This window comes from Pseudogemmobacter lacusdianii (assembly GCF_030848395.1).
Classification (GTDB): Bacteria; Pseudomonadota; Alphaproteobacteria; order Rhodobacterales; family Rhodobacteraceae; genus Pseudogemmobacter; species Pseudogemmobacter lacusdianii.
The window spans coordinates 56,944-146,670 of sequence record NZ_JAVDBT010000010.1; the positions used below are offsets into that span (position 1 = coordinate 56,944).

General features: G+C 60.8%; 80 protein-coding genes and 1 tRNA gene (1 of these 81 only partly in view). 48 read left to right on the forward strand and 33 right to left on the reverse strand.

Annotated features, from left to right (window positions below; genetic code table 11):
* Nucleotides 1-483 carry the 5' portion of a Re/Si-specific NAD(P)(+) transhydrogenase subunit alpha gene (locus Q9295_RS11495; protein ID WP_306680718.1) on the reverse strand. Its footprint begins 1,092 nt before the window's first position, so only the first 483 of its 1,575 coding nucleotides appear in the window; it begins with the start codon at nucleotides 481-483; its stop codon lies beyond the left edge, outside the window.
* A 509-nt stretch (nucleotides 484-992) separates the two neighbouring features.
* Between Q9295_RS11495 and kynU the strand changes: the two genes are divergently transcribed.
* The 4 genes from kynU (at nucleotide 993) to Q9295_RS11515 (ending at nucleotide 4,626) form a co-directional block, all read left to right on the forward strand.
* A complete protein-coding gene (gene kynU, locus Q9295_RS11500; RefSeq protein ID WP_306680719.1) occupies nucleotides 993-2,189 on the forward strand; it encodes a kynureninase in 1,197 nt (398 codons plus the stop codon).
* A gap of 53 nt (nucleotides 2,190-2,242) precedes the next feature.
* Entirely contained in the window at nucleotides 2,243-2,434 is a 192-nt protein-coding gene (locus Q9295_RS11505; RefSeq protein ID WP_306680720.1) for a hypothetical protein, read from the forward strand.
* A 27-nt stretch (nucleotides 2,435-2,461) separates the two neighbouring features.
* On the forward strand, nucleotides 2,462-3,298 hold the full coding sequence (kynA, locus tag Q9295_RS11510) for a tryptophan 2,3-dioxygenase (RefSeq protein ID WP_306680721.1): 837 nt from the start codon (nucleotides 2,462-2,464) through the stop codon (nucleotides 3,296-3,298).
* A 242-nt stretch (nucleotides 3,299-3,540) separates the two neighbouring features.
* Nucleotides 3,541-4,626 (forward strand): L,D-transpeptidase, encoded by a 1,086-nt coding sequence (locus Q9295_RS11515; RefSeq protein ID WP_306680722.1) that lies wholly within the window; start codon nucleotides 3,541-3,543, stop codon nucleotides 4,624-4,626.
* A gap of 95 nt (nucleotides 4,627-4,721) precedes the next feature.
* Here the strand turns inward: Q9295_RS11515 and Q9295_RS11520 are convergent, their stop codons facing one another.
* A complete protein-coding gene (locus tag Q9295_RS11520) occupies nucleotides 4,722-5,510 on the reverse strand; it encodes a gamma-glutamyl-gamma-aminobutyrate hydrolase family protein (RefSeq protein WP_306680723.1) in 789 nt (262 codons plus the stop codon).
* Between the two features lie 303 nt (nucleotides 5,511-5,813).
* Between Q9295_RS11520 and Q9295_RS11525 the strand changes: the two genes are divergently transcribed.
* Nucleotides 5,814-6,725, forward strand: coding sequence for a DMT family transporter (locus Q9295_RS11525; protein ID WP_306680724.1), 912 nt, complete (start codon nucleotides 5,814-5,816; stop codon nucleotides 6,723-6,725).
* Here Q9295_RS11525 and Q9295_RS11530 read toward each other — a convergent pair.
* Complete coding sequence (locus Q9295_RS11530; RefSeq protein ID WP_306680725.1) at nucleotides 6,722-7,927, reverse strand: pyridoxal-phosphate-dependent aminotransferase family protein; 1,206 nt, start codon at nucleotides 7,925-7,927, stop codon at nucleotides 6,722-6,724. The genes Q9295_RS11525 and Q9295_RS11530 overlap by 4 nt on opposite strands.
* Before the next feature lie 243 nt (nucleotides 7,928-8,170).
* On the opposite strand from Q9295_RS11530, the gene Q9295_RS11535 reads away from it, so the two are divergent.
* The 3 genes from Q9295_RS11535 (at nucleotide 8,171) to Q9295_RS11545 (ending at nucleotide 11,236) form a co-directional block, all read left to right on the forward strand.
* A complete protein-coding gene (locus Q9295_RS11535) occupies nucleotides 8,171-9,847 on the forward strand; it encodes an ABC transporter ATP-binding protein (RefSeq protein WP_306680795.1) in 1,677 nt (558 codons plus the stop codon).
* A 52-nt stretch (nucleotides 9,848-9,899) separates the two neighbouring features.
* Nucleotides 9,900-10,682 (forward strand): CAF17-like 4Fe-4S cluster assembly/insertion protein YgfZ, encoded by a 783-nt coding sequence (gene ygfZ, locus Q9295_RS11540; protein WP_306680726.1) that lies wholly within the window; start codon nucleotides 9,900-9,902, stop codon nucleotides 10,680-10,682.
* Nucleotides 10,683-10,909: 227 nt separating this feature from the next.
* Nucleotides 10,910-11,236 (forward strand): DUF6280 family protein, encoded by a 327-nt coding sequence (locus tag Q9295_RS11545; protein WP_306680727.1) that lies wholly within the window; start codon nucleotides 10,910-10,912, stop codon nucleotides 11,234-11,236.
* A 199-nt stretch (nucleotides 11,237-11,435) separates the two neighbouring features.
* On the opposite strand, the gene Q9295_RS11550 is transcribed toward Q9295_RS11545, so the two are convergent.
* The 11 genes from Q9295_RS11550 to Q9295_RS11600 form a co-directional block, all read right to left on the reverse strand.
* Nucleotides 11,436-12,560, reverse strand: coding sequence for a hypothetical protein (locus tag Q9295_RS11550; protein WP_306680728.1), 1,125 nt, complete (start codon nucleotides 12,558-12,560; stop codon nucleotides 11,436-11,438).
* Between the two features lie 191 nt (nucleotides 12,561-12,751).
* Nucleotides 12,752-14,131 (reverse strand): TolC family outer membrane protein, encoded by a 1,380-nt coding sequence (locus Q9295_RS11555; RefSeq protein ID WP_373457459.1) that lies wholly within the window; start codon nucleotides 14,129-14,131, stop codon nucleotides 12,752-12,754.
* Nucleotides 14,132-14,238: 107 nt separating this feature from the next.
* Complete coding sequence (locus Q9295_RS11560) at nucleotides 14,239-14,892, reverse strand: protein-L-isoaspartate O-methyltransferase family protein (RefSeq protein ID WP_306680730.1); 654 nt, start codon at nucleotides 14,890-14,892, stop codon at nucleotides 14,239-14,241.
* Nucleotides 14,893-15,246: 354 nt separating this feature from the next.
* On the reverse strand, nucleotides 15,247-16,602 hold the full coding sequence (locus Q9295_RS11565; protein WP_306680731.1) for a phosphohexomutase domain-containing protein: 1,356 nt from the start codon (nucleotides 16,600-16,602) through the stop codon (nucleotides 15,247-15,249).
* A gap of 2 nt (nucleotides 16,603-16,604) precedes the next feature.
* Complete coding sequence (locus tag Q9295_RS11570; RefSeq protein WP_306680732.1) at nucleotides 16,605-17,477, reverse strand: dimethyl sulfoxide reductase anchor subunit family protein; 873 nt, start codon at nucleotides 17,475-17,477, stop codon at nucleotides 16,605-16,607.
* On the reverse strand, nucleotides 17,477-18,202 hold the full coding sequence (locus Q9295_RS11575) for a 4Fe-4S dicluster domain-containing protein (protein WP_306680733.1): 726 nt from the start codon (nucleotides 18,200-18,202) through the stop codon (nucleotides 17,477-17,479). Before Q9295_RS11575 ends, Q9295_RS11570 begins: the two co-directional genes overlap by 1 nt.
* Nucleotides 18,199-21,009, reverse strand: coding sequence for a molybdopterin-dependent oxidoreductase (locus tag Q9295_RS11580; RefSeq protein ID WP_306680734.1), 2,811 nt, complete (start codon nucleotides 21,007-21,009; stop codon nucleotides 18,199-18,201). Before Q9295_RS11580 ends, Q9295_RS11575 begins: the two co-directional genes overlap by 4 nt.
* A gap of 227 nt (nucleotides 21,010-21,236) precedes the next feature.
* Nucleotides 21,237-21,974, reverse strand: a complete 738-nt coding sequence (locus Q9295_RS11585) for a sulfite exporter TauE/SafE family protein (protein ID WP_306680735.1) — start codon at nucleotides 21,972-21,974, stop codon at nucleotides 21,237-21,239.
* A 93-nt stretch (nucleotides 21,975-22,067) separates the two neighbouring features.
* Complete coding sequence (pdxR, locus tag Q9295_RS11590) at nucleotides 22,068-23,534, reverse strand: MocR-like pyridoxine biosynthesis transcription factor PdxR (protein ID WP_306680736.1); 1,467 nt, start codon at nucleotides 23,532-23,534, stop codon at nucleotides 22,068-22,070.
* Nucleotides 23,535-23,717: 183 nt separating this feature from the next.
* A complete protein-coding gene (tpa, locus tag Q9295_RS11595; protein WP_306680737.1) occupies nucleotides 23,718-25,100 on the reverse strand; it encodes a hypotaurine--pyruvate aminotransferase Tpa in 1,383 nt (460 codons plus the stop codon).
* 231 nt (nucleotides 25,101-25,331) lie between these two features.
* On the reverse strand, nucleotides 25,332-26,345 hold the full coding sequence (locus tag Q9295_RS11600) for an NAD-dependent epimerase/dehydratase family protein (RefSeq protein WP_306680796.1): 1,014 nt from the start codon (nucleotides 26,343-26,345) through the stop codon (nucleotides 25,332-25,334).
* Between the two features lie 232 nt (nucleotides 26,346-26,577).
* On the opposite strand from Q9295_RS11600, the gene Q9295_RS11605 reads away from it, so the two are divergent.
* The 9 genes from Q9295_RS11605 (at nucleotide 26,578) to Q9295_RS11645 (ending at nucleotide 33,394) form a co-directional block, all read left to right on the forward strand.
* A complete protein-coding gene (locus tag Q9295_RS11605) occupies nucleotides 26,578-26,859 on the forward strand; it encodes an STAS domain-containing protein (RefSeq protein ID WP_306680738.1) in 282 nt (93 codons plus the stop codon).
* Nucleotides 26,856-27,230 carry a response regulator gene (locus tag Q9295_RS11610; protein ID WP_306680739.1) on the forward strand — a complete coding sequence of 125 codons (375 nt, stop codon included), beginning with the start codon at nucleotides 26,856-26,858 and terminating at the stop codon, nucleotides 27,228-27,230. The genes Q9295_RS11605 and Q9295_RS11610 overlap by 4 nt, the downstream gene beginning before the upstream one ends.
* 12 nt (nucleotides 27,231-27,242) lie before the next feature.
* The gene (locus Q9295_RS11615) at nucleotides 27,243-29,477 is read left to right on the forward strand and encodes a chemotaxis protein CheA (protein WP_306680740.1); all 2,235 of its coding nucleotides are present in this window, start codon (nucleotides 27,243-27,245) and stop codon (nucleotides 29,475-29,477) included.
* Between the two features lie 18 nt (nucleotides 29,478-29,495).
* Complete coding sequence (locus Q9295_RS11620) at nucleotides 29,496-29,960, forward strand: chemotaxis protein CheW (protein WP_306680741.1); 465 nt, start codon at nucleotides 29,496-29,498, stop codon at nucleotides 29,958-29,960.
* A 161-nt stretch (nucleotides 29,961-30,121) separates the two neighbouring features.
* Nucleotides 30,122-30,904, forward strand: a complete 783-nt coding sequence (locus Q9295_RS11625) for a CheR family methyltransferase (RefSeq protein ID WP_306680797.1) — start codon at nucleotides 30,122-30,124, stop codon at nucleotides 30,902-30,904.
* Nucleotides 30,905-30,948: 44 nt separating this feature from the next.
* The gene (locus Q9295_RS11630; protein WP_306680742.1) at nucleotides 30,949-31,335 is read left to right on the forward strand and encodes a response regulator; all 387 of its coding nucleotides are present in this window, start codon (nucleotides 30,949-30,951) and stop codon (nucleotides 31,333-31,335) included.
* Nucleotides 31,332-31,688 carry a DUF8776 family protein gene (locus Q9295_RS11635; RefSeq protein ID WP_306680743.1) on the forward strand — a complete coding sequence of 119 codons (357 nt, stop codon included), beginning with the start codon at nucleotides 31,332-31,334 and terminating at the stop codon, nucleotides 31,686-31,688. The genes Q9295_RS11630 and Q9295_RS11635 overlap by 4 nt, the downstream gene beginning before the upstream one ends.
* A 15-nt stretch (nucleotides 31,689-31,703) precedes the next feature.
* Complete coding sequence (locus tag Q9295_RS11640) at nucleotides 31,704-32,849, forward strand: CheB methylesterase domain-containing protein (RefSeq protein WP_306680744.1); 1,146 nt, start codon at nucleotides 31,704-31,706, stop codon at nucleotides 32,847-32,849.
* On the forward strand, nucleotides 32,846-33,394 hold the full coding sequence (locus tag Q9295_RS11645; RefSeq protein ID WP_306680745.1) for a chemotaxis protein CheD: 549 nt from the start codon (nucleotides 32,846-32,848) through the stop codon (nucleotides 33,392-33,394). Before Q9295_RS11640 ends, Q9295_RS11645 begins: the two co-directional genes overlap by 4 nt.
* 80 nt (nucleotides 33,395-33,474) lie before the next feature.
* On the opposite strand, the gene Q9295_RS11650 is transcribed toward Q9295_RS11645, so the two are convergent.
* Nucleotides 33,475-34,641, reverse strand: a complete 1,167-nt coding sequence (locus Q9295_RS11650; RefSeq protein ID WP_306680746.1) for a serine hydrolase domain-containing protein — start codon at nucleotides 34,639-34,641, stop codon at nucleotides 33,475-33,477.
* 63 nt (nucleotides 34,642-34,704) lie between these two features.
* Entirely contained in the window at nucleotides 34,705-35,463 is a 759-nt protein-coding gene (locus Q9295_RS11655) for a DeoR/GlpR family DNA-binding transcription regulator (RefSeq protein WP_306680747.1), read from the reverse strand.
* 143 nt (nucleotides 35,464-35,606) lie between these two features.
* Here Q9295_RS11655 and glpD point away from each other — a divergent pair, with 143 nt between their 5' ends.
* The 8 genes from glpD (at nucleotide 35,607) to glpK (ending at nucleotide 44,978) form a co-directional block, all read left to right on the forward strand.
* Nucleotides 35,607-37,268, forward strand: a complete 1,662-nt coding sequence (gene glpD, locus Q9295_RS11660) for a glycerol-3-phosphate dehydrogenase (protein ID WP_306680748.1) — start codon at nucleotides 35,607-35,609, stop codon at nucleotides 37,266-37,268.
* Nucleotides 37,269-37,295: 27 nt separating this feature from the next.
* Nucleotides 37,296-38,393: an ABC transporter ATP-binding protein gene (locus Q9295_RS11665; RefSeq protein ID WP_306680749.1), complete on the forward strand. Its 1,098-nt coding sequence runs from the start codon at nucleotides 37,296-37,298 to the stop codon at nucleotides 38,391-38,393.
* Nucleotides 38,393-39,463 (forward strand): ABC transporter ATP-binding protein, encoded by a 1,071-nt coding sequence (locus tag Q9295_RS11670; RefSeq protein WP_306680750.1) that lies wholly within the window; start codon nucleotides 38,393-38,395, stop codon nucleotides 39,461-39,463. The genes Q9295_RS11665 and Q9295_RS11670 overlap by 1 nt, the downstream gene beginning before the upstream one ends.
* Nucleotides 39,463-40,335: a carbohydrate ABC transporter permease gene (locus tag Q9295_RS11675; protein ID WP_306680751.1), complete on the forward strand. Its 873-nt coding sequence runs from the start codon at nucleotides 39,463-39,465 to the stop codon at nucleotides 40,333-40,335. Before Q9295_RS11670 ends, Q9295_RS11675 begins: the two co-directional genes overlap by 1 nt.
* Nucleotides 40,332-41,135, forward strand: a complete 804-nt coding sequence (locus Q9295_RS11680; protein WP_306680752.1) for a carbohydrate ABC transporter permease — start codon at nucleotides 40,332-40,334, stop codon at nucleotides 41,133-41,135. Before Q9295_RS11675 ends, Q9295_RS11680 begins: the two co-directional genes overlap by 4 nt.
* Complete coding sequence (locus Q9295_RS11685; protein ID WP_306680753.1) at nucleotides 41,135-41,548, forward strand: DUF2160 domain-containing protein; 414 nt, start codon at nucleotides 41,135-41,137, stop codon at nucleotides 41,546-41,548. Before Q9295_RS11680 ends, Q9295_RS11685 begins: the two co-directional genes overlap by 1 nt.
* Nucleotides 41,549-41,651: 103 nt before the next feature.
* A complete protein-coding gene (locus tag Q9295_RS11690; RefSeq protein ID WP_306680754.1) occupies nucleotides 41,652-43,376 on the forward strand; it encodes an ABC transporter substrate-binding protein in 1,725 nt (574 codons plus the stop codon).
* Between the two features lie 105 nt (nucleotides 43,377-43,481).
* Entirely contained in the window at nucleotides 43,482-44,978 is a 1,497-nt protein-coding gene (gene glpK / locus Q9295_RS11695) for a glycerol kinase GlpK (protein WP_306680755.1), read from the forward strand.
* A gap of 32 nt (nucleotides 44,979-45,010) precedes the next feature.
* Here glpK and Q9295_RS11700 read toward each other — a convergent pair whose 3' ends face one another.
* Entirely contained in the window at nucleotides 45,011-45,634 is a 624-nt protein-coding gene (locus Q9295_RS11700; protein ID WP_306680756.1) for a DUF1345 domain-containing protein, read from the reverse strand.
* A 141-nt stretch (nucleotides 45,635-45,775) separates the two neighbouring features.
* Between Q9295_RS11700 and Q9295_RS11705 the strand changes: the two genes are divergently transcribed.
* The 4 genes from Q9295_RS11705 to modC all read left to right on the forward strand — a co-directional run bounded on the left by Q9295_RS11705 (nucleotide 45,776) and on the right by modC (nucleotide 48,782).
* On the forward strand, nucleotides 45,776-46,123 hold the full coding sequence (locus tag Q9295_RS11705) for a winged helix-turn-helix domain-containing protein (protein ID WP_306680757.1): 348 nt from the start codon (nucleotides 45,776-45,778) through the stop codon (nucleotides 46,121-46,123).
* 98 nt (nucleotides 46,124-46,221) lie between these two features.
* Entirely contained in the window at nucleotides 46,222-46,974 is a 753-nt protein-coding gene (gene modA / locus Q9295_RS11710; protein WP_306680758.1) for a molybdate ABC transporter substrate-binding protein, read from the forward strand.
* Between the two features lie 18 nt (nucleotides 46,975-46,992).
* Nucleotides 46,993-47,691, forward strand: coding sequence for a molybdate ABC transporter permease subunit (gene modB, locus Q9295_RS11715; RefSeq protein ID WP_306680759.1), 699 nt, complete (start codon nucleotides 46,993-46,995; stop codon nucleotides 47,689-47,691).
* Nucleotides 47,688-48,782, forward strand: a complete 1,095-nt coding sequence (modC, locus tag Q9295_RS11720; RefSeq protein ID WP_306680760.1) for a molybdenum ABC transporter ATP-binding protein — start codon at nucleotides 47,688-47,690, stop codon at nucleotides 48,780-48,782. The genes modB and modC overlap by 4 nt, the downstream gene beginning before the upstream one ends.
* Here modC and Q9295_RS11725 read toward each other — a convergent pair.
* Entirely contained in the window at nucleotides 48,779-49,168 is a 390-nt protein-coding gene (locus Q9295_RS11725; protein WP_306680761.1) for a response regulator transcription factor, read from the reverse strand. The two genes, modC and Q9295_RS11725, sit on opposite strands and share 4 nt — an antisense overlap.
* A 103-nt stretch (nucleotides 49,169-49,271) precedes the next feature.
* Between Q9295_RS11725 and Q9295_RS11730 the strand changes: the two genes are divergently transcribed.
* Entirely contained in the window at nucleotides 49,272-49,556 is a 285-nt protein-coding gene (locus tag Q9295_RS11730; protein ID WP_306680762.1) for a hypothetical protein, read from the forward strand.
* A gap of 57 nt (nucleotides 49,557-49,613) precedes the next feature.
* Here the strand turns inward: Q9295_RS11730 and Q9295_RS11735 are convergent, their stop codons facing one another.
* The 4 genes from Q9295_RS11735 to Q9295_RS11750 all read right to left on the reverse strand — a co-directional run bounded on the left by Q9295_RS11735 (nucleotide 49,614) and on the right by Q9295_RS11750 (nucleotide 57,358).
* Nucleotides 49,614-51,389 carry an MFS transporter gene (locus Q9295_RS11735; protein ID WP_306680763.1) on the reverse strand — a complete coding sequence of 592 codons (1,776 nt, stop codon included), beginning with the start codon at nucleotides 51,387-51,389 and terminating at the stop codon, nucleotides 49,614-49,616.
* A gap of 511 nt (nucleotides 51,390-51,900) precedes the next feature.
* Complete coding sequence (gene acs, locus Q9295_RS11740; RefSeq protein ID WP_306680764.1) at nucleotides 51,901-53,865, reverse strand: acetate--CoA ligase; 1,965 nt, start codon at nucleotides 53,863-53,865, stop codon at nucleotides 51,901-51,903.
* 383 nt (nucleotides 53,866-54,248) lie between these two features.
* Nucleotides 54,249-54,860, reverse strand: a complete 612-nt coding sequence (locus Q9295_RS11745) for a response regulator transcription factor (RefSeq protein ID WP_306680765.1) — start codon at nucleotides 54,858-54,860, stop codon at nucleotides 54,249-54,251.
* A gap of 140 nt (nucleotides 54,861-55,000) precedes the next feature.
* The gene (locus tag Q9295_RS11750; protein WP_306680766.1) at nucleotides 55,001-57,358 is read right to left on the reverse strand and encodes an ATP-binding protein; all 2,358 of its coding nucleotides are present in this window, start codon (nucleotides 57,356-57,358) and stop codon (nucleotides 55,001-55,003) included.
* A gap of 500 nt (nucleotides 57,359-57,858) precedes the next feature.
* Between Q9295_RS11750 and Q9295_RS11755 the strand changes: the two genes are divergently transcribed.
* The 3 genes from Q9295_RS11755 to Q9295_RS11765 all read left to right on the forward strand — a co-directional run bounded on the left by Q9295_RS11755 (nucleotide 57,859) and on the right by Q9295_RS11765 (nucleotide 64,092).
* The gene (locus Q9295_RS11755) at nucleotides 57,859-59,559 is read left to right on the forward strand and encodes an ABC transporter ATP-binding protein (RefSeq protein WP_306680767.1); all 1,701 of its coding nucleotides are present in this window, start codon (nucleotides 57,859-57,861) and stop codon (nucleotides 59,557-59,559) included.
* A gap of 284 nt (nucleotides 59,560-59,843) precedes the next feature.
* Complete coding sequence (locus tag Q9295_RS11760) at nucleotides 59,844-61,007, forward strand: efflux RND transporter periplasmic adaptor subunit (RefSeq protein ID WP_306680768.1); 1,164 nt, start codon at nucleotides 59,844-59,846, stop codon at nucleotides 61,005-61,007.
* 7 nt (nucleotides 61,008-61,014) lie between these two features.
* Complete coding sequence (locus tag Q9295_RS11765) at nucleotides 61,015-64,092, forward strand: efflux RND transporter permease subunit (RefSeq protein WP_306680769.1); 3,078 nt, start codon at nucleotides 61,015-61,017, stop codon at nucleotides 64,090-64,092.
* Between the two features lie 200 nt (nucleotides 64,093-64,292).
* Here Q9295_RS11765 and Q9295_RS11770 read toward each other — a convergent pair whose 3' ends face one another.
* From Q9295_RS11770 to Q9295_RS11790, 5 genes are read right to left on the reverse strand one after another with little or no spacing between them, the layout of a single operon-like run.
* The gene (locus Q9295_RS11770) at nucleotides 64,293-65,252 is read right to left on the reverse strand and encodes an ABC transporter substrate-binding protein (RefSeq protein ID WP_306680770.1); all 960 of its coding nucleotides are present in this window, start codon (nucleotides 65,250-65,252) and stop codon (nucleotides 64,293-64,295) included.
* A 49-nt stretch (nucleotides 65,253-65,301) separates the two neighbouring features.
* Nucleotides 65,302-66,273: an ABC transporter permease gene (locus Q9295_RS11775; RefSeq protein WP_306680771.1), complete on the reverse strand. Its 972-nt coding sequence runs from the start codon at nucleotides 66,271-66,273 to the stop codon at nucleotides 65,302-65,304.
* Nucleotides 66,266-67,792 (reverse strand): sugar ABC transporter ATP-binding protein, encoded by a 1,527-nt coding sequence (locus Q9295_RS11780; protein WP_306680772.1) that lies wholly within the window; start codon nucleotides 67,790-67,792, stop codon nucleotides 66,266-66,268. The genes Q9295_RS11775 and Q9295_RS11780 overlap by 8 nt, the downstream gene beginning before the upstream one ends.
* The gene (locus Q9295_RS11785) at nucleotides 67,789-68,928 is read right to left on the reverse strand and encodes a Gfo/Idh/MocA family protein (RefSeq protein WP_306680773.1); all 1,140 of its coding nucleotides are present in this window, start codon (nucleotides 68,926-68,928) and stop codon (nucleotides 67,789-67,791) included. Before Q9295_RS11785 ends, Q9295_RS11780 begins: the two co-directional genes overlap by 4 nt.
* Before the next feature lies 1 nt (nucleotide 68,929).
* Nucleotides 68,930-69,988, reverse strand: a complete 1,059-nt coding sequence (locus Q9295_RS11790; protein WP_306680774.1) for a sugar phosphate isomerase/epimerase family protein — start codon at nucleotides 69,986-69,988, stop codon at nucleotides 68,930-68,932.
* A 129-nt stretch (nucleotides 69,989-70,117) separates the two neighbouring features.
* Between Q9295_RS11790 and Q9295_RS11795 the strand changes: the two genes are divergently transcribed.
* From Q9295_RS11795 to Q9295_RS11835, 9 genes are all read left to right on the forward strand, one after another.
* Nucleotides 70,118-71,119, forward strand: coding sequence for a LacI family DNA-binding transcriptional regulator (locus Q9295_RS11795; RefSeq protein WP_306680775.1), 1,002 nt, complete (start codon nucleotides 70,118-70,120; stop codon nucleotides 71,117-71,119).
* Between the two features lie 214 nt (nucleotides 71,120-71,333).
* Nucleotides 71,334-72,134, forward strand: coding sequence for a MetQ/NlpA family ABC transporter substrate-binding protein (locus Q9295_RS11800; RefSeq protein ID WP_306680776.1), 801 nt, complete (start codon nucleotides 71,334-71,336; stop codon nucleotides 72,132-72,134).
* Nucleotides 72,135-72,268: 134 nt separating this feature from the next.
* Complete coding sequence (locus Q9295_RS11805; RefSeq protein WP_306680777.1) at nucleotides 72,269-73,315, forward strand: methionine ABC transporter ATP-binding protein; 1,047 nt, start codon at nucleotides 72,269-72,271, stop codon at nucleotides 73,313-73,315.
* Nucleotides 73,296-73,949: a methionine ABC transporter permease gene (locus tag Q9295_RS11810; protein ID WP_306680778.1), complete on the forward strand. Its 654-nt coding sequence runs from the start codon at nucleotides 73,296-73,298 to the stop codon at nucleotides 73,947-73,949. The genes Q9295_RS11805 and Q9295_RS11810 overlap by 20 nt, the downstream gene beginning before the upstream one ends.
* 302 nt (nucleotides 73,950-74,251) lie before the next feature.
* Nucleotides 74,252-75,304 (forward strand): DUF2169 family type VI secretion system accessory protein, encoded by a 1,053-nt coding sequence (locus Q9295_RS11815; RefSeq protein ID WP_306680779.1) that lies wholly within the window; start codon nucleotides 74,252-74,254, stop codon nucleotides 75,302-75,304.
* A complete protein-coding gene (locus Q9295_RS11820; RefSeq protein WP_306680780.1) occupies nucleotides 75,301-76,383 on the forward strand; it encodes a beta-ketoacyl synthase N-terminal-like domain-containing protein in 1,083 nt (360 codons plus the stop codon). Before Q9295_RS11815 ends, Q9295_RS11820 begins: the two co-directional genes overlap by 4 nt.
* Nucleotides 76,383-77,285 carry a DUF4150 domain-containing protein gene (locus Q9295_RS11825; protein ID WP_306680781.1) on the forward strand — a complete coding sequence of 301 codons (903 nt, stop codon included), beginning with the start codon at nucleotides 76,383-76,385 and terminating at the stop codon, nucleotides 77,283-77,285. Before Q9295_RS11820 ends, Q9295_RS11825 begins: the two co-directional genes overlap by 1 nt.
* Before the next feature lie 26 nt (nucleotides 77,286-77,311).
* The gene (locus Q9295_RS11830) at nucleotides 77,312-77,803 is read left to right on the forward strand and encodes a hypothetical protein (RefSeq protein WP_306680782.1); all 492 of its coding nucleotides are present in this window, start codon (nucleotides 77,312-77,314) and stop codon (nucleotides 77,801-77,803) included.
* A 24-nt stretch (nucleotides 77,804-77,827) separates the two neighbouring features.
* Nucleotides 77,828-78,787, forward strand: a complete 960-nt coding sequence (locus Q9295_RS11835; protein ID WP_306680783.1) for a hypothetical protein — start codon at nucleotides 77,828-77,830, stop codon at nucleotides 78,785-78,787.
* A 13-nt stretch (nucleotides 78,788-78,800) separates the two neighbouring features.
* Here Q9295_RS11835 and Q9295_RS11840 read toward each other — a convergent pair whose 3' ends face one another.
* Nucleotides 78,801-79,856: a hypothetical protein gene (locus Q9295_RS11840; RefSeq protein ID WP_306680784.1), complete on the reverse strand. Its 1,056-nt coding sequence runs from the start codon at nucleotides 79,854-79,856 to the stop codon at nucleotides 78,801-78,803.
* 158 nt (nucleotides 79,857-80,014) lie between these two features.
* Between Q9295_RS11840 and Q9295_RS11845 the strand changes: the two genes are divergently transcribed.
* Complete coding sequence (locus Q9295_RS11845; RefSeq protein ID WP_306680785.1) at nucleotides 80,015-80,944, forward strand: LysR family transcriptional regulator; 930 nt, start codon at nucleotides 80,015-80,017, stop codon at nucleotides 80,942-80,944.
* 8 nt (nucleotides 80,945-80,952) lie between these two features.
* Here Q9295_RS11845 and speB read toward each other — a convergent pair whose 3' ends face one another.
* Entirely contained in the window at nucleotides 80,953-81,897 is a 945-nt protein-coding gene (speB, locus tag Q9295_RS11850) for an agmatinase (protein ID WP_306680786.1), read from the reverse strand.
* Between the two features lie 166 nt (nucleotides 81,898-82,063).
* The gene (locus Q9295_RS11855; protein WP_306680787.1) at nucleotides 82,064-82,852 is read right to left on the reverse strand and encodes a helix-turn-helix transcriptional regulator; all 789 of its coding nucleotides are present in this window, start codon (nucleotides 82,850-82,852) and stop codon (nucleotides 82,064-82,066) included.
* Nucleotides 82,853-82,970: 118 nt separating this feature from the next.
* Between Q9295_RS11855 and Q9295_RS11860 the strand changes: the two genes are divergently transcribed.
* The 5 genes from Q9295_RS11860 (at nucleotide 82,971) to Q9295_RS11880 (ending at nucleotide 87,126) form a co-directional block, all read left to right on the forward strand.
* Nucleotides 82,971-84,026, forward strand: coding sequence for an ABC transporter ATP-binding protein (locus tag Q9295_RS11860; protein ID WP_306680788.1), 1,056 nt, complete (start codon nucleotides 82,971-82,973; stop codon nucleotides 84,024-84,026).
* Nucleotides 84,026-84,943 (forward strand): ABC transporter permease, encoded by a 918-nt coding sequence (locus Q9295_RS11865; protein ID WP_306680789.1) that lies wholly within the window; start codon nucleotides 84,026-84,028, stop codon nucleotides 84,941-84,943. Before Q9295_RS11860 ends, Q9295_RS11865 begins: the two co-directional genes overlap by 1 nt.
* Nucleotides 84,940-85,740, forward strand: coding sequence for an ABC transporter permease (locus Q9295_RS11870; protein ID WP_306680790.1), 801 nt, complete (start codon nucleotides 84,940-84,942; stop codon nucleotides 85,738-85,740). The genes Q9295_RS11865 and Q9295_RS11870 overlap by 4 nt, the downstream gene beginning before the upstream one ends.
* Nucleotides 85,741-85,760: 20 nt before the next feature.
* Nucleotides 85,761-86,786, forward strand: coding sequence for an extracellular solute-binding protein (locus Q9295_RS11875; RefSeq protein ID WP_306680791.1), 1,026 nt, complete (start codon nucleotides 85,761-85,763; stop codon nucleotides 86,784-86,786).
* A gap of 266 nt (nucleotides 86,787-87,052) precedes the next feature.
* Nucleotides 87,053-87,126: transfer RNA gene (locus Q9295_RS11880), tRNA-Cys, on the forward strand.
* A gap of 575 nt (nucleotides 87,127-87,701) precedes the next feature.
* Here Q9295_RS11880 and Q9295_RS11885 read toward each other — a convergent pair.
* Genes Q9295_RS11885 through Q9295_RS11895 form a run of 3 tightly spaced genes read right to left on the reverse strand, consistent with a single transcriptional unit; the run spans nucleotide 87,702 to nucleotide 89,678 of the window.
* Nucleotides 87,702-88,778 (reverse strand): phage portal protein, encoded by a 1,077-nt coding sequence (locus tag Q9295_RS11885; protein WP_306680792.1) that lies wholly within the window; start codon nucleotides 88,776-88,778, stop codon nucleotides 87,702-87,704.
* Nucleotides 88,771-89,289 (reverse strand): hypothetical protein, encoded by a 519-nt coding sequence (locus Q9295_RS11890; RefSeq protein ID WP_306680793.1) that lies wholly within the window; start codon nucleotides 89,287-89,289, stop codon nucleotides 88,771-88,773. The genes Q9295_RS11885 and Q9295_RS11890 overlap by 8 nt, the downstream gene beginning before the upstream one ends.
* Nucleotides 89,286-89,678 carry an HK97 family phage prohead protease gene (locus tag Q9295_RS11895; protein ID WP_306680794.1) on the reverse strand — a complete coding sequence of 131 codons (393 nt, stop codon included), beginning with the start codon at nucleotides 89,676-89,678 and terminating at the stop codon, nucleotides 89,286-89,288. Before Q9295_RS11895 ends, Q9295_RS11890 begins: the two co-directional genes overlap by 4 nt.
* Nucleotides 89,679-89,727 lie beyond the last annotated feature (49 nt).

The following is an 89,727-nucleotide window of genomic DNA, read 5'->3' on the forward strand; positions in this document are numbered from 1 at the left end:
CGCCGTCACCTGCCCGGTGAAGAAGCGACCAAAGTTATTGCCAGCCTCGATCACCGCACGGTAGCCGGCGATATTGGCCATCGAGGACAAAGCGTCCATCTTCTGCGCGCGGCTGATCCGCGGCACCATATCCATCGCAACAACCGTCGCGCCACGCTCGGCCACTTGGGCGAGCAGAGCCTCGTTCTGGGCGGGCCAGAAGAAGGAAATCAGCGTCTGACCTTGGCGCAGCTGTGCCGCCTCCGAGGCTTCGGGGCCGCGCACCTTCACCAGCACATCGGCAGCCTCAACCACCGCGGCGGCGGTCGGCAGAACCGTAACACCGGCGGCGCTATAGGCGGCATCGGTGAAACCCGCCCGCTGACCCGCGCCAGATTGCAGCACGCATTCGTGCCCCAGTTTTTGCAATTGCAGCGCCGAATCGGGGGTCATCGCCACCCGGTTCTCGCCCTCAAAAATCTCAGCCAATGCGCCGATCTTCAATGATCTGCCCCCTCATATGGCGGTAAAACCGCATCCCATGCCGTTCCTGTACCATCGGGGGGTCTGATATCAACCGCAGAATGCTGCCATGCGGCATTTCCGTTATTGCGGCCACCCCGCCCGTTTCCGGCACAATGCATGCAGGTGACGCTGGGTAAACTATCAAAGTGACGCCAAAATGCTACATAATGCAGCGTTTGAGCGCCTTTGGGCGCGGTACAGAGGTGAAATCGCCGATGGCGCACAGGCAGACTGGCCCAAGGCCTTGGGGCGATCGTCAAACCCTACGCGCAAGCATTTCAGCCAAAGATTGCAAATCTCATCCGCCGCCTGACGCAATTTGGCCAAGTCATTCGTCAAAGCGCAGCCCCGGACCACGCCGAGAGTCGACCTTTGAAGGCGCTGACCGCCTCGCAATTGCGAATTAGTTTAAGCTTGAAATGAATGATCGAATTCCCTATCAGCTAAAGGAAATCATCAGGGGGCCAGATGGCCCGGGGGGCCCGCGCATGACGACCGATTTCAACGCGACCAAGGCGATGTTCGACCTGCCCGATGGGGTGATCTACCTTGACGGCAATTCGCTGGGGCCAATGCCGAAAGCCGCCGCCGCGCGGGTGGCCCAGACCGTGACGGCGGAGTGGGGCCAGATGCTGATCCGCGGCTGGAACCAAGCCGGCTGGATGGAGATGCCCTCGCGCATCGGCAATCGCATCGCCAAACTGATCGGCGCCGAAGAAGGCTCGGTCGTGATGGGCGATACGCTCTCGATCAAGGTCTATCAGGCGCTGGCTTCGGCCTTGGAGATGAACAAACCCCGCAAGGTGATTTTGTCCGACAACGGCAACTTCCCCTCGGACCTTTATATCGCTGATGGTTTGGCGCGCACTTTGGGCGAAGGCTACGAGTTGCGCACGGTTGCCCCCGAAGACGTCGAAGCCGCGATCACGGACGAGCTGGCCGTGTTGATGCTAACAGAGGTCGATTACCGCACCGGCCGCAAGCATGACATGGCGCGGCTGATCGAAAAGGCCCATGCGCATGGCGTCTTGGTGGTTTGGGATCTCGCGCATTCTGCGGGCGCCATTCCGGTGGAACTGGCCCGCGATGGCGCCGATTTTGCCGTAGGTTGCAGCTATAAATACCTCAACTCCGGCCCCGGCGGCCCGGCCTTCATCTATGTCGCCCCCCGCCACCAAGAGCGCGCCCGCCCTGCCCTGTCCGGCTGGCTTGGTCATGAGGCGCCCTTTGCCTTTGACCTTGATTACCGCCCCGGCAACGGGGTCGAGCGGATGCGCGTGGGCACCCCGCCGATCCTCCAACTCGCCGCTTTGGACGCAGCATTGGATGTCTGGGAAGGCGTGACCCTGCAAGAGATCCGCGCCGCCGCGCTGGCGCTGCAAGACCGCTTCATCGCCGGGGTCGAAGCCGCCTGCCCCGATCTGGAACTTGCGACCCCGCGCGAGCATGCAAACCGTGGCAGCCAAGTCTCCTTCCGCCATGCCGAGGGCTATGCCGTGATGCAGGCGCTGATCGCCGAGGGCGTGATCGGCGACTTCCGCGCCCCCGACATCCTGCGCTTCGGCTTCACCCCGCTTTACATCGGCCCGGATGAGGTGGATCGCGCGGTGCAAATCCTTGCGCGCATCATCGAGACCAAAGCTTGGGACCGGCCCGAGTTCAAAGCCCGCTCGCGCGTGACATGAACTGGCTCCGCCGCCCCCGGATCAAGGCTGGTCGCTTTTTGAAGGCGGCCTGCATGGCCGTCTTTGCGGCTGTGGCGGGCATCGGTGCGGCGGACCTTTTCAAGCTGCGGCGCGACATTGTTGCGCCGCCTTACGGGACGGCTGACGCGCTGCCGCCGCTGTGCCGCCCCTCGGGCTGGGCCGCGCTTTGGCGCCGCATGGGCGCCAGCTCAATCCTGTGCCGGAGAACCGCCTTTTCCCTCTGAAATCCAACGTTTTCAAAAGGAAAAGACATGACCAAACCTCACGATCCCGCCAGTGACGGCGCGCAGATGTCCTTTGATGGGCGGATGTCCTATGGCGATTATCTGGCGATCGACCAGATCCTGACCGCGCAAAAACCGCTTACCGATGCGCATGATGAGCTGTTGTTCATCATCCAACACCAGACCTCTGAGCTTTGGATGCGGCTGGCCTTGCATGAATTGAATGCCGCACGGCAGATGATTGCGGCCGATCGCACGCGGGAAGCCTTTAAGATGCTGTCGCGGATCGCGCGGATCTTTGAGCAGCTGAACAATGCTTGGGACGTGCTGCGCACCATGACCCCGGCCGATTACACCACCTTCCGCGAGGCTTTAGGGCAATCTTCGGGCTTCCAGTCTTGGCAATACCGGCTGATCGAATATGCCGTCGGCAACCGCAATCTGGCGATGCTGAAACCGCATGAGCATCGGCCCGATTTGATGGCCAAGCTTGAAGCCGAACTCGCCCGCCCCGGCCTTTATGATGAGGCTTTGCGCGCCTTGGCGCGGATGGGCCTGCCGGTCCCGGCAGATGTGTTGAACCGCGACCTGCGCCAGCCTTGGACCTTCCATGAGGGCGTGCAAGAGGTTTGGGCGCAGGTCTACCGCGATCCGGTGGCGCATTGGGAGGCCTATGAGCTGGCCGAAAAGTTGGTGGATTTTGAAGATTACTTCCGCCGCTGGCGCTTTAACCATGTCACCACGGTCGAACGTGTGATCGGTTTTAAGCGCGGCACCGGCGGCACCTCGGGCATCGCCTATCTGCGCCGGATGCTGGAAGTGCAGCTTTTCCCTGAGCTTTGGTCGCTGCGCACCGTTCTCTAAGCGTAAGGCCCCCTGCCTACCCTCTGCCAATCGGGCACATAGGGTGGGCAGGACCACATTTCCAATTCCCAAAACGTCATCAATCATTGGATTTTCACGGCGGCATCACGATGCCGTCAAGCCTCGCCTCTAGGTAGTCTCACCTACAGGGCCAGGTTTGACGTCAAGTCAGCGCTAAGCTAGGGTCTGGCCGGAAGAACCCGGGGGCAGCGCCTCTGGGACACGCATCTTATGAGCATAGAATGACGCTGACCGGTCGAATTCCCGCCCTCTCCCCCCTGCTTAAGGCGCCGCTGCTGGCCTTGGCCGCAGCCCTGACCCTGTCGGCCTGCGTCGATGGCATGTCGGGCACCGCGCCCGGCGCCAGCGTTGCTCAGTTGCCCGGTCCGCCACTGCCGAAGCCCGATGACGCGCTTTACGCGGCGCAATCGGACGGGCAATTCTCGGTGCCCGAGCTGCCGATCGACCAGATCCCCGAGGCCTATCGCCGGCAAGTCGTTGAATATCCGTCCGATCAAGTGCCGGGCACGATCATCATCCACCCCAGCCAGCGCGTGCTTTACTACGTCTTGGGCAAGAACAAAGCGATCCGCTATGGCATCGCGGTGGGTGCCGAAGGTTTTGGCTGGTCGGGCGAGTCGATCGTGTCGAAAAAGCGCCACTGGCCGACTTGGACGCCGCCGAAAGAGATGATCGAGCGCAAGCCCTCGTTGCAAAAATGGGAGAACGGCCAGCCGGGCGGCCCGACCAACCCGATGGGCGCACGCGCGATCTACCTGACCTCGAATGGCGTCGATTATGGCTATCGGATCCACGGCACGCCGGAATGGAAATCGATCGGGCGCAATGCCTCTTCGGGCTGTTTCCGTATGATCAACCAAGACGTTATGGACCTCTATGAGCGGGTCCAGGGCGGCGAGAAGGTCATCGTCCTGACCGCGAAAGGCGAGATGCCGACGAAGCTGTCGATCCCGAAACCGCCCGCCCCAAAGAAAAAGGCCGAGCCGAAGCCCGAGGTTCCTGCAACCGATCTGACCCTGACCGGCCCGCCTCCGGGTCTGGTGGGGCCGACTGCCCCGGCAACGGGTGCAGAAGCGGCACCCGCCGTTGCAGTCCCGGCCTTGCCGACCGCCGCGCCCGCCGTCTCTTCCGCGGCCTCGCCCATTGCCGCCGATACGCCGCCCACGGCAGAGCCAGTTGCTCCGGCAGCCCCTGCGGCTCCGGCGGCTGTCGAAGCCCCGGCTGTAATTGAGGCCCCGGCCGAAGCACCTGCCCCCGCCGCAACCTGCGCCGTGCCGTTGGTGAATGGCCTTTGCCCGCAGGGCTAAGCAGTGCGCTGCAAATGAATTAAAAGGCCGAAGATCATCTGATCTTCGGCCTTTTTGCTTACGCCCAGCCGCACCATTGCGACACGGCCCATCGACTATTCGGCGGCCAGCTTGCGCCCCTTGCCCGCGGCCCAAGCCGCACAAGCGCGGCCAAAGGCCTCAAAAATCGGGCGCGAAACCGGATCTTCGCCCGCCCGCCACTCGGGGTGCCACTGCACCGAAAGCGTAAAGCCCGGCGCATTTTCCACATGGATCGCCTCGGGTGTGCCATCGGGAGCGGTGCCATCGATCACAATCCGCGGCCCCGGCCGATCAATCCCCTGCCCGTGCAAGGTGTTGGTCATCACCTCTTCTTGGCCCAAAAGCTGATGAAACGGGCTGCCCTCGACAAAGCGCACCGGGTGGCGAAGCGCGAATTGCTCTTCCAATGTGCCATTGGGCGGCATCCGGTGGTTCATCCGCCCCGGCAGCTCGCGGATCTCGGGGTGCAATGAGCCCCCCATCGCCACGTTGACCTCTTGAAAGCCACGGCAGATGCCAAGGAAAGGCTGGCCACGCTCGACACAAGCGCGGATCAACGGCAACACCACCGCATCGCGGCCCTGATCGAAGGCACCATGCGCGGGCGTCGGCTCCACGCCATATTCCGAAGGGTGCACATTCGGCCGCCCACCGGTCAGCAAGAACCCATCGCAGAGGTCCAAAAGATCCTCGACCGAGACAAAGCGCGGGTCGGTCGGGATGATGAGCGGCAAACAGCCCGCGACCCCGGCGACCGCTTCGGTGTTGATCACGCCCACGGCATGCACCTCATAGCGCTCATCCAGCGCATGGCTGTTTCCGATGATGCCCACGACGGGGCGGCGGCTGGTCAAGCTCGACATGTCCGGGGTCCGGGAGTTGGAATAGGGGAGTATGGGCGTTCTTGCGGTTAAGATAGCGATGCTATGCCAAAGGGTGAAGGCCCAGATGCAGGCGCAGACGCACAGCAGCCATGCAGTCCTGCAGGGTTGAGGTCGTGCAGAACGATGCCACCGCTCCCTGAGATTAACCCAACCCTGTGCCAAAGCCTTTCAGATAAACCGCTTTTTCGTCTAAACGAGCCCCGAGCATGAAATGCGCCACATTCGTGGTTTTGGGTCGCTTTCAGAATGGCCCCGTGCTGCACTTGGGCCTAGATGGCGCGTATGAGTTCCTCTGCCGCCTCCTCGCTTGTCACCCCTACCTTGAAACCGCTTTTGGGCATTGGCCTGATGACGGCGGCGATGATGGTCCTGCCGGGGATTGATGTGCTGGCCAAATTCCTTGGCGCGGCGGGGCTGCCGATCTTGGTCGTGGTCTGGGCGCGCGCGCTTTTCGGCACGATCTTGGTGGTGCCGCTGGTCGTCCGCTCGGCGGGTCTGGCTGGCCTGCGCCCGCAAAACTTACGCTACCACATCGCCCGGGCGTTCTTGCTCTACAGCTCCACCTGGCTTTTCTTTAGCGCGTTGAAATACCTACCGATTGCCGATGCAATGGCGATCTTCTTCATCAACCCCCTGATTGTGACCCTGCTGGCAGCACTGGTCTTACGAGAGCGGGTCGGCCCGAAACGCTGGGCTGCGGTGGCGGTGGGTTTTATCGGCACGCTGATCATCATCCGCCCCGGTATGGTCGAGATGAACCAAGGCACGCTTCTGGCGCTGGCGGCGGGCGTCTCGGTCGGCAGCTACTTTGTGATGACCCATGCCCGCGCCGGGCGTGACGATGCCAATGTGCTGACCTTCCACACCAGTCTGATTGGGACTTTGGCAATGACGGCAATGCTGCCAATGGCTTGGCAGATGCCCGATGCCACGCAATGGCTGATGCTGATTGCCCTTGGCCTGATCGCCACCACCGGGCATTTGCTGATCACCTTCGCCTATAAGCAGGCCGAGGCCTCATTGCTGGCACCCCTCGCCTTTGTCGAGATCATCATGGCGGTGTTTTTCGGCTGGTGGTTCTTTGCCGAACTGCCGGATCGCTGGACGATCCTTGGCGTGGCCATCCTGATCAGCTCGGCGATCTATATCTCGCTGCGCACCCGCAAGGTGGCGAAGGCGCAAGCCCAAGGTTAAGCGCCTTTGGCAATGACCATTGCCGCCGCCTCAAGCGCGCCAGCGCCATGCGGGATTGCCAAGGCTTTCAACCCCGCATCCATCACCGCCAAAGCGCCGAGCGTCATATGGGCGCTGACATGGCCCATATGCGCGACCCGCAAATAGCCGTGATAGGCCGGATCATCCGGGGCGGCCATGCCAAGGCCAATGCCCAAAGTCACCCCGGCCTTATGCTCGCACCATTCCCGCAGCCTTGTGGCATGCGGCGCGCCAAACCGCGCGGCGGTGACCGAGCGGCCCCGCCATTCGGGACGGCTGACGTTCAGCCCGATCTGATCGTTCCCCCGGCCCCAAGCCTCAAACGCCGCCCAGACCGTGCGCGCCAGCACCTCATGCCGGTGCCAAGCCGCCGCGATCCCCTCTTCCTGCACCAACATCGTCAGCGCCTCACGCAAGGCATAAAGATGCGCCGTGGGGGCGGTGCCGTCCCAATGCTGATAGAACTCGGTCGCTTGCGCGCGAGGCTGCCAGTTCCAATACGGGCTGGCGAGGTCCGATCCCTGACAGCGCAGCCGCGCCTTCTCATTAAACCAAACGAAGGCCAGCCCCGGAGGCGTCATCAACCCCTTCTGGCTGGCCGCCACCGTGACATCGACGCCCCAGTCATCCATTCGATATTCATCGCAGCCCATCGAAGCGATACAATCCACCGCCAAAAGCGCCGGATGCCCTGCCGCATCAATTGCACGGCGCAAAGCCGGAATGTCATTGCGCACCGTGGTTGCTGTATCGACATGCGTGACCAAGACCGCCTTGATCTGGTGCTTCAGATCTTTGCGCAGTACGGCCTCAAACCTTTCGGGATCGACGGGTGTTTCCTTACCGAAATCAATCAGTTCAACCTCAATCCCCATAGCACGGGCATGGTTGGCCCATGAAAGGCCGAAGGTACCAGTCGCCAGAACCAGCGCCTTCTCCCCGCGCGAAAAGAGGTTCGCCGTCGCCGCCTCCCAGCCGCCATGCCCATTGCTGATATAGGCCGCGACATGGTGCTTCGTGCCCGCCACCGCGCGCAGATCGGGCCAAAGGCTCTCAACCAGATCCAAAAGCCCGCCCTCATAGATATTGGGGCTGCCGCGATGCATGGCGCGCTGCACCCGATCAGGCATGACCGAGGGGCCGGGAATGGCAAGGTAGGGATGGCCAAAGGCAAGTGTCATCGCAGGCTCCTAATGTCCGCTGATATGGCTAGAGCCGAATGCAGGCCGCCGCAACGGCGCTCTGCGCGGGCGCAGGTCCGTCCAGCGCTTGAGGCGCGCTGCTTGATCCGCTACACCAAAGTCTTCCCACGGAGGCGCACCTTGGCCGCGACAGCAACTGCCCCGACCCTTAGCCCGAAATCCAGCCAATCGCAGGGGCCGTTCCGCCGCTACTGGCTCGACTTTCTCAGCCGGCGTTGGAAGATGCTGGTTTTGGCGATGGCGGTGTCCGTTGCCGAAGGCGCAACATTAGGCGCGCTCTCTTGGCTTTTGGAGCCGCTTTTCGACCGGGTTTTCGCCAGCAAATCGACCGAGGCTTTGATCTGGGTCGGCGGCGGCATTCTGGGCCTCTTTCTCTTCCGGGGTCTGACTTCGATCATCGGGCGGCACCTGCTGGCGCGGCTGAACCAAGAGACCGCGGCCGATATGCAGGCAGCGCTTTTGGGCCATCTTCTGACGCTGGACGGCGGGTTCTTCCAAACCCACCCACCGGGCAGCCTGATTGACCGGGTGCAAGGCGATACCGTTGCCGCGCAATCGGGCATGCAGTTGGTGGTCGTTGGGCTTGCCCGCGATCTGGTCTCGCTGATCGGGCTTTTCGTGGTGGCGATCAGCATCGATCCCATGTGGACCCTTGCCGCATTGGTTGGCGCGCCGCTTTTGTTGCTCCCAGCCTTGGGTTTGCAACGCTACATCCGCCGCAAAACCTTGCAAATGCGGGCGGAATCCGGCCTGCGCGCCACTCGACTGGATGAGATTTTTCACGGCATCGCGCAGGTGAAGCTGAACCGGATGGAGAGCTACCAGGCCTCGCGCTTCCGCCAAATCCTAAACCGGATCATCCGTGCCGAGGTGAAATCAGCCACCGGTCGCGCCGCGATGCCCGCACTTGTTGATGTGGTGACCGGCGCAGGCTTCTTTGCCGTCCTTATGCTTGGCGGCGCGCAAGTGGTTGCCGGCAGCCGCACCACCGGCGAGTTTATGGCGTTTTTCACCGCAATGGCGTTGACTTTCCAGCCGATCCGGCGGCTCTCGGATCTGGCCGGCCAATGGCAAATCTCGCGCGCTTCCCTTGAGCGGATCTACGGGTTCTTTGACCAGCACGCCGCCGCGCTCCGCCCCGCGCAAAGCCGCGCTTTGCCGAGCGCCGTGCCGCCTGCAATTTCGTTCCAAGACGTGAGCTTTGGCTATGATGACGCCACACCGGTGCTGCGGGGGCTGAATTTCACCGCAGAAGCCGGTCAGGTTACGGCTCTTGTGGGCGCATCGGGGGCGGGGAAATCCACCGTTTTCCACCTCCTCACCGGCCTTGCCGAACCGCAATCGGGCCAGATCCTCATCGGCGGGGCCGCGACCGAAGCTATGACTTTGGCCGATCAGCGCCGCTCCTTTGCCGCCGTCTCGCAAGAGGCCGCGCTTTTTGATGAGACCTTGCGCGAAAACCTGATCCTTGGCCGCGATGGTATCCCGCAGGAACGTCTTGAGGCAGCGCTTGCAGACGCGCGGGTCGATGAGTTCTTGGCCCGCCTGCCACTTGGCCTCGACACCCCTGCCGGACCGCGCGGCTCGGCCCTCTCGGGCGGTCAGCGCCAAAGGGTGGCGATTGCCCGGGCCTTGCTGGCTGATGCCCCTGTGCTTTTGCTGGACGAGGCAACCAGCGCGCTGGATGCGGCGTCAGAAAGTGCCGTTACCGAGGCTTTGGCCCGCGCCCAAGAGGGCCGCACCACCTTGGTTATTGCGCATCGCTTGGCCACCGTGCGCGATGCGCATCGGATTGTGGTGATGGATCAAGGCCAAGCGGTCGAAATCGGCACCCATGATGAGCTTATGGAAAAAGACGGCCTTTACGCCAAGCTACATGCTTTGCAATTTCGGAACTAAAGCCTTTGCCCAAACCGACACCCGGCCTATATCAGCGGCAAAGGAGTGCGTTATGGGCGAAGCGGTTTTGGGACGGTCGATCTGGCAATTGACCGGCAAGGATGTGCTGGCTTTCCTGCAAGGTCTTGTCAGCAATGACGTTTTGCCCTTGGCTCAGTCTCCGGGGATCGTTTGGGCGGCCCTGCTCACCCCCCAGGGTAAGTATCTGGCTGACTTCTTTGTCATCCGTCGGCCCGATGCGCCCGAAGGCGAGATCCTGCTTGATCTGCCCGAAGCATTATCGGCGAATGTGATCAAGCGATTGCAGATGTATAAACTGCGCGCCGATGTTCAGATCGCGCCAAGCAGCTTGCAGGTGCAGCGCGGTTTGGACCCCGCTCCCGCAACCGCCCTGCCCGATCCCCGCCACCAAGATCTTGGCTGGCGTCTATATAGCGACAGCACCGGCGCGCCGCCTGCCATTGATTGGGACGCGCTTCGGGTCGAATTGATGGTTCCCGAATACCCGGCTGACTTGGTCCCCGACGAAAGCTACATCCTTGAGATGGGGTTTGAGCGTCTGAACGGGGTCAGCTTCCGCAAGGGCTGCTATGTCGGCCAAGAAGTGACCGCCCGCATGAAGCATAAAACCGAGCTGAAAAAGGGTCTGGTTCGCCTGTCGATCACCGGCACCGCAGCCGCAGGCACCCCCATCACGATCGCAGATGGGCGCGAGGCTGGAAGGTTGGGAACCGTTTCCGGTGGACAGGCGTTAGCGCATGCTCGGTTTGATCGACTGAGCGACACCCTCCTTGCGGACATGGCCAAGCTGGCGGCGGATAAGCTGGCAAAGTGACGAAGCGAAACTTGCGTGGCGCACATGACTAATCATTGAAACGCAGGCAAATAACGCTATATCTCGCTGATTGCTGCGGCAGAACTCGCAAAACTGAGCCGCAGAAGGGCGACTGCTATGCACCCAGCGCATTGCAGTCATTCCAAACCGTAAACGCCGAATCATGTCATTATTGCTAAAAGCCCTGAGCGAACAGCAAAGACAAGAAAAGACTAAGGATTTCGCCGATGCTCGACTCCATCGACAGCACTGCCTTTAACTTCGAGCAAGGTCAACGGGCACGCAAACTCTTTGCGGCCGTGGTTCTGGCCGCGCTGGATGATGCCATCGCCGACGATAAAAAATACGGCAATGGTCCGGATCAAATCGCACGTTGGGCGCGCTCGCGCGACGGGCGTGAAGTTCTCTCCTGTTCGGGCATCGACCCGAATGAACGCGTTGTCAAAGGCCTTATGGAATTCGTCGCCAAAGGTGTCCGCACCTCGGTTGCTCTCAGCCGCGAAGAATCCGAACGCCGCCATGCTTTGGAAGCGGATCAGGCAGAAGCTGCCTAAGCCGATTTGGCTGATCTGGGATAGGCCCAAGATCAGTGCCACACTGAAAAAGGCGCGCCTTCATGGCGCGCTTTTTCAATTTTTTGCACTGGGCTCTGCGCGCGCATTGCGCCGAATAGGTGCAAAAAAGCGGCCCTGAAGTGGGGCCGCTTTTTTATTGCCTTTGGCGTTTCATGCCAGTCGTGATTATTCGTCGTGATTATTCCAAGTCGCGCGCGGTGAGTGCCCGGTTCACCTCGACCCGTACCAGTTTGCGCACATTGCGGGTAATCCGCTCGCCCAAAGTGCCGCTCAGCTCTTCGCGAATGATCTCGCGCACGATCTGGCGCAGCGTCTCTTCGTCGATGCTGAAGCCGGTGTCATCCGCAAGCTCAACCCCGTCCGCGGCTGGGTTTATCGCGGCAACACCGTCGGGAACTGCGTTGTGCGCCTCTTCGGGCGTGATGTCCGCCTCGGCGCCCGCATCGACTGCGGTTTGCGCCATCAGACGACCAGCATCTAGATCCGCGCGCAGATCCGCCTCGGCCCAAGCTTGAGCAAGCGGCTCAGTGATCGGATCGTGAAGCCGATCACCGCGTCGCGGATGCGCAACGAAGGACAAGGGCTCAGAAGCATGAAGCTCTTCTATCTCAACGTCGCTGGCCAAGGCAGAATCCTCAGGCCATGCGGCCTCTGCCTCTGGGACCGCCTCCGCCACGACAGGCTCTGGCATGTCCATAGGCAAAGCCAAGCCTTCGGATAAGAGCGTCGCGGGCAAAAGAGCCCCCTCTTCCGCTTCAACGGCGGCGACGATGGCGGGCTCTTGCCAAAAGCTGCTCAGCTCTGGCCCAGCCACGCGCTCGGCTTCATCGGCATCAACGGGCGCGCCCGGAGCCGCCCAGAGGATGTCTGCATTCTGCGCCAAAAGCTCGGCTGCAAGCTTTGACGGCCCTTCCATCCCGGCGTCATCATAAATCTCTGCAGTGGCAGTGGCACCAAAGCTGGTTTCGGAGCCTTCTGCCTCGGCCTCATCGACCGACGGTGCGATAGCTTCATCTGCATATGCAGCTGCCGCCGTCTCTTCCCAAAGCGACTCTTGCGATACGGATGCTGCCTCTGCGGCCTCGATCTGCCAGTCATCCGCGACAGCCGTCACCTCAGCTACATCCGCGTCGGCCCGCGGCACCACCCGCAAGGCAGGCGTCAGCATCAGCTTGTCGCCCGCCGGATCCTGCGCGCGGGCTTCCGCCATAGCGGTCCGTGCCGGTCTAAGGTCTTCGGAGACCAGTCGGCGGATAGAGGAGAGGACATCCTCAATCTCAGGCGAAGTCAGAGGTTCGGACATGAAATTTTGCCTGCGCGATTATCGATTTTGTTGGCCACCTTAGCCAGAACCGCCGCGCCTGACAAGAAATTGGCAGAAGGCGCGTTAACGTCCGGTAAAAGAGTTCACGAAATTTTGCCGCAAACACAGCGCGAAAAAGAAACAGGGGGCGGAAACCCCACCCCCTGCTTAACATTCGCTTAAAGATTGGCTCAGTTGCCGATCTTCTTCATGATCTCATCCAGCTTCTTCCCCCGGCTCGACGTGGCCGGTGCGGTTTTCACCGCGTTGTAATAGGCTTGCGGATCATAGGTCGGGATGCCCAGTTTCAGATGCTCGACCGTCAAAAGCCCCATGCTGGCCAGCACTTGATAGACGCCGATGTAGCGCCCGGCCTCGGCTTGCAGGCGCGAGGCGCGGGCGTTCAGAAGCTCTTGCTCGGCGTTGAGCACGTCCAAAGTGGTCCGCGCGCCCAAGGTTGCCTCTTCGCGCACGCCGTCAAAGGCCGCTTGCGCCGCGCGGATCTGCTGGTTCGAAGCATCGATCGATGCGCCAAACACCGCCAGCGAGGCCCAAGCATTGCCAACGTTTTGCAAGACATCCACGACGCTTTGCCCCAAGGCCGCCCGTGCGCGGTCACCACCGGCCAAGGCCTTACGATACTGAGCAGATTTCTCACCACCCGCGTAAAGCGTTTGGTTCATGCTCAGCCCCAGACGCTCGGTCAAATCGCCATTGTCTGTCCAGTTGATCGAAGCGCCAAGGCCCACGGTCGGCTTCATATTGGCATTGGCAAGCCCAACCTGCGCCTCGGCCAAAGTCACCAGCTCTTGCGCTTGCAGCACGATCGGATGGCTGCGACGGGCGACGGATTGCGCCTCATCCACGGTTTTACCGATCTTCGGCACCGGCGGCAGCGCCGCCAGACGGCCGGGATAGGCGCCGGTCGCAGCTTTATAGGATTCGCGTGCGATCATCAGATCACCCTGAGCCGCAGCCAGATTAGAGCGCGCTGCCGCCAACCGTGCCTCAGCGATCGAGACATCGGTGCGGGTCACCTCACCCACATCAAACCGGTCCTGTGCAGCCTGCAGCTCTTGGCTGATCAGCCGCACGTTCGACTCGCGCAAAGCGACAATCTGTTGTTGCAGTTGCACATTCACATAGGCCGAGACCGCCGCCAGCAGCACCTGCTGCTCGACATTGACCAAGGCATGGCGGGTGGCCAGAACGCTGTGCTGCGCAATCTTGATGCCGAAGTCACGCCGACCGAAGTCCAACAGCAACAGCTCTGCCGAAAGCGTGGCCGACGACGAAAGCCCTTCCGTCACCAGATGGTTCGCGGAATTGGGCACATTGGTCTTGGCATAGGCATAGCCCGCGTTGGCCGCAAAGCTGATCACCGGGCGCAGCGAGGCGACGGCAATCGCCACATCCTCATCGGCCGCGCGCAGAACCGCTTGGTTCTGGTCAAGGAGGTGCGAGTTCTTATAGGCCGCGATCAGCGCATCTGCCAGCGTCTCGGCCTGAGCTTGAACCGCCGTCAAGCCTCCGGCCAAGGCCAAGCTGGCCGTCAAGGTCATCGCCCGCATGAAGTTCCGCATGATCGCTTTCCTGTTTGCTGCCCCGCCCGGCCTTTTCGACTGACGCCGGGAAAATCATTCGGCAAGGCGCGCCCCGATAAAGGGCGCGCAACTTATCACAACACGAAATTGCGCCCGCGTGCAAAGCCGGGCAGAAGCGGCGCGGTGGCGTTGAAGGCAAAGCGCCAATCGATACGACCGCCCTGCTTGATGCCAGTCTTCACCTGCCCCAGAGCGCCATCCATGAAGACCGCCGCGATGCGACCGCCCTCTTTTAGCTGATCGATCAGCGCCTCGGGCATTACTTCCACGCCGCCCTGCACGGTGATCACATCATAGGGACCATGCTTGGCCGCCCCCGCTGCCAAGGGGCCGGTGACCACGACCGCAGTATCGACACCTTCGGCCAACAGCGCACGCTCGGCCTCGGCCGCAAGCTCCGCATCTTCCTCGACGGCGACAACCGTCTCGGCCAGATGCGCGATCACCGCGGCGGAATAGCCAAAGCCGCATCCCAGATCGAGCACGATCTCGCCCGGCTGAATATCCAAAGCATCCAGCATCTTGGCCAGAGTGCGCGGCTCTAGCACGACCCGCCCCGGCGCGATCTCGATATTGTTGCCGACATAGGCCGCCTCTTGCAGCGCATGCGGTACATAGACCTCACGCGGGACTTGCAACATGGCGTCGATGATCGGGAATTTGGTAACGTCCGAGGGCCGGACTTGCGTGTCGACCATCATCACGCGGCGGGTGGCGAATTCGCTCATTCTGAACCTATCGGTTTAGATATTAAACAGCACGTCAATCATAGCCGGCGCCAAAGGGCAACAGGCTTTGCTTTCGCCTTTGTGCCGCAGATGGCGAGAGATTTCCAGCCCTGCCGGGCGCCCAAATGCAAGGCGCGGCGCGGCGGCAACGTGGCTTCGCTCATCAAGACAGAAGCGCCGTCGTCTTCGGGCTGCCGGCAGGGCCTCCGGCAGCGATATTTTTGGGCTGGAAGAGCCGTAAACCTCTATTTTCCGAATACATATCTTCGAGGAGAGGCTGCGGGCCAAAGGCGCGCAGCCACGGCGGGCGCAGCGTCCCCGCCCTGATTTGCCAAAAGCGCAGCGGTCCGGAGCCTAGCCTTGGATCAAGGGGCGCAACCGCGTCACCCCTGCGCTCACAACTGCGGCATCACCCCGCGCTTCCACGTTCAATCGCAATAGGGGCTCGGTGTTCGAGGCCCGCAGGTTGAGCCGCCAGTTTCCGAAATCAAGGCTCAGCCCATCGGTCCGGTCAATCGCAACCGCTTCGGGCGAAAGTGCCGCCTCTACCCGAGCCATGGCTTGGGCCACATCCGCCACGCGGAAGTTGATCTCGCCCGAGGAGGGGAAATCTTGCCGCATCTGCCCGACCAAGCCCGAGAGCGGCTGATTGGCGCGGCCCATCAACTCGGCGACCAAGAGCCAAGGGATCATGCCGGAATCGCAGGCCATGAAATCGCGGAAATAGTGATGCGCTGACATCTCGCCACCGTAAGCCGCACCGGTTTGCCGCATGGTGGCTTTCAGAAACGCATGTCCGGTCGGTGCCAAAACCGCTGTGCCCCCACCGCGCCGCACCGCCTCTTGCGTGGCCCAGATCACGCGCGGGTCATGGACGATCGTGGCCCCATTTTCTTTACCCAAGAAAGCGGCTGCCAGAAGCGCCACGACATATTCGCCCGGCACGAAACTGCCCACCTCGTCAAAGAAGAAGCAGCGGTCGAAGTCTCCGTCAAAGGCAATGCCCATATCGGCGCCATGCGCGCGCACAGCCTTGGCCGTCACCGGCTGGTTTTCAGGCAGTAGTGGGTTCGGGATGCCATTGGGGAAGCTGCCGTCCGGCTCGTGGTGGATCCGGGTGAAACGCAAGGGCGCGCCCTTCTTTTGCAAGGCCTCGGCCAGCGCATCGAAGGTGGGCCCGGCGGCTCCATTGCCGCAATTGACCAAAATATGCAGCGGGCGCAGGGCCTTGGGGTCAACAAACCGCGTTAGCGTCTTAACATAAGCCGCGCGCGCGCCAATGGCTTCGCGGATCTGCCCCGGGGCGGCGGCGCGGAATTCCCCGGCCTCGGCCAGATCATGGATCTGCCGCATAAGCGCAGGCTCCAGCGGGGCCGAGCCGCGCTGCACCATCTTCATCCCGTTGTAATCCATCGGATTATGCGAGGCCGTGACCTCGATCCCGCCATCGGCACCGAAATGCGTGGTGGCGTGGTAGATCTCTTCGGTGCCACAAAGGCCAAGGTCCAAAACCTGAGCCCCGGCCGCCAAGAGCCCCTCTACCGTCGCCGCCATCAAAGCCTCGGACGAGGCGCGGCAATCGCGCCCCACGCAGACGGTTTTCGCCCCCAGCACCTCGGCAAAGGCCTGGCCGATACGGCGGGCGATGTCTTCGTTCAGTTCTGCGCCGAGCCGTCCACGGATGTCATAGGCCTTGAAACAGCTCAGCATCTTTACCCTCTCGCCCCGTAATAAAGCCCAACAACATGCTCGGCTTGCGCGAAGAAGAGCCAGCGCGCGCAGGCAGCCCCGGCGAGATGCAGCACAAAGGCCGGCGCGGCAAGTGCGGGGAACGGCAGCGCCAGCAAGATCACCGGCAAAGCCGTGACCAGCCCCAGCGCGATCACGCGCAGCTTGGCCACATGGCGGCGACCGACGACATAGATCATTTCGCGCATCAGGTAATTGCCGGCGGTATGGGCGGGCTCAAAGACCTTGGTTTCGCCCAGCCGGTCAAGGCCCGTGGCAGAGCCAATGGTCTGGCCCGCGCGGGCAAAGGCAGTGTCGCCGCGCTTCCAGCCATAGGCCAGAACGGCAGCGAGCAAGAGACACAGGGCGATGGCGACCAGCTTCGGGGCGGCAAGGATCGCGCCCCCCGCTGCGGCAAAGGCCAAGAACGTGACCGGCGTCATTGGGTCATGCCAACGCGGCACCGACTTCAGCTGGGTATAGATCATCGAGGTGCAAAGGAGTGTCGCCACACACAAAACCGCCCCGATGCCGCCGATCCAGCGCGGCAGACCAAGGCCCAGCCAATCCGACAAAGCCATGGGTGCCAAGAGGATCAGCGTGGCGACCGCGGCCCAAGCTTCACGGCTCAGCCAGCTGGAGCGCCATTGCGTGAAGGCCAAAAGCGCGCGTTGCGGATTGCCCAAGTGAAAGGCCGAGGCGAGCAGCCCGACCACCGCCAGCCCGTAGCCCAAGGCCCAAAGGAAGAAGGCGGGCCAGCCTGCAACCGTTAGGATGCCCAAAGCCAGATAGGCCAAAAAGCCAAAGCCCGCACCGGAAAGTGTGGTGAAGATGATAACAGAAGGTGCCGGATTCATTAGATTTTCCCCAAAATCCGGTCAAGCCAACCGGCAAGGCCCTTGGCCTCCAAAGGCTCTAGCACCGGGGCAGCGACGGCGCCCTTTTTGCGCGGCGGCAAGTAGCGGTTGACCGGCTTCGTGCCCAGTTCGGGCATCAAAGCATATCCGCCCCGCGCCTCGACCAGTTGCGAGACCTTGCTTGTCGGGTCCGAAAGATCGCCGAAATGCCGCGCCCCGGTTGGGCAGGTGCGCACACAGGCAGGCTCGCGGTCTTCCTCGGGCAGATGGGTGTTGTAGATCCGGTCGACGCAAAGGGTGCATTTCTTCATCACCCCGGCATCGGCATCCATCTCGCGCGCGCCGTAAGGGCAGGCCCAAGCGCAAAGGCCGCAGCCGATGCAGGCGTCTTCATTGACCAAGACAATGCCGTCCTCGCTGCGCTTATAGCTGGCGCCGGTGGGGCAGACGGTGACGCAAGGCGCATCGGCACAATGCAGGCAGGAGCGCGGGAAGTTCACCACCTGCGGGGCGGCGTTCTCGGCCTGCACCTCATAGCTGTGCACCCGGTTGAGGAAGGTGCCGGAAGGCTTTGCACCATAGGCGTTTTGGTCCGAGAGCGGCACGCCGTAGCCTTGATCGTTCCAGCCTTTGCAGGCGGTCACACAGGCTTGGCAGCCGACGCAAGTGTCAAGGTCGATGACCAGACCAAGCGCTTTGTCAACTTTTCCGGGCAAGCAGGTCATGCGCGCGCCCCCTTCTTATCTAAACCGCGCCCGCCTTCCGCATGGGGCGGATCAGGCAGAACGGCAAATTGCGGCTGCGCGGGACGGCCCTCGGGGCGATCGGCGGCGGGCACACGTTCAATCCGCACCCGGCAGTCAAACCAAGCCGCCTGCCCCGTCACCGGATCCGAGTTGGAAAGCCGCGTCTCCCCGGGCAAAAGCTCGGAAATCAAGTGGTTGAGGAGGAAGCCCAAATTGCTCTCCGGCGCATCCTTGTCCAAGGCCCAAGACCCACGGCGTTTGCCAATCGCATTCCACGTCCAAACGGTATTCGGGTTCAGCGCGGCCATATGCGCGACCGGCACCTCGATCACCCCATTGCGCGAGGAGACGCGGGCGAAATCGCCCTTTTCAAAGCCCTGCGCCTGCCAAATCGCGGTCGGCAGATAGAGCGCGTTATGCCCCTTGATCTGCCGCAGCCAAGCGTTCTGGCTGCCCCAAGAGTGATACATATCCATCGGCCGCTGGGTCAGCGCATGGACCGTATAGCCGTAATCGGCATCGGCATCGCCGTAAGGCGGATACCAAATCGGCAGCGGATGCATCGCCTCTTTCAACCGCGCCCGAAGGTGATCCGGCGGCTGGCGATCGCCCTGCCCCTCGGCCGCCAATTGGAAGCGGCGCATCGGCTCGGACCAGATCGAGAAGAGATAGGGTTGCGGGGTTTCATAAAGCCCGATGCGCACCGCCCAGTCCTGATAGCCGGCATTCCACGGCTTATAAAAGCTGGCCTCTTCCGGGATATGCGCCTGATAAAACGCACCATTTTCAATGTAGCGCTGCATCTGCGCGGGGTTCGGCGCGCCGCGCCCCTCTTCCTCACCATTGCCGCGAAAGCCGATCAAGGGCCCCACGCCGGGGCGGCGCTGGTGGTTGATGATATAATCTTCGTAGTCGTGGAACTTCGCGCTGCCGTCCTCATTCACCATCCCCGGCAGGCCAAGCCGTGCGCCCAGATCCAAAAGCACCGATTGGAAGCAGCGCACCCCCCGATCGGGCGCGATCACCGGCCAGCGGATCGCGTCGCCTGCGGCATCCGGCTCAGAAATCGGGCGGTCCAGAAGGCTGATGCAGTCGTGCCGCTCGAGATAGGTGGTGTCGGGCAGGATCAGATCGGCATAGGCCACCATCTCGGAGGCATAGGCGTCAGAATAGATGATCCGCGGGATGATATATTCGCCATCCGCGCCCTGCTCGGTCAGCATCTCCATGACACGCGTCGTGTTCATCGAGGAGTTCCAAGACATATTCGCCATGTAAAGGAACAAAGTATCAATGCGATAGGGGTCGCCGGCATGGGCATTCGGGATCAGCATATGCATCAGCCCATGCGCCGAAAGCGGGTTTTCCCAAGTGAAGGCCTTGTCGATCCGTGCGGGGCTGCCATCGGGCAAAAGCGCCAGATCATCGGGCCCGCGCACATAGCCCAAATGCGGGCCGGACAGCGGCTTGCCGGGGGCAGAGGCGAAATGCGGGGTCGGATGTGCCTCGACAGGCTTGGGGTAAGGCGGCTTCAAGCGGTAGCCGCCCGGCGCCTCAACCGAGCCAAGGATGATCTGCAAAAGATGCAAGGCGCGCGCGGTCTGGAACCCGTTGGAATGGGCCGAGATTCCGCGCATCGCATGGAAGGAAACCGGGCGGCCTTGCATGGCCTCATGCTGGTTGCCACGGAAATCTTTCCACGGGCGGCTCAGCGTGAAGGCATGATCAAAGGCCGCTTGCGCCAGCTCTGCCGCCAAGCTGCGAATGCGCTCTGCCGCGATGCCGACACGGGCCGAGACCGCTTCGGGGGCGTATTTCGGGTCAAGATACTCCTCGGCCATATGCTGGAAGACCGTGCGGTGCCCCTCCCACGTCGCGCCCAGATCTGGCTCAACCCCCTGCCCGTCCCAAGGCGCGGGCTGGCCGGTGCGGCGGTCGATCACAAAGGGCTGACGCTCGGCATTTTTGACGAGCATGCCCTTTTCGGCGCCCCGCTGGCTGTTCACCAGCATCGGCGCATTTGTCCATTGCGCCAGATAGTTAAGGTCGATCTTGCCCGCTTCCATCAGGCAATGGATCAGCGACAAGATCAAAAGCCCATCGGTGCCGGGCGTGATGCCATACCAATCATCCGCCACCGCCGAATAGCCGGTGCGCACCGGATTGACCGAGATCACCCGCGCGCCACGTTCCTTCAGCTTGCCAATGCCGATCTTGATCGGGTTGCTGTCGTGATCTTCGGCCACGCCGAACATCACGAAAAGATTGGTCCGCTCCCAATCGGGCTGGCCAAACTCCCAAAAAGCGCCGCCGATGGTGTAGATCCCACCCGCCGCCATATTGACCGAGCAAAAGCCGCCATGCGCCGCGTAATTGGGCGTGCCGTAAGCCTGCGCCCACCAGCCGGTCAGGGATTGCGACTGATCGCGCCCGGTGAAAAAGGCCAGCTTCTCGGGCGCAGTCTCACGCAGAGGCTTCATCCATTGCACTGCAAGATCAAGGGCTTCGTCCCAAGTGATCTCTTCAAATGCGCCCGAGCCGCGCGGCCCAACCCGCTTCAACGGCGCCTTCAGCCGTGAAGGCGCAGTGACCTGCATGATCCCCGAGGCGCCCTTGGCGCACAGCACGCCCTTGTTGATCGGATGATCGCGGTTGCCCTCGATGTAAGAGACCCGGCCCTCTTTCATGTGCACATTGATCCCGCAGCGACAGGCACACATGTAACAGGTGGTCTGGCGGATCTCATCCGAGACAGCGGGCGAGGTCTCAAGGCGCGGCACATTCATTGGACGGCCCTTTCACGGCGGCACGGCAAGGTGGCTAGAGCGCATTCGGCTTTGGCTGGCTTCAAGTGCAACGGCAGACCCCCAGACTATTGTGCGGCGCGCTTGCGCATCCGCAGAACGTTTTTCTTCGTTTTCACTGATCGTTAGACCAAAGGCAATGGTTTCAGCAGTTTTGGCGGATCGCTTTGACCGAGTGTCTGCTGCCGCCCACCTTTAGGTGCTGCGTATCAAAGAAGGGCTTTCAAGAGGCCCAAGCTGGCCAAAGCCGCCAGCAGCAGCACCACGAAGCGTCGAAACTCTTGTGGCTCGGCTCCGAAGAAATGCCGCCCGCCCAGATGATTACCTAGGCCAGTCAGGGGGATAGCCAGCAAGACCGCCCATAGCGTTTGCAGGCTGATGAGCCCATGCCCCCAATAAAACGGCATCGAATAGAGATCGAGAAAAGGGAAGTAAGCGATCAACGTGGCGCGAAACACCGCCGGCCGCATCGGCTGAGCCGCGAAGAAGGCGGCCAAGGGCAGCCCGCCCATGCCAGGCGCATTGGCAAAGCCCGAAACCACCCCCATCGCGGCCGTGCCTTTAGCCCCCACCTCATCCGCCAAACGCCAGCCGACCATTAGCACCGCGCACATGACCAGCACATAGCCCGATATCAACGCCCGCGCCGCATCTTCCGAGATCGCTGTCAAAAGCCAAAGGCCCAAGGGCAGTCCAACTGCCGCTCCAGCCAGCAGGAATAGAACTCGGCGCCAATCGATATCGGGTCCGGCGCCGCGCCAAGACTGCAACGACATCGAGAACTCAAGCACTGCCACCACCGCGACGATCTGCAGCGGGTTCATCACCAAAGACGCGCCCGCCACCACGATGGCGGAATAGCCAAAGCCCGAATAGCCGCGGACAAACCCCGCCCCAAGGATCACCAGAGCCATCCAGATCAACCCAAGCGGGCCTAAGTCGAACATTGTCGGGCCATCCCTCTTAAGATTTGCTAAATGCCGTCCGGCCAACGCGCTCAGTCTTCGTGAGGAGGCCAAAGTTTGCGCAATGTGGCACGCTTAGGCCGCCCCTCGACGCGCCAATGCCTTGCCAATCCGCGCCACCCCTTCCGGAATCCGCGCCGGAGCGATCGAGGAATAGGCCAAACGGTAGTAATTGCGCGCCTCTCGCGCGGGGTCGAAAAAGCCGCGCCCAGGCTCGATCAGCACCCCTTCACCGCGCAATTCTTGCGTCAGAACTTCGGTATCGACCCCCGCGGGCGCCGCCATCCAGAAAGAAGAGCCGCCAAAACCGCCCTGCCCGGCCACCTGCAAGCCAGCCTCGGCGATTGCCTCTTCCATCACCTGCCGCCGCCGCTTGAAGGCCACCCGCATCCGGTTGATCAGCGCATCATAATGCCCCTCGGCCAGAAAATAGGCGACGGTCCGCTGAATGTGGCCAGGTGGGTGCTTCAAAACCATCGACCGCAAGGCCCGTGCCTCGGCGATAAATGACGGTGGCGCCACCAGATAGCCAAGCCGCATGCCGGGAAAGATCGACTTTGAGAACGAGCCCGCATAGATCACCCGCCCGGTTTTATCGAGCGATTTCAACGCCGGGGAGACGGGTTTAAGGAAGGACATCTCAAACTCATAATCATCCTCCACCACCACGAAATCATCGCGACTGGCGGCCTCCAGCAAAGCGAGCCGCCGCTCCAAAGGCATGGTCGCATTGGTCGGGCATTGGTGGCTGGCGGTGGTGAAGACCACATCGGCGGGCGGCAAATGCAGCGGCAGGCCGCCCGCGTCCACATCGACCGAGGCCACGCCCGCGCCGCAAGTTTGCAAGATGCGCCGCAGGCCCGGATAGCAAGGGTTTTCCACCACGGCGCGGCGTCCGGGCGCAAGCAGCACCGTGGCCGCCAGCCAAAGCGCGTTCTGCGCGCCAAGCGTCAACAGAACCTCCTCGGGGCCAGCCGCGATGCCACGACGCGGCAAGATAACCCTGCAGATTTGTTCGATTAAGAGCGGATCGTCGCGCTCGTAATAATCCGATGTGAGCGCATCAAAGTCGCGCCGCCCCAGCGCACGAAGGGCACAGGCGCGCCAGTTTTGATGGTCAAAAAGCGTGGGATCGGTCTGTCCGTAAATGAAAGGGTAAGGGTATCGCTCCCAATCTGCGGGACGATCGACCCCTGCCATAGCGCGGGTGAACCGGGCCGAAGAGAGGGCAGCGTAATCCACCTCCTCCTTCGGGCGCGCCGCGGTGGGAAATTCAGGCGCACGCGGCGCATTGTCAGAAACATAATAGCCTGAGCGCCCACGCGCGGTCAGATAATCAGAGGAGACAAGATCTGCATAAGCCAGCGTCACCGTTATCCGGCTGATCCCCAAATGCGCCGCAAGCCCCCGTGACGAGGGCATCCGCTGACCGGGTCGGAACCGGCCCGTGAGGATGCCGTCGGTGACCATAGCGCGGATGCGGCGCTGGAGGGCGCCTGCCGCGCCGCTGGTCAGGAAAAAGGCTTCGACGGGGATCGACATTCTGGCCTCATGCGACAGAGCAACTGGCCCTATTGGCAAGACTGGAACCAGGAATGTCAATCTTTGCGCTTCTGGCGGCGGCAGGACGCCTCCGGCGGGAGTATTTCGGTCAAGATGAAAGTGCAGAGTTGGGTTCGATCGCGCGCGGACATAGCGCGCGCGACCATCGTTAGGGGGCTTTGATCAGCCGAAGACTTTGGTCAGCGACTTGTCGATGGCATCGGTGATCTGATCAATGTCATCGGACGTAGCGATCAGCGCAGGCGAAAGGCAGAGCGTGTTGTTCAGGCCCGGCAAGCTGCGATTGGTCGCCCCGATGATCACGCCATGCGCAGCGCATTCTGCCACCACTTGCTGCACCAGCTTTTCGGGCGCAGGCTCTTTGGTGCCACGATCCGCGACCAGCTCGGCACCAAGGAAGAGACCCTTGCCGCGCACATCGCCGATGATCTTGTGCTTTTCCATCAGCGCTTGCAGGTTGGCAAAGCAGCGATCGCCCATCCGCGCGGTGTTCTCGATCAGGCCTTCGTCTTCGATGATGCGCATATTCTCAAGCGCTGCAGCGGGGCCGGACGTGCAGCCGCCGAAGGTCGAGATGTCGCGGAAATAGCTCATCGGGTCAGCCGCATCGGATTTGAAATAGTCAAAAACCCGCTCGGTGGTGACGGTGCAAGAGATCGCCGCATAGCCCGAAGCAAGGCCCTTAGCCATCGTCACGAAGTCCGGCTGAATGCCGTAATGCTGGTAGCCGAACCAATGGGTTCCGGTGCGACCCATGCCGCAGACCACTTCATCAATATGCAGCAAGATATCGTATTTGCGGCAAATTTCCTGCACCCGCTCCCAATAGCCTTTGGGCGGGGTGATGACGCCGCCGCCTGCGGTGACCGGCTCAAGCACGAGGCAGCCGACGCTGTCGGGACCTTCGCGCAGGATCACCTCTTCGATCGCATCCGCGGCGCGTTCGCCGTAGTTTTCGACATCCCATTGCTTGCGATATTCCAAGCAATGCGGCACCCGCACGAAGCCATCGGGATAGGGGCCGTATTGTTCGGCGCGCTGGTCCTGACCGGAGGTCGCAAGCGTGCCGATGGTGGTGCCGTGGTAGTCACGGTCACGGTAAAGGATCTTCCATTTGCGGCCGCCATGGTGCTTATGCGCGATCTGGCGCACCATTTTATAGACCTTCTCATTCGCCTCCGAGCCCGAGTTCGAATAATAGACCCGGCTCATCCCCGGCATTTTCGCAATCAGTTTCTGGGCGAAAATCGCGCCCGGAACCGAGCCAGCAGCCCCCGCGAAATAGTTCATTTTCATGAGCTGATCGCGCACCGCATTGGCAATGGATTCACGCCCGTAGCCCACGTTGACGGTCCAAACGCCACCCGCCACCGCGTCGATATATTCCTTGCCCTTGGCATCCCAAACCCGGATGCCCTTGCCTTCCACGATCACGCGCGGATCGGCGGTCTCATAGGCTTTGTGCTGCGACAGGTGGTGCCAGACATGGGCGCGGTCGGCCTCGACCACGCGGCTCATGTCATTCATTCCAACGATGCCTTCCATGGCATGCTCCTTTAGATAGGCAGAAGTCCTTGCCCTCAGTATCGGAGAGATTTGGCGCAGCTGTTAGGACCAGAAGCGCGCCAGATTTAAGACCAGAATGCAGGCCAGAAATCAGATCCAGCCCCTTGCGGCACGTCTGATGCGCATATGGCTTGCGTATGGTTTGCGTATGGTTTGCGTATGGCAAAGCGCCATACATCGAGCAGGCCGCGCCCCTGCCCCCGCATGCCGCTATTTGCCGTAATAGTCGCGATACCACGCCACGAATGCGCGCATCCCGTCGCGCAGATCGGTCTTCGGCTGATAGCCGGTGAGGCGCCGCAAGAGGCTCGCATCGGCCCAAGTCGCCGGCACATCGCCCTTCTGCATCGGCATGTAGTTGCGGATCGCCTTCTTGCCCAAGACCTCTTCAATCGCCTCAACGAAATCCAAAAGCCGCACTTTGGTGGAATTGCCGATATTGACGATCCGGAACGGCGCATCTTTCGACAGGCTGTCACCGGGGGGAATTGCCTCGCCCTCGCCCGGACGCACCGGGGGCACGTCGATCAAGAGCCGGATCGCCTCGACCAGATCATTCACGGCGGTGAAATCGCGCCACATCTCACCATGATTATAGATGTCGATCGGGCGGTCGTTCACGATGGCATCGACGAATTTGAAATAGGCCAGATCAGGGCGGCCCCAAGTGCCGTAAACCGTGAAGAACCGAAACATCGTCGTCGGCAGGTTCCACAGATGCGCATAGGCGTGAGCCATTGATTCCGTGGCCTTTTTCGTGGCCGCATAGATGGTGAGCTGGCCATCGGCCTTGTCAGTCTCGGCAAAGGGCATCTCGGTATTGGCGCCATAGATCGAGCTGGTCGAGGCCATCAGAAGATGCTGGACCTGAAGCCGACGCGCGGCCTCGATCACATTGAAGCTGCCGACCACATTTGCATCGATATAAGAGCGAGGGTTTTCAAGGCTGTAGCGCACGCCCGCTTGGGCCGCGAGATGCACGATCACCTGCGGCTGGAAGCTGTCGATGGCAGTGTCCAAGGCGACGCGATCCTCCAGCATCGCCTCGGTCGCGGTGAAATTGGCGTGGCGGCGCAGACGGTTATGGCGCGCGCGCTTGAGGCTGACATCGTAATAATCGGTCATGCCGTCATAGCCCTGCACCTGCCAGCCTTGGGCCAGCAAAAGTTCGGCCAGATGATAGCCGATGAAGCCTGCGGTTCCGGTGATGAAAACCCTGCGCACTGAGGGGGTTAGCACTTGCATAGGCCGACCTTTCTGTTGGCGGCAGGATGGGCGGCGGCGGCGAGAAGGTCAAGATTGCGCGCCTTGGGGCGGCCGCTTCAGGATTGCAGAAAATTTGAACGAGTTTTCTTCTGGCAGGCCTTGGGTGGCAAGGAATTCTTAAACAGCCGCGCGCTATCTCTGGCCATGCGGGGTAATCGTTCCCGTGCCGCAGCCAAGGGGGCCGGAACCCATGTCGCCACTTGTCTTCACGCTGCCGGAACGGATTTCCGTGACCGAAGAGAATGATTTGCTGCCCTTTCTGCGGGACAATGCCGATACCGCGGTTGAAATTGCGGCGGGCCAGCTGCGCCGCTTGGACGCGCCTTTGCTGCAATGCCTGCTGGCGGCGGCATTCGACCGCAAGCGCAGGGGCGTGGCCTTTGATCTCACCGGGCTTTCTGCCGATCACGCCGCCCAACTTGCCGCTTTTGGGGTCGGGGCGGATTCACTCAGCAATCTGGGGACCCTATGACGATCAAAGTGCTCGCAATCGATGACAGTCGCACGATCCGCAATCTGGTCCGCAAGGCGATGGAGGATGCAGGCTTTAGCTGCACCACAGCGGATGATGGCGTGCAAGGGGTTGAAAGATTTGCCGAAATCGCTCCGGACGTGGTGATCACCGACATCAACATGCCCCGGATGGACGGCTTTGGCGTGATCGATGCCATTCGCAGCGGGGTGGCGCATCGCAGCGTGCCGATCCTCGTTCTCACCACGGAATCGGCCGATGAGCTGAAGGCGCGGGCGCGCTCGGCCGGGGCCACCGGTTGGATCGTCAAGCCCTTTGAGGACACCGCGATCGTATCTGTTGTCCGCCGCGTCACCGGCGCGCGCGTCTGAGGGGGCGTTTTCATGGCAACAATGAACTCTATCCGCGACACATTCTTTGAGGAATGCGAAGAGCTCTTGGAAGCACTGGCCGAGGGGCTGTCGCTGATCAACGAAGGGCTCCACGATGCCGAGACGGTGAATGCGGTCTTTCGCGCCGTGCATTCGGTCAAAGGCGGGGCTGGCGCCTTTGCCTTGGATGGGCTCGTGGCCTTTGCGCATCGATTTGAAACCGTGCTGGACGGTTTACGCGCCGACCGCATCGAGCTGACGGCCGAGGTTGTGCATGTGCTTTTGCGCTCGGCCGATCATCTGGCCGATCAGGTGGAAGCGGCCCGGGATGGGACAGAGATCGCCCCTGACACTACGGAAGGGTTCATTGCCAATCTGGATGCTGTGCTGGGGGGGCCCCCGGTGACGGATCCGGTGGCTGACGCGGATCCCTGTTTTGGGTTTTCTGCTATGCCGTTGGATCTGGGCTTGGATTTGCCTTTGCCTTTGCCAGACGGGCTTACTGTGCCGTCAGAGCCCAAGCCCGACGGTCCTGCCCAATCGGCCGAGCTGCTTAGCCCCTCTAACACAGCTTCGCGCGGGTACCGCATCCACTTCCGTCCCTACCCTACGCTTTACGCAAATGGCCATGACCCGGCCCTGATCCTTTCCGCTCTGTCAGATCTGGGCCAGATGGAGGTCGCTTTGGACCTTTCGGCTCTGCCCGACTGGACCGAATTCGACCCCGCGGCCAGCTACTTGGCTTGGTCCGTCGTGCTGACCAGCGATGAGCATGAAACGGCCGTGCAGGAGATTTTTGAATTCGTCGACGGGTTCTGCGATCTGGAAATCACCCCCATCACGGAGCCTGAACCGATGATGCAACCCTCTGATCTTACGACGGAAGTTCCGCATCTTTCCGAGAAAACGACCCTCTTGGATGCCACCGCTGCGGCTATAACTTCCGCCCTGCAAGATACCATAAACCCGCCCAGCGCAACCCGCGCCCCGGCCGAAGCCGGCCTGCGCAAACGTGAGGCCAAACTGTCCGAAGAGGAAACCGGAGATGGCCGCGGCCCCAAGCCAACGCTGCGGGTCGAACTCGAACGGGTGGACCGGCTCATCAATGCGGTTGGTGAGTTGATCATCAACCAAGCGATGATCGAACAAAGCATCTCTATTCTCTCGCTGCCGGCGGATGCAGAAGTGATCACCCATGTCGAAGATTACCGCCTGCTCGCGCGGGACATCCAAGAAGCGGTGATGGCGATCCGCGCCCAGCCCGTGAAGCCCTTGTTCCAACGCATGTCACGTATCGTGCGCGAAGCGGCTGATGCCACTGGCAAACAAGCGCGGCTGATCTCCTTGGGCGAAGCGACTGAGGTTGATAAGACGGTGATTGAGCGGCTGGCCGACCCGCTCACCCATATGATCCGCAACGCTGTGGATCACGGGTTGGAGAATGTTGAGCTGCGTCAATCCGCAGGCAAAGACCCCGAAGGCACGATCCGATTGCAAGCCGCGCATCGCTCGGGCTCGGTCGTGATCACCGTGCGCGATGACGGCGCTGGGCTGAACCGTCCGAAGATATTGGAGAAAGCCATCGCCCGGGGCCTTGTCAGCGCAGAGGATGAGCTGACCGATGCAGAGATTGATAATCTCTTGTTCTTGCCAGGTTTTTCAACAGCTGACCGGATATCAAATCTTTCGGGCCGGGGCGTGGGCTTGGACGTGGTGCGTAATGCGGTGACAGCCCTTGGCGGGCGGGTCTCGATCACCTCCACCCCGAGCGAAGGGACGGAGTTCACCATTACCCTTCCGCTGACCTTGGCGGTGATGGATGGCATGGTGATCTCGGTTGCAGGCCACACGATGGTGGTGCCCATCACCTCGGTGATTGAGACGATCCGCCCCGGCCCCGAAGATCTGCACCAACTTGGCACCAGCGAGAGCCTGCTGTCGATGCGCGGCCGCTTTATTCCGATGATCGATGTTGCCGCCTCGCTTGGCTTCCCGGGCCGTGACCCAAACCAGCCGCCGCTGCTGCTTTTGGTTGAGACCGACAGTCAAACGCAATGCGCCTTGGTCGTCGATGCGGTGCATGACCAGCGGCAAGTTGTGATCAAGGGGTTGGAATCAAATTACGGCACAATCCCCGGCGTCTCGGCGGCCACAGTTTTGGGCGATGGGCAGATCGCCTTGATTTTGGATGCTGACGCTTTGACTTCGAACCGCGCTGGCGCCCCAGTGCGCGCCACAGCCGCCTGACCGGAAAGGAAATAACCAATGCATGCCCAAGAAAATCGCAGTGCCACGGATGTGGAGTTCGTCACCTTTCAAGCCGGAGGACAAAGCTTTTCGCTCGATATCACCCATGTGCGTGAGATCCGCCGCTGGACCGCCGTCACCCCCCTCCCTCATGCACCACGAGAGGTCCTTGGCGTGATGAACCTGCGTGGATCGGTGATCCCGATCTACGATCTCTCGGCCCGCTTTGGTCTTGGCAACACCGAGGAAAGCCCCCGTAATGTGGTTGTGGTTGCGATGATCGACAACCAAACTGTGGGCCTTTTGGTCGAAGCCGTCTCGGAGATCCTTTCGGTCGCGCGCGATCGCATCCAAGACACCCCCGACATCCGCTCGGAATCCACAAAACAAAGCATCACCGGCGTGATCCCGATCGATGAGGGGATGACTAGGGTGATCGACTTGGCTGCGGTGATCCAAGCGCGCAGCAAAGCAGCGGCATGATGGCACCGGATCACGCTGTTTCCGCTACCGCGCTGGCCGCCCCGGCTCCACACAATCTGCCCCTTGCTGCCGAGCCGAGATCCAGCACCGGCAAATCCCGCCCCCCGCCCCCTGGTGTTGACCCAAGTGGTCTTAGTTTTACGCAACGCGATTTCGAACGGATCGCCGCCTTTGCCTATCGTGAGTTCGGATTATCCTTGCATTCCTCCAAACGCGATCTGGTCTATTCTCGTCTTCTCAAGCGCTTACACGCTTTAGGCATGCACCGATTTCATGACTATTGCGATCTTTTGGAAAGTGCCGATGGGCGGGGCGAGCATGACCTCGTCGTTTCGGCCCTGACCACGAATGTGACGCATTTCTTCCGCGAGGGTCACCATTTTGACCTTTTGGCCAACCTGGTTGTAAAGCCGCGTCTGGCAGAACTTAAATCGGGTGCCCGGCTGCGGATTTGGTCGGCTGGTTGCTCCTCGGGAATGGAGCCCTATTCGATTGCCATGACATTACTCGACGTCTTACCCGAGGCCGCTCAGCAAAACATCCGGATCCTTGCCACGGATGTTGACCCCGCCATTTTGGCGCGCGCGCGGGCGGGGCTTTTCAGCGCTGATGAGGTAAAACCTATCCCAGACAGGATGAAAAGCTGGGGGGTGCAGCAGGCCGAGGGCGGCCAGCAACAGATTGCCAGCAAAGTACAGAAATTGGTGCGATTTGGTGAGTTGAACCTCATGCAGGACTGGCCGCTGAGAGGGCCACTTGATGCGATTTTCTGCCGCAATGTCGCGATCTATTTCGACAAGCAAACCCAAGCCCGACTTTGGCAGCGTTTTGCCAGCCTTTTGGCGCCTGGGGGCATGCTCTTCATCGGACATTCCGAAAGACTGAGCGGTCCGGCGGAGGCTGGTTTCTCATCGGTTGGAATAACCGCCTATTGCAAACTGTAACCGGTGCCAGAGCCCCAGTGCATCGCGTGGAAGGAGGACATGCCATGAGCTTGAAAGAATCTTTGCGGGTGATGGTGGTGGACGACATGTCGGTCAGCCGCGCGCTGATCTCGCAGTCGCTGGAGGAGATTGGCATCAAGCATGTTGCGACCGAGGCTGACAGCACAGCGGCTTTGGGTAAGCTGGCGGCCAATCCGGTGCATCTGGTGATTTCCGATATGAACATGCCCGGTATGTCGGGGTTAGATCTGCTGGGTGCGATCCGGCAAAATCGCACCACCCAAAAGATGGGTTTCATCCTGATCACAGGCACGCCCACGCCAGAGATTCTGCAAAAAGGACAACAGCTTGGCCTTAACAACTTGATCCGGAAACCCTTTACCACCGCCACCGTCAAAGCCAGCATCGAGCGCGTGGTCGGCCCGCTATGAGCACGCCCCCTGCCGCCTTGGATGTACTCCTCAGCCTTACCGCCACTGAGATCAGTCATTGCCGAAAGCTTGTGCAGCGGCTTGAAGATGCCATCCATGCCTTGGTCGATCGTGGCGAAATTCAAATGACCTCGGGTCCGGCGCGCGAATTGCAAGCGATCGATCGCCTGGATCAACGGCTGCATGATCTGACCAGATGGACCGAGGCTTTGGCGCTCGCGACGCGTGATTGCCCCATCGCGATGAGCGCGGCCGATCTGGCGCCTGTGCTTTCACTGGCCGAATTGCGCCACGCTCTGACGGGTGCCGAGACGGCACCTGCATTTCCCCCCAGCGCAGCCGAGGTTTTTTAACACAAAGCTGAATTGATGGGCCGCAATCTTCACTCACCCGAAGACGACCAGCCGTTGGACCACTGCTACGCTTCGCCCTTTGCTTTCGCTGAACTCACCTTTCCAAAGCTCCTTTCGGAAAAAGGCCAACAAGCCATGACCGAGATCGCCACCGTCATTGTGACCTCAAGCCCGCTTTTACTGTCACGGCTCGGCCGGGCCTTGGGCCGCTTGCCGCGGGTCAAGCTCTGCGGTCAAGCAGGCGATTTGTCGGGTGCCTATATCCGGGTCGAACAGGCCGAACCGAAAATCGTGCTTTTAGGCTCGGAAATGACGCGCCACCCCGACTTCCCCGGCCTTCTGGCAATGTTCCGAGTGATGGGGATCACTTGGCTGCGCATTGGCAATGAGGCAGCGCGCCCCGGCGCATCCGAGGCGGTCCTAAATCCCGAAGATAGCCCAGAGGCGATGCTGACATCTATCTGTAACGCACTGGCAAAAAACGATGAATCAGGATCGACAATGCCTTTGGTGCCGCGTGCACCCTTGGCTCTGGGGCGTGGTAGACCTGACCGTTTCATCCTGATCGGCTCTTCGACAGGCGGCATTGACGCATTGTTGCGCGTGCTTTCAGTTTTCCCTGCCGACTGCCCGCCTACGGCAATCGTTCAGCACACCGGCTCCTCCTTTTCGGACAGTCTGATCCGCCTCTTGGACCGCAGTTGCGCCGCACAGGTCAGGCCGGCGCAACCAGGCCTGCCGCTTGTTCCAGGCCAGGTCGTGGTCGGCGCCGGATGTGGCGCGCATATGCTTTTAAACCCAGGTCCGCCGCCCAAGGTTCAGCTTGCGGCAGGCGAGCCAGTCTCGGGTCATTTGCCATCGGTGGATGAGCTTTTTCGCTCGGCCGTGCCGATCGCCACGCGGGTCACAGCGGCTTTGCTGACCGGAATGGGGCGAGACGGCGCGCAAGGCATGCTAGAGCTGCGCCGCGCCGGCGCTTTTACGATTGCGCAAGATGAAGCCAGTTCAGTGGTTTACGGCATGCCGCGCGCGGCGTGGGAGCTGGGGGCTGTTGAGAGCCGCCTCCCCCTTATGCAGATCGGGCCAGAACTTCTGAACCGATGCACCGGCCGAGCCATGTCAGTCGTCGGTGATCGCAAAGCGATGGGTGCCACCAGATGATGCATTTCGCGGCCAAGACGATTGTGATCGTTCAAGGTGAATTTCGTGTATCGACCCGGCCCGATGAGCAGCTTCAAACCATTCTCGGCTCTTGTGTCGCAGCCTGCATCTGGGATCCGGAAGCGGCAGTGGGAGGAATGAACCATTTTCTACTGGCCCAATCACAAAGCAACTCTGCCAACCCTTTGCAAGAACGAGACAATCGCTACGGCGTCCACGCGATGGAGATGCTGATCAACGCTTTGTTGCGCTTGGGTGCGCGCCGCGACGCACTGCGGGGCAAGCTTTTTGGCGGCGCGAAGATATCGGCACATCTGCGCGATATTGGCAGCTCGAACGCCGACTTTGCCCGCAACTTTTTACGCACTGAAAGCATCCCCTGCCTTGCGGAAAGCCTTGGTGGCACTTTGGCCCGCCGAGTGACCTTTCACCCCGCAACCGGCCGAGCTCGGCAATTGCTGATCCCCGGAACGCAACTCGATGAAACGCCGCTGCGCACACCGCCGCCGCGGCCAACGCCGCCGACACAAGTTGAGCTTTTTTGATACCTGGCCGCATCAGGTATTCCCGATGCGGCCAAAGCACCGCTGCACGTTCCCCGAAATCAGATGCCCCCGGCCAAAACCTAGCTGAAATGCTGGAAAATCGCCTCAAACAGAGCAATGTTCCGCTGATCTTGATCATCGTCGACCGGCTCTGCCTGCGATGAGAATTTCACCAGCACCGTCTCACTAGCCGGATCGACCGCCAACCACTGCCCGTGGATCCCAATGGCACCGAACCAGCCCGAGGCGGCCCGATACCATTGGTTGCGATAGGCGCCGCCGGGCAGAAGTTCGGGGAAATCTCCCCGTTCCCAATCACCGCGATCTCCGTTTTCAACCGTATCGCGCACCCAAGCCTCGGGCAGAACCCGGCCGCCGGGCGCCATACCCCCTTGGCGCATCATCTCGCCAACACGGGCGAGATCCCGCGCTGCAAGGAGACCGCCCCCCGCCGCGCGGGGCGTTCCTATGGCATCCACCGTCAAACCCAAGGGGCCCTGCGCACCGATCTTTTGCCAGATCAGCCGGTCAAGCAGATCCGCAAGCCTTGCGCCGCCCGCCCGCTCGACCACCACCCCCAGCATGTCCGAGACCGGAGAGCGGTAGCGGAAACTGCCGCCATGCGCGCAATCTTGGCCGGGAATAGTGCACAAAAATTGGCGCAAATTCTCGCCATCATTGCCGGGGTTCCACAGCATTGCCCGGCGATAGCGGGCAAAGGGGCTGTCGGGATCCAGATAAGCCTCGTCGAACTGCAGCTGCACCGTCATGTCCAGAAGATGCCGCAGCGTGGCATTGCCAAAAGCGCTTTGCGCCGCTTCGGGCACGAAGCGCGTCACCGGATCTTCGGGGCTGAGAAGGCCCTGCGCTTCTAATGCGCCCGCCACCAATGCGGTCAGCGATTTGGTGATGGAAAACACCAGGTGCGGCCGGGCCGGATCCGCGTAAGGTGCTGACCAATCAGCCAAAAATTCACCGCCCCGCATTATAGTGAAAAGGTCGGTTGCGCTTGCGGCAAGATGATCGGCCAGGCTGGCGCGCTGGCCTTGGACCGTAAAACTTTGCGTCAGAATTGCAGGATCGGCACCTGGCTCTTCATGCTTCATCACCGCAGCTGCGCGCCAGGCCGTCGGGACCACTTCGGCGACGTTTTGAAAGGCCCAATGGCTGAAAGGGGCCTGCCGCCAATTTGCCAGCCCCACATCAGCCCGGTCAAAGCCGTAGCGCGTCGCGAATTCCGTCGTCATTTTGCCGCCCTCCCCAGTTGGTTACGCATGGGTAACCAGAGCCAAGTGACCAAGCAAGCGCCGCTAGCCAAGCACGACGCGGGTGTTCCACTCTTGGCACGCGCGGGCCAATGTCGGCGGGAAGGCCTGGTCGGTAAAGACTGTGTCAATCGCGCTGAGCGAGGCGATGCGTGCGGGCGCCGAACGGCCCAGCTTTGAACGATCAGTGACCAAAAAGCTGCGACGCGCCCGGGCCAGAATAGCGCGGCTGACCCGCACTTCAGCCAGATCAAAGTCCAGCATATCGCCGTCCAGATCCAAAGCCGAGGTCCCAATCACCGCAAAGTCCACCTTGAACTGATCGAAGAATTGGATCGCCAGATCGCCCACCAACCCCCCGTCCGAGCGACGCAACGTACCCCCCGTGACAATGATCTCGCAGCCCGGATTGGCCTGCAAGGTGTTGGCAACGTTCATATTGTTGGTGATCACCGTGATATTCTTATGGTGCAAAAGCGCGCGCGCGACGGCCTCGGTGGTGGTGCCAAGGTTCAAGATGAGGCTTGAGTTATCGGGGATCTCAGCCGCACAGGCCCGTGCAATCGCCTCTTTCGCCTCTTGCGCCATTCTGCGCCGCTGCTCATAGCCGATGTTCACCACGCCCGTGCGCGCCACCGCACCGCCGTGGATGCGGTCAAGAAATCCTGCCTCGGCCAATTCCGTCAAATCGCGGCGAATGGTTTGCAGCGTCACATCAAAGCGTTGCGCAAGATCTTCGACCACCACGCGCCCCTCGGCGCGGGCAATTTCAACGATCTCTGTCTGTCGAAGGCTTATCGCCATTTGGCCGTTAATCCCTCCAAGTCTCTTGCTGCGACTGCATTCGCTTTTGTGCGATTGCGGCAAGCTTTTCAATCCAAGGACGATATGCCGCCCCAGTCGAAATATCAAATGTTCGTTTCACGCCATTCCGCACATAAACGAAAATGATGATTGACGAATGGATCGTGAAAGGTGCAGGCTTGCACGGTGTCGCACTGAGGCCGCTGGCCTTGGTCAATCTTGGGGAGGTCACGCGTTTGAGCGAAGCCGCAGGGTCTGGGACGACTGACCTTTTCATCATTGGTGGCGGCATCAATGGCTGCGGCATCGCGCGCGATGCGGCAGGGCGCGGGCTTTCGGTCAGCTTAGCCGAACAGGGCGATCTGGCGCAGGCAACCTCCTCCGCCTCGACCAAACTTTTTCATGGCGGCTTGCGCTATCTGGAATATTTCGAATTCCGCTTGGTCCGTGAGGCTTTAGAAGAGCGCGAGACCCTGCTCGTCGCGATGCCGCATATCTCTTGGCCCATGCGGTTTGTGCTGCCAATGCACAAGGACATGCGCTTTGACAGCGACACCCCAACCAGTCGGCTTTTGGCTTTTGCGATGCCTTGGATGCGCGGGCGCAGACCGAGCTGGCTGATAAGGCTGGGACTTTTTCTTTACGACACAATGGGCGGGCGCAAGATCCTACCCGCAACCCGCAGCCTCGATCTTGTCGATGATCCGGCGGGCCGACCTTTGCAGGCGAAATTTCAACGGGCTTACGAATATTCCGACTGTTGGGTCGAGGATGCGCGCTTGGTGGTGCTGAATGCCCGCGACGCCGAAGCGCGCGGCGCACAGATTATGACCCGTACCAAGGTGATCCGCGCCGAGCGTCAGGGCGAGCTTTGGCAGATCACAACCCAAGGCCCCAACGGCCAACAGCATCATTTTGCTAAGGTTTTGATCAATGCGGGCGGGCCTTGGGTCGAGGATGTGATCCGCAACGTCGCCCATATCAACTCGGCCGAAGGGGTGCGGCTGGTGCGCGGCAGCCACATTGTCACGCGCAAGCTTTACGATCACGACCGTTGTTATTTCTTTCAGGGCAGCGATGGTCGGATCATCTTTGCCATACCTTATGAGCAAGATTTTACCCTGATCGGCACCACCGATATGGACCATCAGGCGCCCCCTTCCGAGGCACATTGCACCGACACTGAGCGCGACTATCTGCTTGGTTTTGCGTCACAATATTTCGCAAAACCGGTGACGGCCGCAGATGTGGTCTGGAGTTACTCGGGCGTGCGGCCGCTATACAATGACGGGGCGAAATCGGCCACTGCGGCGACGCGGGACTATGTTTTATCCTTGGATCAAAACGGTGCGCCTTTGCTGAACGTCTTTGGCGGCAAGATCACCACTTCGCGGCGTCTGGCGGAATCCGCGCTGGAGAAAATTGCGGACTTCTTCCCCAATCTTCCCGGAAAATGGACGGCCCGCGTCCCCCTGCCCGGCGGCGACTTTCCGCATGATGGAAAAGCCGCGCTGGAAGCCAATCTGCGGGCGCAGTTTCCGTTTCTGACGCCCTACCACGCCGCGCGGTTGATCCGGGCCTATGGCACGGATGCGTTTTCAGTGCTGGGACCGGCGCGCAGCATGGCGGATCTGGGACGCGACTTTGGTGCGACGCTGACCGAGGCAGAGATTGATTGGTTAATGACGCGCGAATGGGCGCGGACGGCGGAAGATGTGATTTGGAGACGCTCGAAACTGGGGCTTCGGCTCTCGGGCGCAGACGTGCAGGCAATTGAGGTGCATATGGCAGAGCGACGGGCCTAACAGCCCGCCTCGCAGTAAGGGGCTTGGATGACGCTTGAACTGCAAGACGTGACGCGTTCGGTGAATGGCAGGGTGCAGATCCACCCTACCAGCTTGGTGCTGGAACGCGGCACAATGAACGTTCTTTTGGGTCCGACGCTTGCGGGGAAGACCTCGCTCATGCGGCTGATGGCGGGTCTGGATCAGCCCAGCGCGGGCCGTGTGCTGTGGAACGGCGCCGATGTCACCGGCCAGCGCGTGCAAGATCGCGGCGTGGCGATGGTTTACCAGCAGTTCATTAATTACCCAGGTCTTACCGTATATGACAATATCGCCTCTCCGCTACGGATCCTAAAGCGACCTGCGGCTGAGGTTGACCGCGCCGTGCGCGAGACCGCCGAGATGCTGCGTCTGACGCCGATGCTGGGGCGCAAACCCTTGGAGCTTTCGGGCGGCCAACAGCAGCGCTGCGCCTTGGCGCGGGCCTTGGTGAAGGGCGCGGGGCTGGTGCTTTTGGATGAGCCTCTGGCCAATCTCGACTATAAGCTGCGAGAAGAGCTGCGGGTGGAAATCCCAAGGATATTCGAGGCTTCCGGGGCGATCTTCGTCTATGCCACGACCGAGCCGGAAGAGGCTTTGCTCTTGGGCGGCCAGACGGCCACGCTTTGGGAGGGGCGCGTCACTCAGATCGGCCCCACCACACAAGTCTATCGCCAGCCCAGCGATATGGTGACCGCGCGGGTCTTCAGTGATCCGCCAATGAATTTCGCCTCTGCTCGGATCGCGCAAGGTCAGTTGATCTTGGGCGACGGCGCAACCACGGCGGCACAAGGGGCATTTTCCGGGCTGCAAGACGGCGAATACACCGCAGGGTTCCGCGCCAACCATTTGAATTTATCGAAGGTTTCGGAAAACGCTTTGGGCTTTCCTTGCAAGGTTTTGGTGACAGAGATCACCGGCTCGGAGACCTATCTGCATCTGAGCTATGCAGGGCAGCGCTGGGTTGCGCTGGTGCATGGGGTGCAACAGCTGGCGGCGGGCGCGACGATTTCGATCTGGATCGACCCGCGCCATATCTATCTTTTCGACGGCTCTGGCACTCTGGCGGCGCCCGCCGGTTACGCCCTTACCGAGAAGGCCGCGTAATGGCCCAGATCACCTTGTCAAATTTGGCGCATTCCTATTTGGCGCAGCCAAAATCGGATGCGGATTACGCCCTGAAAGCGATGGACCACGTCTGGGAGGATGGCGGCGCTTACGCGCTTTTGGGCTCATCTGGTTGCGGGAAAACCACGCTTCTCAACATCATCTCGGGGCTTTTGCGCCCCAGCCAAGGCCGGGTTCTGTTCGGCGATCGCGATGTGACCGAGGCGCCGACAGCCGCGCGCAACATTGCGCAGGTCTTCCAGTTCCCGGTGGTCTACGACACGATGACCGTGCGCCAGAACCTTGCTTTTCCCTTGCGAAACAGGGGGATGGACCCGGGTTACATCGCCGGGCGCGTCAATCATATCGCCGCGATGATCGGCATGGAGGAGCGGCTTGACCGCAAGGCCAAGGGGCTGACGGCGGATGCCAAGCAAAAGATCAGCCTTGGGCGCGGCATGGTGCGCGAGGATGTGAATGCGATCCTCTTTGATGAGCCGCTGACCGTCATCGATCCGCATATGAAATGGGAGCTGCGCACCCAGCTGAAATCGCTGCACCGCGAGTTTGGCCATACGATGATCTATGTCACCCATGACCAGACCGAGGCTTTGACCTTCGCCGATAAGGTCGTGGTGATGTATGACGGCCGCGTGGTGCAGATGGGCACGCCGGAAGAACTGTTTGAGCGCCCAGCGCATACCTTTGTGGGCTATTTCATCGGCTCTCCGGGGATGAACCTCTTGTCTGCGGAAGTGAACGGCGCGCAGGCGCGGGTTTTAGGTGGAACGGTTGACCTGCCAGCGAGCTACAAAGCCTCGGGCAAGGTGCAGATCGGCATAAGGCCCGAGCATGTGCAGCTGACCGCGGGCGATGGTCTGCCAGTGAAGATCAACCGGGTCGAGGATATCGGCCGCCACCGGCTGGTGCGGGCGGAGACCGCGGGGCAAAGCCTGAACATCGTGCTGCCCGAGGGCGCGTCTTTGGGGCCCGACCTCACTCATGCCCGCTTCACCCCGGAAAAGATCAGCGTCTACGCCGATGATTGGCGCATTGAGGGGGTTCGCTGATGGAAAAGACCGTCAACAACAAGGCCTGGTTTTTGGTCTTGCCCGTTCTGGTCATCGTGGCCTTCTCGGCTGTTATCCCCTTGATGACCGTGGTGAATTACGCCTTCAACGACACATTCGGCAACAACCAGTTCTTCTGGGCGGGCTTTGAGTGGTTCGAGGACACCGTCACCTCAAGCCGGATGCATGATGCTTTGGGGCGGCAAATCCTGTTCTCGGGTATCATCCTTGCGATCGAGGTGCCTCTGGGCATTTTCATCGCGCTCAACATGCCAAAGAAAGGGTTTTGGGCCAGCTTCTGTCTGGTGCTGATGGCGCTGCCCCTCTTGATCCCCTTTAACGTGGTCGGCACGATTTGGCAGATCTTTGGCCGGGTCGATATTGGGCTTTTGGGCCGCACGCTGGCCAGCCTTGGGATTGATTACAATTATACCAATGACTGGCTGGATGCTTGGATCACCATCGTGGTGATGGATGTCTGGCACTGGACCTCGCTGGTGGCACTGCTGGCCTATGCCGGGCTGCAAAGCATTCCGCAGGCCTATTATCAGGCCGCAAAGATCGACCAAGCCAGCCGCTGGGCGATCTTTCGCTATATCGAGCTGCCAAAGATGCAAGGCGTGCTGCTGATCGCGGTGCTCTTGCGCTTCATGGACAGTTTCATGATCTACACCGAGCCCTTCGTGCTGACCGGAGGCGGGCCCGGCAACTCGACCACCTTCCTGTCGATTGATCTGGTGAAAATGGCCGTTGGGCAGTTCGACCTTGGCCCCGCCGCCGCCTTTAGCCTGATGTATTTCTTGGTCATTTTGCTGGTGTCTTGGGTCTTCTACACCGTCATGACCAATATGGACCGGGAGAATATGCAATGAAGCGCTACTCCTCAGCCCTCGTGATGGCGGCCTATCTGATCTTCCTTCTGGTGCCGATCTACTGGCTTTTGAACATGAGCCTGAAGACCAATGCCGAGATCACCTCGACCTTCAGCCTTTGGCCGCAGAACTTCACCTTGCGGAACTATGAGGTGATCCTGACCGACCCGAGCTGGTATATGGGCTATGTGAACTCGATCATCTATGTGGTTCTAAACACTGTGATTTCGATCACGGTCGCCCTGCCCGCCGCCTATGCGTTCAGCCGCTATAGCTTTATGGGCGACAAGCATCTCTTCTTTTGGCTGTTGACCAATCGGATGGCGCCACCGGCGGTGTTCGCGTTGCCCTTCTTCCAGCTTTATTCCAGCGTGGGCCTTTTCGACACCCATATCGCCGTGGCTTTGGCGCATTGCCTTTTCAATGTGCCGCTGGCGGTTTGGATCCTTGAGGGCTTCATGCGCGGCGTGCCGAAAGAGATCGACGAGACCGCTTATATCGACGGTTACTCCTTCCCGCGCTTCTTCATCCGCATTTTCATGCCTTTGATCGCTTCGGGCATCGGGGTCGCGGCCTTCTTCTGTTTCATGTTCTCATGGGTGGAACTGCTCTTGAGCCGCACCCTGACGGCGGTGGACGCAAAACCCATCGCGGCGATCATGACCCGCACGGTGTCAGCCTCGGGCATGGATTGGGGGGTCTTGGCGGCGGCGGGGGTGCTGACCATCCTGCCCGGCGCTTTGGTGATCTGGTTTGTGCGCAACTACATAGCCAAGGGCTTTGCCCTGGGGAGGGTGTGATGAAAATGACCGCTCCGCGCCGGAACTGGACGGCGATCACACTCACCGCTGCTGGGATCATGGGGGCCGCCCTTGCAGCCCTTCTGATCGCCGCCCCAAAGAAAGACGGCGCCATCGATTGGTTCGCGCCGATGATCCCGGGCGGCTGGATGGCGTGGACCCTGCCGATTGCGCTGTTCTTCTGGGTCATCGCCAGCCTTCTGGTAACCATGACCCTGCTGGCGATCCGCTACCCCGAGACGCCTCGCCTTGGGGTCTTACGGATCGAGACCACGCGCGGCGATCGGCTGTTTATCAGCCTTCTCGGCTCAGGCTTCATCCATCTCATTTGGCTTTTCTTTGCGGGCCCGCCGCTTTGGGGCGCGACTGCGCTTTGCCTTGTCTTTGCCGCAGCGGTCTTCCGCTGGGTTTAAAGAGAAGAACGACCGTCCCGAGGGGCTGCACGGATGCGACCCCAAGCCAGCCCCTCGGAACAAGAACGTAAGACCGAAGTGTCACATTCCACGGGAGGATTAGATGAGACACCGTCAGACCACAACCGCCATAGCGCTTGCGCTGATGGCCCTTGGCATGCCGGCTTTTGCCGATATGGATGCGGCCAAAGCCTTCCTTGATGCGGAGATCGGCGATCTGTCATCGCTGGACCGCGCCGGGCAAGAGGCGGAACTGCAATGGTTTATCGATGCTGCCAAGCCCTATGCTGGGATGGAGATCAAGGTGGTCTCGGAGACCATCACCACCCATGAATATGAAAGCAAAGTGCTGGCTCCGGCCTTCACCGCGATCACCGGGATCAAGATCACCCATGATCTGATCGGCGAAGGCGATGTGGTGGAAAAGCTGCAAACCCAGATGCAGACCGGCGAGAATGTCTATGACGCCTATATCAACGATTCCGACCTGATCGGCACGCATTGGCGCTATAAACAGGCGCGCAGCCTGACCGAATGGATGGCCGGCGAAGGGGCGGCGGTGACCAATCCGGGCTTGGATCTTGAGGATTTCATCGGGCTCAAGTTCACCACCGCCCCCGATGGGCAGCTTTATCAGCTCCCCGACCAGCAGTTCGCGAACCTTTACTGGTTCCGCTATGACTGGTTCAATGATGAGAAGACCAAGGCAGATTTCAAAGAGAAATTCGGCTATGACCTGGGGGTTCCGGTCAATTGGTCGGCCTATGAGGATATCGCCGAATTCTTCACCGGCCGCGATATGTCCTATATCGATGGCAGCCCGGCCTCGGGCGTCTTTGGCAATATGGACTATGGCAAGAAAGACCCCTCCTTGGGGTGGCGCTATACCGATGCCTGGTTCTCGATGGCCGGGGGCGGTGACAAGGGCGACCCGAACGGGATTCCGGTCGATGAATGGGGCATCCGGGTTGATGAAAACTCGCGCCCCGTTGGGTCGTGCGTGGCGCGCGGCGGTGCCACCAATGATGCGGCCGCGGTCTATGCCGTGACCAAGTCGATTGAATGGCTGCAAAAATACACCCCGCCGGAAGCGATGGGCATGACCTTTGGCGAGGCTGGTCCAGTTCCTGCCCAAGGCAATGTGGCGCAGCAGATGTTTTGGTACACCACCTTCACCGCCGATATGCTGAAACCCGGCACGGCGGTGATGAATGACGACGGCACGCCAAAATGGCGTATGGCCCCCTCGCCGCGCGGCGCCTATTGGCAAGAGGGCACCAAGCTTGGCTATCAAGATGTGGGCTCTTGGACCTTGCTGGAATCGACCCCGGTCGATCGCGCGCAGGCGGCTTGGCTTTACGCCCAATTCGTCACCTCGAAGACCGTGGATGTGAAGAAAAGCCATGTTGGCCTGACTTTGATCCGCGAAAGCTCGATCCAGCATGAAAGCTTCACCGAGCGCGCGCCGAACCTTGGCGGTCTGGTCGAGTTCTACCGCTCGCCCGCCCGGGTGCAATGGACCCCGACGGGCACCAACGTGCCGGATTACCCCAAACTGGCGCAGCTCTGGTGGCAGAACATCGGCGATGCGATGTCTGGCGCGAAGACCCCGCAAGAGGCGCTGGATGCGCTGTGTGCCGAGCAAGAAAAAGTGCTTGAGCGGCTGGAGCGAGCTGGCGTTCAGGGCGACATTGGCCCGAAACTGAACGAGGAAAAGGATCCGCAAGAATGGCTTGACGCCCCCGGCTCGCCGGTGGCCAAGCTCGACAATGAGGATCCGACGCCGGAAACCATCAGCTATGATGAACTGATCAAATCCTGGCAGTAATCTTTCTTTGCGGGCCTCCGAAGGGTGGCCCGCAAATTTCTTCAAAGAAATTTGCTAAGAGTTTTGAAAAACTCTTAGCACTCAATGCCGGGACCGTTGCGCGATATGAGATATATACTGGCCATCGACCAAGGCACCACCTCGTCGCGCGCGATCATTTTCAAGGCCGATGACAAAGGCGCTTTGCAGCCCCTCGCCTCGGCTCAGGCAGAGTTTAAGCAGCATTTCCCGAATTCTGGCTGGGTCGAACATGAGCCGGCCGACCTTTGGTCCACGACCGCCTCGACCGCGCGGGCGGCTTTGGAGAAAGCCCGGCTGCATGGCGCAGATATCGCCGCCATCGGTATCACCAACCAGCGCGAGACCACTTTGCTTTGGGACCGCGCCACCGGCCAGCCCCTGCATCGCGCCATCGTTTGGCAAGACCGCCGCAGTGCAGCGATTTGTGACACCCTACGCGAGGCTGGCCATGAGGCGTTGATCACCTCCCGCACGGGGCTGTTGTTGGACCCCTATTTCTCGGGCACCAAGCTCAAGTGGCTTTTGGACGAAATCCCCGGCGCGCGGGAGCGTGCGGCCAAGGGCGAGCTGGCCTTCGGCACCGTCGACAGCTGGCTCATTTGGAATCTCACCGGCGGCGCGCTGCATGTGACCGATGCCACCAATGCTGCGCGGACGATGCTTTACAACATCGCCACCCATGAATGGGACACCGAGATTTGCGCTTTGCTCGATATCCCGATGCAGCTTTTGCCCGAGCTGCGTGACTCTGCCGATGATTTTGGCCGCACAAGAGCGGATCTCTTCGGCCATGAGATCCCGATTTGCGGCGTTGCTGGGGATCAGCAGGCGGCATCCGTGGGTCAGGCCTGTTTTGAGCCTGGGATGATGAAATCCACCTATGGCACCGGCTGCTTTGCGCTTTTGAACACCGGAACGGATTTGGTGCCCTCAACCAACCGGCTATTGACCACGGTCGCCTATCGTTTGCAGGGCCAGACCACCTATGCGCTTGAAGGTTCAATCTTTATCGCCGGGGCCGTTGTGCAATGGCTGCGCGATGGGCTGAAGCTGATCCGCGAGGCCTCGGAGACGCAAGGGCTGGCTGAGGCCGCTGATACGGCTCAGGGGATCGTGCTGGTGCCGGCCTTCACCGGGCTTGGCGCACCCTATTGGCGGCCCGATTGCCGTGGCGCGATCTATGGACTGACCCGCAACACCGGCCCTGCGGAATTTGCCCGCGCGGCTTTGGAAAGCGTCGGCTATCAGACCCGCGATCTGCTGGAGGCAATGCGTTCGGATTGGGGGGCGGCTTCCGCAGGGGTCCTTCGGGTCGATGGCGGCATGGCCAATAGCGATTGGACGATGCAGTTCCTCTCGGACATTCTTGGTGCGCCGGTAGACCGGCCCGTGGTGACGGAAACCACCGCGCTTGGAGCCGCCTATCTGGCGGGTTTGCAAGCCGGGATTTGCCCGCCGCCCGCCGAATTTGCCAAGGGTTGGGCCTTAGACCGCCAGTTCACACCGCAGATGGATGAGGCGGAACGCGATCGGCGTTATCTCCGCTGGAAAGGCGCTGTGCAGGCGACGATGTCGATTTGAGCGGTCACCTTAGGTTAAAGTGTCACCTTAACTTAAGATGCCAACACATTGACTGAAAAAGCTAAAACGCCAAGATTGAAGAAGAAGGCGAAGAGCCCCTGCATCAAGACCGCAAGGCGAATGCGCGTAGACGCCGTATCAAGATCGGCGGTTTGGCAGGTCATTCCGATGTTGAAGGCGAAATAAGCGAAATCCGCAAAGACCGGCTCGTCGCCTTCAGGAAAGGTGATGCCCCCCGCATCCTTCTCCTTGATCCGGTCATAGTAAAGATGGCCGTAATGAAAGGTGAAAAGGAGGTTGGCGAAAAGCCAAGCCAGCACCAGACTGCCCGCGATCAAAGCCGTCCCCCAGCCCGAAGCCTCGGCCACCAGCCGCCCCAAAGCCACTAAGATCACCACCAGCACCGCCACCGAGATCAAGAGCAGCAACAACCTGCCGCCGTCATCTCTGGCCGAGCGCGCGCGGGCGGCGATTGCAGCATCGCTGCGCCAAAGCGGAAAGGTCGAGGCGACGAAAACCAAAGCCCCGGCGTCAAAGCCTAAGATCAGCGCCAAGCTGGGCGGCAGCAGCGCCAGCAAGCCTAAGGATGTGCCTGCAAAGACCGTGAGAAAGGCCCAGAACCTGGGATGTTGCAGGCGGGTGAACGCAGCACGCATGGTACCTCGGGCGGCACGGGGCGGCCGATCTACCAGGCGAGAATGCCCTGCCTTGGCCCACGGCGCAATCGCCGAAAACCTTCACTGACTTGCGGTCACATTCCCCATCGGTGAACATGGGCGATCCTGAAGGAGCGCCCAATGACCACCTTGAAGCTGCGAATTTTGTTTGATGAGGCCATGCTGGGGCCAGGCAAGGCGCAGCTCTTGGAGGGCATCCGCGACACCGGCTCGATCGCGGCAGCTGGGCGGGTGATGGGGATGAGCTACAAGCGCGCTTGGTCTTTGGTGGAAGAGATGAATGCGGCTTGGGCCCTGCCTTTGGTCATCAGCGCGCGCGGCGGTCCGGGCGGTGGCGGGGCGCAGTTGACCGACGCCGGCGCCGAGGTTTTGCGGCTTTACCGCGAAGTGATGGCGCGCGCCGAGGCAGCGATTGCCGAGCCGGTGGCGGCTTTGGAGCAGATGCTAAAGCCCCGTGCGGAGGGCTGAGGGACGGTTTGGCCGTCCGATATGTCCACAAGAAAATATCGCTTGCCTAAACGGGATCGCCCAGTGATATGTTCCACGAGACATATCGAGGAGGCCCTATGTCCCGTTCCATTCTTATCACCGCGCTGGCCCTTGGGCTGGCGGCCCCTGCTGCTGCCGAGGAGGTGGTGGTCTTTGCCGCGGCCTCGATGAAGACCGCGCTCGACCAAGTGGCGAGCGACTTCCAAGAGCAGACCGGCCATCAGGTCGTAATCAGCTATGCTGGCTCCAACGCTTTGGCCAAGCAGATCATCGAAGGCGCGCCGGCGGATATTTTCGTCTCGGCGGCGGTGAACTGGATGGATGAGGTGGAAAAGGCCGGGCTGGTGGCCGAGGACAGCCGTAAGGATATGTTTTCCAACACTTTGGTGCTGGTCGCCCATGGCGATGCAGCCCCGGTTGAAATTGGACCGGATTTTGACCTGAAGGGGCTTTTGGCGGGCGGTAAGCTCTCGATGGCTTTGGTCGATGCCGTCCCTGCGGGCCAATATGGCAAAGCCTCGCTGGAAAGTCTTGGGGTTTGGGCGGCGGTTGAGCCTTCGGTGGCGCAGGCCGATAATGTGCGCGCCGCTTTGGCTTTGGTGGCCACCGGCGAGGCGCCTTACGGCATCGTTTATGCCACGGATGCGGTGGCGGAACCGGGTGTGAAAGTGGTGGGCACCTTCCCCGCCGAAAGTCACAAGCCGATCATCTATCCGGGCGCTTTGCTGACCGGCGCGCAGGATGCGGCGGATAAAGCGTTTTATGAGGCGATCACCTCGGACGCAGGCGATGCGATTTTCGCAAGCCAAGGCTTTGTGATCCTGAATTAACCCTTTAACCATAGCCCTATGACGGATTGGCTTTCACCTGAGGAATGGCGCGCGGTGACCTTGTCGCTGCGCGTCTCGGCCGTGGCGACAGTGGTCAGCCTACCTTTGGGCATTGCGGTGGCTTTGGCCTTGGCGCGGGGGCGGTTTCCGGGGCGGCAGCTTTTGAATGGACTGGTGCATCTGCCGCTGATCTTGCCGCCGGTGGTGACGGGCTATCTTCTCCTTCTGACCTTTGGTCGCAAGGGCTGGGTCGGGCAATGGCTGGACCAGTGGTTCGGGCTGGTCTTTGCCTTTCGCTGGACCGGGGCGGCGCTGGCGGCGGCGATCATGGCCTTTCCGCTGATGGTGCGCGCGATCCGGCTGGCGATTGAGGCGGTGGACCCAAAACTGGAACAGGCGGCTGCCACTTTGGGCGCGGGCCGCTTCATGGTGTTCCTGACCGTGACCCTGCCCCTGATCCTACCCGGTATTTTGGCGGGCACTATTCTGGCCTTTGCCAAGGCGATGGGCGAATTTGGCGCCACGATCACCTTTGTTTCGAACATTCCGGGCCAGACCCAGACGCTGCCTTCGGCGATTTACGCCTATATGCAGGTGCCGGGCGGCGATGCGCAGGCGGCGCGGCTGGTCTTGGTGGCGATCGTGATCGCGATGGCGGCGCTGCTGCTCTCTGAATGGATCAGCCGGGCGGTGGCGCGCAGGATTGCGGGCACATGACGCTGAGCTTGGATCTTTCGCACCGTTTTCAGGGCTTTACGCTGGAGGCGGCGTTTACTGCGCCCCCCGGGGTGACGGCGCTCTTTGGCCGCTCAGGCTCCGGGAAAACCACCTTGGTCAATGCGGTGGCGGGGCTGTTGCGGCCGGATCGTTTGCGGCTGTCGGTGGCGGGTGAGGTTTTGGCCGATACTACGGCGGGCATTTGGCAGCCTGCCCATCGCCGCCGCATCGGCTATGTCTTTCAAGATGCACGGCTTTTCCCGCATCTGACCGTGCGACAGAACCTGCTTTATGGCCGCTGGTTCGCGCCGAAATCGCCCGAAGCGGCGCAGGATTTCGACCGGATCGTCGCGCTTCTGGGCATTGGCGGGCTTTTGCAGCGCCGCCCCGGCGCGCTGTCGGGGGGCGAGCGGCAGCGGGTGGCCTTGGGCCGTGCGATCCTATCGCAGCCACGGATTTTGCTGATGGATGAACCGCTTGCTGCCTTGGATGAGGCGCGCAAGGCCGAGATCCTGCCCTATCTGGAGCAGCTCCGCGATGAGCTGGGCTTGCCGATCCTTTATGTCAGCCATTCGATGGCCGAGGTGGCGCGGCTGGCGACCACCGTGGTGCTTTTGGAAGCGGGCCGCGTCACGGCGGCGGGCCCGGTGGCCGTAATGTTGGCCCAGCCCGAACATGCGCAAAGCCTTGGCCTGCGCGAAGCGGGCGCCGTGCTGCAAGGCCAGATCGCGGCGCAAGAAGAGGACGGGTTGACCCGGATCAGCACCGAGGCCGGGCCTTTGTGGCTGCCAAGGGTTGCCGGCGAGCCGGGGCGCCCGCTTAGGCTGCGGATCCTCGCGCAAGATGTGATGCTGGCTTTGCAAGCGCCGCAGGGCCTTTCGGCACTGAACCACTTTGAATCGGTGGTCGAGGCGGTGCATCTTGGCGATGGCCCCGGTGCCATGGTGCGGCTGCGCGCGGGCGATGCGGCAGTGCTGGCGCGGATCACCGCGCGTTCGGCCAAGGCGATGGGCTTGCGGCCGGGGCTAAGGCTTCATGCGGTGCTAAAGGCGGTCTCGGTCGCGCAGGAAAACATCGGGCGCGGTGCTTAAGGGCCTGCCAGCAAGCGGCTGATCTCTAAGCGCAAATCTTGCAAGGCGAAGGGTTTGGCGATGAAGCCATCGGCCCCATTGACCTGCCCGCGCCGCCGCTGCGCCAGCGATCCGCTGGCCGTCATCATCAGCACTTTCACCGCCTGCATCTCAGGCTCTTGGCGCAGTTGCGCGCAGATCTCATAGCCCGAAAGCCCGGGCAGCATCACATCCAACAGCACCAGATCGGGCCGCATCTCGCGGATCTTGGCCAAAGCGCCGCGCCCATCAGCGATCCGCTCATGCGCATAGCCTTCACGCGTAAGGAGAAAGTCCAAGGCAAGCGCAATATGGTCCTCATCCTCGACCACCAGCACGCGGGCGGGACGGTGCGAAACCTTAGCCATGCGGCACCTTTGCTGGCCAGAAATGCAAGGGATCGGCGCAGAATTCTAGACCTGAGGCAGGCAATCGCTTAACCATCAACAGACCTTAATTTCAGGAACAGATATGACATTGCCGCAGCTTATTTTGGCCCAGTTGCAAGATCCGTTCCGGATCGTGCTGATCGTCGCGCTTGTCTTCACCATGCTGCGCACGCAAAGCCAGACCGGCACTTGGCTGCCTTTGGCGGCGGGGGTGGTCTTCGTCGCGGGGATCATTCCATCGACCTTCGGCAGCACCCTGCCCGAGCCGTTCTGGCTGCAATTTGGCACCGGCCTTGTGGCGAATGGGATTATTCTGGCGGTCGTTCTGGGTCTTTACGCGCTTTATCAGCGGATCAGCCAGCGCTAGAATGAAGATAGTCCGTGCCGGGAGCACCCCCCCGGCACGGGGTGACAGGTACCGAGATCAATCGGCGAAGATGTCTTTCTTATGGGTGTTGTTCGGCACGAAGATCGCGCCAATCACCAGCGTCATCACCGCAATGACGATCGCATACCAAAGGCCAGCGTAGATATTGCCAGACTGGGCCGAGATCGCGAAGGCGGTTGCCGGAAGCAGACCCCCGAACCAGCCGTTGCCGATGTGATAGGGCAGCGACAGGCCGGAATAGCGGATCCGGGTCGGGTAAAGCTCGACCAACATCGCCGCGATCGGGCCGTAAACCATCGTCACCAGAATGATAAGATAGGTCAGCGTCAGCACGATGGTCAGCTTTTGGCCGCTGAAGATGTCGAAGAAGTGGCTCGCCTTGGCGACGGTGGTGTTATCCGCCGCATTGATCGGGTAGCCCGCTGCGGTCAAAGCCGCGTTCAGTTCCCCATCAAAGCGCTTCTTCTCATCGGCCGCGTTTTCAGCCGAGCCCGAGTAGCCTGCGATCAGCGTCTCGCCCACTTTGACCGAAGCCACCGAGCCTGCCGGCGCCTCAACCGTGTCCGAGTTGGCCGAACGGGCGGTCAAACCGGCTTTGATGATGTCGCAAGAGTTGGTGAATTTGGCAGTGCCGACCGGGTTGAACTGGAACGAGCAGTCCGCCGGATCTGCGCTCACCACGATCGGGGTCTGATGCGCGTTGTAGAGCATCGGGTTGGCGGTGCTGGTCAGGAAGCCGAAGACCGGGAAATAGGTGATCGCGGCCAAGAGGCAACCGCCAAGGATGATCGGCTTACGGCCGATGCGGTCCGAGAGGCGACCGAAGAAGATGAAGCCATAGGTGCCAAGGATCAGCGACCAAGCCACGAAGACGTTGGCCGAGAAGCTGTCGACCTTCACCACGTTCTGCACGAAGAACAAAGCGTAGAACTGGCCCGAGTACCAAACCACGGCTTGGCCAGCGGTCAGACCGAAAAGCGCGATCAGAGCGATCTTGCCATTGCGCCAGTTGCCGAAGGCCTCACGCATCGGGGCTTTCGAGGCCGAACCCTCTTCCTTCATCTTTTTGAAGGCCGGGCTCTCATTCATCTGCATCCGAATGTAGAGCGAGACGATCAGCAGCACGATCGAGCCAAGGAAGGGAATGCGCCAGCCCCAAGCGTTGAAGGCCTTTTGCATCGCCGGAGCGCCGTCCGCGCCGATCACCGCAACCCCTGCGGCGTCAAGCACCGGCTGGTCGGGGTAATTGCCGTTCACATAGCCCTGCACCATCAAGATCACGACCAGCGAGAGCAAAAGGCCCAAGGTTGCCGTGGTCTGGATGAAAGCGGTGAAATAGCCGCGCTGGTTTTGCGGCGCGTGTTCGGCCACATAGACCGCCGCCCCGCCATATTCGCCGCCCAAGGCAAGGCCTTGCAACATGCGCAAAGCGATCAAGATGATCGGTGCCGCAATGCCCCATGAGTAGTAGTTGGGCAAAAGACCAACGATGAAGGTCGAGACGCCCATGATGACGATGGTCATCAAGAAGGTGTATTTCCGACCGATCAGGTCACCGAGCGAGCCGAAGACCAGCGCGCCGAAGGGGCGCACGATGAAGCCTGCCGCAAAGGCCAAAAGCGCAAAGACGTTGCGCGTGGCTTCTGGGAAGGGCGTGAAGAATTGCGCACCAATGATGGCGGCCAACGAGCCGTAAAGGTAGAAATCATACCATTCAAAGATCGTGCCCGCCGAAGAAGCAAGGATAACCTTCTTCTCCTCGCGGGTCATGGGACGCGAGCGCTCGCGCACGTCCGGCGTTGCATATGCCATCGTTTCCTCCTTTATCGCGGCCCGCGTTGATCGGCGGTGCCTTTCCTTCGTTCCCAGCCCCTTCTCTCGATCCGAGAGACAAGACCCCTCCATGCGGTGCAGCGCGCTGCACCGGTTCTTGCCGATACCGGCCCCCAAGGGGCCGTTATGTCGATATGGCTCTGCCCGGCTTTCAGGCGGACAAGTCCTCAGAACCCGGTGCAGAACATGCACCGACTATCCGGGTCACCCGCCTGCGGCGCGCGTCCCGTCTGTCACTGTCTTATGGTCTCTGTCACCCAAGGCTCCTCCTGCCCGGATGCAGTGTTCTTAAGCCGCCAATCGCTTTATGTTGGCGGTCTTTGCAGCGGGGCGGCTTACCGCCCGGCCACGGTTTATCTTTGCAACCCCTGATCTTGCGGGGCCTTCGCACGCGTCGTGAAGACGCGTGCCGCTCAACGTGCTGGCCTGGCCCACCTGCCCTGCCCCCAGTTGGGACAGGGTCTTGGCGGGCGCGGCAGCTTTCATCGGCTCAGCCCTTGTTCATGCGGTTGGCGATCAGCTCATCCACCACCGACGGATCGGCAAGGGTCGAGGTGTCGCCAAGGGCGGCAAAGTCATTTTCAGCGATCTTGCGCAGGATGCGGCGCATGATCTTGCCCGAGCGGGTTTTCGGCAGGCCCGGCGCCCATTGCAGAAGGTCGGGCTTGGCAATCGGGCCGATCTCATTGCGCACGAATGCCTCAAGCTCTTTACGCAGCGCGTCCGAAGGCTCGACGCCCTTCATCAGCGTGACATAGGCGTAGATCCCCTGCCCCTTGATGTCATGCGGGTAGCCCACGACGGCGGCTTCGGCGACCTTTTCATGGGCGACAAGGGCGGATTCCACCTCGGCGGTGCCCATCCGGTGTCCCGAGACGTTGATCACGTCATCGACCCGGCCGGTGATCCAGTAATAGCCATCGCCGTCGCGGCGGCAGCCGTCGCCGGTGAAGTAATAGCCTTTGTATTGGCTGAAATAGGCCTCCATGAAGCGGTCATGGTCACCCCAAAGCGTGCGCATTTGGCCGGGCCAGCTGTCGGCGATGCAAAGCACGCCCTCGGCTTCCGTCGCCTCTTGCACCACGGCGGTCGACGCATCGAGCACCACCGGCTTCACGCCGAAGAAGGGCAAGGTGGCCGAGCCGGGTTTGGTTGGCATCGCCCCTGGCAAGGGAGTGATCAAATGGCCGCCGGTTTCGGTCTGCCAGAAGGTATCCACAATCGGGCAGCGCCCCTTGCCAACATGGGTGTTGTACCAGTTCCAGGCCTCGGGGTTGATCGGCTCACCCACGGTGCCAAGAAGCTTCAGCGAGGAAAGGTCATATTTCTCAACCCATTCAGAACCAAGACCCATCAGGCTGCGGATCGCGGTGGGCGCGGTGTAGAACTGGTTCACTTTGTGCTTTTCGCAGACCGCCCAGAAGCGCCCAGCATCGGGATAGGTCGGCACGCCTTCGAACATCACCGTGGTCGCGCCATTCGCCAGCGGGCCATAGATGATATAGCTGTGGCCGGTGACCCAACCCACATCCGCCGTGCACCAATAGATGTCGCCATCATGGTAATCGAAGGTCATCTGATGCGTCAGCGCGGCGTAAACCAGATAGCCACCCGAGCTGTGCACCACGCCTTTTGGCTTACCGGTCGAGCCCGAAGTGTAGAGGATAAAGAGCGGATCCTCGGCCCCCATCTCGACGTAAGGACAATAGGGTTTGGCGGCTGCCATCTCTTGGCGCAGGTCTACATCGCGGCCATCGACCCAAGAGATCTGATCGCCGGTGTGCTTGACCACCAGACATTTCACCCGGTCACTGCAATGCAGCAAAGCCTTGTCGGCATTGTCCTTCAGCGCGGTTTTCTTGCCGCCACGCGGCGCGAAATCGGCGGTGATCAGGATCTTGGCATCGGAATCGTTGATGCGATTGGCCAAAGCATCCGGCGAGAAGCCGGCAAAGACGATAGAGTGGATCGCGCCGATCCGTGCGCAGGCCAGCATCGCATAGGCGGCCTCGGGGATCATCGGCAGGTAAAGCACCACACGGTCGCCGCGCTTCACGCCTTGGGCTTTCAGCACATTGGCCAGCCGCGAGGTCTGCTCCAAGAGCTGGGTATAGGTGATGTGCTGCGCCGGAGCATTGGGATCATCCGGCTCCCAAATGATCGCGGTTTGCTGGGCGCGGGTGATCATATGGCGATCAATGCAGTTGGCCGAGATGTTCAACGTGCCATCTTCGAACCATTTGATCGAGACATCGGGCGTGTTGAAATTGGTGTCTTTCACCTTGGTGAAGGGTTTGATCCAATCAATGCGCTGCGCCTCATTGGCCCAGAAGGCCTGCGGATCGGCCACCGAGGCCTGATAGCGCCGGGCATATTCCGTGGCATCCACATGGGCCCCTGCTACAACTTCGCTCGAGGCAGCATACATGCCCTTGGCATCCGGCTTGATCGTCATTCGTCTCTCCCTTCGCACCGCAGCTGTCAGATGGCGTCCCAACTGAAGCGAAGACTGCGGGCACTCCTCACGTAGAAGGGCAGCTTAGCGCAGCGTCAATTTATTGATAACCCCTTTTGTTGGCATAATAATTTTGTAAATTACTTTTCGAATTGACGAAATTATCTGTCAATTCAATTTACAGTTGCGGCATTTTTTTAAGGTTTCCAAGCCCCTGCTCTGCGCAAGGCGCACAGGCGGGCTTTGGCCATCAAGATCGCCCTTTGATGGCCGCAAAGCCCGCTGAAGAAAGCCGAAGCCAATAGCAAGACAGGCAGCGCTTTGCCTGCAAACCACCCGAATCACGCAAAGGCCCCGCCTAAAAGCCAGCAAAGCGTGCGGTTTTACTGCCGTGCGATGGCGATCAATTCGATGATGGAGCGCAAGCCGAGCTTCTCCAAGATCCGCGCGCGGTGATGGTCCACGGTGCGCGGGCTGATCCCCAGATAGGCCGCAATTTCCTTGCTTGAGGTTTCGGCAGGCCGCTCAACAATCCGCTCGACGATCTCCAATTCTCGCGCGGTGAGACGGTTGAACATCTCGCGCCGCTGCTGCCCAGCTTGACGAGCGGCTTGTTGGCGTCTGGCGATCTCAAGCGCGGCATCAATCCGTTCAATCAAAGCGGCCTGGCGGAAGGGTTTTTCCAAAAAATCCACCGCGCCGCCCTTGATGGCTTGCACGGATTCCGGCACGCCGCCATGTCCGGTGATGAAGATCACCGGCAGATCCGAGCCGATCTTGTTAAGATGGGCCTGCAGCTCCAGCCCGTTCATCTCGGGCATGCCGTAATCAAGCACCAGACAGCCGTAGCGGTCGGGGTTAAAGGCGGTCAAAAACGAGGCAGCCGAGGCATGCACATCCACGCGGTAGCCGCGTGTCGTCAAAGCGCGCGAGAGCGACATCCGGATCGCTTCGTCATCATCCACCACATAGACCGTCAATTCTTCCTCAGCCATTTGCTGCGCACCCGCCTTTCCCAAACGCGGCAAGGCGGTGACTGGTTCCCTGGCGCCCAGCGCCCAAGTGGCTCCATTTGGCCCCATCTGCGCTGGTTTTGCCTGTCATGGCCAGTTTTCCTCTTCTGCTCTGAAAATGACTAAGCTTCACCCTTGCCCCCTTCGCGATCAATCGGTGTGCAGGGCACGGTGAAGCGGAAGGTCGAGCCCCTGCCCGGCGCGGATTCGTACCAGATCCGACCGCCATTCGTTTCCACCATCGATTTACAAATCGAGAGGCCCAATCCCATACCACCGCGCTTGGTGGTCTCATATTGCGTAAAGGGGCTAAGGTTGGCAGGCATGCCCGGACCATTGTCTTGCACCATGATGGTGATTTCGCCCGAGCTGGCGGTGGCTGCCAGAAGTATACGCCGCTCACTGTCCTCTTCCGCGGCCAGTGCCTCGATCGCATTGCGCAAAAGATTGACCATGACTTGCGCCAATTGCACACGATTGCCCCAAGCCTGCGGCAGATCTACGGGCAGGTGGCGGTCGATCAGAACCCCGGTATCGGCGAGTTCGGCTTGCAACAGATGCAAGGTCTGGTCGATCAGCTCGCCAATATCAAAGCCCACCCGCGCGCCTTCGTCCTTGCGGATAAAGGTGCGCAGAGCATGGATAATCTGCCCCGCCCGCAGGGATTGGCGTTCGATCTCTTGCAAGACAACGCGCAATTCGGTGCCATCGCTGTCCTCAAGGTTTGACAGCAAAAGCGCGGTATCGGCGTTTTGCGCGATGGCGGTCAGGGGCTGGTTCAATTCATGCGCCAAACCCGTCGCCATTTGGCCCATCGTATTGATCCGCGCCAAATGCGACAGATCGCGGTTCAACTGCTCAATCCGCGCCTCTTTTTCACGGGTGGCGGTGATGTCGTCGATGGTCAGCATCACATGAAGCGCATTGCCATTCCCATCGCGGATCAAATTGCCATTGACCGAGACCCAGATCGACTCGCCAGTTTTGCGCAAGAGTCGCAGGTCGCGATTGACCGCAAAATCGCGCCGCCCATCCGCCTGCACCGGCCAGATCACCGAGACATCGCCGGTCCCAAGATCGGCCATCGTGAGCCCCTGCAGCTCCTCGGCGGTGTAGCCGGTGATCTCGGTGAAGCGCGGATTTACGCGCAAGAAGGCGCCGCAATGCGAGGCAAGTTGCGCCATACCCAAAGAGGAAAGCTCAAAGGTGCGGCCATATTCATGCTCCGCCTGCCGCCGCGCCGCGATTTGCTGCACCAAGGCTTCGTTGGCCCGTTCTAGCTCTTGATAGGTGCGCGGCATCGGCGCATTGGGTGCCACCTCGCCTTGCGAGATCAGCGCCGAGCGGATGGCGAAGGCCCGCACCGGCTTATGGATATAATGCGCCAATGCCAGACCGCTGACACCAGTGATCACCGCCACAAGCGCGGCGATCAAAATGTTATCCTTACGGTTTTCCTTGATGACACTGGTGAAATCATCCTCGGGCGCATAGACGGCAATGGTCCAAGGCAATCGCTTGCTGCCCATCGGCATCACCGTGCCAACATAGCGCGCGCCGTTGTAGGTGAATTGCGTCTTGGTCTCTTCAGCGACATGCACTTGCCCATCGCTCAACAGCCCGCCAAAGGCGGCGCGCGCGATCGGATCATCAAGTTCAGCCAGATGCGAGAAACGCAAAGAGCCATCGTCTTTTCGGATCCGCAGCAGCTCTTTGTCGGGATGGGCGATCACATCGCCGTTGCTGTTCAGGATGAAGGCGCGACCGTGGGTGCCGATCTTCAACCCCGCAAGGAAGTCCGAGATGCGACTGATCTCGATATCAACGCCGATCACACCGCGCACCACCCGGTCATTGCGGGTGGACTGACCGCTTTCGCGCACCGGAGCGGCCAGAGTGATGCCGGGGTGCTGGCTGGTGAAGAAGATATAAGGATCGGTCCAGATCGTGTTTCGCTGGTCGCGCGCCATTTGATACCAAGGCCGCGTGCGCGGATCATATGGATCATCGGGATCCAGCTCGCGCTTCACCTCACGAAAACCGGTGGTGCGCCAGATCAGCTCAACCTTTCGCACACCATTTTCATGGGTGATGACTTTGGTCTGAAAAGCCCCCGGCCCTTCGGGTGCGCGCATCACCATAACAAAGTCGCCATTCTCGCCGCCGTAATAGATCCCGGCAAAATGCGGCGCGATCAAAAGGTGCTGGAACAAAAGCTGCTCCAGCTGGTCCGGGTCATCGCTGGCGATCACGCGGTTCTGCGCCAACCGTGCGGCCAATTCAGCCGCCCCCTCTGCGGGACTGAGAAAGCTGCGCGCATGTTCAATCGTTCCAGCACCCACATCGCTGAGAAGGTCGCGTGCATGGCGGATCAGCGCCTGCTCTGAGGTGACATAGGACGAAGAGACCACCACCAAAACGGCCAGAAACTGCAGTCCAGCCAGACCGATTGCCAAAAGAAGGCCTAGGGAAGTTTTCAAGGCGCGTCCTGCATTTAATGGCGCCCGCGCTAGGCCCAAACGCCAAAGAGACGGCAAAGGTTCAAGGGGCGATCAGATATGTCTAGCAAAAGCCGGTAATGAGGCAAGGGCAGGCCCGCGCATATAGGCATATTTGCCTAGGCAGTGATGACAATTTACCAAAAGCTTATGAAGGCGCAAATAAAGCTCGTGACCAGTTGGATCCGCGACCTCTCCCCTCTGGTGATGGAAATTTGCGGATAGAGTGTAGTTTTACGAGTTCTGCGTGCGAGCGCCCGCCGGCATCGCGCGCCCGGCCGGCGAAGGGCCCCCCCTTCACCGGCCGGTTGGTTCTCCTCACTGGCATTCCTCCCGTTAGACGCTAGACTTCAAGCCAGCCCTCGGTCATGGTCGCGAGCTCATCGCAAGCGTCCGCATCGCCGCTGCATATTCGGCTTGGCCTTGGCTGCCAGTGCCGCGTGAGCGCCCTGCTGCGGCCTTTGATCATTCGGGACCAGCCCATGCTGCGCGCATTCTTCTCGTATTATCGGCCGCATATGGGGCTTTTCTTTCTCGACTTCGGCTCGGCCGTGCTGTCGGGGATTTTGGAGCTGTCCTTCCCGCTTGCCATCACCGCCTTCATCGACCGACTTTTGCCGATGGGGGATTGGAGCCTGACCATCGCCGCGGCCATCGGTCTTTTGGCGATCTATGCCGTGAACACCTTGCTGATGATTATTGTGATCTATTGGGGTCACAAGCTGGGCATCGAGATTGAAACCGAGATGCGCCGTCGCGCCTTTTCTCATCTTACCCGGCTCAGCTGGCGCTGGTTTGACCGCGCCCGCACCGGCAAGCTGGTGGCCCGCGTCACCCGCGACCTTGAGGAGATTGGCGAGGTTGCCCATCACGGACCAGAAGATCTTTTCATCGCCGTAATGACCTTCGTAGGCGCCTTTATCCTGATGCTGACCCTGCATCCGGTGCTGGCAATCACCACCGCTGTCATTGTGCCAGCAACGATTTGGATCGTGGTGATCTATGGCGCGCGCATGACCAAGGCTTGGCAAGAGATTTACGCACGGGTTGGGCATTTCAACGTGCGGCTGGAAGAAACCGTTGGTGGTATCCGAATTGTCCAAGCCTTTGCCAATGAACGGCATGAAGCGAAATTGTTCGAAAAAGACAATTTCGCCTATCGCGAGACCAAACTCGAGGCTTATAGCGTTATGGCGAAATCCACCGCCATTCACTATATGGGCCTGCGCTTTGTGCAGGTCATTGTGATGGTTCTGGGCGCAGGATTTGTGCTTGAGGGCAGCCTCACCACCGGTGCCTTTGTCGGCTTTTTGCTGTTGGTCAATGTGTTCTTCCGCCCGCTCGACAAGATTGCTGCGGTGATCGACAGCTACCCACGCGGCATTGCTGGATTCCGCCGTTACCAAGAACTTTTGGCCACTGAGCCCGAGATCTCCGACAGTGCCGAGGCCCGCCCGGCGCCGATGCTGCAAGGCCAGATCGCCTTTGAAAATGTCTCGTTTTCTTATGACGAAAGCCGCCCCGTGCTGCTTAACGTCTCGCTTCAGGTCCGCCCCGGCGAGACCGTGGCCTTTGTCGGCCCCTCGGGCGCGGGCAAGTCCACTTTGCTTGCTTTGTTGCCACGTTTTTACGAACCCACGCGCGGTCAGATCACCGTGGACGGGCTGCCATTGGCCGCCATGACCTTGGAATCTTTACGCAATCAGGTGGGCATCGTCAGCCAAGATGTCTTCCTTTTCGGCACCACATTGCGCGAAAATATCGGTTATGGCCGTCTTGGTGCCAGCGATGCCGAGATCCTTGCTGCAGCGGAGAAAGCCCAACTTGGCCCGATGATTGCGCAGTTGCCGGACGGGCTTGACACGATGTGTGGCGAGCGCGGGGTGATGCTGTCGGGCGGGCAAAAACAGCGCGTCGCCATCGCACGCGCCTTTTTGAAAAACCCACCCATCCTTATCTTGGACGAGGCCACCTCGGCCTTGGACTCTGAGACCGAGCGCGAAATTCAAGCCGCGCTTGAGGCTTTGTCGCAAGGCCGCACCACCTTGGTCATCGCACATCGCTTAGGGACCATCCGCACCGCCGATCGCATTGTTGTGATGGAAAGCGGCTCTGTGGTGGAAACGGGCACCCACGAAGATCTTATCGCGCAAGGTGGACTTTACGCCCGACTGGCGCGTTAACGCCCATCGCAAGACGCTTAATAAGCGGTGAAGGGCTATTCGAAAAAGCCAAAACGGCGAGACCACGCCCCGCGCAACTTGTGGCAGAACAGATCATTTGCGGGCACAAAATCGCTCCTTATATCTGCCCAATTTCAGACCTAACGTTGCGCAGATGTGCGAAAACCCGCAGCAATCGCGCAACTTTGCGCGCCAATGGTAGTTGACGTAGCTGCCGCATTGCCGCAGGCAGAGTAGGACATCCGCCGATCAGCGGCGCCCAGAACCTTCTTCCGGAGCATTATATGTACAAGCGGCTTATCATTGCGATCGTCCTCTTGGGGATTGTGGGAGGGGGGATCGTCTGGTTCAAATATTTCCGCGACGATATGATTGCCCAATTCTTGGGAGGCATGGTTCCGCCCCCGACCCCGGTCACCACCGAAACGCTTGAAAGCGTTACCTGGCAACCCGGCATCGAAGCCGTTGGCACCGCCCTTTCGGCGCGTGGGGTGGATCTGGCCATTGAATCGAGCGGCATGGTCGAAGACGTGCTCTTTGCGGGCAATGATGAGATCAAAGAAGGCCAGCGCCTTGTGCAGATCAATTCCGCCAGCGAACTGGCTGCTTTGGAAGCCGCGAAAGCCGCTTTGAACGTGGCGGTCGCCGATGCCAATCGCGCCAAAACCTTGGCCGGTCGCGGCGTGGGTGCGGCCAATACCGTCGAAAGCGCCGAAGCGCAGGTGGAAAGCGTCCGGGCGCAACTGGCTCAGCTGCAAACCCAGTTGGACCAAAAGCTGCTGACCGCGCCCTTTGATGGCGTCATCGGCATTCCGCGTGTTGAGGTTGGTCAGTATGTCTCGGCCGGCATGATCTTTGCCACGCTGCAAGACCTCAGCAATATGCGCGTCGATTTCTCGGTGCCCGAACAGCAGATCGGCGATCTGACCTTGGGCGGCACAATCACCGTTGCGACCGAGGTTGGCGGCTTCTCGGCCACCGGCACCATCATCGCGGTTGAGCCGCGCGTTGATGCCAATTCGCGGATGGTACTGGTGCGGGCCGAGGTGCAGAACCCCTCGGGCCAGCTTTACCCCGGCCAATTCCTGCGCGTCCGCATTGATCTGCCGCAAGAAGATGGCGTGATCGCTGTGCCGCAAACGGCTGTCAGCTCTACCCTTTATGGCGACACGATCTATGTCTTGCGTGCCGGCGAAGCGGCAGAGGAATACACCGCCGAGCAGGTCTTCGTCACCATCGGCCGCCGCTCTGGCGGGCGCATCGAAGTGGTAGACGGGCTGCAGGCCGGCGATCAGATCGTCACCTCGGGCCAAAACCGTCTGACGCCGGGTGCACGGGTGAAGATCGACAATTCGGTCAAAATCGACGCGGTTTCGACCAATGAGCCCGCAACCGAGGCCCCCGAAACTGAAGCACCGGCCGAAGCGGCCCCCGCTGCACAAGAGTGAGGGCAAGATGAACTTCTCTGAAATTTTCATCCGCCGACCGGTCCTGTCGACTGTTCTGGCCGCGTTGATCATGTTTCTTGGGCTTGCTGCGGTGGTGAACCTGCCGGTGCGGCAATATCCCGAGGTGGATGAGACCGTGGTCACCGTCACCACCGTCTATCCGGGGGCCGCACCCGAGCTTATTCAGGGCTTTGTCACCGCCCCTATCGCCTCGGCCGTCTCGACGACTGAGAACATCGAATACGTCACCTCAGCCTCACGCCAATCGGCTTCGGTCGTCACCGTTCAGATGAAGCTGGGCGCCGATCCTGACGTGGCGCTGACCGAGGTGATGTCGAAGATCCAGCAGGTGCGTGGCCAACTGCCGGGTGACTCTGAGGATCCGGTGATCGTCAAAGGCACCGGCATGACCTTTGCGCTGATGTATCTTGCAGCGCAAAACCCCAATATGACGCCCGAGCAGCTTACCGAATATCTGGAGCGCGTGGTCCGTCCGCGTGTCACCAATATCGACGGTGTGGCGCAGATGGAGATCATGGGCGCGGCCAATTACGCGATGCGTGTTTGGCTTGACCCGCTGCAAATGGCGGCGCGCGGTGTGACGGCGACGGATGTGGCCGGTGCTATCCGGGCTTCGAACTTCCTCTCAGCCCCCGGCAAGACGGAGAACGAGTATTTCGTCTATTCGCTGACGCTCGACTCCACCGTGCAAACCCCCGAGGCTTTCGGCGCTTTGCCCGTGAGCCAAGGCAAGAACGGCACCGTGCGGCTGCGCGACATTGCCAAGGTCGAGCTGACCTCAGGCGAGCGTGACGCGATCGTGACCTTCGCCGGCGAACCCGGCACCTTCATCGGTATCGTTCCCGCCCCTGGCGAGAACCAACTCGATGTGGCCGAGAATGTGCTGAACGCCCTGCCCGAGCTGCGCAACACCCTGCCCGAGGGCATGACGATCACCTTGGTCTATGACTCGACCGAGACCATCGCCGCCTCGATCTCGGAGGTGTTCAAGACGATCGCTGAAGCTGTGGCGATTGTGGTCGTGGTGATCTTGCTTTTCCTTGGCTCGTTCCGCTCGGTGGTGATGCCGATTGTCACCATCCCGCTGTCGCTGATCGGCGTTTGCGCGATCATGCTGGCCTTGGGCTATTCGATTAACCTTTTGACTCTGTTGGCGATGGTTCTGGCCATCGGTCTGGTGGTGGACGATGCGATCGTTGTGGTCGAAAACATCCACCGTCACATCGATGAGGGCATGAGCCCGGCGCAGGCCTCGATCCAAGGCATGCGTGAGATCACCGGCCCGGTTATCGCCATGACCATCACGCTGGCCGCAGTGCTGGCACCTTTGGCCTTCACAGGCGGTCTGACCGGCTCACTCTTCACCGAATTTGCGCTGACTTTGGCGGGCTCGGTGATCATCTCGGGGATCGTGGCCTTGACCATCACCCCGGCGATGTCGGCGCGGCTATTGACCCATGGTGAGCCGGGACGCTTCCAGCGCGCCGTGGACCGGACGTTGAATGGTGTGTCGAATTGGTATGAGCGGCGGGTCTCCTCCTCGCTCGACTATCGGCCGGTCACCCTGCTGATGGTGGCTGTTTTGGTCGCGGTCTCAGGCTTCATGTTCGTCAACACCTCGACCGAACTGGCCCCTGAAGAAGACCAAGGCGCGCTCTTTGCCATTCTGAACGCGCCCCGCTACGCCGCCTTGGACTACACCGATGCCTTCACCGGCGAGATCGGTAAGCGCACGGCAGATATCGCCGAAGTGCAAACCTCCTTCTCGGTGGCGGGTATGGGCGGCTCGGCGGCGACCGGCTTCTACATCTGGGCACTGAAGGATTGGTCTGAGCGGTCGCGCAGCCAAAAAGAAGTGCAGACCGAGATCCAAGCCACATTGGACGGTTCGCCGGGCCTGCAAGGCTATGTCTTTGCCCCGCCCTCGCTGCCGGGTGCTGGCGGTGGTCTGCCGATCTCGATGGTCTTGCAGTCGATCCACGGCCCCGATCGGGTCTTCGAAGTGGCCGAGGAAATTCGCCAAAAGGCGATGGCTTCGGGCAAGTTCATCGTGGTGCAAAACAGCTTGGCCTTCGACGCGCCGCAAGTGCGCATCGTCATCGACCGCGACCGTGCGGCCGAACTGGGCGTGTCGGTGGCTGACATCGGCTCGTCGCTGGGGATCTTGGTCGGCGGCGGCGCGATTGCGCAGTTTGACCGCGATTCCAACAGCTATGATGTGATCACCCAAGTGCCAGCCGAATGGCGCGACAATCCCGAAAAGCTGACGCAGTTCTTCGTGCGCTCGGCGACCGGAGAGTTGGTGCCTCTGGCCTCGGTTGTGGGCATCCAGCCCGGCATCACCGCAAACTCGATCGAGCAGTTCAACCAGCTGAACTCGGCCACCTTGTCGGGGATGCCGATGATCGGCCTGTCGACCGGCGTGGCTTTGGCCGAGCTGGAGAAGATTGCCGCCGAGACCCTGCCCGATGGCTTCTTCATCGACTATTCCGGCCAATCGCGGCTGGAAAAGAGCGAGGGGAACACCATTCTTCTGGCCTTTGGTGCGGCTTTGATCGTGATCTATCTGGTTCTGGCAGCGCAGTTTGAAAGCTTCCGCGACCCGCTGATCATTCTGATGTCGGTGCCTTTGTCGATCTTCGGTGCGATGCTGCCGCTCTACTTCGGGGTCTCGACGCTGAACATCTACACGCAGGTGGGTCTGATCACGCTGATTGGTCTGATCACCAAGCACGGGATTCTGATGGTGGAATTTGCCAACCAGCAGCGTGAAGAACACGGGATGAGCCGCCGCGATGCGATTGTGGCGGCTGCCAAAACCCGTCTGCGCCCGATCCTGATGACCACCGCTGCAATGGCCTTGGCCGTCGTACCGCTGATCATCGCCGAGGGCGCCGGGGCTGCGGCACGGCAAGCGATGGGTCTGGTGATCTTCACCGGCCTGTTGATCGGGACCACCTTCACCCTCTTCGTGGTGCCGATGTTCTACACGCTGATCTCGCGCAGCGATGCCTCGTTCTTGCTGCATCGCAAAACGGTGGAAAAGCAATTCGGCGCGCACTAAGGCCGCAGCGAGAGGTCAGGAAATGAAAAGGGGGAAGCATCGCGCTTCCCCCTTTTTTCTATGCCAGCCCCCTGCCCTCGCTTGGCAAAGGGCAAGAAAAAACCGCCCGGGGTTTAGGGCCCCGAGCGGCGTCACTGATTACGATACTAACTCGTTAACAGCACCAGACATTCACAATGGCAGAATGGGTCTAAGCCAGATCAGAACGGGCTGTCGGGGAAGTAGAACTGAGCGGCATTTTCCGGCGTGATTAGGACCGAGCCGATGATGAAGCGGCCCGCCACAGGTGCCGAGGAGACGAAGGCCAGCGCCGTCATCTCGATCGCGGTCGCAATTTGCGCCGGCGGATAGGTGACGTTGACCGGGAATTGCTTGTCGCCGTCTTGGACCTTTTTGACGATCTCTTTCATGCCAGCACCGCCGACAATCCACATCTCATCGGTGCGGCCCGCTTGGGCAATCGCCTCGGCCACGCCAATCGCCATATCGTCATCCGAGGCCCAAACCGCATCGATCTGCGGGTATTTCGACAGATAGTCCTGCATGACGGTGAAGGCGTCATCGCGGTTCCAGTTGCCGTGTTGCTTGTCCAAAAGCTCGATCCCCGAGCCTTCGATGGCGGCCTCAAAGGCCTCGACCCGCTCATTGTCGAGCGTGGTCGGGATGCCGCGCAAAAGCACGATCTTGGCACCCGAGGGCAGGTTGTTCTTGAAATACTCGCCCGCCACGCGGCCAAAGGCGGTGTTGTCGCCCGCGACATAGAGGTCTTCAATATTGGGCTGCGACAGGCCACGGTCGACCACGGTCACCCATTTGCCCGCATCCTTCACCGCCTTAACCGGGCCGGTCAGCGGCTCGGATTCGAAGGGCAGCACCACGAGCCCGTCGATATTGCGGGTGGCCAGCATGTCTTCAAGGTCATCGACTTGCTTGCCTGCCTCACCCGCCGTGGCCAGCACGAATTTCACGTTGGGATAGGCAGCCTCGACCCGGTTGATCGCCTCTTGCGCATGCCAGTTCAGCCCGCCCATGAAGCCATGCGTCGCCGAAGGGATCGAGACGCCAATCGTATAGGTCTGCTCTTGCGCCACCACACGGGTGGCGGCCGCTGCACCCACCGCCACCATGGCGGCCGAGCCAAAGAATTGTCTGCGCTTCATGGTCTTTCCTCCCGAAAGTGCCTCCCGGAATGGGCGGCGTTGATTGGTCTTACCGGCCCTCCGCCGGGGACTTTCTGCGTTGCAAAACAACCGCAAGCACGATGATCACGCCTTGGATCGCGCCGTTGAGATAGGGCGAGACCAGATCGGCGAGGTTAAGGATGTTGTCGATCAGCGACAGGATCAGCACGCCCACGACAGTGCCCCAGACCCGGCCATATCCGCCCTTCATCGCGGTGCCGCCGATGATCACCGCGGCAATCGCCTCTAGCTCCCACAGTTGCCCGGTGGACCCCGAGGCCGAGCCGAGGCGCGGCACATAGATGATCACGGCAAGCCCGACCAAAAGCCCAAGGAAGACGTAAGTCAGCGTCACCATCCGCTCGACCTTCACAGCCGAATAGCGCGCCACTTTGTCGTTGGAGCCGATCGCCTCAGTGTAGCGGCCAAAGCGGGTGTTGCGCATGATGATCTGGCCCAGCACCGCCACCACGGCAAAGACAATGATCGGCCAGACGATGCCAAAGACGCCTTCGAAATAGACCGGACGGTAGAATTGCCGCGCCTCGAAATCGAGGCTGATGGTGCCGCCATCGGACATCCACGTCACCAGACTGCGGAAGATGCCCATCGTGCCAAGGGTGACGATAAAGGGCTCGATCCCGGCTTTGGTGACCAGTAACCCGTTGAGAAGGCCTGCCGTAAGCCCGATCAGCAAGGCCACCGCCATGCCAACCAGCACCAAGGGCACGCCGATGCCAAGGCTGGGGATCAGCTGGTTCATCGCTAGGATCATCATCCCGGCGATAAAGGCCGCCATTGAGCCGACCGAAAGGTCAATCCCGCCGCTGGCGATTACGAAGGTCATCCCCACCGCGATGATGCCAATGAAGGCCGAACGGGCCAGCACATTGGTGATATTGCCGCCCGACAGGAAATTGCTGTTGAGATAAGCGCCAAGCACGATCAACAGAAGCAAGGCGAGGATCGGCCCCAGCGCCGAGAAGGAAATCTTAGACATGTGCCGCTGCCTCTTGCGTCGTTTCGGGGTTGGGCGCTTCGGTGTCGGATGTGCCCATGATCAGCCGCACCACAGCGGTGTCGGTGATGGCCTCGCCGGTCAAAGTGCCCGCCAGCCTGCCCTGCCGCATGACCAGCACGCGGTCTGAAAGGCCCAAGATTTCCGGCATATCCGAGGAGATCACGATCACGCTGCGGCCCTCTCGGGCCAGACGGTCGATGAAATGGTAAATCTGGCTCTTGGTGCCGATGTCGATGCCACGGGTCGGCTCATCAATAATCACCACATCGGGCGCGGGCAGCATGGTCTTGGCCAAAAGGAGCTTTTGCTGGTTCCCGCCCGAGAGATTGCCAGCGGCCATCGCGCGCGAGGGGGCGCGGATGTCGAAATCGCTGATTGCTTGGGTGAGCGCCGCCTCTTCCTTGGCGCGGCTGATCAAAGGCGTCCCAAAGCGCGGCAGCGTCGAGAGCGTCAGGTTTTCGCGCAGGCCCTTGCCCAGCAAAAGCCCGCGCTCCTTGCGGTCTTCGGTCAGATAGGCCAGCCCGGCGCGCTCAGCCTCGATCAGCGAGCGAATCTGGATCTCTTTGCCGTGCCGCGCGATGCGGCCTGAGTGCGGGCGCAGGCCCACCAGCCCTTCGGCAAGTTCACTCCGGCCAGCACCGACAAGGCCTGAGATGCCCAAGACCTCACCCCGGCGCAAGGTGAAGGAGATATCTTGCACCAAGGGCGGGACGGAAAAGCCTTGCACTTCAAGCACAACCTCGTCGCTGGGCGTGCGCCGAGGCGGGTAGATGTCGCTTAGATCGCGGCCGACCATGGCGGTGGCCATGCCATCCTCGCTGAGCTCGCCGCGCAGGGCCTGCCGCACCACAGTGCCATCGCGCAGCACGGTGATCCGGTCGGCGAGATGGCTGATCTCTTCCAAACGGTGCGAGGTATAAAGGAGTGCCACACCAGCGGAGCGCAGCCGGTCGATCTGACGAAACAGGATATCCACCTCGCGGTGGGTCAGCACGGCCGAGGGTTCATCCATGATCAAAACGCGGGCTTGCCGGGACAAAGCCTTTGCGATTTCAACCATTTGCCGGTCCGAGACTTTCAGATCGCGGATCCTTGCATCGGGATCAACGCCGCATTCCAACTGCTCAAGCAAAGCCTTTGCCGCCAGCCTTTGCGCGCGGTGATTGAGGAAGAAGCCCCCTTTCTCGCGGCCCAGAAAGATATTGTCGGCAACGGTCAAATCTTGGGCGAGGTTGAACTCTTGATGGATCACCACCACGCCCTGCGCCTCGGCCTCAGGGCCCGAGCGGAAGGGCGCGGGCTGGCCTTCCAGCAAGACTTGGCCCTCACTCGGCGCCAGATAACCGCCGAGGATTTTCATCATCGTCGATTTGCCAGCGCCATTTTCACCAATCAAAGCATGCACTTCGCCGGGATGCAGCGCAAAATTGACGCCGTGCAGGATTTCGATCGGGCCAAAGCTTTTGCGGATATCGCGCAGCTCTAGCAGGGCGGTCATAGCGTCACCCAAGCGCCGTTGCGGCTGGACGAGCGCAAGCAAGCCTCGACAAAGCGCATGCCGGAAAGCCCGTCTTGCAAGCTGGGATACAGCACCTCGGCAGGCAGCGGCGCGCCCGATTGATGGGCACGGATGGCGCGGGCGGCTTCGCTATAGATGGTAGCGAAGGCCTCAAGATAGCCTTCGGGATGGCCGCCGGGGGTGCGGCTGACGCGCTGGTTCTCCGGCGAGGCACCAGTGCCATTGCGGGTCAGCAGCTGTTTTGGCTGACCAAAGCGGGTGAACCAGAGCTTATTGGGATCCTCTTGCCCCCATTCGATGCCGCCTTTGTCGCCGTAAATCCGCAGCCGAAGGCCATTTTCATTGCCGGGTGCCACTTGGCTGGCCCAAAGCATGCCCTTAGCCCCGCCCTCATAGCGCAAGAGCACATGGGCGTTGTCGTCGAGCTGACGGCCCTCGACAAAGCTCGACAAATCCGCCGCCAACGCGCTCGGCTCTTGGCCCGAGACGAAAGCGGCCAGGTTCCACGCATGGGTGCCGATGTCGCCCAAAGCGCCACCGCCCCCGGCACGCGCCGGATCAACCCGCCATTCGGCCTGTTTGGAACCCGAGCTCTCGGCGCGTTCGGTCAGCCAATCTTGCACATATTCCACCTGAACAAGGCGAATGCGGCCCAACTCCCCCGCGGCCACCATGGCACGGGCTTGGCGGATCAGCGGATAGCCGGTGTAGTTATGTGTGAGGATAAACAGAGCCTTAGAGCTTTCGGCCACTTTGGCCAGCCGCTTTGCCTCGGCCATGGTTGCGGTCAAAGGCTTGTCGCAGATCACATGGATGCCGCGCTTGAGAAACTCGATCGCGGGGCCGGCATGCATATGGTTGGGCGTGACGATGGCCACCGCCTCGATCCCGTCTTTCAGCCGCGCCTCGCGCTGCGCCATCTGGGCAAAATCACCGTAAGAACGCGCCGGATCCAAGCCAAGCTCGGCCGCCGAGGCCGCAGCCCTTTCGGGCGTCGAGGACAAAGCCCCCGCCACCAGTTGGAACTGCCCATCGATCCGCGCCGCAATGCGGTGCACGCCGCCGATAAAAGCGCCCTGCCCGCCCCCCACCATGCCCAAACGGATCGGCTTCATCTTACCCCTCCAAACCCAACATGCGGCGGTTTTGCGCCCGATCGGTGCTGGCGCCGGCAAAGTCGTCAAAGGCTTTTTCGGTGATGCGGATGATGTGGTGATTGACGAATTCCGCCCCTTCGCGCGCGCCATCCTCGGGGTGCTTCATGCAGCATTCCCACTCGACCACCGCCCAGCCCTCAAAGCCGTATTGCGTCAGTTTCGAGAAGATCGCGCCGAAATCCACCTGCCCGTCGCCCGGAGAGCGGAAGCGGCCCGCGCGGTTCACCCAAGATTGGTAACCGCCATAAACCCCTTGCCGCCCCGTAGGGTTCAGCTCGGCATCCTTGACGTGGAACATGCGGATACGGTCGTGGTAGATGTCGATATGGTCAAGGTAATCAAGATGTTGCAGCACGAAGTGGGAAGGGTCGTACAGCATGCAAGCGCGCGCATGGCCCTTCACCCGGTCCAGAAACATCTCATAACTTATGCCATCATGCAGATCCTCGCCGGGGTGGATCTCATAGCAAATGTCGACGCCGCAATCCTCGGCATGGTCCAAAAGCGGCTGCCAACGGCGGGCAAGCTCGTCAAAAGCCTCCTCGACCAGTCCCGCCGGGCGCTGCGGCCAAGGGTAGACATAGGGCCATGCCAGAGCGCCCGAAAAGGCCACCATCGCATTGAGCCCAAGGTTGCGTGAGGCGGTGAGCGCCAGTTTCACCTGCTCGACCGCCCAAGCCTGCCGGGCTTTGGGATTGCCATGCACCGCCGGGGGCGCGAAGCCGTCGAAAAGCGCATCATAGGCCGGATGCACCGCGACCAGCTGGCCCTGCAAATGCACCGAAAGCTCGGTCAAAGAGACGCCAGCATCGGTCAAGGTGCCCTTCAGCTCGTCGCAGTAGGTCTGCGAGGTGGCGGCTTTCTCAAGGTCGATAAAGCGCGGGTCATTGGTCGGCAGCTGCACGCCGCGATAGCCGCAATCCGCCGCCCATCGGGCAATCTGTGGCAACCCGTTGAACGGTGCAACATCGCCAATAAATTGTGCAAGAAAAAGTCCGGGGCCTTTAATAGTCCGCATTTTCTCCTCCACGATCCATGCGGCTGAAATCGGTTGCATTCACGATAATCTGCGAATGTAATCGTTTGCAACACTCTTTATCTCGCTGCCGACCTATGCGATGCCAAGTCACGAGAATTGGGGAATTAAATGGTGCGAGCCCGGCCGAGAATCAGCGATGTGGCGCGCCTTGCAGGCGTCTCGACCGCCACGGTCAGCCGGGCTTTGTCGAATCCCTCGATGGTCACGGCTGAAACCCGCGCCACTGTCGCGGCGGCGGTGAAGGCCACCGGCTACCGGCTGAACCTGACGGCGCGCAACCTGCGCCACAGTCGCACGGGCGGCGTTCTGGCCTTGGTGCCGAACCTTGCCAACCCGTTCTTTTCTCAGATCCTTTCCGGGATTGCCGGTGTGCTTGGCCCCGCCGGCTATAACCTTTTGGTCGCCGACACCCGCACCAGCGATCCCGAAACCCTGCTCGCTTATGCCGAGCCGTCGCGTGCCGATGGGCTGATCGTACTCGATGGCAGTCTGGCCGCTGAGTCGCTGGCCCGCGTGCCATTGGTCGAGGCTTGCGAATGGATCCCCGGGCTGCAAGCGCCGCGGGTCAAGATCGACAACCGGGCGGCGGCGAAACTCGCGATCGATCATCTGGTTGGCCTTGGCCATCGCCGCATCGGCCATGTCACCGGCCCTACGCAGAATGTGCTGTCCATAGCCCGGCTTGCGGGCACGCATGAGGCGCTGGCCGAGCATGGCCTAACATTGCCTGATAGCGCGATCTATCACGGCGACTTTGGGCTGCAATCGGGCCAAGAGGCGGCGCGGCAATGGCTGGTGCAAGACCCGAACACGCGCCCTTCTGCGCTCTTTTTGGCCTCGGATGAGATGGCCTGCGGGCTGATTGGTGAGTTGCACCGCCAAGGTTTGCAGGTGCCGCGTGACCTCTCGGTGGTTGGGTTTGACGATATCGAGCTGATCGCCCATATCGCGCCGCCCTTGACCACGATCCGCCAACCCCGTGCCGATCTGGGGCGGATCGCGGCGGAAAGTCTGTTGCGGCTTTTGTCGGGCGAGGCTGCGCCTGAGGGCGATCATATCCTGCCGGTTGAACTGGTTCTGCGCGACAGCACCGCGCCTTGGGCCGACTGAAGGGCTGCGCCACCCGATCTTGAGATTCGCAACGCCTTAAAATCGCTGCTGATCGGGAATTCTCCGCCGCGCCTGTTATCGCTGAAAGCTTTCCCCTTCGCCCAGTAAGATCGGAAAGGCATTCTCTGCGCCTCCATTGTCTTTGCCCCCGTCGCATCCGATAAGCAGCGGGCCTCCGGCTCAGACCGGCTCTAGAAAACAGACGAGGACCGACATGTCTCCTATCCTTTCCCTTTCGCGCCGTGGTGCCCTTGCCCTTATGACCGCTCTGGTCGTGACCTCGGCCGCTCAGGCGCAAGACGTCACGCTGAAAGTCGGCATCATGGGTGGTGAGGACGAACAAGTCTGGGCCGCCGTCACCGCTGAGGCGAAACCCGCTGGGCTGATCGTCGAAGCCGTGCCCTTCAACGATTACACCCAGCCGAACGAAGCTTTGGCCAACAAAGATATCGACGCCAATGCTTTCCAGCACGGCCCCTATCTCGAAGCGCAAATCGCCGCACATGGCTATGAGCTGAGCCAGGCCTTCGACACCGCGATCTTCCCGATCGGCGTTTATTCCAAGACCTACAAGACCTTGGAAGAGCTGCCCGAGGGCGCGATCATCGGCCTGCCGAATGACCCGTCGAACGGTGGCCGCGCGCTGAAGGTGCTGGAGCAACTTGGCCTGATCAAGCTTGACCCGGAAGCTGGCATTCTGGCCACCGTCATCGACGTGACCGAAAATCCGCGCGGCTTTGATCTGCGTGAGCTGGATGCCGGTGTTGTCGGTCGCGCCATCGACGATCTCGACGCCGCCGTGGTCAACACCGATTGGGCGTTCAAAGCCGGTCTGCTGGACCACCGCATCGCCGAAGAATCCGGCGAGAACAACCCTTACATGAACTTCCTTGCCATCCGCACCGAAGACAAGGATGCCGCTTGGGTTGAGACGCTGCGCAAAGCTTTCCAAAGCGATGCAGTGAAAGAGGCCTATGCCGTCACCTATAAAGGCTCGGCCGTTACCTCTTGGTAAATCCCGAAGGCTACAAGCTGCAAGCGCGCCCGACCGGCCAGCTTGCAGCTTCCGCCAAGCCTTCGTAAGACGGGCAGGCGTCCCTCAAAAGGCGCCTGCCGTTCGCTTTCTAAGTTAAGAAGTCAGGGTTAAGGATGAACACGGGCAATAAGCTCCCGGTGGTGCAACTCGAGAGGGTGGTCAGACGCTTTAACGACCGACCTGCACTCGACGGCATTTCCCTCACGCTCCAAGCCGGCGAGATCGTCGGGCTGATCGGGCGCTCGGGCGCGGGGAAATCAACTTTGATCCGCTGCCTCAACGGTCTGGACCGCCCGCAAGAGGGCCGGGTTGAGATCGACGGCACCGATATCACGAACCTCTCGGAACAAGCGCTGCAACCGATCCGCCGTCGCATCGGCATGATCTTTCAGCATTTTAACCTGCTGTCGGCCAAGACCGTCGCCGATAACGTTGCTTTGCCCCTGAAGATCGCAGGCCAGCCCCCGGCGCAGCGCCGAGCCAAGGTGATGGAGCTTTTGGAGCTGGTGGGCCTTGCCGATAAGGCCGATACCTACCCTGCCCGGCTTTCTGGCGGGCAAAAGCAGCGCGTCGGCATTGCGCGGGCTTTGGCGGCGGATCCACTGCTCTTGCTCTCGGATGAGGCGACCTCGGCGCTGGACCCTGAAACGACGCAGTCGATCTTGCAGCTCTTGCAGGACGTGAACCGCAAGTTGGGTGTGACCGTTTTGATGATCACCCATGAGATGGAGGTGGTGCGCCAGATCGCCCACCGCGTGCTGGTGCTTGACGCCGGCCGCATCGTCGAGGAAGGCCCGGTGGCGCGCGTTCTGGCCTCGCCGCAGGCCGAGACGACCCGCAGCCTGCTGCGTGGGCTTTCTCCCGTCTTGCCGCAAGATTTGGCCAGACAACTTGCCCCACAGGGCGAGCAAGCCTTGATCCGCGTCGACGTCTACGGCGCCGCGGCACGTCAGCCGCTTTTGGCGATCATCCAAAGCATCACTGGCCTGCCCGCGCGCCTGCTGCACGGCGGGCTGAACGACGTGCAGGGTGAGCCCTACGGTCGGCTCTTCTTGGCGCTTGGCACTGCAGATCCCAAGGCCGTCCAAGCGGTGGTGGATCGCTTGCAACCCGAAACCACAGCGATCGAGGTGTTGGGTTATGTCCCAAGCGATGTATAATCTGCTGCTAAAGGGCCTGTGGGAAACCGTGCTGATGACCGGCGTCTCGGGCTTCCTGTCCTTCGTGATCGGCCTGCCTTTGGCGCTGATCTTGGTGACCACCGATCGCGGCGGCATCTTCCAAAACCTTGCCGTGAACCGCTCGCTGGGGCTGGTGGTGAACGGGCTGCGCTCGCTGCCCTTCATCATCTTGCTGGTGGCAGTGATCCCGCTGACCCGGCTGATCACCGGTTCGGCCATCGGCATTGCCGCGGCCATCGTGCCTTTGACCATCGCCGCCGCGCCCTATTACGCGCGCATCGCCGAGGTCTCTTTGCGTGAGGTGGACCGCGCCTTGATCGATGCCGCCCGCGCGATGGGTGCAACCCGCTGGACGATCCTGCGCGACGTCTTGGTGCCCGAGGCCCTGCCCGGCATCGTTTCGGGCTTCACGGTGACGCTGGTGACCCTTATTGGCGCATCGGCGATGGCGGGGGCGGTCGGCGCTGGCGGCTTGGGCGATATCGCCATTCGTTACGGTTATCAGCGCTTTGAAACCGAGATCATGCTGGCGGTTGTGGCGATCTTGGTGGTGATGGTGATCGGCATGCAATGGGCCGGCGACAGCCTTGCTCGCCGGATCGACAAGCGCTGAGCATCTCAAATCATCCGACCAATCTTTAGCGGCGCTCAATCTGATTGGGCGCCGTTTTGCTTTGCCCCGCCGCGCCCCGCGCTCACACTTTAGCAGTGTCTTGCGCAACGCCGCAAAGCCGTGCAGACTTCGGCTTATTAAGCCCTGCCTGACGCATCCGCCTGCCTTTGCCTGATGCCAGCCTTTCTGCACCACCGCCCCTTTGGCCATGGCGCATCCGTTCCGCCGACATTTCACTGCGATTTTTCGTCCCTACCCTTGCCTGTTGCCGAAGCATTTCCCTGTGCCATTGGACGTAACCCGTGTGGCTGTTGCATAACGAGACGCCGTTTTCTGCCGATCGCACCTGGATCCGCGATGAGCGCGGGGCCGAGTTCTGGCTTGTTGCGATCCGCGCCAGCTTCCGCATTGGCCCCGATGGCGTGCAGCGCCCGACCCGTAGCCAAACGCCGGTGCAAATGGCGCCCAGTTTCGCCGGCGACCCTCTCCGCGCCGAGATGCTCAGCGACAGCGACTTTGCCCTAAGCAAAACCGGCACAGATGTCTTGCTGGCCGGCCGCGCCGTCGCCCCGCATGGTCAGCCGAGCCCCCGCGTCTCGGTGCGGCTAAAGCTTGCCGATATCGACAAAAGCCTTGAGGTTTTGGGCGAGCGGCTGATCTATCAAGGCGCGCTCGGCACCCAAGTGACCGAGCCTTTGCCCTTCCTTGCACTGCCGCTAACCTGGGCGCAAAGCTATGGCGGCTATGACCCCGAAGACGCCTCACGCTGGCACGGCGAGAACCCCGCCGGGCGCGGCTTTGCCGCAAAGGCCGAGCGTCTGCGTGAGACCCAAGCCCCCAATATCGAATATGCCACCGCCCCTTATCGCAGTGGTGAGAGCGGCCGGACGGCAGGCTTTGGTCCGGTGGCACATCATTGGCTGCCCCGGCGCAGCTTTGGCGGCACTTATGACGAAGCTTGGCGCAAAAACCGCGACCCGCTGCTGCCGGAAGACTTCGACCGGCGCTACTTCCGCTCGGCCCCCTTGGACCAGCAAACCGCCACCCCCTTGCAAGGCTATGAGCAGGTCCGCGTCGGCGGTGTCACGCCCGAGGGGATTTGGGGCTTCGTGCTGCCGCGTGTCACCTTTGACATCGTGACCAGCTTTCGCGGTGCGCGGGATCACAACCAACGCGCCCAGATCCACACTTTGTGGCTTTACCCAGATCAGAACCGTTTCGAGATTGTCTATCAGACCGCGTTGCATGTGCCGGGTGGCATGGAAGAGCGGCTTTTGGGCACCGCTCTGCGGGTCAGGCCGCGCAGTGGCACACCGGACTCGGTGAAAGCCACCGGCGTCTGGGTGCCGCAATGAGCGGGCGCGTGGTGATCCTTGGCGCCGGTGCGCGCACCCCCTTGGGGCGCAACCGGCAGAGCAGCGCGGCAGCTTGGCGCTGCGCGATCTCGGCCGCCGATGACTATCCCGACCTGCGCGACCGCTTTGGCCAACCGTTCAAAGTGGCGCGTGACACCGGGATTGATCTGGGCTTGCGCGGTGCCGCGCGGCTCACCGCTTTGGCCCTGCCCGCAGCAGTTGAGGCGCTGGCCCCGCTTGCCTCTATCGCGCATGCCTATCCGCCGCTGACACTGCTCCTTGCCACCGGAGAACCCCGAACCGGCCAAGAGCAGGGAACCTCCGAGGCGCTGATGCAGCGGCTTTTGCAGGCCCTGCAACCTCGGATCGCCATTGCCGAGCGGGCACATGCGATGACTGGCCATGCGGGCGGCACTGGCATGATCGATGCCGCCAGTCGCCTTATCCAAGAGGGTCGCGCCCAGATGGTGCTGGTTGGAGGCGTTGACAGCTATCTCGATCCGCCGCAGCTCAACGCGCTTGATCTGGCCGAACAGCTGCATTCCGAAGGCAATATCTACGGATTTTGTCCCGGCGAAGCGGCGAGTTTCTTGCTGCTGACCTCGGCCAGCACGGCGCAACAGCTGCGCCTGCGACCGCTGCTTGCGGTGCTGCGCACAGCCTCGGCCCGTGAGACGGTGCGGCTTAAAGATGACGGCATTTGCCTTGGACTTGGCCTGTCGCAGGCCTTCCGCGAGATTGCCGAGCCACTGACCCAAGCCCGCGCCAATGGTGCGGCCCCCGCTGACCTACCCGCCGCCGATTGGGTGCTTTGCGATATGAATGGCGAGCGTTATCGCGCCAATGAATATGGCATGGCCGCCCTGCGCGTCCCTGAGCTTTTCCGCAACGCCGCCTCCTTCCAGCCCCCCGCCGATTGCTTTGGCGATGTGGGGGCTGCCTCGGGGCCTTTGCACGCCTGCCTCGCGATCGAGGCCGAGGCGCGCGGCTATGCGCCCGGACCGCTGACCCTGATTTGGGGCAGCTCAGAACATGGTCAACGCAGCGCGGCCCTTCTGGGCCGGATCGAGAGGGGTTGATGCCGTCCCATATCCTGATCAACGGCCTTGGGCTGACCTATAAATCCACCATCGGCATCTCGATGGCGACGATCCCGGATGTCTGCAAAACCCCCAGCCCCGGCGGGCCAATCCCGATCCCCTACCCCAATATTGCCCAGCAATCCTCGCTGAAGGGCGGCACCACCACCGTCAAAGCCAAAAGCAACATGATCGCGATTAAGGGCTCGCAATATGGCTCCTCCAATGGCGATGAGCCGGGCACGGCGGGCGGGGTGAAATCCAGCGTCACTATGAAGGCGACGGATTGGATCACCTATAGTTTCGATGTGAAGATGGATGGGCAAAATGCCTGCCGCCACACCGACAAAAAGTTCCACAACAACCAGAATGCCGCCAATTTGCAGGGGAATATGGACCCGGCGACGGGCAAGCCATGGCTCAAATGCGGCGAATGCGGCACCTACGGCAGCCTAAAGTCAAACGGCAAGGCCGCACGCCCTTTGTATGAGCGCGACCACATCCCCGCCAAGGCGCAGCTCTACGCCCGCGCCCGCGTCAATGAAGATTTCAAAGGCGCCAGTAAGGATCAGAAAGATTGCACCCTACGGGCCTGCAGGGACCGGGGCTTCGCCATCGTCATCCCTCGCAAATCGCATCGGGGGTTCAGCCCGACCTGCAGCGGCCACAACACGCGCCAACAGATCAATGACGACTCGCAGTCTCCCGAGACCATGAAGGCCGCCGCTAAGCGCGACACCGAGGCGATGCAAAAGCATCTGGATGAGGTCGCTGAAAAGGGCAGCGCCGCCGACAAAGACTGCGCGGCGGCCTATCGTAAAGCGGCCGAGAAGGCCCGTTCCAACGATACTGACACCATGATCGACAAAGCGATCAAGGATTGTAAGGCGAAATATCCGTAACAATTTCCACAGCATGGGGGCGTGGCATGGCCGACCAAGAAGACTATCGCAGCTGGGCGCAGCATTTCGGCAAATCCACCCTCGATCCAGCGGTCGTGGCAGAATGCACCCGCGCCGGGCTTGCCAAGCCTCCGGTGATCAAGCGCCATATGCTTGAATCCTATGAAAGCTTTGGCGGCCTCACGGTGAATTTTGCCGATCCGGTGGTCTTGGGCCGCAAAGATCGCTTGGGCTCTGGGGTGGGCATCCTTTATGGCATCGCGCTGCACCTCAAGGGCAGCAAACCTTACCACGGGTTTCTGCCTTACGATGTGCGGCCAGGCGACGGCCAAGCTTCTTTGCGCGCAAAGTTCGGTGCGCCCAAGGCTGTCGCTAAAGATGGGCATTGGGATAAGTGGCTGATCGACGGAACCGAGGTCACCGCCAGCTACGCCGAGGATCTGCAGTCCTTGACCACTTTGACAGTGTTTCTGCCTGAGCCGAAGAGTTCAGTCCCCGAGGGTGCAGAAAAGAGTTAAGTTATCTGACGAAAGGCCCGCGCCATGCGCCCGATTGAGATCCTCTCTTGCCTTGGCCTGCCTGCGGATGATCGGCGGGTGCAGAACCTCTTGCAGCAGTTCCAGATCACCCGCAGCCCCGAGGTTGAGACGGACCCGCTCTCGGATGAGGTCGGCGAGGTGCAAGATTGGCTGGCGAACCTGCAACGCGGCATCGAATTTGGCTTTGAGGATGAAGCGAGCTTTCTGGGAGCCCCGCCGGTCGAATGGGGCGAAGGGCCGATGCTGCTCACCCAAATCTATTTCTACGCTGCCCACCCTGCTGCCGCGCCCTATGAAGGTGGTTTCCCCTTTGATCTGCGTCTCGGCGATGACCGCGCCAGTATTAGGGCGCAGATGCAGCGCAGTGGCGCAGAGCTGCGCTGGCGTGAGCGGGACACCTGGCCCCTGCAAGGGTTTGACTTCACGGTAGATTACGGCAGCAGCAGCGTTTTTCACTATGCCGTCGCGATCCTGCGCCCGCCAATCTTGGCGCCTGATCCGGAAGCATTGGCCCGTTGCCCCTCGGTGGCGGAACTGGCTGCAATGCTGGGTCGACCGCTCAGCGACGCGCAACTTGATGCAACGCTGGCACGCACGGGTTATGCGCGCGCGCTGCAAGCGCTTGATCCCAGCCTGATGCGCGCCGATCTTCGCGACGATCTGGGGCTAGAGCTGCAATTTGGCGTGGTCAAAGACGTGCAGGGTCTGGCGCTGGACCGCATCACCTTGCTGGGTGATCGCCGCTTCGGCGCGCGCAACTGGCCCGGAGAGCTCCCGCGCGCTTTGCGATTTGGTGCCTCATGGCAAGAGATTATAGCTGCCATGGGTGAGGAGCCCGAGGCCATCGCTGCCGAGGATTTCCAGCTGACCGCCGTCTGGCACCGTGGTGTCATTGGGATCGAGATCGAATATTCCACCATGACGAACAGCCTGCTGGCCGTTGATTTGGTCTATAGAGTGTAGCCTTATCAATGCGTTAAGGCCAGCGTCCCTTACGTGCCCCCCCGAGCAAGGCCTGCGCCATTGCCTTGGCTAAGGGCAAACGCGGCATATCCTCTTGGAAATGCGCGGCGATGCGGGGCGGAAATTTAGCCGCTTCGCTCGACCAAAGCTCTTCTTGGCTCGCCGCTTCGGGACAAAGATCAATGACCGCATGGCCGGCCGCGATGATGGTTTCCGGCTCTGCCATTTGGGCCAGAATCCAGTCCAGCCGTTGCCGGTCACCCGCCATACCCACCGCCCGCACAACGATCTCGCGGGTGGCTGGATCGCCGCCCAACTCCGTCATCCAAGCCGCAAAGCGATCGGCTGGCAGGCAGGACAGCAAAATGCGTAAAGTTTGCGGCCAGTTCTCGACCTTTTCCGCAACCTCAGCCATCAAGCTTTGCGCCGCAACTGGCTCCCCCATCCGGGCCAATGCCCGTCCAGCGGCGGTTTGAGCGGCTGCATCCGTTGCGTAGAGCTGGCGCAGCTCCGGTTTGAGATCCTGCCGCTCCAAAACCGCCGCCAAATGGCAAGCGCAGGTGCGAACGCCGGAATCGGGGTGGCGCAGAAACTCTGCAAGTCTTTGGCCTGGATCGACTTTTCGTATTGTCAAAGCCTCAAGTGCCGCTTGCACCCGAAATCCATCGCTATGGCCCAACCAATCACGCACCACCGCAGCGGTCACTGCCGGGGGAAGATGCGCGAGCGCAGCGCCAAGGCCGTGTAGCCCCTCCTCCGCCGCGGCGGCCTGCGGCACCAAAGCCTCAAGCCGCGCCCAATCTTGGTTTTGCAATGCGTGGTGAGCATAGAGAAAAACCTCGCCCTTTTCAGGGTAATCCGCCAAGGCCGCATCAATCATCGGCCAAGCCGCGCCACCAGCCAGCAACAAAGCATCAAGATTGGCAGCGAGCCGGCCGTCAACGGTGGCAAGGGCAGCGAAATCCGCCGGATCCTCTTGCGCCAAAGAATCCCGTTGCGCCCATAGAAAGGCCGCCAAACCGACGTGCTCGCGCAGCACAAAAGCGACGGTGTTGGGATCGTGCTCCATCCCATCAATCTAAGGCAAATCCGCGATTCGCCGACAAGTTTCTACCCACCTTTGAGGCACTGCATCTAAGAAGTATCCTTGCAGCGACAAACCAGAATTTATGACGTAAAACATCGCATCTTCCGATATGAAGGCGATGGATGTGGCAGGAGCATGTGATGCGCCGATTGCAGGATGTTGACCTAAAGTTGCTGCGCAGTTTCCGCTCGATCGTCGAGGCGGGCGGACTTGTTGGCGCACAGGCGGTGCTGAATGTTTCACAGTCGACCCTCTCCAGTCAGCTTGCTGATCTTGAGAAACGCCTCGATATGAGGCTTTGCCAACGCGGGCGCGGTGGCTTTGCTTTGACAGAACAGGGCCGCCAACTTTTGGCCGCTTTAGATGATCTTTTGGCCGCAGCTGACCAGTTCCAAAATGCCACCGCCAGCATCGTAGGGCAGATGCGCGGCGTGTTGCGGCTGGGGCTTGTCGATGCGATCCTAACCAACCCTTTGTGGGACCTGCCGCAGATCCTGCGCCGCTTCAACCAGCGCGCACCCGCCACCGTCATCGAGCTTTCCACGCATAACGCAACCGAGATGCAGCGGCTGGTGCTTGAGCGGAAATTGGACTTTTCCATCGGTCCCGCTTTCCAACCCGTTGCCGGGCTAGAAGAGCGCCCACTCTTTCGTGAGCGGCACGCGCTTTTTTGTGCTGAGGATCATCCCTTGGCCGGATTGGCGCTGGTGGATACAGATACCTTGCAGGATTATCCTTTTGCAGCGCGCAGTTATCTGCATCGCTACGACATCGGCAGGATCGGTCAACTTTCGCCCGCCGCTCTGGTCGACAGCATGGAAACGCAGGCATTAATGATCCGCTCTGGCGCTTTTATCGGCTTTTTGCCCTGCCATTATGCTTTGGGATTGCCGGGGCTGGCCCGGATCCGCGTCATGCCCGGGATCGACTACCTCTCACCGATCAAGCTGCGTTACCGGCAGGACAATGCCCGCAACATGATGGTCCGTAGCTTTCTAAAACGCGTGGCCGAGCAGCCCTTACGGACCCCTCGGCCGGGTGAGCGGGATGTGATCCTGCCCTTTGATTGACCAGCTCTTTAGACGGGCGCGGCCCCTGTTGCGCGCGCGGCCCGCGCATCGAAAATGAACCCAAGGAAGTTCAGCAGAATCTGCGCTGCCAAAATCGCGGTGCTGCCGGTTTGGTCATAATCGGGAGCGACCTCGACCAGATCGACCCCGACGATATCATGGCGGCGCGCCACGGCTTGAAGCATCTCTAGGACCTCGTAATAGAGAAAGCCTCCGTGACTGGGCGTGCCAGTGCCCGGCGCGATAGAGGGGCAAAATCCGTCGATATCGATGGTGACATAGACTTTGGCGCCCTCAGGAATACGGTTAATGACCTCCTGTGCCCCCAAAGCGCGCATCTGACGCACCGAGAGGATGTCGGACCCCATTACCCGCGCCGCCTCATACCCTTCTTGCGCCGTGGACGAGACGTTGCGAATGCCAACCTGGGTTAACCCAGTGACCCACGGCTTTTCAGCAGCCCGCCGCATCGGGCTGCCATGGCCGACCCGCACGCCATGCCGCTCATCCACAAAGTCGAGATGGGCATCTATTTGAAGAATATGGATATCACCCTGCCCCTCGAAGGCCTCGATGCAGGGAATATTGACCGAGTGGTCCCCGCCCAGCACGACCGGCAGCGCGCCAGCCTGCAAAATCGCTTCAACACCAGTGCGAATATTGGCGTGACTGCGGGCGGTATCGGTGTGAATGATATCGGCGTCACCGATATCGACCATGCGCACATCGCTGCCCAAATAAGTCCGATCATCCTCATGATCATAAGCCCCAGCATGGCCGAAGCTGAACAGGGTCGAGGCTTCACGGATCGCACGCGGCCCGAACCGCGCGCCCGCCCGGAACTGGGTGCCAAAGTCAAAAGGCGCGCCCAGAATGGCAATATCGGCCTTAATCTGCGACCAATCCGCGACATATTCGCGCTTTCCAAAGGTCGAAATCCCAACAAATGGCAAATTAAGCCTGCCTGATGCATAGGTGTGAGCAGTCGCTTTTTCAGATGTCACAAAATATCTCCCGCAATTTTACGGAAAGATTGGCAGAGGGCATGGACCGGTTACATCACAAGTGACGCCCCAATACATCGAACTTTTCGATGCAACTGGTGCAACGATTGCGGCGCTAAACCGGCCGCAAGAGTGGCAGCATCAAGGCGAAAAGCTCGGCCTGGCTTGAGATGCCGCATTTGCCGTAAAGTTGGCGACGGAAGACCTTGACCGTCTGCACGGAGACGCCCAGCCGCAAAGCGATGGAGGTCGACGAATGGCCGCGCAGGATCAAGAGTGCCACCTCGGCTTGACGCGGCGAGAGCTGAATGCCTTGCGGTGCCAAGGCGGCGACAAGCTCTGCTGCGATGTCAGCAGGCGCAGCTGCAGCCCCGGTAAGCCCCGCCCAATGTACCTCGGCCAAGGCCAGAACGACCGAAGTGAGGCGTTCCAATGCCTCAACTTCACGCGCAGAGAAGACCTGATCTGAGGTGAGATCGCGTCCCAGACAGATGTTCAGCGACACCCCCGGCGCGGGATATGCCACGAAGGTCAGCTCATCAATCAGCGTGGTTCCTTGATAATATTCAACATAGTAGCGGCTGCGCTGGAAGGCGTCTGGCGCCACATCGAGCAGCCGGTAAAGCCCGGCTGGCACCCGGGTCAGATGGAGCCCGTGGCAAGGGTCCAAGAGATAGGCCCCGGCCAGATAGGTGGTGGGCAGCGCCGAGAAGACTGGGCTGTCGCCCGCCTCGGCATAGATCACCTGCGGCGCGCCCGCGTCGCGATAGGCCAAGATCAAAAGGTTATCGGGATTGGCCAGGCGCTGGAAAAGCGCCATCAAAGCCGCTTCAAACCCCGACTTCCCCAAGCGGCGCACCGCCGCCGCCAGCGCATCTTCGGCTCGGTTGACCAATGGGTCCATCCGCCTCTCCCCGTGGTTTGCCGCCCCTTCACACCGCCATGCAATCGATACCTCTCTGGGGGTATATACCCCTTAGAAGCCTTGCGCCTAGCCTGTGATGCGAAAGCGGGGGGTATGCATGGCGAATGCCATCGAGATCATCGAGGTTATTAAGCGCTTTGGGGCGACGACTGCGCTGGAAAGCCTGTCGCTTTCGATCTCGGATAACGAATTCTTCACCCTTTTAGGCCCTTCCGGCTGTGGCAAGACCACGCTTTTGCGGATGATCGCCGGGTTTGAAGCTGTCAGCGCGGGCGAGATCCGGCTTTTTGGCCAGAATATCGCCAATCTGCCGCCGGACCGCCGCCCGGTGAACACGGTGTTCCAACATTACGCGCTGTTCCCGCATATGTCGGTTTTGGACAATGTGGGGTTCGGACTGAAGATGAAGGGCGTCGATCTGGCCAAGCGCCGCGCCCGCGCCGGTCAAATGCTTGAGATCGTGCATCTGAGCGCCTTTGCCGATCGCCTGCCGGCGCAGCTTTCCGGCGGCCAGCAGCAGCGGGTGGCCTTGGCGCGGGCCTTGGCACCAGAGCCGCGGGTGTTGCTTTTGGATGAGCCGCTGTCGGCGCTTGATTTAAAGCTGCGCCAGACCATGAGGTTTGAGCTGAAGCAACTGCAAAAGGACACTGGCATCACCTTTATTTTCGTCACCCACGATCAGGAAGAGGCCCTGACTATGTCCGACCGGATCGCGGTGATGTCGGCTGGCAGGCTGCAACAAGTGGGCACGGCGCGCGAGATTTATGAGGCGCCAAACAATAGGTTCGTGGCAGATTTTATTGGTGAAACCAATATATTACAGGTTGAAGCTCAACCTATTTCTCAAGATTTAACACGGGTCACTTTGCCCGGTGGCAGCACGCTTGATCTGCCCGCCCCCCCCACAGCCAGCGGCCAGCACAGCCTCTCCATCCGCCCCGAACGGCTGAGCTTGGATCCCCAAGGCAGCCTGACCGCGCGGCTGGAACATGTGGTCTATCTGGGCACGGACTTACACCTTATGGCGCGGCTTGCCGACGGCAGCCCGCTGGTGATCCGCATGCAAAACTCGGCCCGCACTGCTTTGCCGAATGAGGGCGAAGAGATCCGCATCAGCATTGAGGAAGGTGCGGCGCGCCTTTTGGCGGACTGATGGCGGGCGCCGGCCCCTCGGGCAAGTCGGGCAAGGATGCCGCATGGGCCCCGCTGGCTCTGCCCTTGATGCTGCCCACTTGGGCGGTGATCGGCTTCTTCCTGCTCCTGCCCGTCCTTTTGATGGTGGTTTATTCATTTCTTACCAAAGAGTTTCGCGGCGGGGTGATTTGGGAATTCTCACTGGCCGCCTATGACCAGTTTTTCATCTCGCGCGGCCTTTTCGGGGATGAACCCGCCAGCATTGAATGGACCTATATTGGCATCTTCTGGCGCTCGCTTTGGCAGGCAGCCGTTGCCACCGGCCTTTGCCTGCTGATCGGCTTTCCCACCGCATGGTTCATCGCAACGCGTCCGCCCGCCAGCCGCTCTATTTGGTTGTTTTTGGTCACCATTCCCTATTGGGTGAACCTGCTGATCCGCACCGTCAGCCTGAAATTCCTGATCCGCGACAACGGCCCGCTGAACGAATTCCTCATGGGCATTGGCCTCACCTCTGGCCCGTTGCCCTTGGTCAACACCAACCTCGCCGTGCAATTGGGCCTGTTCTACAGCTACCTGCCCTTCATGGTGCTGCCGATCTATGCCGCGGTTGAACGTTACAACTTCGCGCTCAGCGAGGCAGCCGCCGATCTTTACGCCAGCCGCTGGCGGACCCTGCGCGAGATCACTCTGCCGGTCGTTAAACCCGGCATCATCGCGGGCTGCCTTTTGGTCTTCATCCCCTCGCTTGGCGCCTTCCTAGCGCCCGACCTTCTGGGCGGCGCCAAAACCTTCATGATCGGCAGCCTGATCGATGAGCAATTCAAGGGCAGCCAAGGCAACTGGCCCTTCGGCGCCGCCATCTCGGTCATTTTGATGAGCTTAGTGCTGCTCTCCCTGCTCTTTTACGCCCGCGCACAAAGGAGCCAGAAATGAAGGGCGTGCGGCATTTCCCGGGCTTTCTGGCGATCACGCTTGTCTGTCTGATCGTGCTTTACGCGCCCCTTCTCGTGGTCACCGTCTATAGCTTCAACGGCTCCACCTCGATCACCCAATGGGGCGGGTTTTCTTGGCGCTGGTATATCGATGTCTTCACCGGCCCCGAGGCGCCGCGCTTCGGCCTTGCTGCGCGCAATTCGCTGACAATTGCGGTGCTGGCCGCCACTGCCGCGACGATAATCGCCACCGCCGCCAGCCTTGCCATGGTGCGCGGCGGCAAGTTCCGCGGCCGCAACGCCAGCTTTGCGCTGATCAACCTACCCCTCATGGTCCCCGAGATCGTCACCGCCGTCGCCATGCTGATCTTCTTCACCATGATCGGTATCAAAACCGGCTATGGCACCATTCTCATCGCCCATATCGCCTTTTGCATCCCCTTCGCTTACCTCCCGATCGCCGCGCGTCTGCAAGGGATTGAGCCCTTTTACGAAGAGGCCGCCCGCGACCTTTACGCCAGCCGTGCGCGCGCCTTCGCCCATGTGCTTTTGCCCTTGATGGCGCCGGGCGTGATCTCGGGCTGGCTTTTGGCCTTCATCATCAGCCTGGATGATTTCATCATCACCAATTTCGTCAAAGGTGCCGGCATGGAGACCCTGCCGACCGCCATTTTCGGAAGCGTTAAGCAAGGCATCAAACCCAATATCATGGCCATCTCAACGTTGATGCTGTTGGCTTCGGCCAGCCTCGTCACCTTGTCCTGGTTGATCAACCGAAAGGGCCAAAGAAGCCCCTGACACAGCAGAGAGGACGACACATGAAACAGTTGCGCGCCTTAGCCTTGTTGCCACTTATGGCCAGCCCTGCCCTCGCCGAGGGTGAGCTGAAGCTTTACCACTGGTTTGAATATATCCCGCAAGAGCTGGTCGATAAGTTCCAAAGTGAGACGGGTATTGCCGTCACCATCGACACTTTCGATTCCAATGAGGCGATGTTGGCCAGCCTGAAGGCCGGCAAGATCGGCCAATATGACATCACGGTGCCGGGCGATTACATGGTTGAGATCATGGCCGGTGAAGGCCTGCTCGACACGTTTGAGCCAGCAGAGCTGCCGAACTTCGGCAATATCGCCCCGCAATGGCTGGACGTGCCCTTTGATCCGGGCCGCAAATCCTCGATCCCTTATCAATGGGGCTCCACCGCCTTTGCGGTGAACCGGGATGTTTATCAGGGCGATATCAACAGCTTGACGATCCTATTCGATCCGCCGGAAGAGCTGAAGGGCAAGATCAATATGCTCGACAGCCAAGGTGAGGTTCTGGCCTTGGCCTCGATCTATATGGGTATGCCGCAATGCAACACCGATCGGGATCAGCTGAAGGCGCTGATGGATATGCTCTTGGCCGCCAAGCCGCATTGGGCAAGCTTTGGCTCGGACACCGCCAAGGACGTGCTGGTCTCGGGCGATGCAGCAGCGGGGATGATCTACAACGGCTTTTCCGCCAAGGCCCGGGCTGAAGGCGCCAATGTAGAATATGCCTATCCCAAAGAGGGCTTTGTGGTCTGGATGGACAATGCGGTCTTGCTGCGCGATGCGCCCAACCGCGAGAACGCGTTGAAGTTCCTGAACTTCCTCTTGGACCCCGAAAATGCCGGCACGCTGACCAATTACACCGCCTATACGGCGGGCGTGACCGGGGTCGAGCCCTTCCTGACCGAAGAGATCCGCAACAGCCCCGAGAACAACCCGCCCGCAGATGCCCCGAATGGCAGCTTCGTGGCAGTCTGCGATGAGGCGACGCAGAAGCTTTATGACGCTATCTGGACCAATCTGAAGAAGTAACTCCAGGGCCGCCCCTGCCCCGCGGCAAGGGGCGGCCTACAGAACGATTGACCATGATCACGACGCCGATAGCGTCCTCTTATGGCTCGAGGCGCCGCCACAGGTGACCCGCCGTGCATAGGCCTCACCTCCAGCCTGCCGCCTCGCAAGCCCGCTCGCCGGCCCGTCGCACCCCCCTGCATCAATCCAGGTAATATTCCTGTCACTTCCCCGCGCGTTAGCGATTGACGTCCTCCACCAAACCGCCTAAATCCCGCCTAGGCTCCGGCGGGTTGGCGGAGAGGTTACGCAGCGGATTGCAAATCCGTGAAGACCGGTTCGATTCCGGTACCCGCCTCCATACTACATTGAAATCATTGAATAAAAATGGGGTCATGGCTGGATATCCGCCATTCTACCCACCATTAAGACTGTTATTGTTAGTTAGCTAGCCATCGCAGAAATGTTGTTTTACGGCAACACTTAGGCAGCTTCCTGAACCCGTTGCCACTTGGAGTTATGGCGTCTCGACGGCTCAGGGAGGTAGCTGCGCTGATAGTTTGCCGCCCACTTGTGATAGGCTTCTGAGCGATGCCGCTCCCTCTCGCAGCGCAGGCACATGGTGCTAGACGTGTAGCGCTCATCAATATGACCATACTTGCACGGCTCCCCGGTGAAGTAGCGTGCCAGCCCCTCAGTTCTAGCGCCAGTTCGCGTAATTTTCGGACCGTCATGGCAGACCACAGGCGGTTCGCAAACTGAGACGCGATACTTAGTCCCCATCAGCGCCCCCGTCGCGGCGTGACAACGCCATAGCGTGCCAGTGAAGCATACACATAAGCAGGCGTAACCTCTGCCTCACTTGCCATTGCGGCAACCGTGGAATGCCTTGCCGCAAGATCGCGCCAGAAGCGTTCCAACATGTCTCTGCGATAATCAGAAAGCCGCATCGTCGCGCCCCCAGTTGACCAGTCGCAACGCCGCATCAGGATCAATCCCCGCTTCCTTGGCCTGCGCCAGACCCTGAACAAGCGTTGCCATCGCCCGCGCACGCCCAGACACATCATAGGCTTGGACAGGCCGCATAACGTCAATTTCCACTACGCCGCCCAGCTTGGCACTGGCTTCCTCTGCCATTAGCAACGCCGCAGGTTGCAGCGTCCAGCCTGCAAGGTGCCGTTGCGCCTCACGGATCAGCGGTCCAGTTGTGGAAGGCTCTACCAACCCCGGCAGCACGCCATAAGCATTCAGGATCGCACCACGGGCAGCGGCTAGGTTCTGCGTCACCATGCTGTCAGCTAGGTTCGGCGTCAGGCTCTGGGGCTTCCAATCAGCCGCAGGGACAGGACCACCAGCAGCCGCAACGTTGACGCTTTCACGCAACAGCACTCGACCGCGCCGCCCTTTGAAGCCAGCGCCGAGAGTTTCCAGATCAGTGCCGGGGGATTCCGGGAACGGAACAACCTGCGATCCGATAGGCGCGTTGCTGTAGACTTCGGCAAGCGTCGTTTCCAAGACGTGCAACAGTTCTGCCGTAAGGGATGCGCGCCGCAGCGGGCTAGTCCCCTGCCACGGGTTTACCGCGTCCACACCAATCTTGAAGTGCAGCACTTCACCGGCCAGCGCGTTCACCGAATAAGCCCCGCCAGCATCCGGGATAGTCAATCGATAAGCCCGCAGCACGCCTTGCCGCGTTGAATAATCGTAATCACTCACAGGCAGCAGGCCAGCGTCACCGATATACCAAAGCGCCTCGCCCCGCAGAGCCAGCGCACGGGCCGTCTGTGCCATCACCGAGCGCGTCATAAGCCCGTCAGCCCCCGTCACCTCGGAAGCCGACAAAGCACCCTCCCACAGCGACACACATGACTGCACTGCGGCGGTAAGTTCACCAAGACCACTGTGCCCTGCCAGCCAGCTTTCCCGCAGAGCCATCACTTGCCCCGTGAAGCCACCCTGCGCCACAGAGCGGGTTTCGACCTCAGACTTTTTTCGCTTCAACCAATCAAACATGGGCGATCCCCGCCTTCCTATATTTTCGCAGTAATTCCGCCGCACCCGAGTTGCCCACGGCGCTGGTGTTGCGCCCGCGTGACCAGCTTTCGGAGATTTCTCCGCCAAGGTTCACTGAGTAACGGGAATAGCCCTTCTGGTTGTCAGGATCGGAGTAGTAGGCGCTAAGGCGGCGATAGGCCTCCTGCACACCAGCCGTCACAACCTGCCCGCCGATCTGGCAAACAACCTTGTGCCGACCGGGTTCTAGAGTGACTTCGCCAAATTCGTTCACTTCGGCAGGATCGCCGTCAACAGACTGCACGACCCATGGATAATACGGAGGACGCCAACCGTTACGGCATGGCGAATGAACGACAAATTCAACTTCAGCAGTGCTCCAGCGTGTCGCAACATAGTTTTCCAATATGCTCCAAATGACCTCGGGAATGCTGCCCGTCACGTCAGGAGGTGCAGCGGGATAGGTGACGGCACCAATGACCGCCTCGGATTCGATATGCAGGCTTGTCATGCGCGCCACCTGTTCAAGGAATAGGCCGGACCACGAACGGGAATGCGGTCCTGATGCGTCTCGGACCGCAGATCCAATTGCGTGTTCGGATAGGCTGGCCGGGTCACAAACGACAATTCAAACAGGATCGCTGCAAGAATGGTGCGAATGATCGCGTTACCCTCTGCCGGGTCTTCATCCTCGAACGTCTCGGCCTCTGCTACCGCCTCAGGAGGCGCAACACGGAAGCCGGGCGAAATACCGACGATCAGTCCAGCCATGAACGCCGCAAGAAAGTCTTGCCACCAGCTTGTGCGCTGAACTTCTTCGGTAATGATCACCTCGAAAAGCAGAGCTTCCAGCGTGTCATTGAACAGAAGCGTGCCCGCCTTCTTAGGGTCAGGACCCATTGATTATCCACTCGCGGCGTGATTCAGGCTCCGCGAGGAGACTGACAGA

Coding starts and splice junctions, on each gene's coding strand:
- Q9295_RS11785 (WP_306680773.1), bottom strand. CDS start 68,928: ATGAAGCCGATCCGTTTGGGCATGGTGGGGGGCGGGCAGGGCGCTTTT.
- Q9295_RS11555 (WP_373457459.1), bottom strand. CDS start 14,131: ATGCGGGCGATGACCTTGACGGCCAGCTTGGCCTTGGCCGGAGGCTTG.
- Q9295_RS11825 (WP_306680781.1), top strand. CDS start 76,383: ATGCCGTCCCATATCCTGATCAACGGCCTTGGGCTGACCTATAAATCC.
- Q9295_RS11690 (WP_306680754.1), top strand. CDS start 41,652: ATGAGACACCGTCAGACCACAACCGCCATAGCGCTTGCGCTGATGGCC.
- Q9295_RS11805 (WP_306680777.1), top strand. CDS start 72,269: ATGAACACGGGCAATAAGCTCCCGGTGGTGCAACTCGAGAGGGTGGTC.
- Q9295_RS11885 (WP_306680792.1), bottom strand. CDS start 88,778: ATGTTTGATTGGTTGAAGCGAAAAAAGTCTGAGGTCGAAACCCGCTCT.
- kynA (WP_306680721.1), top strand. CDS start 2,462: ATGACCAAACCTCACGATCCCGCCAGTGACGGCGCGCAGATGTCCTTT.
- Q9295_RS11790 (WP_306680774.1), bottom strand. CDS start 69,988: ATGCGGACTATTAAAGGCCCCGGACTTTTTCTTGCACAATTTATTGGC.
- Q9295_RS11535 (WP_306680795.1), top strand. CDS start 8,171: ATGCTGGTTTTGGCGATGGCGGTGTCCGTTGCCGAAGGCGCAACATTA.
- Q9295_RS11570 (WP_306680732.1), bottom strand. CDS start 17,477: ATGAATCCGGCACCTTCTGTTATCATCTTCACCACACTTTCCGGTGCG.
- Q9295_RS11775 (WP_306680771.1), bottom strand. CDS start 66,273: ATGTCTAAGATTTCCTTCTCGGCGCTGGGGCCGATCCTCGCCTTGCTT.
- Q9295_RS11620 (WP_306680741.1), top strand. CDS start 29,496: ATGCATGCCCAAGAAAATCGCAGTGCCACGGATGTGGAGTTCGTCACC.
- glpD (WP_306680748.1), top strand. CDS start 35,607: ATGATGATTGACGAATGGATCGTGAAAGGTGCAGGCTTGCACGGTGTC.
- Q9295_RS11725 (WP_306680761.1), bottom strand. CDS start 49,168: ATGGCTAAGGTTTCGCACCGTCCCGCCCGCGTGCTGGTGGTCGAGGAT.
- Q9295_RS11875 (WP_306680791.1), top strand. CDS start 85,761: ATGAAACAGTTGCGCGCCTTAGCCTTGTTGCCACTTATGGCCAGCCCT.
- Q9295_RS11865 (WP_306680789.1), top strand. CDS start 84,026: ATGGCGGGCGCCGGCCCCTCGGGCAAGTCGGGCAAGGATGCCGCATGG.
- acs (WP_306680764.1), bottom strand. CDS start 53,865: ATGACGATCAAGCCGGATGCCAAGGGCATGTATGCTGCCTCGAGCGAA.
- Q9295_RS11760 (WP_306680768.1), top strand. CDS start 59,844: ATGTACAAGCGGCTTATCATTGCGATCGTCCTCTTGGGGATTGTGGGA.
- ygfZ (WP_306680726.1), top strand. CDS start 9,900: ATGGGCGAAGCGGTTTTGGGACGGTCGATCTGGCAATTGACCGGCAAG.
- pdxR (WP_306680736.1), bottom strand. CDS start 23,534: ATGTCGATCCCCGTCGAAGCCTTTTTCCTGACCAGCGGCGCGGCAGGC.
- Q9295_RS11800 (WP_306680776.1), top strand. CDS start 71,334: ATGTCTCCTATCCTTTCCCTTTCGCGCCGTGGTGCCCTTGCCCTTATG.
- Q9295_RS11845 (WP_306680785.1), top strand. CDS start 80,015: ATGCGCCGATTGCAGGATGTTGACCTAAAGTTGCTGCGCAGTTTCCGC.
- Q9295_RS11755 (WP_306680767.1), top strand. CDS start 57,859: ATGCTGCGCGCATTCTTCTCGTATTATCGGCCGCATATGGGGCTTTTC.
- Q9295_RS11655 (WP_306680747.1), bottom strand. CDS start 35,463: ATGGCGATAAGCCTTCGACAGACAGAGATCGTTGAAATTGCCCGCGCC.
- Q9295_RS11855 (WP_306680787.1), bottom strand. CDS start 82,852: ATGGACCCATTGGTCAACCGAGCCGAAGATGCGCTGGCGGCGGCGGTG.
- kynU (WP_306680719.1), top strand. CDS start 993: ATGACGACCGATTTCAACGCGACCAAGGCGATGTTCGACCTGCCCGAT.
- Q9295_RS11585 (WP_306680735.1), bottom strand. CDS start 21,974: ATGTTCGACTTAGGCCCGCTTGGGTTGATCTGGATGGCTCTGGTGATC.
- Q9295_RS11650 (WP_306680746.1), bottom strand. CDS start 34,641: ATGACGACGGAATTCGCGACGCGCTACGGCTTTGACCGGGCTGATGTG.
- Q9295_RS11795 (WP_306680775.1), top strand. CDS start 70,118: ATGGTGCGAGCCCGGCCGAGAATCAGCGATGTGGCGCGCCTTGCAGGC.
- Q9295_RS11520 (WP_306680723.1), bottom strand. CDS start 5,510: ATGTCGAGCTTGACCAGCCGCCGCCCCGTCGTGGGCATCATCGGAAAC.
- Q9295_RS11745 (WP_306680765.1), bottom strand. CDS start 54,860: ATGGCTGAGGAAGAATTGACGGTCTATGTGGTGGATGATGACGAAGCG.
- Q9295_RS11640 (WP_306680744.1), top strand. CDS start 31,704: ATGGGCCGCAATCTTCACTCACCCGAAGACGACCAGCCGTTGGACCAC.
- Q9295_RS11515 (WP_306680722.1), top strand. CDS start 3,541: ATGACGCTGACCGGTCGAATTCCCGCCCTCTCCCCCCTGCTTAAGGCG.
- glpK (WP_306680755.1), top strand. CDS start 43,482: ATGAGATATATACTGGCCATCGACCAAGGCACCACCTCGTCGCGCGCG.
- modA (WP_306680758.1), top strand. CDS start 46,222: ATGTCCCGTTCCATTCTTATCACCGCGCTGGCCCTTGGGCTGGCGGCC.
- Q9295_RS11700 (WP_306680756.1), bottom strand. CDS start 45,634: ATGCGTGCTGCGTTCACCCGCCTGCAACATCCCAGGTTCTGGGCCTTT.
- Q9295_RS11840 (WP_306680784.1), bottom strand. CDS start 79,856: ATGGAGCACGATCCCAACACCGTCGCTTTTGTGCTGCGCGAGCACGTC.
- Q9295_RS11575 (WP_306680733.1), bottom strand. CDS start 18,202: ATGACCTGCTTGCCCGGAAAAGTTGACAAAGCGCTTGGTCTGGTCATC.
- Q9295_RS11610 (WP_306680739.1), top strand. CDS start 26,856: ATGACGATCAAAGTGCTCGCAATCGATGACAGTCGCACGATCCGCAAT.
- Q9295_RS11665 (WP_306680749.1), top strand. CDS start 37,296: ATGACGCTTGAACTGCAAGACGTGACGCGTTCGGTGAATGGCAGGGTG.
- Q9295_RS11860 (WP_306680788.1), top strand. CDS start 82,971: ATGGCGAATGCCATCGAGATCATCGAGGTTATTAAGCGCTTTGGGGCG.
- Q9295_RS11670 (WP_306680750.1), top strand. CDS start 38,393: ATGGCCCAGATCACCTTGTCAAATTTGGCGCATTCCTATTTGGCGCAG.
- Q9295_RS11765 (WP_306680769.1), top strand. CDS start 61,015: ATGAACTTCTCTGAAATTTTCATCCGCCGACCGGTCCTGTCGACTGTT.
- Q9295_RS11685 (WP_306680753.1), top strand. CDS start 41,135: ATGAAAATGACCGCTCCGCGCCGGAACTGGACGGCGATCACACTCACC.
- Q9295_RS11550 (WP_306680728.1), bottom strand. CDS start 12,560: ATGTCCGAACCTCTGACTTCGCCTGAGATTGAGGATGTCCTCTCCTCT.
- Q9295_RS11675 (WP_306680751.1), top strand. CDS start 39,463: ATGGAAAAGACCGTCAACAACAAGGCCTGGTTTTTGGTCTTGCCCGTT.
- Q9295_RS11770 (WP_306680770.1), bottom strand. CDS start 65,252: ATGAAGCGCAGACAATTCTTTGGCTCGGCCGCCATGGTGGCGGTGGGT.
- Q9295_RS11545 (WP_306680727.1), top strand. CDS start 10,910: ATGCTCGACTCCATCGACAGCACTGCCTTTAACTTCGAGCAAGGTCAA.
- tpa (WP_306680737.1), bottom strand. CDS start 25,100: ATGGAAGGCATCGTTGGAATGAATGACATGAGCCGCGTGGTCGAGGCC.
- Q9295_RS11560 (WP_306680730.1), bottom strand. CDS start 14,892: ATGAGCGAATTCGCCACCCGCCGCGTGATGATGGTCGACACGCAAGTC.
- Q9295_RS11730 (WP_306680762.1), top strand. CDS start 49,272: ATGACATTGCCGCAGCTTATTTTGGCCCAGTTGCAAGATCCGTTCCGG.
- Q9295_RS11895 (WP_306680794.1), bottom strand. CDS start 89,678: ATGGGTCCTGACCCTAAGAAGGCGGGCACGCTTCTGTTCAATGACACG.
- Q9295_RS11780 (WP_306680772.1), bottom strand. CDS start 67,792: ATGACCGCCCTGCTAGAGCTGCGCGATATCCGCAAAAGCTTTGGCCCG.
- Q9295_RS11630 (WP_306680742.1), top strand. CDS start 30,949: ATGAGCTTGAAAGAATCTTTGCGGGTGATGGTGGTGGACGACATGTCG.
- Q9295_RS11530 (WP_306680725.1), bottom strand. CDS start 7,927: ATGACACTTGCCTTTGGCCATCCCTACCTTGCCATTCCCGGCCCCTCG.
- Q9295_RS11580 (WP_306680734.1), bottom strand. CDS start 21,009: ATGAATGTGCCGCGCCTTGAGACCTCGCCCGCTGTCTCGGATGAGATC.
- Q9295_RS11705 (WP_306680757.1), top strand. CDS start 45,776: ATGACCACCTTGAAGCTGCGAATTTTGTTTGATGAGGCCATGCTGGGG.
- Q9295_RS11565 (WP_306680731.1), bottom strand. CDS start 16,602: ATGCTGAGCTGTTTCAAGGCCTATGACATCCGTGGACGGCTCGGCGCA.
- modB (WP_306680759.1), top strand. CDS start 46,993: ATGACGGATTGGCTTTCACCTGAGGAATGGCGCGCGGTGACCTTGTCG.
- Q9295_RS11505 (WP_306680720.1), top strand. CDS start 2,243: ATGGCCGTCTTTGCGGCTGTGGCGGGCATCGGTGCGGCGGACCTTTTC.
- Q9295_RS11635 (WP_306680743.1), top strand. CDS start 31,332: ATGAGCACGCCCCCTGCCGCCTTGGATGTACTCCTCAGCCTTACCGCC.
- Q9295_RS11835 (WP_306680783.1), top strand. CDS start 77,828: ATGCGCCCGATTGAGATCCTCTCTTGCCTTGGCCTGCCTGCGGATGAT.
- Q9295_RS11810 (WP_306680778.1), top strand. CDS start 73,296: ATGTCCCAAGCGATGTATAATCTGCTGCTAAAGGGCCTGTGGGAAACC.
- Q9295_RS11820 (WP_306680780.1), top strand. CDS start 75,301: ATGAGCGGGCGCGTGGTGATCCTTGGCGCCGGTGCGCGCACCCCCTTG.
- Q9295_RS11890 (WP_306680793.1), bottom strand. CDS start 89,289: ATGACAAGCCTGCATATCGAATCCGAGGCGGTCATTGGTGCCGTCACC.
- modC (WP_306680760.1), top strand. CDS start 47,688: ATGACGCTGAGCTTGGATCTTTCGCACCGTTTTCAGGGCTTTACGCTG.
- Q9295_RS11735 (WP_306680763.1), bottom strand. CDS start 51,389: ATGGCATATGCAACGCCGGACGTGCGCGAGCGCTCGCGTCCCATGACC.
- Q9295_RS11525 (WP_306680724.1), top strand. CDS start 5,814: ATGAGTTCCTCTGCCGCCTCCTCGCTTGTCACCCCTACCTTGAAACCG.
- Q9295_RS11680 (WP_306680752.1), top strand. CDS start 40,332: ATGAAGCGCTACTCCTCAGCCCTCGTGATGGCGGCCTATCTGATCTTC.
- Q9295_RS11830 (WP_306680782.1), top strand. CDS start 77,312: ATGGCCGACCAAGAAGACTATCGCAGCTGGGCGCAGCATTTCGGCAAA.
- Q9295_RS11645 (WP_306680745.1), top strand. CDS start 32,846: ATGATGCATTTCGCGGCCAAGACGATTGTGATCGTTCAAGGTGAATTT.
- Q9295_RS11605 (WP_306680738.1), top strand. CDS start 26,578: ATGTCGCCACTTGTCTTCACGCTGCCGGAACGGATTTCCGTGACCGAA.
- Q9295_RS11615 (WP_306680740.1), top strand. CDS start 27,243: ATGGCAACAATGAACTCTATCCGCGACACATTCTTTGAGGAATGCGAA.
- Q9295_RS11870 (WP_306680790.1), top strand. CDS start 84,940: ATGAAGGGCGTGCGGCATTTCCCGGGCTTTCTGGCGATCACGCTTGTC.